Origin of the sequence: Streptomyces sp. NPDC056169, from assembly GCF_042268445.1 — a bacterium.
In the GTDB taxonomy this organism is placed as follows: domain Bacteria; phylum Actinomycetota; class Actinomycetes; order Streptomycetales; family Streptomycetaceae; genus Streptomyces.
This window is the reverse complement of sequence record NZ_JBHJUO010000008.1, coordinates 167415-281676: the sequence shown is the minus strand read 5'-3', so window position 1 is coordinate 281676 and position 114262 is coordinate 167415. Positions and strand designations below refer to the sequence as shown.

General features: G+C 71.7%; 100 protein-coding genes, 1 tRNA gene and 1 pseudogene (2 of these 102 only partly in view). 62 read left to right on the top strand and 40 right to left on the bottom strand.

Translation table 11 applies throughout. The features are described 5' to 3' along the window. On the top strand, positions 1–376 hold the 3' end of the coding sequence (locus ACFC0G_RS15555) for a PQQ-binding-like beta-propeller repeat protein (protein ID WP_376403062.1). It extends 2075 nt beyond the left edge of the window; only the last 376 of its 2451 coding nucleotides appear in the window; its start codon lies beyond the left edge, outside the window; its stop codon occupies positions 374–376. A gap of 57 nt (positions 377–433) precedes the next feature. Here the strand turns inward: ACFC0G_RS15555 and ACFC0G_RS15550 are convergent, their stop codons facing one another. Then, positions 434–1045, bottom strand: coding sequence for a hypothetical protein (locus tag ACFC0G_RS15550; protein WP_376403060.1), 612 nt, complete (start codon positions 1043–1045; stop codon positions 434–436). 122 nt (positions 1046–1167) lie between these two features. Between ACFC0G_RS15550 and ACFC0G_RS15545 the strand changes: the two genes are divergently transcribed. Further along, the gene (locus ACFC0G_RS15545) at positions 1168–1773 is read left to right on the top strand and encodes a hypothetical protein (protein ID WP_376403057.1); all 606 of its coding nucleotides are present in this window, start codon (positions 1168–1170) and stop codon (positions 1771–1773) included. On the opposite strand, the gene ACFC0G_RS15540 is transcribed toward ACFC0G_RS15545, so the two are convergent. The 3 genes from ACFC0G_RS15540 to ACFC0G_RS15530 are packed head-to-tail and all read right to left on the bottom strand — an operon-like array spanning position 1760 to position 4134. Beyond that, positions 1760–2542, bottom strand: coding sequence for an enoyl-CoA hydratase/isomerase family protein (locus ACFC0G_RS15540; RefSeq protein ID WP_376403054.1), 783 nt, complete (start codon positions 2540–2542; stop codon positions 1760–1762). The genes ACFC0G_RS15545 and ACFC0G_RS15540 overlap by 14 nt on opposite strands. Beyond that, positions 2539–2970: a Zn-ribbon domain-containing OB-fold protein gene (locus tag ACFC0G_RS15535; protein ID WP_376403333.1), complete on the bottom strand. Its 432-nt coding sequence runs from the start codon at positions 2968–2970 to the stop codon at positions 2539–2541. The genes ACFC0G_RS15540 and ACFC0G_RS15535 overlap by 4 nt, the downstream gene beginning before the upstream one ends. A 21-nt stretch (positions 2971–2991) precedes the next feature. Beyond that, positions 2992–4134: a lipid-transfer protein gene (locus tag ACFC0G_RS15530; RefSeq protein ID WP_376403051.1), complete on the bottom strand. Its 1143-nt coding sequence runs from the start codon at positions 4132–4134 to the stop codon at positions 2992–2994. 154 nt (positions 4135–4288) lie between these two features. Here ACFC0G_RS15530 and ACFC0G_RS15525 point away from each other — a divergent pair, with 154 nt between their 5' ends. Next, positions 4289–5851 (top strand): FadD3 family acyl-CoA ligase, encoded by a 1563-nt coding sequence (locus ACFC0G_RS15525; RefSeq protein WP_376403331.1) that lies wholly within the window; start codon positions 4289–4291, stop codon positions 5849–5851. A gap of 161 nt (positions 5852–6012) precedes the next feature. Further along, positions 6013–6672 (top strand): hypothetical protein, encoded by a 660-nt coding sequence (locus ACFC0G_RS15520; RefSeq protein WP_376403048.1) that lies wholly within the window; start codon positions 6013–6015, stop codon positions 6670–6672. Between the two features lie 296 nt (positions 6673–6968). Here the strand turns inward: ACFC0G_RS15520 and ACFC0G_RS15515 are convergent, their stop codons facing one another. Together ACFC0G_RS15515 and ACFC0G_RS15510 are read right to left on the bottom strand one after the other, a co-directional pair. Continuing rightward, entirely contained in the window at positions 6969–7172 is a 204-nt protein-coding gene (locus ACFC0G_RS15515; RefSeq protein WP_056648850.1) for a hypothetical protein, read from the bottom strand. 225 nt (positions 7173–7397) lie between these two features. After that, the gene (locus tag ACFC0G_RS15510; RefSeq protein ID WP_376403044.1) at positions 7398–10496 is read right to left on the bottom strand and encodes a BTAD domain-containing putative transcriptional regulator; all 3099 of its coding nucleotides are present in this window, start codon (positions 10494–10496) and stop codon (positions 7398–7400) included. Between the two features lie 179 nt (positions 10497–10675). Between ACFC0G_RS15510 and ACFC0G_RS15505 the strand changes: the two genes are divergently transcribed. Next, entirely contained in the window at positions 10676–11926 is a 1251-nt protein-coding gene (locus tag ACFC0G_RS15505) for an amidohydrolase family protein (RefSeq protein ID WP_376403041.1), read from the top strand. Between the two features lie 60 nt (positions 11927–11986). Here the strand turns inward: ACFC0G_RS15505 and ACFC0G_RS15500 are convergent, their stop codons facing one another. Beyond that, positions 11987–12517: an RICIN domain-containing protein gene (locus ACFC0G_RS15500; protein ID WP_376403038.1), complete on the bottom strand. Its 531-nt coding sequence runs from the start codon at positions 12515–12517 to the stop codon at positions 11987–11989. Between the two features lie 300 nt (positions 12518–12817). Between ACFC0G_RS15500 and ACFC0G_RS15495 the strand changes: the two genes are divergently transcribed. The 6 genes from ACFC0G_RS15495 (at position 12818) to ACFC0G_RS15470 (ending at position 21005) form a co-directional block, all read left to right on the top strand. Beyond that, on the top strand, positions 12818–13738 hold the full coding sequence (locus tag ACFC0G_RS15495; protein WP_376403035.1) for an LLM class F420-dependent oxidoreductase: 921 nt from the start codon (positions 12818–12820) through the stop codon (positions 13736–13738). 14 nt (positions 13739–13752) lie between these two features. Next, entirely contained in the window at positions 13753–14514 is a 762-nt protein-coding gene (locus ACFC0G_RS15490) for an SDR family NAD(P)-dependent oxidoreductase (RefSeq protein WP_376403032.1), read from the top strand. A gap of 164 nt (positions 14515–14678) precedes the next feature. Further along, on the top strand, positions 14679–15803 hold the full coding sequence (locus tag ACFC0G_RS15485) for an LLM class flavin-dependent oxidoreductase (RefSeq protein WP_376403328.1): 1125 nt from the start codon (positions 14679–14681) through the stop codon (positions 15801–15803). A gap of 144 nt (positions 15804–15947) precedes the next feature. Next, positions 15948–17687 carry an amidohydrolase family protein gene (locus tag ACFC0G_RS15480; RefSeq protein ID WP_376403029.1) on the top strand — a complete coding sequence of 580 codons (1740 nt, stop codon included), beginning with the start codon at positions 15948–15950 and terminating at the stop codon, positions 17685–17687. Continuing rightward, positions 17684–19156: an aldehyde dehydrogenase family protein gene (locus tag ACFC0G_RS15475; RefSeq protein ID WP_376403026.1), complete on the top strand. Its 1473-nt coding sequence runs from the start codon at positions 17684–17686 to the stop codon at positions 19154–19156. The genes ACFC0G_RS15480 and ACFC0G_RS15475 overlap by 4 nt, the downstream gene beginning before the upstream one ends. Positions 19157–19439: 283 nt before the next feature. Continuing rightward, positions 19440–21005 (top strand): APC family permease, encoded by a 1566-nt coding sequence (locus tag ACFC0G_RS15470; RefSeq protein WP_376403023.1) that lies wholly within the window; start codon positions 19440–19442, stop codon positions 21003–21005. A 126-nt stretch (positions 21006–21131) separates the two neighbouring features. Here ACFC0G_RS15470 and ACFC0G_RS15465 read toward each other — a convergent pair whose 3' ends face one another. Both ACFC0G_RS15465 and ACFC0G_RS15460 read right to left on the bottom strand, forming a co-directional pair. Beyond that, a complete protein-coding gene (locus ACFC0G_RS15465; protein WP_376403020.1) occupies positions 21132–21347 on the bottom strand; it encodes a hypothetical protein in 216 nt (71 codons plus the stop codon). Positions 21348–21439: 92 nt separating this feature from the next. Then, positions 21440–21886: a carboxymuconolactone decarboxylase family protein gene (locus ACFC0G_RS15460; protein WP_376403325.1), complete on the bottom strand. Its 447-nt coding sequence runs from the start codon at positions 21884–21886 to the stop codon at positions 21440–21442. 38 nt (positions 21887–21924) lie between these two features. On the opposite strand from ACFC0G_RS15460, the gene ACFC0G_RS15455 reads away from it, so the two are divergent. Beyond that, positions 21925–22449: a GNAT family N-acetyltransferase gene (locus ACFC0G_RS15455; RefSeq protein ID WP_376403018.1), complete on the top strand. Its 525-nt coding sequence runs from the start codon at positions 21925–21927 to the stop codon at positions 22447–22449. On the opposite strand, the gene ACFC0G_RS15450 is transcribed toward ACFC0G_RS15455, so the two are convergent. Both ACFC0G_RS15450 and ACFC0G_RS15445 read right to left on the bottom strand, forming a co-directional pair. Beyond that, positions 22415–22885, bottom strand: coding sequence for a carboxymuconolactone decarboxylase family protein (locus tag ACFC0G_RS15450; RefSeq protein WP_376403015.1), 471 nt, complete (start codon positions 22883–22885; stop codon positions 22415–22417). The two genes, ACFC0G_RS15455 and ACFC0G_RS15450, sit on opposite strands and share 35 nt — an antisense overlap. A 140-nt stretch (positions 22886–23025) precedes the next feature. After that, a complete protein-coding gene (locus ACFC0G_RS15445; protein ID WP_376403012.1) occupies positions 23026–23766 on the bottom strand; it encodes a GNAT family N-acetyltransferase in 741 nt (246 codons plus the stop codon). A gap of 126 nt (positions 23767–23892) precedes the next feature. Between ACFC0G_RS15445 and ACFC0G_RS15440 the strand changes: the two genes are divergently transcribed. The 4 genes from ACFC0G_RS15440 to ACFC0G_RS15425 all read left to right on the top strand — a co-directional run bounded on the left by ACFC0G_RS15440 (position 23893) and on the right by ACFC0G_RS15425 (position 29584). Continuing rightward, positions 23893–24534, top strand: a complete 642-nt coding sequence (locus ACFC0G_RS15440) for a hypothetical protein (protein ID WP_376403009.1) — start codon at positions 23893–23895, stop codon at positions 24532–24534. 160 nt (positions 24535–24694) lie between these two features. Then, entirely contained in the window at positions 24695–25528 is an 834-nt protein-coding gene (locus ACFC0G_RS15435) for an LLM class F420-dependent oxidoreductase (RefSeq protein ID WP_376403006.1), read from the top strand. Between the two features lie 99 nt (positions 25529–25627). Further along, a complete protein-coding gene (locus tag ACFC0G_RS15430; RefSeq protein WP_376403003.1) occupies positions 25628–28210 on the top strand; it encodes a bifunctional FO biosynthesis protein CofGH in 2583 nt (860 codons plus the stop codon). Positions 28211–28225: 15 nt separating this feature from the next. After that, positions 28226–29584: a TerD family protein gene (locus ACFC0G_RS15425; protein WP_376403000.1), complete on the top strand. Its 1359-nt coding sequence runs from the start codon at positions 28226–28228 to the stop codon at positions 29582–29584. Between the two features lie 13 nt (positions 29585–29597). On the opposite strand, the gene ACFC0G_RS15420 is transcribed toward ACFC0G_RS15425, so the two are convergent. Next, positions 29598–30668, bottom strand: a complete 1071-nt coding sequence (locus tag ACFC0G_RS15420; RefSeq protein ID WP_376402997.1) for a tyrosine-protein phosphatase — start codon at positions 30666–30668, stop codon at positions 29598–29600. Positions 30669–30833: 165 nt separating this feature from the next. On the opposite strand from ACFC0G_RS15420, the gene ACFC0G_RS15415 reads away from it, so the two are divergent. Beyond that, a complete protein-coding gene (locus tag ACFC0G_RS15415; protein WP_376402994.1) occupies positions 30834–31952 on the top strand; it encodes an ADP-ribosylglycohydrolase family protein in 1119 nt (372 codons plus the stop codon). On the opposite strand, the gene ACFC0G_RS15410 is transcribed toward ACFC0G_RS15415, so the two are convergent. Continuing rightward, entirely contained in the window at positions 31937–33502 is a 1566-nt protein-coding gene (locus ACFC0G_RS15410) for a sodium:solute symporter family protein (protein WP_376402991.1), read from the bottom strand. The two genes, ACFC0G_RS15415 and ACFC0G_RS15410, sit on opposite strands and share 16 nt — an antisense overlap. A gap of 175 nt (positions 33503–33677) precedes the next feature. Further along, complete coding sequence (locus ACFC0G_RS15405; RefSeq protein ID WP_376402988.1) at positions 33678–34460, bottom strand: SDR family oxidoreductase; 783 nt, start codon at positions 34458–34460, stop codon at positions 33678–33680. Between the two features lie 211 nt (positions 34461–34671). On the opposite strand from ACFC0G_RS15405, the gene ACFC0G_RS15400 reads away from it, so the two are divergent. Continuing rightward, positions 34672–35472, top strand: a complete 801-nt coding sequence (locus ACFC0G_RS15400) for a hypothetical protein (protein ID WP_376403322.1) — start codon at positions 34672–34674, stop codon at positions 35470–35472. A gap of 181 nt (positions 35473–35653) precedes the next feature. Here the strand turns inward: ACFC0G_RS15400 and ACFC0G_RS15395 are convergent, their stop codons facing one another. The 3 genes from ACFC0G_RS15395 to ACFC0G_RS15385 form a co-directional block, all read right to left on the bottom strand. Next, entirely contained in the window at positions 35654–35854 is a 201-nt protein-coding gene (locus ACFC0G_RS15395; RefSeq protein WP_024756945.1) for a DUF397 domain-containing protein, read from the bottom strand. A 191-nt stretch (positions 35855–36045) separates the two neighbouring features. Next, entirely contained in the window at positions 36046–36906 is an 861-nt protein-coding gene (locus ACFC0G_RS15390; RefSeq protein WP_376402985.1) for a helix-turn-helix domain-containing protein, read from the bottom strand. A gap of 189 nt (positions 36907–37095) precedes the next feature. After that, the gene (locus ACFC0G_RS15385; protein WP_376402982.1) at positions 37096–37797 is read right to left on the bottom strand and encodes a GPP34 family phosphoprotein; all 702 of its coding nucleotides are present in this window, start codon (positions 37795–37797) and stop codon (positions 37096–37098) included. Between the two features lie 183 nt (positions 37798–37980). On the opposite strand from ACFC0G_RS15385, the gene ACFC0G_RS15380 reads away from it, so the two are divergent. Both ACFC0G_RS15380 and ACFC0G_RS15375 read left to right on the top strand, forming a co-directional pair. Continuing rightward, the gene (locus ACFC0G_RS15380; RefSeq protein ID WP_376403319.1) at positions 37981–40344 is read left to right on the top strand and encodes a D-alanyl-D-alanine carboxypeptidase family protein; all 2364 of its coding nucleotides are present in this window, start codon (positions 37981–37983) and stop codon (positions 40342–40344) included. Positions 40345–40840: 496 nt separating this feature from the next. Then, on the top strand, positions 40841–42526 hold the full coding sequence (locus tag ACFC0G_RS15375; RefSeq protein WP_376402979.1) for an MFS transporter: 1686 nt from the start codon (positions 40841–40843) through the stop codon (positions 42524–42526). A gap of 151 nt (positions 42527–42677) precedes the next feature. On the opposite strand, the gene ACFC0G_RS15370 is transcribed toward ACFC0G_RS15375, so the two are convergent. Next, positions 42678–43115 carry a hypothetical protein gene (locus tag ACFC0G_RS15370; RefSeq protein ID WP_376402976.1) on the bottom strand — a complete coding sequence of 146 codons (438 nt, stop codon included), beginning with the start codon at positions 43113–43115 and terminating at the stop codon, positions 42678–42680. Between the two features lie 156 nt (positions 43116–43271). On the opposite strand from ACFC0G_RS15370, the gene ACFC0G_RS15365 reads away from it, so the two are divergent. From ACFC0G_RS15365 to ACFC0G_RS15350, 4 genes are all read left to right on the top strand, one after another. Next, positions 43272–43760 (top strand): DUF1269 domain-containing protein, encoded by a 489-nt coding sequence (locus ACFC0G_RS15365; RefSeq protein WP_376402973.1) that lies wholly within the window; start codon positions 43272–43274, stop codon positions 43758–43760. A gap of 142 nt (positions 43761–43902) precedes the next feature. Beyond that, positions 43903–44997 carry a chemotaxis protein gene (locus tag ACFC0G_RS15360; RefSeq protein WP_376402970.1) on the top strand — a complete coding sequence of 365 codons (1095 nt, stop codon included), beginning with the start codon at positions 43903–43905 and terminating at the stop codon, positions 44995–44997. A 114-nt stretch (positions 44998–45111) separates the two neighbouring features. Then, complete coding sequence (locus tag ACFC0G_RS15355; RefSeq protein ID WP_376402967.1) at positions 45112–45753, top strand: FxLYD domain-containing protein; 642 nt, start codon at positions 45112–45114, stop codon at positions 45751–45753. 26 nt (positions 45754–45779) lie between these two features. Beyond that, complete coding sequence (locus ACFC0G_RS15350) at positions 45780–46292, top strand: DUF1269 domain-containing protein (protein WP_376402964.1); 513 nt, start codon at positions 45780–45782, stop codon at positions 46290–46292. Positions 46293–46423: 131 nt separating this feature from the next. Here ACFC0G_RS15350 and ACFC0G_RS15345 read toward each other — a convergent pair whose 3' ends face one another. From ACFC0G_RS15345 to ACFC0G_RS15335, 3 genes are all read right to left on the bottom strand, one after another. Next, positions 46424–47692, bottom strand: coding sequence for an arginine deiminase (locus ACFC0G_RS15345; protein ID WP_376402961.1), 1269 nt, complete (start codon positions 47690–47692; stop codon positions 46424–46426). 67 nt (positions 47693–47759) lie between these two features. After that, positions 47760–49220, bottom strand: coding sequence for a basic amino acid/polyamine antiporter (locus ACFC0G_RS15340; RefSeq protein WP_376402958.1), 1461 nt, complete (start codon positions 49218–49220; stop codon positions 47760–47762). A gap of 290 nt (positions 49221–49510) precedes the next feature. Beyond that, positions 49511–49583, bottom strand: a tRNA-Arg gene (locus ACFC0G_RS15335). Between the two features lie 205 nt (positions 49584–49788). On the opposite strand from ACFC0G_RS15335, the gene ACFC0G_RS15330 reads away from it, so the two are divergent. Beyond that, on the top strand, positions 49789–50877 hold the full coding sequence (locus ACFC0G_RS15330; RefSeq protein WP_376402955.1) for an ROK family protein: 1089 nt from the start codon (positions 49789–49791) through the stop codon (positions 50875–50877). Positions 50878–50893: 16 nt separating this feature from the next. On the opposite strand, the gene ACFC0G_RS15325 is transcribed toward ACFC0G_RS15330, so the two are convergent. Together ACFC0G_RS15325 and ACFC0G_RS15320 are read right to left on the bottom strand one after the other, a co-directional pair. Then, entirely contained in the window at positions 50894–51706 is an 813-nt protein-coding gene (locus tag ACFC0G_RS15325; protein WP_376402952.1) for an rRNA adenine N(6)-methyltransferase family protein, read from the bottom strand. A gap of 197 nt (positions 51707–51903) precedes the next feature. Continuing rightward, on the bottom strand, positions 51904–52920 hold the full coding sequence (locus tag ACFC0G_RS15320; protein ID WP_376402949.1) for a LuxR C-terminal-related transcriptional regulator: 1017 nt from the start codon (positions 52918–52920) through the stop codon (positions 51904–51906). Positions 52921–53156: 236 nt separating this feature from the next. Here ACFC0G_RS15320 and ACFC0G_RS15315 point away from each other — a divergent pair, with 236 nt between their 5' ends. Continuing rightward, a complete protein-coding gene (locus ACFC0G_RS15315; RefSeq protein ID WP_376402946.1) occupies positions 53157–54284 on the top strand; it encodes a hypothetical protein in 1128 nt (375 codons plus the stop codon). Between the two features lie 59 nt (positions 54285–54343). On the opposite strand, the gene ACFC0G_RS15310 is transcribed toward ACFC0G_RS15315, so the two are convergent. Then, entirely contained in the window at positions 54344–55093 is a 750-nt protein-coding gene (locus tag ACFC0G_RS15310; RefSeq protein ID WP_376402944.1) for a phytanoyl-CoA dioxygenase family protein, read from the bottom strand. A gap of 81 nt (positions 55094–55174) precedes the next feature. Between ACFC0G_RS15310 and ACFC0G_RS15305 the strand changes: the two genes are divergently transcribed. The 20 genes from ACFC0G_RS15305 (at position 55175) to ACFC0G_RS15210 (ending at position 77100) form a co-directional block, all read left to right on the top strand. Next, complete coding sequence (locus tag ACFC0G_RS15305; protein WP_376402942.1) at positions 55175–56206, top strand: helix-turn-helix domain-containing protein; 1032 nt, start codon at positions 55175–55177, stop codon at positions 56204–56206. Between the two features lie 145 nt (positions 56207–56351). After that, entirely contained in the window at positions 56352–56513 is a 162-nt protein-coding gene (locus ACFC0G_RS15300) for a hypothetical protein (RefSeq protein WP_376402939.1), read from the top strand. Between the two features lie 193 nt (positions 56514–56706). Beyond that, on the top strand, positions 56707–57636 hold the full coding sequence (locus tag ACFC0G_RS15295; protein WP_376402936.1) for a polysaccharide deacetylase family protein: 930 nt from the start codon (positions 56707–56709) through the stop codon (positions 57634–57636). Between the two features lie 57 nt (positions 57637–57693). Further along, positions 57694–58953 (top strand): hypothetical protein, encoded by a 1260-nt coding sequence (locus tag ACFC0G_RS15290; protein ID WP_376402933.1) that lies wholly within the window; start codon positions 57694–57696, stop codon positions 58951–58953. Beyond that, positions 58946–59605: a hypothetical protein gene (locus tag ACFC0G_RS15285; protein ID WP_376402930.1), complete on the top strand. Its 660-nt coding sequence runs from the start codon at positions 58946–58948 to the stop codon at positions 59603–59605. Before ACFC0G_RS15290 ends, ACFC0G_RS15285 begins: the two co-directional genes overlap by 8 nt. A gap of 144 nt (positions 59606–59749) precedes the next feature. Next, positions 59750–60412 carry an HAD-IA family hydrolase gene (locus ACFC0G_RS15280; RefSeq protein WP_376402927.1) on the top strand — a complete coding sequence of 221 codons (663 nt, stop codon included), beginning with the start codon at positions 59750–59752 and terminating at the stop codon, positions 60410–60412. 7 nt (positions 60413–60419) lie between these two features. Beyond that, on the top strand, positions 60420–61706 hold the full coding sequence (locus tag ACFC0G_RS15275; protein ID WP_376402924.1) for an MFS transporter: 1287 nt from the start codon (positions 60420–60422) through the stop codon (positions 61704–61706). A gap of 3 nt (positions 61707–61709) precedes the next feature. After that, complete coding sequence (locus tag ACFC0G_RS15270; protein WP_376402922.1) at positions 61710–62600, top strand: phytanoyl-CoA dioxygenase family protein; 891 nt, start codon at positions 61710–61712, stop codon at positions 62598–62600. Positions 62601–62810: 210 nt separating this feature from the next. Then, entirely contained in the window at positions 62811–63512 is a 702-nt protein-coding gene (locus ACFC0G_RS15265; RefSeq protein ID WP_376402919.1) for a hypothetical protein, read from the top strand. 26 nt (positions 63513–63538) lie between these two features. Beyond that, positions 63539–64291 (top strand): hypothetical protein, encoded by a 753-nt coding sequence (locus tag ACFC0G_RS15260; protein ID WP_376402916.1) that lies wholly within the window; start codon positions 63539–63541, stop codon positions 64289–64291. A gap of 57 nt (positions 64292–64348) precedes the next feature. Continuing rightward, entirely contained in the window at positions 64349–65419 is a 1071-nt protein-coding gene (locus tag ACFC0G_RS15255) for a Gfo/Idh/MocA family protein (RefSeq protein WP_376402913.1), read from the top strand. Between the two features lie 71 nt (positions 65420–65490). Next, positions 65491–67716: a B12-binding domain-containing radical SAM protein gene (locus ACFC0G_RS15250; protein ID WP_376402910.1), complete on the top strand. Its 2226-nt coding sequence runs from the start codon at positions 65491–65493 to the stop codon at positions 67714–67716. 17 nt (positions 67717–67733) lie between these two features. Then, complete coding sequence (locus ACFC0G_RS15245) at positions 67734–69044, top strand: aspartate aminotransferase family protein (protein ID WP_376402907.1); 1311 nt, start codon at positions 67734–67736, stop codon at positions 69042–69044. Further along, positions 69034–69978, top strand: a complete 945-nt coding sequence (locus ACFC0G_RS15240) for a PHP domain-containing protein (RefSeq protein ID WP_376402904.1) — start codon at positions 69034–69036, stop codon at positions 69976–69978. Before ACFC0G_RS15245 ends, ACFC0G_RS15240 begins: the two co-directional genes overlap by 11 nt. Before the next feature lie 15 nt (positions 69979–69993). Continuing rightward, positions 69994–70707 (top strand): HAD family hydrolase, encoded by a 714-nt coding sequence (locus ACFC0G_RS15235; RefSeq protein ID WP_376402901.1) that lies wholly within the window; start codon positions 69994–69996, stop codon positions 70705–70707. A 22-nt stretch (positions 70708–70729) separates the two neighbouring features. After that, a complete protein-coding gene (locus tag ACFC0G_RS15230) occupies positions 70730–71659 on the top strand; it encodes a glycosyltransferase family 2 protein (RefSeq protein WP_376402898.1) in 930 nt (309 codons plus the stop codon). Positions 71660–71802: 143 nt separating this feature from the next. Further along, entirely contained in the window at positions 71803–72912 is a 1110-nt protein-coding gene (locus ACFC0G_RS15225; protein ID WP_376402895.1) for a sugar MFS transporter, read from the top strand. Positions 72913–73051: 139 nt separating this feature from the next. After that, positions 73052–74113 carry a hypothetical protein gene (locus ACFC0G_RS15220; RefSeq protein WP_376402892.1) on the top strand — a complete coding sequence of 354 codons (1062 nt, stop codon included), beginning with the start codon at positions 73052–73054 and terminating at the stop codon, positions 74111–74113. After that, positions 74110–75243 carry a hypothetical protein gene (locus ACFC0G_RS15215; protein ID WP_376402889.1) on the top strand — a complete coding sequence of 378 codons (1134 nt, stop codon included), beginning with the start codon at positions 74110–74112 and terminating at the stop codon, positions 75241–75243. Before ACFC0G_RS15220 ends, ACFC0G_RS15215 begins: the two co-directional genes overlap by 4 nt. A gap of 60 nt (positions 75244–75303) precedes the next feature. Then, the gene (locus tag ACFC0G_RS15210; RefSeq protein WP_376403316.1) at positions 75304–77100 is read left to right on the top strand and encodes a class I adenylate-forming enzyme family protein; all 1797 of its coding nucleotides are present in this window, start codon (positions 75304–75306) and stop codon (positions 77098–77100) included. Here ACFC0G_RS15210 and ACFC0G_RS15205 read toward each other — a convergent pair. Further along, positions 77087–78358 carry a M6 family metalloprotease domain-containing protein gene (locus tag ACFC0G_RS15205; protein WP_376402887.1) on the bottom strand — a complete coding sequence of 424 codons (1272 nt, stop codon included), beginning with the start codon at positions 78356–78358 and terminating at the stop codon, positions 77087–77089. The two genes, ACFC0G_RS15210 and ACFC0G_RS15205, sit on opposite strands and share 14 nt — an antisense overlap. A gap of 296 nt (positions 78359–78654) precedes the next feature. Between ACFC0G_RS15205 and ACFC0G_RS15200 the strand changes: the two genes are divergently transcribed. Together ACFC0G_RS15200 and ACFC0G_RS15195 are read left to right on the top strand one after the other, a co-directional pair. Then, positions 78655–79320, top strand: a complete 666-nt coding sequence (locus ACFC0G_RS15200) for a TetR/AcrR family transcriptional regulator (RefSeq protein ID WP_376402884.1) — start codon at positions 78655–78657, stop codon at positions 79318–79320. 74 nt (positions 79321–79394) lie between these two features. Further along, positions 79395–80921 carry an MFS transporter gene (locus tag ACFC0G_RS15195; RefSeq protein ID WP_376402881.1) on the top strand — a complete coding sequence of 509 codons (1527 nt, stop codon included), beginning with the start codon at positions 79395–79397 and terminating at the stop codon, positions 80919–80921. A gap of 92 nt (positions 80922–81013) precedes the next feature. Here the strand turns inward: ACFC0G_RS15195 and ACFC0G_RS15190 are convergent, their stop codons facing one another. Beyond that, positions 81014–81520 (bottom strand): MarR family winged helix-turn-helix transcriptional regulator, encoded by a 507-nt coding sequence (locus tag ACFC0G_RS15190; protein ID WP_376402878.1) that lies wholly within the window; start codon positions 81518–81520, stop codon positions 81014–81016. Positions 81521–81629: 109 nt separating this feature from the next. On the opposite strand from ACFC0G_RS15190, the gene ACFC0G_RS15185 reads away from it, so the two are divergent. Then, the gene (locus ACFC0G_RS15185; RefSeq protein ID WP_376402875.1) at positions 81630–82418 is read left to right on the top strand and encodes a dioxygenase; all 789 of its coding nucleotides are present in this window, start codon (positions 81630–81632) and stop codon (positions 82416–82418) included. Between the two features lie 3 nt (positions 82419–82421). Here ACFC0G_RS15185 and ACFC0G_RS15180 read toward each other — a convergent pair whose 3' ends face one another. Beyond that, a complete protein-coding gene (locus ACFC0G_RS15180; protein WP_376402872.1) occupies positions 82422–83483 on the bottom strand; it encodes a questin oxidase family protein in 1062 nt (353 codons plus the stop codon). 373 nt (positions 83484–83856) lie between these two features. On the opposite strand from ACFC0G_RS15180, the gene ACFC0G_RS15175 reads away from it, so the two are divergent. Then, a complete protein-coding gene (locus ACFC0G_RS15175; RefSeq protein ID WP_024760604.1) occupies positions 83857–84858 on the top strand; it encodes an RNA polymerase sigma factor RpoD/SigA in 1002 nt (333 codons plus the stop codon). Positions 84859–85003: 145 nt separating this feature from the next. Here ACFC0G_RS15175 and ACFC0G_RS15170 read toward each other — a convergent pair whose 3' ends face one another. Further along, a complete protein-coding gene (locus ACFC0G_RS15170; RefSeq protein WP_376402868.1) occupies positions 85004–85963 on the bottom strand; it encodes a helix-turn-helix transcriptional regulator in 960 nt (319 codons plus the stop codon). A 62-nt stretch (positions 85964–86025) separates the two neighbouring features. Here ACFC0G_RS15170 and ACFC0G_RS15165 point away from each other — a divergent pair, with 62 nt between their 5' ends. Then, on the top strand, positions 86026–87561 hold the full coding sequence (locus ACFC0G_RS15165; protein WP_376402865.1) for an MFS transporter: 1536 nt from the start codon (positions 86026–86028) through the stop codon (positions 87559–87561). A gap of 95 nt (positions 87562–87656) precedes the next feature. Here ACFC0G_RS15165 and ACFC0G_RS15160 read toward each other — a convergent pair whose 3' ends face one another. Continuing rightward, a complete protein-coding gene (locus ACFC0G_RS15160) occupies positions 87657–89039 on the bottom strand; it encodes a hypothetical protein (protein ID WP_376402862.1) in 1383 nt (460 codons plus the stop codon). A 280-nt stretch (positions 89040–89319) separates the two neighbouring features. Between ACFC0G_RS15160 and ACFC0G_RS15155 the strand changes: the two genes are divergently transcribed. Beyond that, positions 89320–90450 carry a glycosyltransferase gene (locus ACFC0G_RS15155; protein ID WP_376402859.1) on the top strand — a complete coding sequence of 377 codons (1131 nt, stop codon included), beginning with the start codon at positions 89320–89322 and terminating at the stop codon, positions 90448–90450. A gap of 41 nt (positions 90451–90491) precedes the next feature. On the opposite strand, the gene ACFC0G_RS15150 is transcribed toward ACFC0G_RS15155, so the two are convergent. The 5 genes from ACFC0G_RS15150 to ACFC0G_RS15130 form a co-directional block, all read right to left on the bottom strand. After that, entirely contained in the window at positions 90492–91340 is an 849-nt protein-coding gene (locus ACFC0G_RS15150) for a DUF6227 family protein (protein WP_376403313.1), read from the bottom strand. Positions 91341–91414: 74 nt separating this feature from the next. Further along, positions 91415–92539 carry a P1 family peptidase gene (locus ACFC0G_RS15145; protein WP_376403311.1) on the bottom strand — a complete coding sequence of 375 codons (1125 nt, stop codon included), beginning with the start codon at positions 92537–92539 and terminating at the stop codon, positions 91415–91417. 44 nt (positions 92540–92583) lie between these two features. Continuing rightward, a complete protein-coding gene (locus tag ACFC0G_RS15140) occupies positions 92584–93384 on the bottom strand; it encodes an SDR family oxidoreductase (protein WP_376402856.1) in 801 nt (266 codons plus the stop codon). A 315-nt stretch (positions 93385–93699) separates the two neighbouring features. After that, positions 93700–96276, bottom strand: coding sequence for a BTAD domain-containing putative transcriptional regulator (locus ACFC0G_RS15135; RefSeq protein ID WP_376402853.1), 2577 nt, complete (start codon positions 96274–96276; stop codon positions 93700–93702). 43 nt (positions 96277–96319) lie between these two features. After that, positions 96320–97495, bottom strand: a complete 1176-nt coding sequence (locus ACFC0G_RS15130; RefSeq protein WP_376402850.1) for a low temperature requirement protein A — start codon at positions 97493–97495, stop codon at positions 96320–96322. A 169-nt stretch (positions 97496–97664) separates the two neighbouring features. Between ACFC0G_RS15130 and ACFC0G_RS15125 the strand changes: the two are divergent. The 10 genes and pseudogenes from ACFC0G_RS15125 to ACFC0G_RS15080 form a co-directional block, all read left to right on the top strand. After that, positions 97665–98282 (top strand): annotated as a pseudogene (locus tag ACFC0G_RS15125) (nitrite reductase (NAD(P)H) small subunit); the annotation flags it as partial. A gap of 143 nt (positions 98283–98425) precedes the next feature. Next, positions 98426–99859 carry an MFS transporter gene (locus ACFC0G_RS15120; RefSeq protein WP_376402847.1) on the top strand — a complete coding sequence of 478 codons (1434 nt, stop codon included), beginning with the start codon at positions 98426–98428 and terminating at the stop codon, positions 99857–99859. A gap of 175 nt (positions 99860–100034) precedes the next feature. Beyond that, on the top strand, positions 100035–102305 hold the full coding sequence (gene pflB, locus ACFC0G_RS15115; RefSeq protein WP_376402844.1) for a formate C-acetyltransferase: 2271 nt from the start codon (positions 100035–100037) through the stop codon (positions 102303–102305). Between the two features lie 80 nt (positions 102306–102385). Then, a complete protein-coding gene (pflA, locus tag ACFC0G_RS15110; RefSeq protein WP_376402841.1) occupies positions 102386–103171 on the top strand; it encodes a pyruvate formate-lyase-activating protein in 786 nt (261 codons plus the stop codon). A 67-nt stretch (positions 103172–103238) separates the two neighbouring features. Further along, positions 103239–104399: an MFS transporter gene (locus ACFC0G_RS15105; RefSeq protein ID WP_376402838.1), complete on the top strand. Its 1161-nt coding sequence runs from the start codon at positions 103239–103241 to the stop codon at positions 104397–104399. Next, positions 104396–106720, top strand: a complete 2325-nt coding sequence (locus ACFC0G_RS15100; protein WP_376402835.1) for a molybdopterin oxidoreductase family protein — start codon at positions 104396–104398, stop codon at positions 106718–106720. The genes ACFC0G_RS15105 and ACFC0G_RS15100 overlap by 4 nt, the downstream gene beginning before the upstream one ends. 7 nt (positions 106721–106727) lie before the next feature. Next, the gene (locus ACFC0G_RS15095) at positions 106728–107327 is read left to right on the top strand and encodes a 4Fe-4S dicluster domain-containing protein (RefSeq protein ID WP_055642974.1); all 600 of its coding nucleotides are present in this window, start codon (positions 106728–106730) and stop codon (positions 107325–107327) included. Next, positions 107324–107992: a ubiquinol-cytochrome c reductase iron-sulfur subunit gene (locus ACFC0G_RS15090; protein ID WP_376402828.1), complete on the top strand. Its 669-nt coding sequence runs from the start codon at positions 107324–107326 to the stop codon at positions 107990–107992. The genes ACFC0G_RS15095 and ACFC0G_RS15090 overlap by 4 nt, the downstream gene beginning before the upstream one ends. Next, positions 107989–108405: a hypothetical protein gene (locus ACFC0G_RS15085; RefSeq protein ID WP_376402825.1), complete on the top strand. Its 417-nt coding sequence runs from the start codon at positions 107989–107991 to the stop codon at positions 108403–108405. Before ACFC0G_RS15090 ends, ACFC0G_RS15085 begins: the two co-directional genes overlap by 4 nt. Before the next feature lie 85 nt (positions 108406–108490). After that, a complete protein-coding gene (locus ACFC0G_RS15080; protein WP_376402822.1) occupies positions 108491–108712 on the top strand; it encodes a hypothetical protein in 222 nt (73 codons plus the stop codon). Between the two features lie 19 nt (positions 108713–108731). Here the strand turns inward: ACFC0G_RS15080 and mscL are convergent, their stop codons facing one another. From mscL to ACFC0G_RS15050, 6 genes are all read right to left on the bottom strand, one after another. Further along, the gene (gene mscL, locus ACFC0G_RS15075; protein WP_376402820.1) at positions 108732–109301 is read right to left on the bottom strand and encodes a large conductance mechanosensitive channel protein MscL; all 570 of its coding nucleotides are present in this window, start codon (positions 109299–109301) and stop codon (positions 108732–108734) included. 72 nt (positions 109302–109373) lie between these two features. After that, positions 109374–109904: a hypothetical protein gene (locus ACFC0G_RS15070; RefSeq protein WP_376402817.1), complete on the bottom strand. Its 531-nt coding sequence runs from the start codon at positions 109902–109904 to the stop codon at positions 109374–109376. A 134-nt stretch (positions 109905–110038) separates the two neighbouring features. Further along, a complete protein-coding gene (locus ACFC0G_RS15065) occupies positions 110039–110884 on the bottom strand; it encodes an S-methyl-5'-thioadenosine phosphorylase (protein WP_376402814.1) in 846 nt (281 codons plus the stop codon). Positions 110885–110999: 115 nt separating this feature from the next. After that, complete coding sequence (locus ACFC0G_RS15060) at positions 111000–111344, bottom strand: FmdB family zinc ribbon protein (protein ID WP_376402811.1); 345 nt, start codon at positions 111342–111344, stop codon at positions 111000–111002. 68 nt (positions 111345–111412) lie between these two features. Then, positions 111413–112684: an MFS transporter gene (locus ACFC0G_RS15055; protein WP_376402808.1), complete on the bottom strand. Its 1272-nt coding sequence runs from the start codon at positions 112682–112684 to the stop codon at positions 111413–111415. A 251-nt stretch (positions 112685–112935) separates the two neighbouring features. Continuing rightward, on the bottom strand, positions 112936–114262 hold the 3' portion of the coding sequence (locus ACFC0G_RS15050; protein ID WP_376402806.1) for a potassium/proton antiporter. The gene runs 266 nt beyond the window's last position; the window shows 1327 of its 1593 coding nt (coding positions 267–1593); its start codon lies off the right edge, out of view — the gene reads right to left on this strand; it ends in the stop codon at positions 112936–112938.

Below are 114262 nucleotides of genomic sequence, written 5' to 3'. Positions count from 1 at the left end.
CGCGACCGAGCCGCGCCAGTCGGCCGAGCCGGTGCTCGTCGCCGACGGCAACGTCCACGTCGGCAGCGGCAGCGCGCTCTACACGCTCGACGCGGTCACCGGCACCCCGAGGTGGCGGTTCGCGGCGGGCGGCGAGCTCGTCGGCTCCCCCGTCGTCGCCGACGGACGGGTGCACTTCGGCTCCGCCGACCACGTCCTGTACACCCTGGACGCGACCGGCGGCCAGCTCCGCTGGAAGCTCGCGACGGGCGGCGAGATCACCGGCTCGCCGGTGGCGAAGGGCGGGGTCGTGTACGCGTGCAGCAAGGACCGCTGCGTGTACGCGCTCGACGCGGTCAAGGGCACGGCCACCGGCAGGGGGTCCGCGCCCCGCTGACGCGCCGGCTCCCGCCGACACGCGCCGGCTCCCGCCGACGCCCGCTTCCCGTTCCCGCTAGCGCTGCTGCGGGGGCGGGCCGTCCCGGTCCGGGTCCCAGACCGGGACCTCGAAGGGCTGGGTCGGCGCGGCGTACGGGGGCGAGGCCTGCGGGTGCGGGCGGGGCCCGTCGTCGGGGAGGTCGCCGACGGGCGGGCCGTCCAGCGTGGGGTGGGTGGGCCGCGGCTCGTGGGCCACCGGCTCCACCCGGTGCGCGCGGACCCGGCCCGACATGACGAGCGCGCCGAGCAGCAGCAGGACGCCGCCGCCGAAGGCGTTCGCGACGCCGTCGCCGAGACCCCGGCCGTCGCCGGAGACCACGAGGCTGCCCTCGGCCTGCCCGACCCGCACCATCCAGAAGACCGTGAAGCCGAGGACGACGAGCCCGGCGAGGGCGACGAGCAGCCGCGAGCGCAGGACGACGCCCACCACGGTCACCAGGGCGGCGAACGCGAAGGGCAGCAGGATCGAGCCGATCACCTCGGCCTTGGCGTCCGTGATGCCCGTGAACAGCTCGTCGATGGCGTAATCGCGTCCGTGACGGCCGTCGTACCAGGCACGGAAGGGGCTCCAGACGGCGGCCGTCGCTCCGGTGAGGGCCAGGACCGAGCCGACGACGTTACGGATCATCGATCGGCCTCCTAGACGGTCCGGCTCTCGTTCACGACGCTACGCCGGGTGTGGGGGGCCCGCCATGCGGCCCGGACCATGGCCTAGGGTGTGGCGCGAACACGACAGAACGGGGAGGGCCGATGGTGCGCACGCGCCTGAAGATGGCGGCGACGCTCACGGTGGTGGTGCTCGCGCTGACCGGATTCCACACCGGCCACGGCCACGGCAGCAGCAGCGGCGGCAGCGGGAAGAGCAAGAGCGGCAAGAGCCGCAGCCACTCGGACGACGACGATTCGGGCGGCGGCTGCTCCAGCGACGAGAAGGACAACGACGACTACAGCGGCTCGGGCGGCTCCGGATCGCAGACGACGGCGCCCACCCCCACCGCCTCCCGCGCGGTGGCCGAGGTCGTGGTCGTCGACTGCGTGAAGCCCGCGCAGAAGAAGCGCAAGGGCAAGCCGGCCCGCAAGGCGGACACCACGGCGACCCTGCGGATCACCTCGAAGAGCGCGTACACGGAGACGTTCGAGGTGACCCTGGAGTTCAAGGGCTCGAACGGGTCCGCGGTGGACTCGGCCGACGCCCTCGTCACCGTCGAGGGCGGCGGGACGAAGACCTTCGAGGTCGCGATGAAGACCCCGAAGGCCGTCGGCCAGGTGAAGAACTGCTGGGTGTACGACGTGCGCGAGGACGACAGCGCGACCGACATCCCCTCGGAGACCCCCTCCGCCGCTACCTCGTCCTGAACCCCGGCCCCCGCCCCCGCCCGGTGAACAGCTCCGCCTGACGCTCCGGCGTCAGGTTCCCCAGGGTGACCAGGTGCGGCGCGTGGGCGAGGGCCGGGGCGCGGGACGGCTCGGTGACCGACCAGAGCGCCCGGACCGTGCCCTGGACGGCCTCGGTCGGGTGCGCGGCGATGACGGCCGCGGCCTGCCGGGCGGCCTCCAGGGCCCCGCCGGTCGCGGTCAGCTCGGAGACGAGCCCCGTCTCGTACGCGCGCCGGGCCGAGATCCGCTCCGCGCTGCCCATCAGGGCCATCCGGGCGATCTCCCCGTAGGGCATCCGCTGCGCCATGTGGACGGTCTCGAAGGCGCTGACCATCCCGTAGGTGGTGTGCGGGTCGAAGAAGGTGGCGTCCTCGCCGGCGATCAGGAACTCGGCCTCGCCGAGCAGGTAGAACGCCCCGCCGCAGGCCATGCCCTCGACGGCGGCGATCACCGGTTTCCACAGGTCGTTCGCCTTGGGGCCGATCGTGAGGAGGGGGTCGTCGATCGTGTACGGGGAGGAGGGCTGCGGGATGTTCCCGACGGCGTCCCGGTCGATCCCGGTGCAGAAGGCCCGCCCGCCGGCCCCGGTGACGACGATCGCGCGGACCTCGTCCTCGTACCGGAAGCCCCGCCAGACGGCGGCGAGGTCGCGGGCCATGTCGAGGGTGATCGAGTTGTGCTTCTCCGGCCGGTCGAGGGTGACGACGGCGACCCCGGTCTCCTTGTCGCGCTCGACGCGTACGGTCATCCCCGCTCCAGGAGCCAGCGGGGGACGGTGACGCCGTCGACCTCGGTGAAGGCGACCTTCACCGGGGCGCCGATCCGCAGCCGGCCCGCGTCGACCGAGTTCAGGGGTGCGTCGGGGGCGGCGACGACGTTGCCGACGAGGCGGATGCGGGGTGCCTCGGCCAGTTCGACGAGGACCGCGTTGTACCCGGGCTGGGCGGCGTAGTCGGGCAGGAGCGGCGGGTGGGGCAGGACGTACGACCAGATGCGGCCGCGTCCGGACATGAGCCGCCACTCGCTGTCGAAGGAGCGGCAGTGCGGGCAGCAGGGGCGGGGCGGGAAGCGGAGCTCTCCGCAGTCGGGGGCCGCGCAGGCCTGGACGCGGAGTTCGCCCCGGGCGGCGTACTCCCAGAAGGGAGCGCCGTCCCCGTCGGCGACGGGTGTCAGCATCGGCATCGGTGTCTCGGCTCCTCAGGCTCGAAGGAGGATCGCGGAGGTGGGGACGCCCTCGCCGGCCGTGACCAGGCAGGTGGCGGCGTCGGGTACTTGGGCGGTGGAGGTGCCGCGGAGCTGCTTCACGCCCTCGTTGATGAGGTTGAAGCCGTGGACGTACGCCTCGGAGAGGCCGCCGCCGCCGGTGTTGAGGGGCAGCCGGCCGCCGATCTCCAGGGCGCCGCCCTCGGTGAACGCGGCGCCCTCGCCGCGCCCGCAGAAGCCGTAGCCCTCCAGGGAGAGCGGGACGAGCGGGGTGAAGGCGTCGTAGATCTGGGCGACGTCGACGTCCTGGGGGCCGAAGTCGGCCTGTTTCCAGAGGTGTCGGGCGGCGGTCCAGGCGGGTCCGGAGAGCGGGTCGTCGTTCCAGTAGTTGACCATGCCGTGGTGCTGGGCGGGCAGGCCCTGGGCGGCGGAGTGCACGTACACCGGCTTCCGGCGGCAGTCGCGGGCCCGTTCGGCGGAGACGATGACGCAGGCCAGCGCGCCGTCGGTCTCCAGGCAGTTGTCGAAGAGGCAGAGGGGTTCGCTGATCCAGCGGGAGGTCATGTACATCTCGCGGGTCAGCGGGCGCTCGTACATGATCGCGGCGGGGTTCTGGTTGGCGCGGTTGCGGCAGGCGAGCGCGACGTTGAAGAGGTGGTCGCGGGTGGCGCCGTACTCGTGCATGTAGCGGCGGGCGAGCATGCCGATCTCGTCGGCGGGGCGGAGCAGCCCGAAGGGGCGGGTCCACTGGCCGGGGGTGGCGAGCTGGGCGGCCGTGTTGGTCCAGGGCCGGGGGCCGCTGCCCCGCTTCCGGGAGCGCCAGGCGACGCCGACGCTCGCCTGGCCGGTGGCGACGGCGGCGGCGAGGTGGCCGACGGTTGCGCAGGAGCCGCCGCCGCCGTAGCCGACCTTGGAGAAGAAGGTGACGTCGCCGGCGCCGATGGCCTTGGCGACCTCGACCTCGTCGGTCTCCTCCATCGTGTAGGAGGCGAAGCCGTCGACCTCGGAGGGGTCGATCCCGGCGTCGTCGAGGGCGGCGAGGATCGCCCGGCAGGCGAGGGCCTTCTCGCTCTCGGGGAGCTGTTTGGCGAAGTCGGTCTGTCCGATCCCGACGATGGCCGTGGCGTCCTTGAGCAAGACAACCTCCCGGAGTGGCAACGCTACTGACAGCGCGTCAGGTTACAACTAATCTGACGGATAGTCAGCTCACGGGAGTGGGCGGAGTGGACTGCCGGAGGTGGAGATGCGCGGTGAGATGCGCGGTGAGATGCACGGCGGGATGCCCGGCGGGATGCGTGGCGACCTGGAGTGGGGCACGATCCCCGGGCTCGTACGGGCGGCGGCCGGGCGGTACGGGGAGCGGGAGGCCGTCGTCGACGGCCGCGTCCGCGTCACGTACGCCGAGCTCGGCGAGCGCGTCGAACGGGCCGCCGCGGCCTGTCTCGCCACCGGGATACGGGCGGGGGACCGGGTGGCGGTCTGGGCCCCCAACACCCTCGACTGGATCGTCTCGGCGCTCGGCGCCGTCACCGCGGGCGCCGTCCTCGTCCCCCTGAACACCCGCTTCAAGGGCACCGAGGCGGCCTACGTCCTCCAGAGCTCCCGGGCCCGCCTGCTCTTCGTCACCGGAACCTTCCTCGGCACCTCGTACGTGGCCTCCCTGCGCCGCTCGGGCGTCGAGCTCCCCGACCTGGAGAAGGTCGTCGTCCTCGGCGACACCGCGCCCGACGAGGCGGGCTGGACGACCTGGAAGGCCTTCCTCGCGGAGGGCGACCGGGTCCCGGCCGCGCGAGTCCGCGCGCGGGCCGACGCGATCGACCCCGCCGACCCCTCCGACATCATCTACACCTCGGGCACCACGGGCCGGCCGAAGGGCGCCGTCATCGGCCACGCCCAGACGCTGCGCTGCTACGCGGTCTGGTCCGAGCTCGCCGGCCTCCGGGAGGGCGACCGCTATCTCGTCGTCAACCCGTTCTTCCACACCTTCGGCTACAAGGCCGGCATCCTCGCCTGCCTCATGCGCGGCGCGGTGATCGTCCCGCAGCCCGTCTTCACCGTGGACACCGTCCTCGCCAACATCGCCGCCGAACGCGTCACGGTCCTGCCCGGTCCGCCCACCCTCCACCAGTCCCTCCTGGACCACCCCGCCCGCCCGGCGCACGACCTCTCCTCGCTCCGGCTCGTCGTGACGGGCGCGGCGGTGGTCCCGCTCCGGCTCGTCGAGCGGCTCCGCACGGAGCTGGGCGTCGGCACGGTCCTCACGGCGTACGGACTCTCCGAGGCGAGCGGCATCGTCACGATGTGCCGCCGCGACGACCCGGACGAGACCGTCGCCACCACCTCGGGCCGCCCGATCCCGGACACGGAGGTCCGCCTCTCGCCCACCGGCGAGGTCCTCGTCCGGGGCCACCACGTGATGCGCGGCTACTTCGAGGACGAGGGGGCGACGGCGGCGGCGGTCGACGAGGACGGCTGGCTCCACACCGGGGACATCGGCGTCCTCGACGAGGCCGGCAACCTCCGCATCACGGATCGCCTGAAGGACATGTTCATCGTCGGCGGCTTCAACGCCTACCCGGCCGAGATCGAGCAACTCCTCGGCCTCCACCCCGACATCGCGGACGTCGCCGTCGTCGGCATCCCCGACCCGAGGCTCGGCGAGGTCGGCAAGGCCTTCGCGGTGCGGAGGCCGGGGGCGCGGGTGACGGCGGACGACCTGATCGCCTGGTCGCGGCGGGAGATGGCGAACTACAAGGTGCCGCGCGAGGTCGAGTTCGTGACGGAGCTGCCGAGGAATGCGAGCGGGAAGGTGGTGAAGGGGGAGCTGAGGGAGAGGGCGGCGACGGGGAGCTGACGGCGTGGGCTGACCGACGGGGGCTGACCGAAGGGGGCCCGCGTGGGGCTGACCCACGCGGGGCCGGCACGCGTGGGGAGTGCAACCAACTCCCCACATGCACACGTCATACGGGCAGTCTTACGCCTCCTTTACCCCGCCCCCTCCTCCAGGAGCAGCCGGTGTCGACGCAAGAGATCCGCCTCACCCTCACCCCGCAGCAGGCCGCGACCGGCGTCGTCATCCCGGTCAACCTGCCGACCGGCCCCGCCCAGCTCAGTGTCCCGCCCTGCCGCCACGGCGACCTCGTCCCGGCCCGGCTCGGCAACGACACGGTGTACGTGCGCATCACGGTCGGCGGCGGCCCGCAGCAGGCCAAGAAGTCCGGCGTCCTCGGCTGCCTGGTCCCGCTGATCGTGATCGGCGCGCTCGTCGGCGGCGCGTTCCTCCTGGACGACGACAAGGACTCCGCCGGCTCCCGGGGCCCGGGCCCGATTCCGACCTTCTCGGTCTCGCCCTTCCCGAGCCTCGACCTCGACCCCACCGCGACCGCCGCCCCCACCGAGAAGGAGCCCGACCCGTTCGAGAAGGGCACCTGCCTCAACGGGCAGCTGCCCGACTCCGAGACCGCGCAGAGCGTCGAGGACGTCGAGGAGGTCTCCTGCTCGGCCTCCGACGCCCACTACAAGGTGATCCAGACCTTCCCGTTCACCTCGGACATGAACAAGTGCAACGCCAACCCCAAGACGGAGTACGCCTTCTCGCACCGGTACACGATGAACGGCGCCGTCATGAGCGAGTACGTGTACTGCCTGGTCGGCCTCGGCTCCTACGCCCGCTGACGTACGAGCACGACGACCCCGGCCTCTTCCCGCACGACCCGCCACCCTGGCCCGGCGCGATCAGGATCTGTCAGGTCGGTCCGCCGGCCGTCCGCGCACACCAGAGGGGCCGGGCAGCTGCCCGGCCCCTCTTCGCGGTGGTCCGATCGCGTTGCGCACGGGCCCTGCCCGGACGGATCCCCCCTGGGTCCGTCGGGTGTCCCCCGAGTCCGTGTGCTCCCCCGTCGACCGGACCTCCCTGGGCCCCGGCAGCTCCCCCGAAGTCGCCGCCGCGGCCTTTCCCCGTCGGGAATGGTCTACTTGGCCGGCTCCGACGTCGCGTGCAGGTCGTCGGTGGTGGCGACGGGAGGCTTCTCCCGGGTCAGGACCTTGTCCGCGATCGCGTTCGCGGGCTCGGACGTGGCGTGCAGGTCCTTGGTGACGATCTGCTCGCTGCCCGTGCCCGTGGCGTGCAGGTCCTGCGGCGTGACGATCGGGTCCGTGGCGTCGATGTCGCCCATGGTGGTCCCTTCCTGATGGATGGCTTCGCGTGCTGGTGTGTGGAGCCCGTCCGGCTGTTCCCCCGTGGACGGTCGGACGGGCCCCTTGGGGCCGTTCACCCTAATGCTTCGGGGAGACCGGCTTCACCGGCGACCCGTCTGCCCCCCGACGCGACGGATCGTTGAGGACAACTCTGCCGGGGGGCGATAAACGAATGATGAACGCCCTGCGGGGGAGGCCCGGGATCAGGCGGCCACCCGTGCCGCCAGAAGGGCCCTGACCTCGGACGCTTCCGGGACCGACAACTCCTCGTAGATGTCGAGGGCTTCCTGCCAGCAGACCTGGGCGCGTCCCGACTGTCCGATGCCGTGGAGCGCCCGGCCGAGGACGGTGAGGACGTTGCCGCGCCGCCATTCGCCGCCGATGCCGCGGAGTACGGTCAGGGCCTTCTCCGCGCTCGCCGCGGCCGCCCCGTACCGGTGGGCGGCGATGTCGACCTCGGCGATGCGGAAGAGCGCCATGCCCTCCCACAGCCTCTGCCGGCTGTCCACGAAGACGGCGAGTGCCTCGCGGAGTCGCTGCCCGGCGGCCGGGAGCTGTCCGCTCTCGGTGAGCGCGAGGCCGAGGGCGTAGCGACCGTTCGCACCCCTGAGGGCATGGCCCATCTCGTCGTACATGTCGACGCCTTGCTGAGCCATGCGGACGGCGTCCTCCTGGCGGCCCGTCGCGAGGTGGATGCGGGAGAGGTTGCACAGCGCCGCGGCCTCGCCCGCGCGGTCCCCGGCGGCACGGAACTCGGCGATGGCCAGGGTGAGGTGCCTGTCCCCGTCCTCGTACCGCGTCTGGTAGAGCGCGATGGCGCCCCTGGCGTTCGACGCCCAGCACGTGGGGAGCGGATCCTGGACGGACCGGGCCATGCGGACGACCTGCTCCGCCTCCTGCTCGGCGCGGTCGAAGCGGCCCTGGTGGTGGTGCACGTACGCCAGGGTGAGGGCCGACCGGCCCTCGGTCCGTACGTCGCCCGTGCGCCCCGCCGCCTCCCGGAGGACCGTCGCCACCGCCTCGTACTCCTTCGAGTTCGCGCCCGACTCCGCGAGGTCGAGCGACGCCCACAGCAGGTCCACCGCGCGGCGGAGGGTGCCGGGGGAGGAGGCGGACTGGCGGACCGTCGCGAGGAGGCAGTTGGCTTCCGCGTAGAGCCAGTCCTGGGCCGTGTGGCGGTCGGTGAAGGTGAGGCCCTCGTGGGTCGTGGGTTCCAGGTGGTCGACCAGGCGGTCGCCCGGGCGCTCGATGGCGTACACCCGCGCCGCCGTCGAGAGGTAGAAGTCCAGGAGGCGGGAGAGGGCCGATTCCTTCTCCGACGGCGGTTGTTCGTCGCGGTCCGCGCAGGCACGCGCGTAGAGCCTGACCAGGTCGTGGTAGCGGTAGCGGCCCGGTGCCGCCGATTCCAGGAGGGACGTGTCGACCAGGGCCTCCAGGAGGTCCTCCGTGTCCCAGAGGGGGAGGTCCAGGACGGCCGCCGCCGCCGCGAGCGAGATGTCCGGGCCGTCGGCGAGGCCGAGGAGGCGGAACGCGCGGGCCTGGGCCGGTTCGAGCTGGCCGTAGCCGAGTTCGAAGGTGGCCTTGACCGCGAGGTCGCCCGCCTGGAGTTCGTCGAGGCGCCGGCGCTCGTCGGCGAGCTTCGCCGCCAGGACCGAGACCGTCCAGGTCCGGCGGGCCGCCAGGCGGGACGCCGCGATGCGGATCGCGAGGGGGAGGAAGCCGCAGGCCGCGACGACGTCGAGGGCCGCTTCCCGTTCCGCCTGGACCCGTTCCTCTCCGACGATCCTCGTGAAGAGCTGGAGCGCTTCCTCCGGGGACATCACGTCCAGGTCCACCAGGTGCGCGCCCGCCAGGTCGACCATGCGGATACGGCTCGTGACCAGGGCCGCGCAGCCCGCCGTGCCGGGCAGCAGCGGGCGGATCTGGGCCGCGTCCCGGGCGTTGTCCAGGAGGACCAGGACCCGGCGGCCGTCGAGCGTCGAGCGGTAGAGCGCGGCGCGGTCGTCGAGGGAGTCGGGGATGGCCGAGTCGGGGGTGCCGAGGGCGCGGAGGAAGGAGCCGAGGACGGTTTCCGTGGCGGCGGCGCGGTTGCCGGCGCCCTGGAGGTCCACGTACAGCTGCCCGTCGGGGAAGTGCGGCCGTGCCTCGTGGGCGACGTGCACCGCGAGGGTCGTCTTCCCGACGCCGCCGATTCCCGCCAGCGCGGAGACGGCCATGACGTGGCCCTCGGCGGTGGCGAGCCGGGCGCCGAGTTCCCGTACGAAGGAGGCCCGGCCCGTGAAGTCCGGGACGGTGGCGGGGAGCTGCGCGGGGCGTGCGACGGGCGCGGCCGCCGGGGCCGCCTCCTCGACAGGGCGGGCCAGTTCGGCGTCGCCCTGGAGGATGCGCTGCTGGAGCCGGGAGAGTTCGGGGGTCGGGTCGACGCCGAGTTCGTCGGCGAGGAGCCGGCGCGTGTCCGCGTACACGGCGAGCGCCTCCGCCTGCCGTCCGCTCCGGTAGAGGGCGAGCATGAGCAGCTCGCGGAGCCGCTCGCGCAGCGGGTGCGCGGCGGTCAGCGCGGTCAGTTCGGAGACGGCCTCGGCGTGCGCGCCGACCTCCAGGTCGATGTCCAGGCGGGTTTCGAGGAGCGTCAGCCGCCATTCCTCCAGGCGGGTCCGCTGCGTCTCGGCGTACGGGCCGGGTACGGAGGCCAGCACCTCGCCGTCCCACAGGGCGAGGGCCTCGGCGAGCCGCGCCCTGGCGCCCGCCCGGTCCCCGGAGGACCGCAGCTTCTCGGCCTCGGTGGCCAGTTCCTGCGCGGTGAGGAGGTCCAGGGCCTTGGTGCGCAGCGCGTAGCCGCCGGATTCGCTGACGAGGACCTTCGGGTCGAGGGCCTTGCGGAGCCGTGAGGCGTAGGTCCGTACGGCCGCGAGGGCCTGCGAGGGCGGTTCCTCGCCCCACAGTGCGTCGATCAGTTCGGAGGCGGTGGCGGTGCGTCCGCCGCGCAGGAGCAGGGCGGCGAGCAGGGCGCGCTGTTGGGGCGAACCGGTGGACAGCGCCTCGCCGCCACGCCAGGCCCGCACGGGCCCGAGCACCCCGAAGCGCAGCTCACCGCCGGTCGCGCGCTCGATGCCGGTACTCGTGCCGGTGCTCTTGTCGGTACTCGTGCCGGTACTCGTTTCGGTACCCGTGCCGGTGCTCTTGTCGGTTCTCTTGCCGGTGTTCGTGCGCACCTCGGAATCCGTGCTCGCGCCCGCGTCGGCACCCGCGCTCGCCTTCGGAGCCCGCTGCGCCGGAACTCGCTGCCCGTCTTCACGGTGCATAGCTCCCCCTGCCCGTACCGCTGGTTTCGCCCAGGACAGTCTGCCTTGTCCGGAGGGAGTCCGTCAGCAGCGGGTCGGCCCGGAGGCGGGGCCGGAACGGGGCTGGAACGTGGCCGTTGCGCGACCGTTGTACGCCGCGATAGCTGACGGGCCGTCAGATCGGCGCTACCGTGAAAGCCATGGAGAGCATGGAGAGCATCGAGACAGCCGCCGAGGCCTTCCCGAGGATCATCTCGGTGGACGACCACACCGTGGAGCCCCCGCACGTCTGGCGGGACCGGCTCCCGTCCCGCTTCCACGACACCGGGCCCCGGATCGTCCGCGCCCCCCTCAAGGAGATGACCTTCCTCGGCGGCAAGTTCGCCCCGGTCATGGGCGCCAAGGGCGACGACGGGCCCATCGGCGACTGGTGGGTCTACGAGGACCTGCACCGTCCCCTCACCCGGCTCGACACCGCCGTCGGGTACGACAGGGACGAGATACGCCTCGAAGTCATCACGTACGAGCAGATGCGGCCGGGCTCCCACTCGGTCCCCGACCGCCTCGCCGACATGGACGTCAACCACGTCCAGTCCGCCCTCTGCTTCCCGACCTTCCCGCGCTTCTGCGGCCAGACCTTCACCGAGGCGAGCGACCGCGAGCTCGGGCTGCTCTGCGTCCGCGCCTACAACGACTGGATGGTGGAGGAGTGGTGCGGGCCCGAGGCCCACGGGCGGCTCATCCCGCTCACCCTCATCCCGCTCTGGGATCCCGAGCTCGCCGCCGCCGAGGTGCGCCGCAACGCCGCGCGCGGGGTCCGGGCCGTCGCGTTCTCCGAGATCCCGCCGCACCTCGGGCTCCCCTCGGTCCACACGGACCACTGGGACCCCTTCTTCCGGGCCTGCGACGAGACCGGCACCGTCATCGCCATGCACATCGGCTCGTCCAGCCGGATGCCGTCCACCTCCGCCGACGCCCCGCCGGCGGTCGGCTCCACCATCACCTTCGCGAACTGCTGCTTCTCGATGGTCGACTGGCTGATGAGCGGCAAGTTCGAGCGCTTCCCGAACCTGAAGATCATGTACGCGGAGGGCCAGATCGGCTGGATCCCGTACATCCTGGAGCGAGCCGACGTCGTCTGGGAGGAGAACCGCGGCTGGGGCGGGGTCGCCGAGAAGGTGCTGCGCCCGCCGTCGGAGCTCTTCGCCGGCCATGTCTTCGGCTGCTTCTTCGACGACGCCTTCGGGCTCCGCAACCTCGACGCCATCGGGGCGGGCAACGTCCTGTACGAGACGGACTACCCGCACTCCGACTCGACCTGGCCCAAGTCGAAGGAGGTCGGCGAGGCCCAGATGGGTCACCTCGCGCCGGATGTCGTCGAGCGGATCGTGCGCGGCAACGCGATCGATCTGCTGGGGCTGACGCCGGAGGGGCTCTGGCCCGGGCGGTGAGGCCGGGTGGGGCGGATCAGGGTCCGTTCGGCGCCCTGATCCGCCCGGTACGGGCAGGTCTCAGCGCGCCGCCCACATCTGGTTGGTGCCTCCGGTGCACTCCCACTGCTGGGCCCGGGCGCCGTTGGCCTTGCTCCAGCCGGAGATCTCCAGGCACTTCCCGCTGTTCCTGTTGATCAGGTAGAAGACGTTGTCGTCGATGAAGTGCTCGTCCCACACCTGGTTGGCTCCCCCGTGGCAGTCCCACTGCCGGACGGTCGCGCCGTTGTCCTTGCTCCAGCCGGCGACCTCCAGGCACTTGCCGCTATTGGCGTTCTTCATGGTTCCCCACCAGCGGTTGCCCTCCCAGCCGCCCTCCGCGACCCAACGCTGGTTGGCGCCGTCGTGGTAGTCCCACTGGTTGACGAGGGCGCCGTCGTTCATGGCCCAGCCGCCGACTTCCAGGTACCTCTCGCTGTACAGGTTCTGCCAGTGGTGCCCGCCGAGGTCCTGCGCGGCGGCGGGCGCCGCCTGGGCGCCGGCGACGAGCCCGAGGGCCGCGGCGGCCGTCCCGAGTGCGCGCAGTGCGGTGGCCGTCTTCTGTCCGAGCATGCTTCCCCCGTGGGCTCTCCCTGATCGGGGCCGCTTACCGGTGCGGTCCCGATGTACGGCGCCGAGCGTAGGGTCCCGGATCCGACCCGGGCTCCTGCGGAGGGCGGATCCCCGTCCCGGGATGCCCGTGGGCCGTCCCAGGGACGCCCGGGACGCCTGTAACCCCTCCCCGGGACGTCCGTAACCCACTGCCTGGACTCCCGAACCCGTCCCGCGCGAGCCTTGCCTGATGAACCGTCAGGTACCAGCATGGGGGCTCGCCCGCACACATGACGGTTCGTCAGATCGAGGGGGTTTCCCATGGTGGTCTACGGGATGCAGCTGCCCGTCCAGTCGCAGTCCACCCTCTACGCCGAGGCCTGGGAGGCGGCCGCGGGGCCGGCGGACCTGCTGGCCGTCGCCCGGGCCGCCGAGGCCCACGGTTTCGACTACCTCGCGAGCTGCGACCACGTCGCCATCCCGCGCCGCCTCGCCGGGGCGATGAGCACCGTCTGGTACGACCCGGTCGCCACGCTCTCCTTCCTCGCCGCCGCCACCGAGCGGGTCCGGCTCCTCTCGCACGTCGCCGTCGTCGGGCTGCGCCATCCGCTCGTCACCGCCAAGGCGTACGCGACCCTCGACCACCTCTCCGGTGGCCGGCTGGTCCTCGGCGTCGGCGCCGGGCACGTCCAGGAGGAGTTCGAGGCGCTCGGCGTGGACTTCGCGCGCCGGGGCGCCGTGCTCGACGAGACCGTCGACGCGCTCCGGTCGGCCCTCGGCCCCGAGGAGTACCCCGAGCACCTGGGCGAACTCTTCGCCTTCAAGGACCTCGGGCAGCTGCCCCGGCCCGCCCAGGAGCGGGTCCCGGTCTGGGTGGGCGGCTCTTCGCCGGCCGCCGTGCGCCGCGCCGCGCTCCGGGGCGACGGCTGGCTGCCGCAGGGCGACCCGCGCGACAGGCTCGCCGAGCAGATCCAGCGGCTCCTGCGGCTCCGCGCCGAGGCCGGGATCGCCGAGCCGATCACGGTCGGCGCGATCACCGAGGCGCTGTATGTCGGCGAGCCCGGCTGGGCGGTCGGCCGCCGCACCCTGAGCGGCCCGCCGGAGGAGCTCGCCGCCTCCCTGCGCGCGTACGGGGAGATGGGCGTGCACCAGATCCAGGTCCGGTTCCGCTCCCGGAGCCGTACCGAACTCATCGACCAGATGGCGGCCTTCGGCACGGAGGTCGCCCCCCACCTGAACTGAGGAGCGTGGCAGGCATGGGCAAGCTGGACGGACGGGTCGTCCTCGTCACCGGCGCGGCGCGCGGGCAGGGCGAGCAGGAGGCGCGGCTCTTCGCCGCCGAGGGGGCGCGGGTCGTCCTCGCGGACGTGCTCGACGAGGCCGGCGAGGCGCTCGCCAAGGAGCTGGGGGAGGAGCGGGCCGCGTACGTCCGGCTGGACGTGACCGGCGAGGACGACTGGGCGGCGGCCGTGGCCTTCGCCAAGGAGCGGTTCGGGAAGATCGACGGGCTCGTCAACAACGCCGGGATCCTCCGCTTCAACGAGCTGCTCTCCACTCCCCTGGAGGAGTTCCAGGCGATCGTCTCGGTCAACCAGACGGGCTGCTTCCTGGGCATCCGGACGGTCGCGCCCGAGATCGCCGCGGCCGGCGGCGGGACGATCGTCAACACCGCCTCGTACACGGGGCTCACCGGCATGGCCGGGGTCGGCGCCTACGCGGCGAGCAAGCACGCCGTCCTCGGGCTGACCAAGGTCGCGGCGCTCGAACTGGCCGCGCGGAACATCCGGGTGAACGCGGTCTGCCCCGGGGCGATCGACACCCCGATGAGCAATCCGGAGGGCGTGGACCCGGCCTCCACGGCCGAGCTGTACCGGAAGCTCGTGCCGCTCGGGCGGATCGGGCGGCCGGCGGAGGTGGCGGCGCTCGCGCTCTTCCTGACGGGGGAGGACTCGGCGTACATCACCGGGCAGCCGTTCGTGATCGACGGCGGCTGGCTGGCGGGCGTCAGCCTGTTCTGAGTCCGCTCGGAGCCGCCGCTCGGAGCCGCTCCGAGCCGCTCCGAGTCAGCCAAGAGTTCTGTTCTGACGAGTCGTCAGGTATTGACGCACCCACTCCGTGGTGCGAAAGTCGGGCACATCAGAGATCTGACGGTTCGTCAGAAATAATGAGGACGGTGAACCCCTTGGAATTCGGGATCTTCGTACAGGGATACGTCGGCAAGCGCGCCGAGACCGATCCCGAAGCCGAGCACAAGGCCCTCATGGAGGAGACCGAGTACGTCATCCAGGCCGACAAGTCCGGGTTCAAGTACGCCTGGGCCTCCGAGCACCACTTCCTGGACGAGTACTCGCACATCTCGGCCAACGACGTCTACCTGGGCTACCTCGCCCACGCCACCGAGCGGATCCACCTCGGCTCCGGCATCTTCAACCCCCTCGCCCCCGTCAACCACCCGGTGAAGGTGGCCGAGAAGGTCGCCATGCTCGACCACCTCTCCGGCGGGCGCTTCGAGTTCGGCTCGGGCCGCGGCGCGGGCTCCCACGAGATCCTCGGGTTCATGCCGGGCATCACCGACATGAACCACACCAAGGAGATCTGGGAGGAGACGATCGCCGAGTTCCCCAAGATGTGGCTCCAGGACGAGTACGTCGGCTTCCAGGGCAAGCACTGGTCGCTGCCGCCCCGCAAGATCCTGCCCAAGCCGTACGGGGCGTCCCACCCCGCCATGTGGTACGCGGCCGGGTCCCCCTCCTCGTACGCCATGGCCGCGAAGAAGGGCCTCGGCGTCCTCGGCTTCAGCGTGCAGAAGGTCTCCGACATGGAGTGGGTCGTCGAGTCGTACAAGACGGCGATCAAGGAGGCCAAGGCGGTCGGCGACTTCGTCAACGACAACGTCATGGTGACCTCCACCGCGATCTGCGCGGAGACCCACGAGAAGGCCGTCGAGATCGCCGTCTCCGGCGGCCTCAACTACCTCCAGTCGCTGCTCTTCCGCTACCACGACACCTTCCCCCGGCCCGAGGGCATCCCCGAGTGGCCCGAGCTGCTCCCCGAGTACTCGGCCGAGATCATCGAACTCCTCATCCAGGAGGAGCTGATGATCTGCGGCGACCCCTCGGAGGTCCTCGCCCAGTGCAAGCGCTGGGAGCAGGCCGGGGCCGACCAGCTCTCCTTCGGCATCCCGATCGGGATCTCGTACGAGGACACGATGAACTCGATCAAGCTGATCGGCGAGCACGTGATCCCCAAGATCGACACGGACCCGGTGCACCGCACGACCCGCTTCCGCCAGGCCGCCGGTTCCTGACGGCAGGGCGGGGCGCAGCCCCCTCGTACGAGCGCGGGGCGGTGTCTTCCCGGACCGCCGCCCCGTACCTGCCCCGGCCGGTGGCCGTTCCGCGGCGGCCCCGGTCCGGGGCACACCCGCGTCCACGGACAGAAAGGGACCGTCATGCTCGACCACCTGATCACCGGCGCCACCGTCGTGGACGGCACCGGCGCCCCCGCCTTCACCGCCGACGTCGGGATACGCGACGGACGCATCGCCGTCGTCGCCGAACCCGGGACCGTCAGCGAGGAGGCCCGGACCACCGAGGACGCCACCGGCCTCGTCCTCACCCCCGGCTTCGTCGACCCCCACACCCACTACGACGCCCAGCTCTTCTGGGACCCGTACGCCACCCCCTCCATGAACCACGGCGTCACCACCGTCGCCGGCGGCAACTGCGGCTTCACCCTCGCCCCGCTCCACCCGGACCGGCCCGAGGACGCCGACTACACGCGCCGCATGATGTCCAAGGTCGAGGGCATGGCGCTGGCGGCCCTTGAGGAGGGCGTCGACTGGGGCTGGTCCTCCTTCGCCGAGTACCTCGACGCCCTCGAAGGGCGGATCGCCGTCAACGCCGGCTTCATGGTCGGCCACTGCGCCCTGCGCCGGTACGTGATGGGCGAGGACGCCGTCGGCGGACAGCCCACCCCCGAGCAGCTGGAGCACATGGTCGCCCTCCTCAAGGAGGCCATGGAGGCCGGGGCCTGGGGACTCTCCACCACCCAGTCCTCCACCCACTCCGACGGCGACGGCGCCCCCGTCGCCTCCCGGCACGCCACGCCCGCCGAGCTCATCGCCCTCTCCCGGGCCGTCGGCGAGCACGAGGGCACCCAGCTGGAGGCGATCCTCGCGGGCTGCCTCGACCAGTTCTCCGACGCCGAGATCGACCTGTTCGTCGAGATGACGGCGGCGGCCGGACGCCCGCTCAACTGGAACGTCCTCACCATCGACGCCGCCGTCCCCGAGCGCGTCCCGCGCCAGCTCACCGCCTCCGACCGGGCCCGCAAGTCCGGCGGCCGGATCGTCGCCCTCACCATGCCGATCCTCACCCCCATGAACATGTCGCTCGGCACGTTCTGCGCCCTCAACCTCATCCCCGGCTGGGGCGAGATCCTCGCCCTCCCCGTCCCCGAGCGGATCGCCGAGCTCCGCGACCCCGACGTCCGGGCCGAGATGCTGCAGCGCGCCGACTCCAAGGAGGCCGGGGTCTTCCGGCGGCTGGCCCACTTCGGCCGGTACGTCATCGGCGACACGTACAGCAAGGAGAACGAGGGCCTGAGCGGCCGGGTCGTGAAGGACATCGCCGCCGAGCGCGGCCAGGACCCCTTCCAGTGCCTCGTCGAGATCTGCGCCAACGACGACCTGCGGACCGTCCTGTGGCCGATGCCCAGCGACAACGACCCGGCCTCGTGGGCGCTGCGCCGCGAGACCTGGGACCACGAGGACGTGCTGCTCGGCGGCTCGGACGCCGGCGCGCACCTGGACCGGATGTGCGGGGCGCCGTACACGACCCGGTTCCTCGGCGACTGTCTGCGCGGCCGGAAGCTGGTCCCGCTGGAGCGTGCGGTGCGGATGCTGACCGACGAGCCGGCCCGGCTCTTCGGGCTGCGCGAGCGGGGCCGTATAGAGGAGGGCTTCCACGCCGACCTCGTCCTCTTCGACCCGGAGCGGATCGAGGCGGGCCCGGCGACCCTCGTGCACGACCTGCCGGGGGACAGCCCGCGGCTGGACTCGCGGGCGATCGGGATCGTCTCGGTCCGGGTCAACGGCGTGGAGACCGTACGGGACGACGAGGTGACCGGCGCGATCCCGGGGAGGGTGCTGCGCTCCGGCCGCGACACGAGGACGGTGGCGACACGATGACCGGTACCGCGAAGGTGAGGACCGAGCGGCTCTTCATCGGCGGCGAGTGGGTCGAGCCCGACGGCGGCCACTACGAGGTGATCGACCCGGCCACGGAGGAGGTCGTCGGCCTCGCGCCGGAGGCCTCGCGCGCCCAGGTGTACGAGGCGGCCGCCGCGGCCCGCGCGGCCTTCGACTCCTGGTCGCGGACGAAGCCGGAGGAGCGGGCGGCGATCCTCGACCGGGCCGCGGACCTCATGGCCCGGGACGCCGAGGAGAACGTCCTGCTCGCACGGGCCGAGACCGGCGCCACCACCGGCACCGCCCGCGGCATGCAGGTCGCGGTCGGCTCCTCCCGCTTCCGGCGGTACGCCCGGGGCGCGATGGAGCCGGTCGAGCAGGCGCTGCCGCCGCAGATCAACGAGGCCGGTCCGATGGGCAAGGCCGGGGTGTTCGGCGCGGTGGCGGTGCGGCGCCCGGTCGGCGTCGTCACCTGCATCACCTCGTACAACAACCCCTGGGCCAACCCGGCGGGCAAGATCGCGCCGGCGCTCGCGATGGGCAACACGGTCCTCGTGAAGCCGGCCCCGCAGGACCCGCTGTCGGTGTACGCGATGACCCGGGCCCTGGCGGAGGCCGGCGTCCCCGCGGGCGTCGTGAACGTCGTCACCGGCTCCTCCGTGGAGTCCGGGCAGGCGGCCGTCGACTCCCCGGACGTCGACATGGTCTCCTTCACCGGCTCGACGGCCGTCGGGCAGGCGATCGGCGAGGTCTGCGGGCGCTCGCTCAAGCGGCAGCTGATGGAGCTGGGCGGGAAGGGGGCCGCGCTCGTCTTCGACGACGCGGACCTGGACTCGGCCGTCATGGGCATCGGGACGACCTTCGCCTTCTACAGCGGGCAGATCTGCACGGCCCCGACCCGGGTGCTCGCGCAGCGCGGGATCTACGAGCAGCTCGTCGAGAAGCTGACCGGCTTCATGGCCTTCATGACGGTGGGGGACCCGGCGGAGCGGGGCACGGTGGTCGGCCCGGTGATCTCGGCGGCCCACCGCGACCGGGTGGAGTCGTACGTCGAGCTGGGGCGGAAGGAAGGGGCGCGGGTCGTCGCGGGCGGCGAGCGCCCGGACTTCGCCAAGGGCTTCTACGTGGCCCCGACCCTGCTCGCGGACTGCACCAACGAGATGCGGGTGGTCCGGGAGGAGATCTTCGGTCCGGTGGTCGTGGTCGTCCCCTTCGACGGGGAGGAGGAGGGCATCGCGCTCGCCAACGACAGCGACTACGGGCTCATCGACTACGTGTGGTCCGGCGACGTGGCCCGCGCCTTCCGTGTCGCGGCCCGGCTGCGGGCCGGCGGGGTGGGCGTGAACACGATCGGGCGGAACATGGAGGCGCCGTTCGGCGGATTCAAGAAGAGCGGGGTCGGACGGGACGTCGGCTCGTACGCGCTGCACGCGTACAGCGAGCTCCAGTCGGTCGTCTGGCCGGGCTGAACCCGGGCCCGGCCCGGGCTCTCCCCGGGTCGACGGCATCCCGGGGAACCGCCCGGAAAATTCCTCGGGAAATTTTGAAAACGGACATTTGGGGTACTGCTGCGGTTCCCGCATATCGGACACGGATCGACCGACCTACCAGTTGGTCGGTCCGCCCCGGTCGTCGATCTTTCAATCATTGGTCGGTGTCCGCTTCGACCCGCGCAATGCAAGGCGATGATCGATCAAATGAGCGGAGTTCGATCTTCCGGATATGGAAACCGCAGCATTTAACGTCCTGTTCATGACTCAGGTGGATGTGCGGCCCCAGGCCGGAGACACGGTAAGGCCAGTCGAGGACCCGGGCGGCACCCAGGCCGTCCGCACCAAGGGCCTCGGAGGCAACTCCGTCGGCCTGCTCGGCAGTGCCGTCATCGGCATCTCGACCGTCGCCCCCGTCTACTGCCTGACCTCGACGCTCGGCTCCACCGCCGGCGAGGTCGGCCTGCAGATGCCGGCGATCTTCCTCGCGGGCTTCCTCCCGATGCTCCTCGTCGCCTTCGCGTACCGGGAGCTCAACAAGGTCATGCCCGACTGCGGCACCTCCTTCACGTGGACCGTGAAGGCCTTCGGCCCCAAGATCGGCTGGATGTGCGGCTGGGGCCTCGTCATCGCGACGATCATCGTGCTGTCCAACCTCGCCGGCGTCGCGACCTCCTACTTCTGGCTCCTCGCGGGGGAGATCAGCGGCAGCGACTCCATCGCCGCCCTGGACGACAACAAAGCCGTCCACATCATCACGTGCCTCACGCTCATCGCCGTCGCCACCGCGATCAGCTACCGCGGCATGACCGCCACCAAGGGCCTCCAGTACACCCTCGTCGGCCTCCAGCTCGTCGTCCTCGTCGTCTTCGTGGCGATGGCGCTGTCGAAGGCCGGCGACTTCGAGACCTCGGTCTCCTTCTCCTGGTCCTGGATGAACCCCTTCGCGGTCCAGTCCTTCGCCGCCTTCACCGCCGGCCTCTCGCTCTCGATCTTCATGTACTGGGGCTGGGACGCCTGCATGGCGACCAACGAGGAGACCACCGGCAGCGCGAAGACCCCCGGCCGCGCCGCGCTCATCGCGATGGTCGTGCTCGTCGCCTCGTACCTCGCCACCGGCATCGCCGCGCAGATGGTCGTCGGCTCCGGCGAGGAGGGCCTCGGCCTCGCGAACCCGGAGACCTCCGACAACGTCTTCGCCGCACTCGCCGGTCCCGTCATGGGCCCGACGCTCGGCATCCTGCTCTTCGTCGCGGTCCTCGCCTCGGCGGCCGCGAGCCTCCAGACGACCTTCATCCCGGTCGCCCGCACGGTGCTCGCCATGTCCACGTACGAGGCGCTGCCGAAGTCCTTCACCAAGGTCCACCCGGTGTTCAAGACCCCCGGCAAGGCCACGATCGTGGCCGGCGTCGCCACCGGCGTCTTCTACACCGTCATGACCCTCGTCAGCGAGAACGTCCTGGTCGACACGATCTACGCGCTCGGCCTGATGATCTGCTTCTACTACGCCCTGACGGCCTTCGCCTGCGTCTGGTACTTCCGCGGCGAGCTCTTCCGCTCCGGCCGGAACTTCGCCTACAAGGGCCTCATGCCGCTGCTCGGAGGGCTGATGCTCACGGCCGTCTTCGGCAAGACCCTGTACGACATGTGGGACCCGGCCTACGGCTCCGGCTCCGCCGTCTTCGGCGTCGGCTCGGTCTTCGTGATCGGCGTGGGGCTGCTGCTCCTCGGCGTGGTGATCATGCTGGTCATGCAGCGGAAGAGCCCGGCGTTCTTCCGGGGCGAGATCCTGACGAAGGAGACCCCGTCGCTGGTGGTCGCCGACTGACCGGTCCGGTAGCCGAATCCTGAGTCATCCGAAACGCGAAGGCGGCGGGCCCGTGGGGGGTCCCGTCGCCTTCGTCATTCCGCCGTACGGGGTAGGGGGTACGGGGTCGGGCCGGGGTGCGGGGGGTCAGTGCCCGGGGAGCAGGTGCTCCACGGCCGCGTTGGCCGGCGGCAGGTCGGGGGTGCCGGCCGGCTTCGCCTTGGGGGTCAGGACGCCGCTGAGCGGGACGACGGAGGGCAGGTTCATGCCGCCGGTGTCGGCGGCTGCGGTCCCGGCGGTGGCGCCCGCGGCACCCGCGGCGGCGAAGACGGTCAGGGCGGCTGCGGTGAGGATCCTCTTCATGCCCGCTCCAACGCGGACGGGTCGGATCCGGTTACGACCCCGCCGGGGCGCCGCCCGGGCCGACCGGCCGGGCCACCACCGCCCCCGGCCGACTACCAGGAGGCCCCGGCCGGCTGCCGGGTCGTCGCGTTGAGCCGGTTGAAGAGGTTGGTGACCCCGAGCCACAGCACGAGCTGGGCCAGCTGCGTCTCGTCGTAGTGGCGCGCGGCCTCCTCCCACACCTCGTCCGGCACGGCGTCCGCGCGGTCCGCGAGCCGGGTCGCGTGCTCCGCGAGCGCGAGCGCCGCCCGCTCCGCCTCGGTGAAGTACGGGGTCTCCCGCCAGGCCGCCACCGCGTGCAGCCGCTCGTCGGTCTCGCCCTCCTTCTGCGACTTCAGCGCCCCGCCGACCACGCAGAAGCCGCAGCCGTTGATCTGGCTGGCGCGCAGGTGGACCAGGTCGAGGGTGGTGGCGGGTATGTCGCCGCCGGCCTGGACGGCCTTGACCAGGCGGAGGATCGCGGGCAGGGCGTCGGGGAGGACGGTGGCGGGGTTGGACATGCGGGCGGCGGCCACGGCGGGCTCCTTAGGATGCGTGCGTGGATTACGTGTATGGGGAATTGAACTGGTCGCTGCGCCCGGGCACGGCGGAGGACGTCGAACCGGTCGCCGAGCTGAGGGCGGTCGTCATGCGCGACGACCTCGTGCGGCTCGGGCGCTACGACGAGCACCGGGTACGGCAGCGGCTGCGGGACGGGTTCTCGCCCGCGTACACCTCGGTGATCGAGGTCGGCGGCGCCTTCGCGGGGTGCGTGACGCTCCGCCCGTACGGGGAGGGCGACGGGACGGGGGCCGAGTCCGGGGTCTACCTGGAGCACTTCTACCTCGCCCCGGAGGTGCAGGGGCGGGGCCTCGGGACGGCGGTGCTGCGCGGCCTCCTCGACCGGACCGACGCGGAGGGGATAGCCGTCCGGCTGGTGGTCCTGAAGGGGAGCGCGGCCCGCCGTCTCTACGAGCGCGAGGGATTCACGGTCGAGTCCGAGGAGGACCCGGTCGACGACCTGATGGTGCGGGAGGCGGCCCGTACCGTCAGAAGCCCGCGCCGGCCGGCTGCCGGACGGTGACGTTGAGCCGGTTGAAGAGGTTGGTGATCCCGACCATCAGCACGATCGACGCGAGCTGCTTCTCGTCGAAGTGATCGGCGGCGGCGTCCCAGACCGCGTCCGGCACGGCGTCCGAGACGTCGGCGAGCCGGGTCGCGGCCTCGGCGAGCGCGAGGGCCGCACGCTCCTCGTCGGAGAAGTACGGCGCCTCGCGCCAGGCGGCGACGGCGAACAGCTTCTCGTCGCTCACCCCGGCCTTCCTGGCGTTCTTCGCGCCGATGTCGACGCAGAAGCCGCAGCTGTTGATCTGGCTGGCCCGCAGGTGCACGAGCTCCAGGGTCGACTCGGGGACACCGCCCTGCCGGGCGGCCTTCACCAGGTTCATGATCGCCGGGCCGGCGTCGGGCAGGACGTAGGCGGGGTTGGTCATGCGGGCCTTGGGCTCGTGCGTCGCCATGATGATCGCTCCTCAGCGTCTCTCGTCAGCGTCTCTCGTCCGTCGCTTTCACTGCATTGACGGAGCGCGCGCCGAGGATGTGACACGACGGGAGAACTTTCTTCGAGGAACTTTTCGCGGACGCTCCTACGCCTCCGCGATTACGCCTCCGCGATGAGGGCGGTCGCGATCGTGCGGAAGCCGAGGCGCCCGTAGAGCCGGGCCACGTCCGCGTCCGACGCCGTCAGGAACACCAGCTCGGCGCCCCGGGCGCGGGCGTCCGCGACGAGCGCGGCCGTCACCGCGAGCCCGAGGCCGCGGCGGCGGGCCGCCGGGACGGTGCCGACGCCGACGACCTCGGACACCGGTCCGACGGGCTGGTGCTGCCCGGCCGCGAGGGCGGTGCCCGCGCCGTCGAGGGCCGCCGCGAGCCGGGTCAGACCGGCGGTGATCCGCTCGGCGACCAGCGCGGCGGTGCCGGGCGCCGGGTCCATGCCGAAGGCCGCGTACGGGGCGGCGACGGCGGTCTCCAGCGCGGCGTCGTCCGGGTCGACGAGCCGGACGGTGACTCCCTCGGGGTCGGGTACGGCGAGCCCGTCGCCCTCCAGGACCATCAGCGGGTGCTCGTGCACGGTGAGGCCGCTCGCCTCCACGGCCGCCCGCAGCCCCGGCGTCGTCTCGGCGACCCACTCGAAGGCCTCGGGCACCCCCAGCTCGCGCTGCCGGGCCCGCACCTCCTCCACGGCGTCGGCCGGCACGTCGCCGGTGTGGCCGAGGGCGGGGCGGGCGTAGTAGGGCCAGCCCTCGCCCTCCCGCACGAACAGGGTCAGGGGCCCGTGCGCCTCGGCGCGGGCGGAGGAACGGGGGACGGCGTCGTAGAACGCTTCGATTCGCTGGAGCACCGGGCCACGGTAGGCGGCGGCGGGGAACGGCGCAGGTGGTTATCGGGCGGGCCGGAAAGGAACCGTCGACGGCATGATCCCGTCACCCAGTTCAGGACGTGACGGGGGAACAGTCGAGGGGGAGCCATGAGCAGGACGCACGCCTGTCCGGGATGCGGCCAGGACGACCGGGTGCAGGCCGTCCCGGCCGTCTACCTCGCCGGCCGGGACGCGGTCACCAGCCGCGAGCGGAACCGCGACGGCGACATGCGGACCGTGACGCGGACGGTGACCACCGGGCTCTCCGACGCGCTCGCGCCGGTGCCCGAGTCGTCCGCCCACCCCGTCACCTGTCTCGGCATCCTCGCCGGGTTCGTCTGCGTCGGCTCGTTCATGGGCTGGGTCTTCGTCGGCGGCGCCCTGGAGGACGAGACGGCTTCCGAGGAGGACTTCGGGATGTTCGGGACGCCGCCCGAGCTCGGCCCGGACCTGGGGTTCCTGGGCTGGGTCTCGGCCGTCGCCCTGGGCGTCACCGTCCTGGTCCTCCTTGAGCTCCACCGGCGCCGGACCGCCTTCGCCCGCCTCACACGCGGCCGCCACCGCGCCGAGGAGCTGTGGTCGCGGGGCTGGTACTGCCACCGCTGCGGCACGGTCCACTTCGAGGACGCCCCCGGCGAGGACCGCGCGCCGCTCACCCTCCAGCGCTTCCGCGAGCGGGTGTGGGAGGAAGGCGGCTACGGCGACCTGGCGGCGGAGCAGCGGGCGACGGACCCGGTACGGCGCCGCTGACCGGCAGGGCGCGCCTCCGCGTCGGGCAGGCGCGCGCGCCCGTGTCGTATCGGGCAGGCGCGCCCGCCCGCGTGTCGTAGTCGTACCCGACCGGAAGGCGCGCGCCCGCGCCGTGTCGTACCCCTCGGAAATCCACCCCCCACCCCCTACCGTGCCGCCTATGCGGATCTCGACCACGATTTTCCTGACCGACGAGACCATCACCCCCGTGCGGCTCGCGCGCGAGCTGGAGGAGCGCGGCTTCGCCGGGCTGTACCTCCCCGAACACACCCACATCCCCGTCGAGCGGACCACGCCCTACCCGCAGGGCGGCGAACTGCCCCGGGAGTACAGCCGCATCCTCGACCCCTTCGTCGCGCTCGGCCAGGCCGCCGCCGTCACCGAGCGGCTCGGGCTCGGCACCGGCGTCACGCTGATCGCCGAGCACGACGCCATCGCCCTCGCCAAGCAGATCGCGACCCTCGACCACCTCTCCGGGGGCCGCTTCACCCTCGGCGTCGGCTACGGCTGGAACCGGGAGGAGGCCGCCGACCACGGCGTCGACTGGTCCACCCGCCGGGCCCTCACCCACGACCGGCTGGCCCTGATGCGGGCCCTGTGGGCACCGGAACCCACGGCGTACGAGGGAGCGTTCGGCCGCTCCGTCCGCGCCTCGGAGGCCTGGCCCAAGCCACCGCGCGGCAACGCGCCCCGCATCCTGCTGGGCGGCGCGGCGGGCCCGAAGCTCTTCGCGCGGATCGCCGCGGAGGCGGACGGCTGGATGCCGATCGGCGGCCGGGGCCTGACGGAGTCGCTCCCGGTCCTGCGCGAGGCCTGGGAGTCCGCCGGCCGCGACCCGAAGACCCTCCGGCTCGTCCCGTACGCGGTCCTCCCGAACCCCGGCAAACTCGCGCACTACGCGGACCTGGGCTGCGACGAGGTCGTCCTCCAGCTGCCCCCGGGCGACGAGACGGAGGTCCTGGGGGTCCTCGACGCGTACGCGGCGTACCTCTGAGCGTGTATGCCGCGCCCCGGCATCCCGAGGACACCGACTGACCGTCCTTCCTACGGGGACCCGAACCCGCCCCGTGGCGCCCGCTCGTATGCTCGGTTCATGACGGATCACCAGGCAGCACGTCCCACCGAGAACGCCATGCGTCGCGCACTCAAGCGGGCCAGGGACGGGGTCGCGCTCGATGTCGCCGAGGCCGCCGTCCTGTTGCAGGCGCGCGGGGAGGATCTGGCGGACCTCGTCGCGTCCGCCGGGCGGGTGCGGGACGCCGGACTCGAGGCCGCCGGGCGGCCCGGGGTCATCACGTACTCGAAGAGCGTGTTCATACCGCTCACCCGACTCTGCCGTGACAAGTGCCACTACTGCACCTTCGTCACCGTGCCCGGCAAGCTGCGCCGCGACGGGCACGGGATGTTCATGTCGCCGGACGAGGTCCTCGACATCGCCCGCCGCGGGGCCGAGCTGGGCTGCAAGGAGGCCCTGATCACCCTCGGCGACAAGCCCGAGGACCGCTGGCCCGAGGCCCGCGAGTGGCTCGACGCGCACGGCTACGACGACACCCTCGCGTACGTACGGGCCATGGCGATCCGGATCCTGGAGGAGACGGGTCTCCTTCCGCACCTCAACCCCGGCGTGCTGTCCTGGACCGACTTCCAGCGCCTCAAGCCCGTCGCGCCGTCCATGGGCATGATGCTGGAGACCACCGCGACCCGGCTGTGGAGCGAGCCCGGCGGCCCGCACTACGGCTCCCCCGACAAGGACCCCGCCGTGCGGCTGCGGGTCCTGGAGGACGCCGGCCGCTCCTCCGTGCCGTTCACGAGCGGGCTGCTGCTCGGCATCGGCGAGACCGTCGAGGAGCGCGCCGAGTCGCTGTTCGCGCTGCGCCGCGTGGCCCGCGCGTACCACTCCGTCCAGGAACTGATCATCCAGAACTTCCGCGCGAAGCCGGACACGGCCATGCGCGGCATGCCCGACGCCGAGCTGGACGACCTCGTCGCCACCGTCGCCGTCGCCCGGCTCATCATGGGCCCCTCCGCCTGCCTCCAGGCCCCGCCCAACCTGGTCGACTCCGAGTACGAGCGGCTCATCGCCGCCGGCATCGACGACTGGGGCGGCGTCTCCCCGATCACCATCGACCACGTCAACCCCGAGCGTCCCTGGCCCCGGATCGAGGAGCTCGCCGAGCGGTCCGCCGCCGCCGGCTTCGAGCTGCGCGAACGCCTCTGCGTCTACCCGGAGTTCATCCAGCGCGGCGAGCCCTGGCTCGACCCCCGCCTCCTCCCGCACGTCCGCGCCCTCGCCGACCCCGAGACCGGCCTCGCCAACCCCGACGCGCCCGTGCGCGGCCTGCCCTGGCAGGAGCCCGACGAGGCCTTCACCGCCACCGGCCGCACCGACCTGCACCGCACCATCGACACCACGGGCCGCACGCACGACCGGCGCGACGACTTCGACGAGGTGTACGGGGACTGGGAGGCGCTCCGCGAGGCCGCCGCCCCCGGCATGATCCCCGAGCGCATCGACACCGACGTCCGCGAGGCCCTCGCCGTCGCCGCCGACGATCCGACGAAGCTCACCGACGCCCAGGCCCTCGCCCTGCTGCACGCCGACGGGCCCGCGCTCGACGCCCTCACCCGGATCGCGGACGACGTCCGCCGCGCGGCCGTCGGCGACGACGTCACGTACATCGTCACGCGGAACATCAACTTCACCAACGTCTGCTACACCGGCTGCCGTTTCTGCGCCTTCGCCCAGCGCCGCACCGACGCCGACGCGTACACCCTCTCCCTCGACCAGGTCGCGGACCGCGCCCAGCAGGCCTGGGAGGTCGGCGCCGTCGAGGTCTGCATGCAGGGCGGCATCCACCCCGACCTGCCCGGCACCGCCTACTTCGACATCGCGCGCGCGGTGAAGGAGCGCGTCCCCGGCATGCACGTGCACGCCTTCTCGCCGATGGAGGTCGTCAACGGCGCGACCCGGACCGGCCTGTCGATCCGGGAGTGGCTGACGGCCGCGAAGGAGGCCGGGCTCGACTCGATCCCCGGCACCGCCGCCGAGATCCTCGACGACGAGGTCCGCTGGGTCCTCACCAAGGGCAAGCTGCCGACCGCCACCTGGATCGAGGTCGTCACCACCGCCCACGAGCTGGGCATCCGGTCGAGCTCGACGATGATGTACGGGCACGTGGACCAGCCCCGCCACTGGCTCGGCCACTTCCGCACGCTCTCCCGCATCCAGCAGGAGACCGGTGGCTTCACCGAGTTCGTGACGCTCCCCTTCATCCACACCAACGCGCCCGTCTACCTCGCGGGCATCGCCCGCCCCGGCCCGACCGCCCGCGACAACCGCGCGGTCATCGCCATGGCCCGGCTCCTCCTCCACCCGCACATCCCCAACATCCAGACCAGCTGGGTGAAGCTGGGCACCGAGGGCGCCGCCGAGATGCTCCGCTCGGGCGCCAACGACCTGGGCGGCACCCTGATGGAGGAGACCATCTCCCGTATGGCCGGGTCGAGTTACGGCTCGTACCGCTCGATCCGCGACCTGGTCGCCATCGCCGACGCGGCCGGCCGCCCCGCGAAGCCCCGGACGACGCTCTACGGGGAGGTCCCGGAGGAGCGGCAGCGGACGGCGACCGCCTCCGACGGCCACCTCCCGGAACTGCTCCCGGTCCTGGAGAGCTGAGTGCATGATGCGTCCATGACGCAGATCATCAAGGGGGGAAACCTTCCGCTGAGCGGCGAGCCCATGCGGGTCGCCGTCGTCCGCCGGTCCGGCGGTCCGGGAGAGCCGCAGGTCGACGCGGCGGCGCTGCTCGTCGCCGCGGACGGCACGGTCAGGAGCAGGGACGACCTCGTCTTCTACAACCAGCCGGAGCACGCGGGCGGCGGGGTCCGGCTGCTGGGCCCCGCCCACGGTGAGGACGGGGTCCTCGCGGACTGGCTGGAGATCGACCCCGGCCGCGTGGAGCCGTCCGTGGAGCGGATCGTGGTCGCGGCGTCCTGCGACGACGCGACGTTCGGTGAGGTCGAGGACCTGTACCTGCGGGCGGTGAGCGCGACCACCGGGGAGCAGCTGGCGCTGTACGCGGTCGAGGACGCGACGACGGAGACGGCGATCGCGCTGGGCGAGTTCTACCGCAGGGCCGGCGGGTGGAAGTTCCGCGCGGTGGGGCAGGGGTACGACTCCGGACTGCCGGGCCTGGCCGAGGACTTCGGGTTCTCGGTGCCGGAGGTGACGGTGCCGGAGGTGACGGTGGAGGCGGAGCGGGAGCCGGAGGATGCGGTGGTGCCGGCTCAAGCCCTCGCGCCCGCACCGGCCCCCGTAGAGGCACCTGCCTTCGTGCAGGCACCGGCTCCCGTCCCCCTCGCCGTCGGGGCCGTCGGCAAGATCCACGAGCACGTCCCCCTCTCCGTGCCGTCCTTCGGCGTGCCCCTGGCGCGGTGCAACGACCTGCCGGGGGAGATGGGTCCGGAGTTCCCGGCCGTCGAGTTCTCGGGGCGCGGGAAGGAGGACGTCGAGCCCGGTCTCGCCCTCCCCAAGGGCTTCGTCGTCGTCGACGTGCTGAGGAAGGGCGACGGGTACATCGAGGTCGTCACGCTGACCGTGCGCGGGCGCCGATGGCGGGAGGTCCTGGGCAGCGGCCTCCCGGACCTGAGCGGGGTGGGCGTCTTCCACCACGACGGCCGGACGCCGCTGCGGCTGCGGGTCGACGCGCCGGGCATGGCCGCGTGGACGATCAGGCTCCGGCCGGTGTCGACCCTGCGTACCTTCGACGGTCCCGTGGAGGGGTACGGGCCGGACGTCCTGGCCCACACCGGCGACGAGACCGACGTCAGGTTCCGGTTCCGGGGCGACGAGGACAAGGAGGGGTACTTCGGCGTCCACGTCCACCGGCGCGGCGGACACGCGCAGCACACGTACAGCAGGCGGAACCGGGGGCGCGGCAGCGGTTCGATTCCCCGAGGCCCTCGCCTGCTGGTGATCGAGGCCGACGGCGACTGGTCCATGGAGCCCGGCGCGTCGAGGATCACGAGCTTCTGGACCCGCCGCCGCTAGGGGGTGTCGTGAGCTACCCGACCAGCAGGTCCTCCTTCAGCTCCTTGAGCTCCTGCCGGTCGAGGCCGAGGCCCTTCCGCAGGTACGCGCGGAAGGAGCCGTACTCCTCCTCGACCTCCGCGAAGCTTGCGTTGAGGTAGGCGGGGCGGACGTCGAGGAGCGGCTTGTAGACGGCGGCCTGCGGGGCCGGGAGGTGGGAGAGGATCGCCTCGTTGGCGGCGGCCCGGTAGGTGTTGCTGGCCAGGTAGTCCGCCATGACCGTCTCCTCGGGGACGCCGAGGGCGGTGAGCAGGGCCGCGTTCGACCAGCCCGTGCGGTCCTTGCCCGCGGTGCAGTGGAAGAGGACGCCCCGGCGGTCGTCGTCGGCGATGCCGTCGAGGACGGCCGTGTAGGCGGTGCGGGCGGTGTCGCCGCTCACCATGAAGCGGTTGCCCTCGACCATCATCGCCTCGGCCTCGGCGGGGCTCTTCGGCATCGAGGTGAAGGTGCCGCTGCCCGCGAGGACGTCGGCGACGACGTGGGTCGCGCCGGCCGGGACCCGGTCGGGGGCGGTGCTCCGCTCGGACTCCATGCGCAGGTCGAAGACGGTGCGGACGCCGAGGCGCTTCAGCTTGGCGAGGTCGGCGTCGGTGAGCTTGTCCAGGGAGTCGGAGCGGTAGACCTCGCCCATCTTCACCCAGTGGCCGTCGCGGGTCCGGTAGCCGCCCGCGTCACGGAAGTTGACCGTGCCCTGGAGGCGTATCAGCCGGTCGGCGAGGTGCAGCGGCGTGCCCCGGTCGGGGACGAGGTCGAACCAGCGGCGGTCGGCGGCGGCCAGGCCGGAGACGGTGACGGAGCCGGTGGCGCCGCCGCGGGCGACGGTCCGGCCGCCGGTGCGGACCGTGACGCCGTGGGTGCCGGGGGCGGACCACGTGACGGTGTAGGTGCCGCCGGTGTTCTCGGTGACGGTCGCGGAGGCGAAGGGGATCCGCCGGTCCGACGGGGAGTGCGGGTGCGCGGAGGCGGCGGGCGCGGTGATGCCGAGGAGCAGCGCGGCGGCGAGGGCCGCGGTCGAGAGGGTCTTGACTCGTGTCACGGGGTTCATGCCGCGGATGGTTCAAGTCGCAACCGAACCTCGGGTGAACTGCGGTCAAAAGTGGACTGAAGGGCGTCGGATCACATAACGTTCCGGCCCCTGAACACGCCTACCCGGTCGATTACAGTGCGGCAAGGAACCGTCAGCGAACCGCCGACCGGGGGAGGGCACGTCGTGGCCACGACAGCCGCAGCCGTGTGGGGCCGTGCCGAACAGCAGGACTTCCGGGCCCGCGTACGGGGCTGTCTCCTCGGTGGAGCCGTCGGCGACGCGCTGGGCGCCGGGGCCGACGGACTGACCCTCGCCCAGGTGCGGGAGGCCCACGGACCTGACGGACTGACGGAGCCCGTGCCCGCGTACGGCCGGCGGGGCGCCGTCACCGCCGCCACCCAGATGAGCCTGTTCACCGTCGACGGCCTCGTCCGCGCCCAGGTCCGCCGCGACACCGGCGCCTGGCACCCGCCGACCGACGTCCACCGGGCCCATCTCCGCTGGGCCGCGACGCAGCGCGACTGGGGCCCCGACGAGCGCCGCAAGGACAACGGCTGGCTCGCCCGCGAGGAGTGGCTCTACGCCCGCCGCAACCCGCCCCGCGCCTGCCTCACCGGCCTCGGCGACGAGCTGCTCGGCACCCTCGACAAGCCCAAGAACCCGCAGGCGGCCGACTCCGGCGCGCTCGTCCGCTCGGCCCCCTTCGGGCTCCTCGTCGGCTGGGAGCCGCAGCTGGTCTGCCAGCTCGCGGTGGAGTGCGCGGCGCAGACGCACGGCGCCCCGGAGGCCACCCTCGCGGCGGGCGCCTTCGCCGTCACGGTCCACGGGCTCGCGCGCGGCGGCTCCGTCGAGGCGGCGGTGGCCCGGGCGGTGGAGCAGCTCGCGGAGCGCCCCGGCCACGAGCCGGTCACCGAGGCCCTCACCGGGGCCCTCGGAGCCGTACGGGAAGGGGAGCCGGACGCGGAGCGGGTGACCGGTCTCGGGGCGGACGAGGACCGGGCCGAGGGGCAGTTGGCGGCGGCCGTCTACTGCGCGCTGGTCGGCGAGGACGTCCGGCACGGGCTGCGGCTCGCCGTGAACCACGACGGGCCCTCGTCGGTCACGGGGGCGCTCACCGGCGCGCTGCTCGGCGCCCTGCACGGCGAGACGGCCCTCCCGCCGGCCTGGCTGGCCGAACTGGAGGGCCGTGCGACGGTCCTCGAACTGGCCGACGACTTCTCGATGGAGATGACCCAGGGTGCCGCTCTGCACTCCGCGACCGAGGCCTCCCCGGGCTGGCTGGCGCGTTACCCGCGGGGTTGATCGGCGGTCCGCCCGGGCCCGCCCTGCGCGGGTACGGAGGCGGCCCCGGCGCTCCCGTCCTCGTCCCCGTCCGGGTCCGTGCCGATCCGGTCCAGGAGGGCGTCCCGCTCCGGGGTGTCCTCCGGGCGGAGGAAGCCGATGAGGACGTACAGGACGAGGGAGGTGGCGAGCGGCGAGACGATCTGGATCTGGAGCTCGATGCCGTCGAGGCCGTAGTTGGTGAGCCAGAAGACGAAGAGCCCGGCCGCCCAGGAGACGAGGGCCGCCGTCGGGCCCGACTTCCGGAAGGCCTTCAGGAGACCCAGCATGAAGGGGATGGCGATCGGGCCCATCAGGCCGGCCACCCACTTGATGACGACGGTGATGATGTCCTTGAAGGTGGGGGAGTTGACCTGGGTGGCGACCGCCATCGACAGGGCGAGGAAGGCGATCGTCGACCAGCGCGCGGCGATCAGCCCGGCCCGCTGCGTCCAGCTCCGCGCGGCCTTGCTGAGGACGGGGGCGATGTCCCGGGTGAAGACGGCGGCGATGGCGTTGGCGTCGGAGGAGCACATGGCCATCGTGTGCGAGAAGAAGCCGACGACGACCAGGCCGAGCAGTCCGTGCGGCAACAGCTGCTCGGTCATCAGGGCGTAACTGTCCGAGGCGTCGGGCTTCTTCGGGTCGACGAGCAGCGGCGCGACCCACATGGGGAAGAAGAGGACGAGCGGCCAGACGAACCACAGGACGGCGGAGAGCCGGCCGGAGCGGGTGGCCTCGCGGGCGTTGGGGGTGGCCATGTAGCGCTGGGCCTGGTTCCACATGCCGCCGCTGTACTCGAAGGTCTTGATGAAGAGGTACGCGAGGAGGAAGGTCAGGGTGTACGGGCCGGCGGTGGGCGCGGTGTGCCCCTGGAGCTCGGGCCGGTCCCAGACGTCCCACAGCGCGCTGAACCCGCCGAGCTTGGCGAGGACGGCGACGAGCATGGCGATCCCGGCGAAGAACTGGATGACGAACTGGCCGAGTTCGGTGAGCGCGTCGGCCCACAGGCCGCCGACCGTGCAGTAGATGCCGGTGATGACGCCGGTGATGAGGATGCCCTGGTTGAGGGAGATCCCGGTGAAGACGGAGAGCAGGGTGGCGATGGCGGCCCACTTGGCGCCGACGTCGACGATCTTCAGGAGGAGGCCCGACCAGGCGAGGGCCTGCTGGGTGGGGAGGTTGTACCGGTTCCTCAGGTACTCCAGCGGGGAGGCGACGTGGAGCCGCGAGCGGAGCCGGTTGAGGCGGGGCGCGAAGAGGTGGGCGCCGATCGCGATGCCGATGGCGATGGGGAAGGACCAGGTGACGTACGAGGTGACGCCGTAGGTGTACGCGATGCCGGCGTACCCGGTGAACATCACGGCGCTGTAGCCGGACATGTGGTGCGAGATGCCGGAGAGCCACCAGGGCATCTTGCCGCCGGCGGTGAAGAAGTCGGAGACGTTGTCCACGCGCTTGTGGGACCAGACGCCGATCGCGACCATCACGCCGAAGTAGCCGATGAGCACGGCCCAGTCGAGACTGTTCATTGAGCCCCCTCCAAGGGGTCCGGTCCGCCTTGTGAACGCCGTTCATGGTGTGGCGAGTTACAAGGCAGGGACAAGGCAATGGAGGGTCAAGGGACAGTAAAACCGTTCTGTTTACTGACCCTTGTTCACATCTATGAATTTTTGGAGGGGGCTCCGGAGCAGGCTCCGGCCGGTGTCAGCGCATCAGCTCCCCGGCGTTGACCAGCAGCGACTGCCCCGTGATGGCCCGCGCCCGGTCCGAGGCGAGGAAGGCCGCGGCCTCCGCCACGTCCCCGTCCGTCGCCAGCTCCGGAAGCGCCATCCGCTCGGTGAGCCGGGCGAGGACCTCCGCCTCCGGCACGCCCTCGGAGTCCGCGGCGAACCGCACGTACGCCTGGACCGGCGGCCCCCACATCCAGCCCGGCAGCACGGTGTTGACCCGGATCCGGTGCGGCCCCAGCTCGTGCGCGAGGGAGTACATCGCCGAGGTCAGCGCCCCCTTCGAGGCCGCGTACGCCGCCTGCCGCACCTGCGTGGGGGCGGCGATCGCCGACTGTGTACCGATCAGGACCACCGAACCGCCGCGCTCCTTGAGGGCGGGGAGGCAGGCCCGGGTCATCCGCAGCGTGCCGAGGAGGTTGACGTCCAGGACCGCCTGCCAGGTCGCGAAGTCGGCGTCCTCCAGGCCCCCGAAGTAGGAGTCCCAGGCGGCGACGTGGACGACCGCGTCGACCCCGCCGAAGCGCTCGACCGCGATTCCGGCGAGCGCCGCGCACTGCTCCTCGTCGGTGATGTCCGTGACCCGGTAGGCGGTACGACGCCCCTCCGGGTCGATCTCGGCGGCGGACTTGGCGAGGTTCGCCTCGGTGCGGGCGCCGAGGACCGCGTTGCCGCCGTCCCGCACCACCGTCTCGGCGATCCGGTGCCCGAGCCCGGCCCCGACACCCGACACGACGACCGTCTTCCCCTGGAGCAGCATCCGGACCCTCCTCGACCCTGGCGAAGCATCTGACGGTCCGTCAGAGTAGGTCTCCGTCACCGACTTGGGAAGGGATGCGCGAGTGAGCGACACGAACGATGCGAGCGGGACGAGCAGTACGAGCGATACGAGCAGCACGGGCAGCACGGGCAGCGCGGGCAGCGCGGGCAGCGCGGGCAGCGCGGGCAGCGCGAGCGACACGTATGCGGAGCTGGCCGCCGTCGGCCCGTACGGCGTGCGCCCCGGCCACGCCCTGATCACCATGGTCGAACCGCACCCGGGCCACGAGTACGCGTACAACCGCTGGTACGAGGACGACCACTACTACGCGGGCGCCATGGCCATGCCCTGGATGTACGCGGGCCGCCGCTGGGTCGCCACCCGCGAGCTCCAGGAGCTGCGGCGCCCGGAGAAGTCCGCCGTCGCCCGGCCCGTCACCGCGGGCTGCTACCTCTCCACGTACTGGATCACCGACGGCCGCTACGACGAACACATGAAGTGGACCGTCGCCATCAACAAGCGCCTCAACCGCGACGCCCGCGTCCACCAGGACCGCACGCACGTCTTCACGGCCTTCCAGGACCACGAGGCGACCGTGTATCGCGACGGGGCGGGCGGCCCGCGCGACTTCCACGCCCTCGACCACCCCTACGCCGGCCTGATCCTCCAGGTGGTCGACACCGAGGGACCCGAGGCGCGGGCGGAACTCCTCGACGGGCTGCGCTCACGCGAGCTGCCCCGGCGGCTCGCGGGCTCACCGGCGGCGATGGTGACGGTCTTCCGTCCGACCCCGCTGCCCGGCGACCGCATGACGTACGTGAAGCAGGTCGAGGGCGTCGACACCCGGCTGACCCTGCTCTGGTTCCTGGAACGGGACCCGAGGGAGTGCTGGGCGGACCACTTCGCGGACCTGGAGACCCTCGGGGCGACCGCCGGCGGCCGGGTGGAGCTGGTGGCCCCGTTCATCCCCACGATCCCGGGCACGGACCGGTACGTGGACGAACTGCGCTGACAGGGAAGGGGAAAGGGAAGGGGAAGGGAAGAGAAAAGGGCTGAGCCCCCTCGGCCAGGACGGCGGACCGGTCGAGAGGGCTCTTCGGGTACTGCGGGTCGTGCGGGTACTGCGGGTACTGCGGGTACTGCGGGTACTTCGCGTCCTGCGGTGCTTCGGATGAAGACGGGCGCATCGGGGCTCAGAGGGCCCCGTTGCTCACCTCGCCGACGAACGCGTTCCACGAACCCGGTCCGAAAGAGAGGGACGGGCCTTCGGGAGCCTTGGAGTCACGCACCGCGATGGCGGCCACGACGGGGGACTTCACCTCGACGCAGGCGCCGTTCCCGCCGGAGTACGAAGACTTCGTCCACACGTCCGTTGCACCCTGAAAAATCGCCATTATGCTCAACTCCCGGTCAGCCAGTGGGGGTGTCTTGCCGACGTTCTTGCCGACGTGATCGACGTTACTTGCCGACTCCGCCCGGCGGGACCGGCGTTCACCCGACCGGGTGGCATATTCCAACTGCGCTTCCATGGGAGCGATCACGCGGTGTACGGTGCCTGACCCGCCCGCCCGTGACCCGTCCGGGCTCAGCCCTGGGCGTGCTTCTTGGCCATCTTCGCGATGAACTCACGGGTCTGGTCGACGTTCAGCGCCTGCGCCCTGAGGTGCTCGTACATGACGCTGTACTTGCCGACGTCCTGGGCCTTCTCCAGGTACAGGTCGCTCGTCACGCCCTCGATGTAGACGACGCTGGAGTCGGACGTGTCCGGGAACTCCAGGATCGAGTACTGGCCGCTGATCCCGGGATGCGCGCCCATCTCGAAGGGGATCACCTGCACGGTGACGTGCGGCAGGTGCGACTGCTCGATGAGGTGCTCCAGCTGCTGCACCATCAACTGCCTGCTGCCGACGATCCGGTGCAGGGCGCCCTCGTCGATTACCGCCCACAGGCGCAGCGGACGCTCCTCGTCCCGGATCCGCTCCTGACGGCGGGTGCGGACCGTGACGCGCTTGTCGATGTCCGCCGGCGTCGACTCCGGCATCGCGCCGGAGATCACGGCCTCCGCGTACGCGGGGGTCTGCAGCAGCCCGGGGATGATCTGCGACTCGTACATCCGCAGGCTCTCGGCGTCCGTCTCCAGACCGATGTAGACGCTGTACGGGATGTCGCCGAAGGCGTGCCACCAGCCCTGCTGGCGCGAGTCCTTCGCCATCTGCATCAGCGAGTCGACCATGCGCTCGTCCTCGACCTCGTACACCCCGCAGAGGTCGCGCACGTCGCGCTGGCTGATGGAGCGACGGCCGTTCTCCAGGCGGCTGATCTTGGACTGGGAGACGAGAAGGCGCTCGGCGACCTGCTCGGCCGTCATGTTCTTCGCTTCTCGGAGCTTGCGCAGCTCCTGGCCCAATCGGCGTCGCCTGACGGTGGGGTTGACGTTGGACGCCACGGAAACTGCACCTCCGGCTGCTGTCTGCCTGCGTAGCTGTGAGTATCTACTGCTTGGCAGACTGCCACCAAAGGTCCGGTGTGCGCTGGGAAACCGGCACAACGTACGTGTGCGGGGCGGTCGTCACGACCGCCCCGCACACCTGTGCGGCTCCCGGAAGGGTTCCTTTGTGGTTCCTTGCGCGTCGGCTCAGTGAGCCGCCGCGCGGGCCATGCTGCCGCGGGGCTGCGCCGGTACGCCCGCGGCGGGCGCACGGCGCGGCTGTGCCGCCGCACCGTTCTGGACGTCCATGACGGCGTGCGCCACGAGACCGCCCATCGGGTCGTGCCGGATCAGATCGCGCAGCCGGGACCGCGACGAACGTCCTTCATTGCCGGGGTACAGGTGCTTCCCGAGACCGACCGCGTGGGCCAGTGCGGCAAGCGCCGCGGTCCGCGGGTCCGGCGGTACGCCGGTGCGGATCGCATTGTCCAGCCGGGAACGGATCTCCCTGCTGATCGCCGTCTCCGTCGCCTGGTAGCGAGTCGTCGGCAACACCCCGCACATCTGGGTCTCCACGGCATGCACCATGCCGCATCGCTCCAGATGCGAGAGATACGTCTGACGGAGCCCCAGTCGGGGTCCGCCGATCCAGTGGACGGCCCGAACCGGGCTGCCGCGCCTGCGCAGCAGCTCCAGTGCGGAGTCCAGTGTCGGATCTCCGGTCGGCCGTGGCATCACCACGGCGATACGATCCCCGTCAGGGGCTATCCGGCCTGCCAGCGCCAGCTCTACTAGCTGTGCTCCGGCCAGACCGAGGTCGAGCGACTGCGGCTGCGCTGTGGTACCCGTGGTCGGGTCCAGAGCGAGCAGTAGAAGCTCTTCCGGAATGGTTCTGCGGCTCCTGCCCATCCATGCCTCCCCGCGTGGATGAATGACAGGGTGACCCCTCTCACATTCATCTGTCGAGAGTGCCTGGGTGGTTCATCCGGGAACCAGTAGGTATGTCGTTCTCGTCTAGCACGGGAGCCAAGGGGTTCACACAGGACACTGGTAGACGGTTCGGACGTACGCATGACGCATGGAGGAGGCACGGTGGCGGGCGAGTCCCCCGACAAGTCGGAGCAGCAGGGGTCGTCGGAGGAGACGGCGGCCTCGGGCGGCGGCGGCCGGGATCCTCGGCTTTCCGCCCTCCGGGAGTCAGATTCCGCGTCGTCTTCGTCGCAGTCGTCGTCGCTTTCGTCGTCTTCATCGTCTTCGTCGTCTTCGTCGGTTCAGGTCGATCAGCCGACGGCCGTGTTCAAGACGCTGGCTCCCCGGACGCCGGAGGACGACGCGCCGAAGCCGGCCGCGTCCGCGTCCGCGGACGAGCCCGAGAGCGAGCGGCTGAAGGCGGCTGTGGCGGCGTGGGTCGCGTCGGCGGACGACGAGGACTCCGAGCGCGCTTCCGAGCCGGAGAGCGCCGCCGAGGCCGAGGACGCCGCCGAGAGCGAGGCGGAGCCGGAGCCGGAGTCGGAGGACGGGGCCGAGGTCGAGGCTGAGGTCGAGGCTGAGGCCGAGGAGTCCGACGTGCCGGACGCGGAGGCCGCGGCGGACGAGGCTCCCGCCGACGAGCCCGCCGACGAGCCCGTCGAGGACAAGGCGCCCGCCGCGTCCTGGTTCGCGGCGCGGAAGCCCGGCGAGGCCGAGAAGGCCGAGAAGGCCGCGGAGAAGCCCGCCGCCGAGTCCGCGCCCGCCGCCGAGTCCGAGCCCGAGCCCGAGGGTGAAGGCGAGCCCGCGGCCGATGAGCCCGCCGACGAGCCCGTCGATCAGCCGACCGCCATGTTCAAGATCGTCCGGCCGCCCGTGGCGCCCGCCGTCGATCAGCCGACGACGGCGCTGAAGCTCCCGCCCACCCTGCGCGCGGAGTCCGCGTCCGGGTCCGCGGCCGATTTCGACAGCGAGCGGACGAGCACCTTCCTGCCGCTGCGTGCGGACATCCCCGCCGAGCGGAAGGCCGAGGAGGCCCAGGAGGCCCGGAAGGCTCCGAAGGCCCCGGAGACCCCCAAGGCGCCCGCGCCCGCCCCCAAGGCCGCGACAGGGGCCCCCAAGGCCTTCGCGCCCGCCGCCGACGCCCCCGTACCGCCGGCGTCCCTCGTCGAGGCCGAGCGGACCCGGCAGCAGCCGCTTCCGCCGCTGCCTCCGCTGGACCTGCTCGCGGAGCTCACGAACACTCCGCCGCCGAAGCCGAACGCCCTGCGGACGACCGTGCGCCGGGTGCGGATCTGGACCCCGCTGGTCGTGCTCGTGCTGATCGTCTTTGCGATCGTGCAGATGGTCCGGCCGCTGCCCGCGCCCGCTCTGACCCTCTCCGCCGCGCCGACGTTCACCTTCGAGGGCGGCGAGCTGAAGATGCCGTGGCCCACCGAGGGCCAGGGCGCCGTCGAGGTCGAGGGCGTCGGTTCCATGGGCACGTACGGGGCGCAGAAGCCGGCCCCGATCGCGAGCGTCACGAAGACGATGACGGCGTACGTGATCCTCCGCGACCACCCGCTCAAGGGGAGCCAGAAGGGCCCCGAGATCGAGATCGACCAGAAGGCCGCCGATCAGGGCAAGGCGGCGCACGAGTCGACGGCGGCGGTCCAGAAGGGCCAGACGTACACGGAGAAGGAGCTCCTGGAGCTCCTCATGATCCCGTCCGCGAACAACGTGGCCCGGCTGCTCGCGCGCTGGGACGCCGGTTCGGAGGCCGCGTTCGTCGAGAAGATGAACGCCGCCGCGAAGGACCTGGGCATGACCCAGTCCACGTACACCGACCCGTCCGGTCTGCTCGACAGCACCGTGTCGACCCCGCAGGACCAGCTGAAGCTGGCGAAGGCGGTCATGCAGTACGACGTGTTCCGCGAGATCGTGAACATGCCGAACGTGACGGTGGACGGCATCCCCGGCCGGATCGAGAACAACAACAACATCCTGCTCCAGCCGGGGGTGAGCGGCATCAAGACCGGCTCCTCCACCCCGGCCGGCGGCAACCTGCTGTGGTCGGCGAACACCGTCGTGGACGGCGAGACCCGCCGCGTCCTGGGCATCGTGATGGGTGCGAAGGACGCGGACCAGCTCGGCGAGAAGCTCCAGCTCGCCATCGACAACAGCCTGAAGCTGATCCAGCAGGCCCAGAAGGACGTCACCTCCGCCGCCGTGGTCCGCAAGGGCCAGGTGATGGGGTACATCGACGACGGGCTCGGCGGCCGGACGCCGGTCGTGGCCACCAAGGAGCTCAAGGCCATCGGCTGGCCGGGCCTCCAGGTGAAGCTGACGCTCACGGACGGCGGCAAGGCCGTCCCGCACGCCGGCAAGGCGGGCGACATCGTCGGCCAGGTGTCCATCGGTACGGGTGTGGGCAAGGTCAGCTCGCCGGTCGCCCTCCAGGCGGACCTGGTCGAGCCGGGCTTCGACAAGAAGCTGACGCGCGTCGGCTGAGCCGGCGCCGGCCCGGCCGCTGCTGCCGCCGCGGCGGCAGCCACCGGCTGGGCGGCCACCCGCCCGGGCCACCCGCCCCGCCACCCGCTCGGCCGGGTGCCCCGGACCTCCGGGGCACCCGGCTGTTAGCGTTTCCGGGGGACGAGAAGCGAGACGGTACGGGCAAGCACGGGAAAGGGCAGCAGTGACCACCGCTGAGCCGACACGCGCGGACCGCGCCGACCACGCCGACGGCGAGGACCACACGGATGAAGCCGACCGAGCAGCAGACCGCACCGATTCCCTTCCCGAATCGGCGGCCTCTTCCCTTTCGCGAATAGTGCTTCCGTCCCAGCGGCCCGCCCCGGAGCCCCCGGCGTCTCCGGCCCGCCCCCAGCCCGCCGCACACCAGACGCCGACCCCGTCGACCGCTCCGACTCCGTCGACCGCTCCGACCCCGCCGACTCCGCCGACCCGGTCGACCCCGTTCTGGCGGCGGAAGCGCCGCTACACGGTCATGGCGGCCACCGGTGTCGCGGCCGTCACCCACATCCTCTGGTTCTTCTTCTTCGCGAACAGCGGCGGCGACCTGGCCGCGCAGGACGCGTGGGCCGAGTTCGTCGGACGGCACCCGGACTCCGCGTACAACCTCGCCTGGTACGGCGGGATGCACCCGGTCTCGTACAGCGTCGTCTCGCCGTACCTGATGTCGCTGCTCGGCGTCCGCAGCACGATGATGGTCGCCGGGACGCTGTCGGCCGCGCTGACCGCGCTGATCCTGGTGCGGGTGCCCGCCGTCCGTAACCCCATGGCCTGCTCGCTCGCGGGTGTCTTCGCCTTCCTCTGCAACGCCATGTCGGGGCGGGTCACCTTCGGCCTCGGCATGATGTTCGCGCTCGGCGCGGTCGCCGCCGTCTTCTGCTGGCCGCACCGCTGGCGCCGCAAACGCTGGGCCAAGGCGGCGGTCGCCGCCCCCCTCGCCGGTCTCGCGACCGCGTGCAGCCCGGTCGCCGGGCTGTTCCTGGGGGTCGCGGCGGCGGCGCTCTTCCTCAACAAGCGGCGCCCCGGCGCGTACGCCCTCGGCCTCGCGCCGGTCGCGGTGGTCGCGCTCTCCTCCTGGCTCTTCCCCTTCTCCGGTACGCAGCCGATGGCCTTCGGCTCGACGGCGCTGCCCCTCCTCTTCGGGGTCCTGGTCTTCGTCCTGGTCCCGGGGGACTGGCGGACGGTCCGCACCGCCGCGGCCGTCTACACGGTCGGCACGCTCCTGACCTGGCTGATCGACTCCCAGATCGGCTCGAACATCTCGCGGCTCCCGATGCTCTTCGCGGGCGTCGTGCTGCTCGCGGCCCTGCCGTACACGGCGCCGCGCTCGCGCCGCTGGTACGCGCTCGTGCTCGCCTTCGCCGGGCTCAACTTCTGGATCGGCTTCAAGGGCGTCGACGACGTCATCCGCACCGCGCCGGACGCGTCCTGGGCGCGCGAGCTCGCCCCGCTGGTCAACCAGCTCCAGGTGCGGGACGCGGGCAAGGCGCGGGTCGAGGTCGTGCCGGCCTCCAGCCACCGCGAGTCCTCCGCGCTCAGCCCGTACATCAACCTGGCGAGGGGCTGGAACCGCCAGGCCGACATGGAGCGCAACCCGCTCTTCTACGACGACACGCTCAACGCCGTGAACTACCAGGACTGGCTCGACCGCTGGGCCGTCCACTACGTGGTCCTGCCCACCGGCGCCCCCGACTCGGGCGCGGAGCAGGAGGCGGAACTGGTCGGCGAGGGCCTGTCGTACCTGAAGCAGGTCTGGTCGGACGAGAACTGGCGGCTGTACGAGGTCGAGAACCCGACGCCGCTCGCGGACGCTCCCGCGCAGGTGATCAGCGCGGAGGAGAACGAGGTCGTGATCCGGGTGGGCAGCCCCGGCCGGGTCCAGATCCGCGTCCCGTACTCGCCGTGGCTCGCGCTCATGGACGAGAACGGCGGCAAGATCGAGGCGCCGCAGGAGACCGAGGCCTCGAAGGCGGCCCGCGAGGAGTCGGAGACGGAGCTCCCGAAGGCCTTCGCCAACGAGGAGGGCTGCCTGTTCAAGGCGGAGGCCGACGCGGAGGGCGACGAGTGGACCGAACTGGTCGCCCCGAAGGCGGGCGTCTACCGCCTGGGAGCCCCGTACAAGCTCTCCCGGGGCACGCCCTGCCCGGAGGAACTCCGCTGAGGCGCCCAGGGCCTTTCCGGCGGTTCATGGCCGGGGTCGGCCCGGATGGCCGGGGCCGGCCCGAATCCGCGGGTCAGGCCCTGGCGGGACAGGCGCTGGTGGGACAAGCCCTGGTGGGACAGGCCCTGGTGGGACAGGCCCTGGCGGGCCGTCACGGGCGCCGGTAGCCGGCGAGCAGCCGTCGCATGCCGAAGGCGTGCCCGCCGCTGCCGATGACGAGGAGCCGGTAGACCCGCCCTGCCGGCCCGGGGAACACGGCCCGCGTCTCGGCCGTCAGCCGCGACCGCCCTTCCCCGAGCTCCTGGAGCCGAAAGACCAGGCTGTACGTGGAGAACCGGTGACGGCCCTCAAGGGCCAGCTCCCGCCCCGGTACGACCCTGACGGCGCGGAACCCGGGGTACCGCGAGCCCTCGGCGAGCGGCCGCGGCCCGGCCGGCTCGCGGGGGTCGGCGCGGACGAGCCGGGCGTACCGGGCTCCGGCCTCCCGCGACAGTGACCTCTCCAGGCCGGCGAGGAGCCTGCGCCACAGTTCCTCGACCCCGGCGTCCACGTCCACGGCGTGCTCGTCGACGTACGGAAGCGTGCTCATGCCGTCACCCTATGGGCCGCCCTCGGGGCGGAGGCGGGGTCGCCCGCTCGGTCCCGCTGCGGGATCTGCCGGACCCACCAGGTCGCGAACCATCCTATTTCGGGCAAAGATGTCGAATCGTGGACCGGCTGTCGTCGAACCTTCTGGAGGGCAGGGATGTCCGAGCTCATCGTCATCGGATACGACGATCCCGACGTGGCCGAGAAGGCGTTCGGCACCGTGCAGGAGCTGCAACGCGACTACGTCGTGCACCTGAACGGGCTCGCGATCGTCTCCGTCGACGCCGACGGCAGGACCCACGTCGACACGACGAGCCGCATCGTCGGCGTCTCCGCCGCCTCGGGCGCCCTGTGGGGAGCGATCTTCGGGATCCTGTTCCTGCTGCCCGGCGTCGGGCTCCTGACCGGTGCGGCACTCGGCGGCCTGGTCGGCAAGCTCAGCAAGTCCGGTGTGGACGAACGGTTCCGCGAGCAGGTGCGGGATCTGCTGAAGCCGGGCTCGGCGGCGGTCGTGATCATGGCTTCGAAGATCACGGACGACAAGTTCACCGCGGCGATGCAGCCGCACGGCGGCACGGTCCTGAAGACGTCGCTCAGCGACGAGGACGAGAAGGAACTGGCCGAGCAGCTCGCCGGCCCCCAGTAGCGACCGCGTAGCCCCCCGCCCGTACCCCCTCGTAGCCCGCCCCTCGTCGCACCCGCCCATAGCCCCCTCGTCGCACCGAACCCCTCGCCGTACCCCGCGTCACGGCCCCGGGATCCCGGGGATTCCCACGAAAGGTTCCTTCATGCACCCCGCGCTCGACTCCGACGCCCTGGCCGAGCTGCGCCGGCCCCGCCCCTACCCGGCCGTGTCGGTCGTGATGCCGACCCACCGCCGTGAGCCGGACAACGCCCAGGACCCCGTACGGCTGCGGAACCTCCTGGCCAAGGCGGCGAAGGCCGTCCAGGACGACCCGGGCGTGACGCGGGAGCGGCGCGCGGACGTGCTGGAGCAACTGGAGCGGGCCGCCGCCGAGATCGACCTCGTCCACGCCGAGGACGGCCTGGTGATCTACGCGGCCCCCGGAGAGCACCAGGTGTGGTCGGTCGCCCGAACGGTCCCCGAGCGGGTGGTCGTCGCCGACACCTTCCTCACCCGCAACCTCGTCGCGGCCCAGGCCGCCGAACGGCCGTACTGGGCACTGACCCTGGCGGCGGACCGGGTGTCGCTGTGGAGCGGCGGGCCGGAACGGGCCGTCGAGCACACAGCGGACGGCTTCCCGCTGACGCGGAGCCTGGAGGACCCGGACGCGGAACGCAAGGAACAGGTCGGCGACCTCCCGAGCACCTTCCGCGACGAGGACGCGCGCACCTTCTACCGCGACGCGCACGAGGCCCTGCGCACCGTCCTCGCCGCCGAGCCCCGCCCGCTGTACGTGCTCGGGGAGCCGCCCGCGGTCTCCCTCCTGGAGGAGACCGGATCCCTGCCGCTGGGCACGACGTCCCTCCACCAGGGCGGCCTGGGGCGCGGGCCCGAGGCGGCCGTGCGCAAGGCCGTGGCCCCCCTGCTCGCCGCCCACGAGGCGGCCCTGACGGCCACCGTCGTGGCCGAGCTGGACGCGGCACAGGGCCGACGGGAGTACGCCGGCGGTCTCGACGAGGTGTGGAAGGCCGTGAAGGAGGGCCGGATCCGTCTGCTGGCCGTCGAGGAGCACTACCGCACCGCCGTCCGCGACGCCGGCGACCACCTCGAACCCGCGGACGCCTCCGACCCCGGCTCCCGGGACGACATCGTGGACGAGATCGTCGAACAGGCCCTGGAGACCGGCGCCGAGGTGAGGTTCGTACGCGACGACACCCTGGCCGGCAACGGCCGCGTCGCAGCCGTACTGCGCTACTGACCGCGACGGGACCACCAGGCCTCACCCAACCCAACGCAACCCAACCCACCCCAACGCAACGCAACGCAACGCGATCAGGACCCGACCCCACCCATCACGCCGGAGGAACCCACCGTGAACCCGTCATCGTCCCGCGGGAGGCGACCGCTCCGCGTCCGGGCCGCCGGCGCCGCCGTGGCCGTCGTCGTCACCGCCCTCGGCGCGGCCGCCCTCGTGTCCTGCGACTCGGGCGGTGACGACACCGGCGGCCCGACGTTCAGCGAACGCCCCACGGCGCCCGACACGGCCTCCTTCTCCGGTGAGCATCCCTCCTCCGTCGCCTCGGCGGCGAAGTCGGCGGTCGCGTCCGTGCAGGCGTCGGCGTCGTCCGCCGCGGCCTCGGCCTCCGCGCGGGAGGCCGAGCGCAAGGCGTCGATCGGAGCCGAGGTCGAACGCTCCCGGCAGGCGGCCCAGGACGCGCTCAAGGGCGTCGAGGGCAGCGGGAACGCCCTGAGCGAGGTCGGGATGACCGGCAAGCCCCGGGCCGACACGGGCGGCCTGCTCACCGTCGTCGTCACCATCACCAACAACACGGACGCGACGGCGTCCTACGCGGCCCAGGTCGACTTCCTCGACCCCTCGGGCAAGGTCGTCGAGACGCAGTTCGTCGGAGCCGAGGACCTTCCGCCGGGCGAGCGGAAACAGCCCCTGGCCATCAGTCGGCAGCCGGCCGACACACCGCTGACGCCGAGGCTCACCAAGGCGCAGCGGTACTGAACGCAGAGACCCAGGAGGAGAACCGCATGTCCGAACTCATCGTCATCGGCTACGACGACCACGCGGTCGCGGCCAAGGCCTTCAAGGCGGTCCAGAAGCTGCGTGACGACCACGCCGTCGAACTCAAGGGCCTCGCCGTCGTCAGGGTGGACGCGGACGGCGAGACCCATGTGGACACCCCCAAGAAGTCCGAGGAGGTCGCGCTCTCGGCCACCGCCGGCGCCCTGTGGGGGCTGGTCCTCGGCATGGTCATCCTCACCCCGGGGATCGGTGTGGTGGGTGCCGCGGTCGGGGGCCTCATCGGCAAGCTGAGCCAGATGGGCGTCGACAACGGCTTCCGCAACAAGGTGAAGGAGCTGCTGGAGCCCGGCTCGGCGGCGGTCGTGATCATGGCCTCCCGGATCACCGAGGACCGGTTCGCCGAGGCCATGGAGCCCTTCGGCGGCACCGTCCTCAAGACCACGCTCCCGGAGGACCGCGAGCGGGAGCTCGCCGAACAGCTCACCGGCTCCGGCTCCGACGCCGAGACGGCGGGGTGACCCGGAGCCGTACGGCCGTACGTACCACCGCTCGGCTCGGAACGGACGCCCGCAACCCGCGGGCGTCCGTTCCGGCGTCTTCCGGCGTCTTCCGGCGTCCGTTCGGCGTCCGTTCCGGCGTCCGATCCGGATCAGAAGTCGACCGCGTCGCGGACCAGCGGGCAGGTCATGCAGTGGCCGCCGCCCCGCCCGCGGCCGAGTTCGGCGCCGACGATGGTGATGACCTCCACGCCCGCCTTGCGCAGCAGGGTGTTGGTCTGGGTGTTGCGGTCGTAGGTGAAGACGACGCCGGGTTCGAGGGCGACGGCGTTGTTGCCGCTGTCCCACTGCTGGCGTTCGGAGGCGTACACGTCGCCACCGGTCTCGATCACCCGGAGCCCGGGCAGCCCGAGGCCCTTGGCGACGACGTCGACGAAGGGGGTGGTGCCCTCGTCGATGATCTCCACGCCCGGCGCCTTGTCGCTCGGGCGCAGGGAGAACGTGCGAACGGCGTCCATGATCGTCGGGTAGAGCGTGACGATGTCGCGGTCGGCGAAGGTGAAGACGGTGTCGAGGTGCATGGCCGAGCGCAGCTTCGGCATGCCGGCGACGATCACGTGCTGGGCCGCCCCGTTCGCGAACAGGGAGGCGGCGACCTGGGTGATGGCCTGGCGTGAGGTGCGTTCGCTCATGCCCATGAGGACGACTCCGTTGCCGACGGGCATGATGTCGCCGCCTTCGAAGGTGGCCTGGCCCCAGTCCTGTTCGGGGTCCCCCCACCAGACGGTCGAGCCCTTGAAGTCGGGGTGGAAGGCGTAGACGGCCTTCATGAGGAGGGTCTCGCCGTGCCGGGCGGGCCAGTACAGCGGGTTCAGGGTGACGCCGCCGTAGAGCCAGCAGGTGGTGTCGCGGGTGTAGAGCGTGTTCGGCAGCGGCGGCATGAGGTACTCGCGGGCCCCCACGCCCTCCCGGGCCAGCGACACGTACCCGGAGCGGAACTCGTCGGGCAGGTCGGCGGTGGACAGTCCGCCGATGAGGAACTCGGCCAGCTCGCGTGGGGGGAGGGAGTCGAGGAAGGCCCGGGTGTCGTCGACCAGACCGAGGCCGACCTCGTTGGGGACGATCTTCCGGTCGAGGAGCCACGCCCTGGCCTCGGGGAGGGCCATGGTCTCGGCGAGCAGCTGGTGCAGCTCGACGACGTCGACACCGCGCTGGGTGAGCTTGTTGACGAAGTCGGCGTGGTCGCGCTGGGCGTTCTCCACCCACATGACGTCGTCGAAGAGCAGGTCGTCGGAGTTGGTCGGGGTCAGCCGCCGGTGCGCGAGGCCGGGGGAGCAGACCAGGACCTTGCGGAGCCGCCCCACCTCGGAGTGGACGCCGAGCGCGGACGGGGCGGTGCGGGAATCGGTGGGGGTGGTCATGGTCAGCCTTTCCGATGGAGCGTCGGACGTGTCTTCTCGGAGGGGGCCGGAGGTTCCCGGCGGGGGGTCAGAGCTCGATCCAGCCGACGGCGAGGGCGACGACGCCGATCACCGCCCCGATGACGGAGACGGCGCAGATGACGGCCTCGCCGGGGGAGAACAGGCGCCGGTTCTGCTCGCGCCTGGCCTTGATGAACAGGAAGGTGGCCGGGGCGTAGAGGATGAACGAGACGAGGACGAACTTGAGGCCGGCCGCGTACAGGAGGAAGGCGGTGTAGAGGGTGGCGAGGGCGCCGACGACCAGTTCGCGCCGGGTGCTTCGCCCCGCGACGTTCTCCGCCCCGGGCCTCCGCGCGATCTTCACGGCGAACGCGGCGGCCAGGAGGAACGGGATCAGGCTCAGGGCGCTCGTCAGGTCCAGCGCGAAGTTGAAGGCGTCGTCGGAGAAGGCCGTGACGATCAGTACGACCTGGCTGAGTGCCGTCGTCATCAGCAGCGCCGGGACCGGGACGTCGTCGCCGCTGGAGCGGCCCAGGAAACGGGGCATGTCCTCGTCCTTGGCGGCGACGAACAGTACCTCGGCGGCCATCAGCGTCCAGGCGAGATAGGCGCCGAGGACGGAGATGATGAGGCCGACGCTGACGAAGACCTTGCCCCAGGTGCCGACCGCCGCCTCCAGGACGCCCGCCATGGACGGCTGGCGGAGCTCGGCGATCTCGCTCATCGGCAGGATGCCGTACGACACGATCGTCACCGAGGCGAAGACCGCGAACACGCTGACGAAGCCCAGGAGGGTGGCCCGCCCGACGTCCTCGCGGCGCTTGGCGTGCCGTGAGTACACGCTCGCGCCCTCGACGCCGAGGAAGACGAAGACGGTGGCGAGCATCGTGCCCCGGACCTGGTTGAACAGCGAGCCCGCGTAGTCGGCGCCCGCGAAGTTGTCGGCGAAGACGGACGGATCCAGGTAGACGAGCGCCAGGACGATGAAGACGAGGATGGGGACGACCTTGGCGACGGTCACGATCCTGTTGATCGCGGCCGCCTCCTTCACCCCGCGGCGGATGAGGAGGAAGAACCCCCACAGCCCCGCGGAGGACAGGACGATGGCGAGGGCGGTGTCGCCGTCGCCGAGCGCCGGGGCGATCGCCCCGATCGTCGACATGATCAGGACCCAGTAGGTCACGTTGCCGACGCAGGCGCTGGCCCAGTAGCCGAAGGCCGAGAAGAAGCCGAGGTACTCGCCGAAACCCGCCTTCGCGTACGCGTAGACGCCGGCGTCGAGGTCCGGCCGCCGCACCGCGAGGGTCTGGAAGACGAAGGCGAGCATCAGCATGCCGAGGCCGGCGACCGTCCAGGCGATCAGCGCGCCGGCGACGCCCGTCTCCTGGGCGAACCGCCGGGGCAGCGAGAAGACACCGGCCCCGACCATGGAGCCGACCACCATGGCGGTGAGCGTCAGCAGGGTGAGCTTGGCCGTCGGCGGTGTTCCACCGGAGGCGGTCTCGGTATCGGTGTCCGCACGGGTCATGGGGTGTCCTCGTAGACGGGGCCGGTGCCGTTGCGACAGCGGCTGGGACCTGGGCGGCACATGCCCAGCAGCCAGGACCGGCCGACGCCTCAAGGAAGCGGCCGACCGGACGCCTCGACCGCCCATTGCCACGAAAATCTAATCCGAATGCCCCGCTTTGTCCTGATAAACACGAGCCCGTACGCCACCAGGACCTCTCGACTGGCACCCCCGCCCGCCCACCCGGCTGCTGCGCCCACCCCGAACGCCAAAGGGCACCCCTCGACATCGAGAGGTGCCCTGTGCGCTTGTGCCCCCGGCAGGATTCGAACCTGCGACACCCGCTTTAGGAGAGCGGTGCTCTATCCCCTGAGCTACGAAGGCGTGGCGTGCTTGCCGCCGCCAGTGTAGCGGGTGGTGTGCTTGGCGCACGGTGGAGACCTTCATGGCAGGTAGTGGACTTGCACGTTGGTGCGCCGGGATGCGCTGGACCCGGTCGGCGGGGCTGGTCGAGCATGGAATGTGTGGTGGGGCGGGGCGCGTGTCAGGTGTTCGTGTGCCGGGAGCTGGGGACTAGGGCGGTGGGTCCATGGGGCGTCATGACGTGTCGACGGCCGGTGGGACGGCGGCGGTCGGGGTTCGGCAGATCCGGGAGATGAACGACGAGGCGGCGCTGTCGGCGCTGCTTCGGCGAGGGCGGGCCACCGCGGGGGAGCTGAGTTCCGAGCTCGGGCTGTCCCGGCCCACGTCCTACGCGCTGCTGTCCCGGCTCGAAGCCGCGGGGCTGGTCGTCGAGACCGGGCGTCGCGGGGGGAGGACCGGGCCCCGCGCGAAGGTGTACGAGGTCGCCCCGGGGCTGAACCAGATCGTGGGGATCGAGCTCTCCTCGACGCGGATCACCGTGGCTGTTGCGGATCTCGTCGATCTTGTGGAATGTGCGGGCCGGCCTCTGGCCACTGCTTCCTGGCCGCTCCTTGAGCGTGAGCCCGAGGCCGTGGCGCGGTTGGCCGGAGCTCTTGTGCGGCGGTTGAGCGGGTCCCTTCCCGCCGGGGGGCGCGCGGTGCGGCACGCCGTCGTCGGGCTTGAGGCCGTTCTGGATCCGGAGACGAACGCCGTGACCTCGGCGGTGGTGCCCGAGTGGGAGAAGCCCCGCTTCCGGGAGCTGCTCGCCAGGGAGCTGCGTTCCGAGGTGACGTTCGCCCGGGGCACGGAGCTGGCCGCGATCGCGGAGAACACCGAGGGCGTCGCGCGGGGCGCCGGCTCCTGTGTGCTGTTCACGGCGGGGGAGCGGGTCGGTGTGGCCGTGTCCGTGGACGGGGTCGTGCGCCGGGGGGCCCGGGGGCGTGCCGGGGATGTGGGGCGCGTTCCGCTCTTCTCGGCCGGTGAGCTGTCGCGGCGGTACGGGGCCGGGGTCGCGGCCGTCCTCGCGCCCGTGGTGGTGGTCCTCGATCCCGAGATCGTGGTGCTGGCAGGGCCGCTCTGCGCGGCCGGCGGCGAGGTCCTGCGCGGCGAGGTCGAGCGGGACCTCCGGGGCCTCCTGCCCTCCGTGCCGCGCGTGCTGCTGTCCCGGCTCGGTGATCAGGCCGTGCTCCGTGGCGCCCTCCACGTGGGACGGCGCCATGCCCGGGAGTCCGTCTACGAGACCGCTCGCGTGTACGCGCTGTCGTCGGGACGATGACCGGCGCGGCACTCCCTCAGCGGCGCTTTCGGCCGCCCCGGCCTCGGGCGCCCTGCGTGCGGCCGCCGTGGGTTCTGGCGCCGGGCGGGGGGTTGCGGGCCATGTAGAGCTCCACCCAGTCCTGCGGATCGAGTTGCTTGACGAGCGCGCCGGCCGGGACCTGGGCGCGGCGCAGCCAGTGGCTCGTCGAGCCGCGGGCCGCCTTGCGGAGCGCCGTGCCGATGTCGGCGTGGCCCGTGTCGTACACCGCCGCGACGAAGTCCTGGTAGGTGCGCCGCTCCCGCCAGTCGATCTCCCATTCCTCCCGGGGGATCACGAACAGCGTGGACGTGTCCGCCCGGGGGACCGGCTGGAAGGCCTGGCGGGGGAAGGCCCGGCCCTCGTGGAAGGTGTACCAGGGCCACCACTGGGCGTTGAAGGAGTTGCCCCCGTACCGGCCGACGCGCTTCGAGACGTACTCCTGCTGCATGAGGAAGACGGCTTCGAGGAGGGAGTACGGGCTGAACTCGAGGCATCGGCGCAGGATGTCGGTGCCGGTGCCGAAGGGGAGGTTGCCGATGGCCACGAAGGGGTCCTCGTGGGGTTCCCATTCGAGGAAGTCCCCGCACTGCACGTCGACGTTGGGGAGGCCTAACGCCGTGACCTTCTCGTGCCAGTGCTCGTCGATCTCGACGGCGACCACGGGATGGCCCAGGCGGGACAGGGAGGTCGTGATGCGGCCGGAGCCGGGGCCGATCTCGACGACGCACCGGGCGTCCTCGGGGTACGTCAGCTGCTCGGCGAAGGCGCCGGCGTCGGAGGGGCTGCGGAAGAAGTTCTGGCTGAACACCCTTCGCCGTGTCCCGGGATCGGGGTCCGGCGCGATCCCCTCGGGCTGCGGGCGCGAACTCCCCCGCTGTGGATGGAGAGTTCCGGAGACGTTCGGCCGGTCGGCCTTTCGCGTCGACTTGTTGGGCATCCCTGAGTTCCAGCCTTATGTCCGTGCTGATGTCCGTGCTGAGGTGTGTGCTTGGCGCGCGGCGTTCGTTATTTCTGGGCGTCCGGCTGGCGGGCCGCGGGGTCCAACGCGCCCGTGCTGGCGGCCAGATATCCGCCTTGGAACCTGCTGTTCGCCCCCATGCCCTGGAGGAGTTCGGCTATGTGGCGGCGGCAGGTGCGTACGGAGACGCCGATGCGGCGCGCGATCAACTCGTCCTTGTTGCCCTCGATGAGCATCTGGAGGATCGTCCGCTTGGTGTCGTCGAGGTCGTCGGCGAGCGGTTCGGTGAAGGGGTCGGCGCCGTGCCATAACTGGTCGAAGACACTGCAGAGGAACTCGACGATCGACGGTTCCCTGGTGAGCACCGCACCGTCCTTGCCGGTGTGCGCCGGAATGAAGGCTGCTTCGCGATCGAAAATGATCATGCGTCCGAAGAGTTCGCCCACGGTCCTGACCTCGCCGCCGATTTCCTCGATGGTGGAGACGTACTGCTGGGTGGGAAAGCTGAATCGCGCGGTGTGCTGATAAAGGACGCGCATGCGGACGCCCCGTGCCAGCATGGCGCGGTCGCGCTCCACGGCTTCCTTGAGGATGTGGGAAGGCCGGCCACCTCCCGGCTGGATGGTCATGACCTCCTTCTTGCACTGCGCGGCCATCCGGGAGAGCACGGAGACGACGGTCGGAGCGTCGTCGAGAATGTCCACGGCCTCGCGGGGGCGGCGCAGTTGCCGCCTTTCGAAATAGAGCGGTAAGAGGGAGGAGAGGTCCGAACGGATCTGCTCGGCCGCTTCCTTGTAGCTGCGGATCTCGGCTTCCAGCGGGGTGATCAGCTGGGCGACGGCCGCCTCCGGACTCACGGGGACCAGTCGGCTGTCCACGCTGCCGATGGGGCGGAGAAGATGGAGGGAGAGGAGTTTCCGCAGCGTCTGTTCGACCTGCGCGCGAGGCAGTCCGGTCATCTCCGGGACGGCTTCGGGGTCGAGGTAGCCGTGATCCAGGGCGAGCTGGTAAACCACGGTGCAGAATTTGTCGAGCTGTGGAACGGGACGTTCGCGGTCGGACATCCATCCCCCCTGATTTCGAGTCTTCGCCAGATTGGGAACCGGTTTCAGGTGGGTGCGTCGGACGCGCTGGAAGCTCCGATCCCGGCCGAGCCTCGGTAGCCCCAATCCCCGGTAAACGAAAGGGACTTGATCCTTCGCAATCGTAGTGGATCAGCCTAGCAGCTCGCCCGGACGGGTCAAGATGATTAAGGCGGGCGTGAGCAATAGCGCCTCATGTGCGCATTTGTCATCGGAATATGGAATCTTTCCGTCAATATCTTGCCGTGTCGGAGAGGAATCGAACCTGCATTTGGGGGAGAGGGGTGGCGGGTGGCCGGCGGGTCGGAGCGCTTCACCAAGCTGCACGACCTCTAGCTGTCACATGTCCCGATGGCCTGGCCTCCGGTGCGGCGGCGCCCTACCGTAAATCCACTATGAAGAAATTGGATTCCCGATCCGTCGTCGTGCTCGCAAGAGACCGGGACGACTTCGACCTGAAGGTCCTCTCCTCGATGCTGGGAAGTCGTGGGATCGAGTTGCAGATCGCGGACCCGTTGGATCTCGCCATCCAGTGCGAAGGCCCCGAGATCAGAATGTGGAACAACGACTCGCCGGTCCGTCCGGGCCTCGTCATCGGCTGGCGGAGCGGGGGTGCGGCCCTGCATGCGATAAAGCAGTTGGACGCGATCGAGCAGGCGGGCATCGACGTGCTCAACTCGGCCGTCGTTCTGCTGCGCGGGCTCAGTCCGTTCCTGAAGAGCGTCACGTTGCAGACGAATTCTGTGCCGCACTATCCCATCATCTCGGGAAAGGCTCCCTCGGGGGTGATGAGCATGGCGGACAGGGTCGGATATCCGATGGTCGCCCGGCCGCTGATGACCCGGGATCTGGACGCGAACGCGGCGGTGCGCGGTCAGGACATCGTCTTCGAGGACGCGTCCACGCTCAAGGAGTTCGTGACCGGGAAGGCGGCCAGCGGGCATTTCTACATGCAACTTCGGCCGCCCAGGACCGGGCAGCGGCTGAGGGTGTTCTGTGTGAACCATCACCCGGTGGCCTGTCTGCCCGACGTGCCGGACGAGCGGCAGTCCGATCCGCTGGCGATCCTCTCGGAGCCGGCTGCGCACGTGGCCGGCCTCGCCTCCCGGGCGATCGGCGGCCACCCGTCCATGGTCGAGATCTCGGAGGACCGGCCGGGCAGCCGCAACTGGCGGGTCGAGGACGTCACGGTGTGTCCCGGACCGGACCCCGATCTGTCGAGATCAGGCCTCCACGAGACCGTCATGCGGGCGCAGGCCCGGTTCCTGGCCGCCCGGCTGGAGGAGGGCCCGGCGGCGCGGGGCGGCCGGCGGTCGTGGTCCGCGGCGCACGATTCGTGGGCGTAGGTGTGTGGGCGTAGGTAGGTGGGTGGGTGTGTGGGCGTGGGTGTAGGGGGTGGGGGTGCTCAGGTTTGTGCGAGTCCGTGGTCCATGCCCTCTCGGCGTTCCAGGGCGACCATCGCCGCCGGGCGGAAGTTGAGGAAGTAGGCCCGCCGTTGGCGGTCCGGTGTGGTGTTCCCGCGCGAGTAGTGGAGAGTACGTCCGCCGTGGGCGGCGGCGAAGCCCGGCTCCAGCTCCACCCAGGTGGCGCCGGGATCGGTCTCCGACCCGTCGCACTCCAGCGCGTAACCGGTGCCCGCCTGCCGGTGGGGGCGTACGGGGCCGAGGTGCGAGCCCTTGATGTACCACATGCAGCCGTTGTCGAGGACGGCCTCGTCCAGGGCGACCCAGATCGAGGCCTCGCGCTGGTCGGGAAGGTCGATCTCGTAGGAGATGTCCTGGTGCCAGGGCGTGACGGTGTCCGTGCCCGGGGCCTTGTTGATGAGCATGTCGAAGTCGAACTCGGCGTCCGGGCCGATGAGTTCGCGGGCGAGCGCCAGAGCCCGTCCGTGCAGGGGGAGATCGAGCAGCTCGGGCGCCAGGACCGACGGCCACATGATCTGGGTGATGCGCTCCGGGGCGCCGTCGGGGCGGTCCTCGCCCGCGAGGTCGCAGCGCTTGGTCCCGCAGTGGATCTCTCCGTTGAGGAACCGGTCGTAGATCTTCAGGTAGGCCCGGACCTCGCCGGGTTCCAGTAGCCGGCCGAGCTCGGCATAGCCGTCTCGCCGAAAGGCGGCCCGGACGTCGGGGGCGGTGAGCGCGGTGATCGTGTTCATGGTCGCGACGGTAGGCCGGTGGACGAGAGGTGGCGTTCCTCCCTCTCCTGCGGAATCTCGTGGACACGAAGGAGGGCGCGCGTGCTGCCGACCGGTCGTACCACCGCGGCTCCGGCCGAGGGGCTGGGCGTCGTGACCCTCTCCGGACGGGGGCTCGACCCGCTGCTGACGTTCCGTCACCATCGGTACCCGGACGGCTGGTCGGCACGTTCCGTGCGACGTGACAGTAGCCGCATTCTGCTGGTCCTCCCGTCGCGCGGCGGCATCGGGTGCGAGGTCGACGGCCAGTCGTACAGCCTGCGGCCGGGGCAGTCGCTGCGGATCCCGCCCGGTGTCGCGTACCGGACCCGGCACGCCCGGCCCCACGACGCCTGCTGGACGCTCGCGATGGGCGCGCCGCGGGGCGCGCCCGCGGTCACCGCGCTGGAGCGGGCCGCGGTCCTGCTCGCCTCCGCCCCCGGGCCGCTGCTGCGCCGGACCTCGCGGGAGGCCGACGCGGCCCTGGCCCGGCTGCGGGTCCCCCGGCAGCCCGTCCACTGGCTGGCCGAAGGGCTGTGGGAGCACACCCTCGCCACGCTCGTGCTGCTGCTCGCCCGTGAGCACGCGACGGCCGTCCCCGCTCCTCTCCGGGAGCTCCACCCGGCCGTCGCGCGCGTGATCGGCTGGATCGAGGACCACGTGGAGGAGGCCGTCGACGTCGCCAGGCTGACGCGGATCTCGGCGCTGTCGACGAGCAGGTTCTACGACCTGTTCACCTCGCAGGTGGGCACGAGCCCCAAGGACTACGTGCTGCGGCGCAAGACGGAGGTGGCGCGGGACTGGCTCCTGGCGGACCCCTCGGTGACGGTGACCCAGGTGGCTCACGCGCTGTCCTTCTCGACCTCGCAGCACTTTGCCACGGTCTTCCGGCGCTACCAGGGCACGTCGCCCTCGGGCGTGCGCCGGCCGGCTGCGGCGACCCCAAGTGGAACATACGTACGACTTCGGGAGGTGCAGCTCGGCGGGCCGGCCGGTGGGGAAACGGAACAGTGCGAAACGCCCGTACGCCGCTCCATTCGGCCGGCCGGAACTCCGTCACGCACCGGCTTCTCCGCCCGCCCGTCCGGTTGTTGACATGCATCTTGTTGAGGCCGGGGCGTGTAGACGGAGGTCGGAGCGATGGTCAATAGTCGATTGGGCCAGAGGCGAACGGGAGTTCCGGACAGCGGGACCCGGTGATCTGGTTCCATTCCTCGACAACGCAAACGGGAGATTCGACGTGCACTCTGAAAGGCTCGCCGGTGTCATCTGCGCAGTCATCGCCTGTGTCGCCCTCGCGTACTCCGGAGGACACACCGACGAATCCGACGCCGGCAGCACCACCCACACGGCGTCCGCGATCAACGGCCAGGACATCGGGGACGACACCGGCTGGGGATGAGAAGCGAATACACCCGGCGCGCCTAGGGTGGGAAAGCGGTATGCGAAGCGGTACGGAGAGTGGTCCAGCAGGCTTTGAGGGGGGAGCTGAGATGTGGTCGGCCGGAATCTCGTGGGACGTCCTGGGATACGAAGTCTCCTGTGTGCACGACGACGGCAGAGTGCTCCGCCCCGCACGTTTCGCGTCGAATGAGGTGCCCCTTCTCGCCGCCTATCTGAACGGGATGTGCGGCGACCGGGTGATCGCTGTCGTCGACAGCACCAACGGCCTTCTCGACGGCCCTCTGCGCCATGCGGGAATCCGTGTCTTCCGGGCCGATCCGTGGGATCTTCCGCAGCGTCCGGTCGCCGGATCCGTCTCCGCGCACGCCCTCGCCCTCCGGGGGAGGGAACGTGCCGGCGGACTCGTCGAGACCGACACCGAGAACGGCACGCTGAAGGGCCGCTTCGACGAGCTGGACCGGGGCGTCGAGAGCAGCGCACCGCGGGAGGCCGAGCTCACCCGGCGGGGCTACTGCCTCACCCGCGGCGCCACGACCGCCCCCAGAGTGGCGCTGACCTTCGACGACGGACCCAGCGAGCCCTACACGGGCCAGGTCCTGGACGTCCTGCGCGACTACGGCGTGGCCGGCACGTTCTTCTGCGTGGGACTGCACGCGAGTACGGCCCCGGGGACGCTCTCCCGGATCCGGGAGGAGGGCCACGCCATCGGCAACCACACCTGGTCGCACCCGTTCCTTCCGGACCTCACGCACGACGAGATGCTGTTCCAGCTGGACGCCACCAACAAGTCCATCGCCGACGTGACGGGTGAGGCTCCCACGCTCATTCGTCCCCCTTACGGCTCCCGCACTCCCGAGACATTGCGCTGGACCGCGGACCACGACATGACCACGGTGCTGTGGGACAGGGATTCGTGGGACTGGGCAAAGCCCGGCCCGGAAACCATCGTGGAAAACGCGCTGGACGGAATCTCCAACGGCTCGATCGTGCTCATGCACGACGGCGGAGGCGACCGTTCACAGACGATCGCGGCGCTTCCCGTGGTCATCGAGTCGCTCCTGACCGACGGATTCCGGCTGGTGACCGTCGACCAGTTGCGCGGCAGCCTGCTGCAGAGCTGAAGAAAAGGACTGCGAAAGATGCCTGCCCCACCCGAAATACGTCTCAGTACCGTCGTCATGCATCACCCCTCGCGCGCCGCCGAATTACCGGAGCTGCTCTCCCGGCTCGCCGCTCTCCGGCCGCGCGTCGTGTGCGATCCCGACCCTTCCGGCCCCCCGAGCCCGCTGCGTACCGCGAAACTCGCCTGGGCCGCCATCGAGCCCGGAGCCACCCATCACGTCGTATTCCAGGACGACATCCACCCGGTCGCGGAAATAGCCCAGGACCTGCTCGCAGCGGTGGCGGCCCGGCCGGACCACGGAATATCGCTCTACGTCAACTGGAACAGCCCCCAGAATTCCTACCTGGTCCGCAGAAGCGCCGCTCTGGGCTCTCCCTGGGCCCCCCTCTCGCCCAGGGAGTACACCCCGACCCTCGGCCTGGTGCTGCCCGCCGGCGCCGCCGCCGACCTCGCCGCGTACCTGAGCACCCTGCCCGACCACCTGCGCGACGACGACGAGATGGTCACCCTGTTCTGCCGCGGGGCCGGCATCCCGGTCGTCGCCGCCGTGCCCCACCTCCTGGACCACGGCGGCGACCGGAGCCTCGCGGGCAACGACAACCACGGCTCCCGCCACGCCACGGTCTTCCGGCCGGAGCGGCGCACCGGCAGGGGTCACTGGACGCCGGAGCCGACGGTCGCGGAGCTCCCCGCCCGGCAGCCGGGCTCCGGACCCGCCCCGCGCTACGCCGTGGAGCTGACGGACTCGACCTGCCGCATCCGCTTCGTGCTCGCCGGCGTCGACGAGCCGATCGAGCACCCGCTCGGCTGGTACTGGTACGACTGGTGCGCGCTGCTCGGCATCGACCGGGACCGTGTCGTCGACTCCTGGCGCGCGGTGGTCTCCCCGCCGACGTCGCTTCCCGGTGCCGGCCCGTTCGCCACGACCGGCGACCACGCCGCACTGGGCCTGGAACTGTGGGCCGCCTGCTACCTGTTGGGCGCCGACGCGGCCGGGCTCGCCGAGGGCCGCGACGTGACGGGCACAGCCATCGCCGCACACGCCACCGCCACGCACGCCGCCACCGCCGCTCACGCCACCCCCACGCACGCCGCCACCGCCGCTCGCGCCACCGCCGACCTGGCGCGGAAGGCGGTCGGGTCCTGGGTCGCCTCGGGGCTCGGCGTCCGTGACCACGAGCTCCTCGGCGCAGAGGAGCGACGCGGCCTCGTCGAGCTCGGCATGGCGGCGCTGGACCGGGGATGGCGCGACCGCGCGGCCGGCCCCGGACACCGGCCCGGCACACGGTCCGGACTGGAGCAGGTCCATGCGTGAACCGGCGCTCGCGCTCCCGCAGCGCGCGGCGATCGAGCGGATGGCGCGGCGGGAGGCGGCCGCCCAGCTGCTTCCCGCCCTCGACGCCGCGGTCGTCACGGTCGACGTGCTGGAGTGCCCCACCTGCGGCGGCGGCGAAGAGGCGTCACGCGCCTCCCCGTTGGCGGTGCGGCCGGGCCTCACCGTCTTCGGGGACGTACCGGACCCGACCGCCGTGGTGGGGCCCGCCGTCACCGTCCTGGGGTGCGAGATCCTCACCCCCCGTGCCCTGCTGCCCGCCCTCGTCCTCCGCCACCACGACGGATCCCCCGCCGTGTGGCGGACCCGGGCGGTCGCCTGGGCGCAGTCGGCCGGTCCGGGGGTCGACCGGCGCGGTGACGTGGAGCAGCTCATCGTCGAACTCGCCGAGGAGGAAGCCGAGTCGGACGTGGCCCTCGCTCCGGTGGGCGGCCACCGTCTGCCGCCCCGCACCTCGCCGCGGGCGCTGGTCCTCCCCGCGTCGACCCGGCTGAACCCGGCCGCCGTGGGGCTGCGGGAGAGCGCCCCACCGGCCGCCCGCTTCCTCTCCCCGCACCTGGACGGGCCCCAGGCACAGCTTTACGAGAAGGCCTACCGCGGCTCTCTCTTGCGCGTGGTCGCCGCCCACCTGTGATCGCCGGCCACCTCTGATCGCCTCCCACCCGTGATCGCCGCCCACCTGTGAGTACCTCCCACCTGCGATCGCCGCCCACCTGTGGCGGCCGCCCATCTGTGACCGCCGTCGGCGATCAGGCACATCCCCTACCGAGGAGCTTCGATGTCCCCGTCTACCTGGACCGGCAGCGCCATCCTCTTCGACCTGGACGGAACGCTGGTCGAATCCATGAGCACCATCGAGCGGCACACCCGGCTCTGGGCGCTGCGCCACGGCCTGGACCCCGACCACACCCTGGAGGTCTGGCACGGGCGCCGTGACAGCGACGTCATCGCCGACTTCGTACCCCCCGACCAGGTCGAGGCCGAGCTCCAGTGGATGCGGGACCTGTCGTGCCGCGACGTCACGGGCATAGCCGCCGCACCGGGCAGCCGGGAGCTCGTCGCCGCGCTGCCCGAGGACGCCTGGGGCATCGTGACCTCCGGCGAGCGCGAGGTGGCCCGGTGCCGGCTGGCCGCCGCGGGCATCCCGGAGCCCCGGGTCCTGGTGTCGGCGGACGACGTCGTGAACGGGAAGCCGCACCCCGAGGGCTTCCTCAAGGCCGCGGCCGCGCTGGGCGTCGATCCCACCGGCTGCCTGGTCTTCGAGGACGCGATGGCGGGCGTGGAGGGCGCGCGGGCGGCCGGCATGGAGGCGATCATGCTGGGCGACGCGGCGACGTCCGGTGCCGGTGTCCGCTACCTGTCCGGCTTCAAGAAGGTGCGCGCGGCCGTGGCCCCGGAGCCCGGGACGCCGAGCCGCCTGCTCCTGCGCTTCACGGCCTGAGCCGGCCGTGACCATCACCCCCACCGCCCCGGTCGACCCGCGGTCACGGCTCGGCGGCGCGTACCGGGCCACGGCCGTGACCTTCTTCCTCAACGGACTGCTGCTGTCGACCTGGTTGATCCGGATCCCCTCCATCAAGGAGGCGACCGGGCTCGGCACCGGCGCGTTCGGCACCGTGCTGATCACCCCGGTGATCGTCTCCCTGCTGTCCATGCAGTTCGCGGGCCGCCTGCTGGCCCGCACGAGCAGCCGGACCTTCGTCCGGGTCAGCGTGGTGGCGACGGCCGTCGCCCTCGTGGCGACCTCCCTGGCCCACACAGGGCTCCAACTCGCCCTGGCGCTCGCGCTCTTCGGGATCTTCGACGGTCTGCTGTTCGTCGCGTCGAACGTGCAGGGCGTGGCGGTGGAGCGGCTCACGGGCAGGCCCTGCCTGAACTCGTTCCACGCCGCGTGGAGCATCGGCAACCTGTCCGGGGCGCTCGTCGGCAGCGCGTTCGCCTGGTTCGGAGCCGGTACGACGACCCAGTTCGTCCTCGTGGCCCTGCTGGCCACGTGGGCGTCCGGCGCGCTCCTCCGCCCGCTGCTCCCGCCGGCCGAGGCCCCGGCGCCCGGTGCGGAACCGGGGTCCGGTTCGCAAGCGGGGTCCGGTCCGCAACCGGCATCCGGGCCCGGGTCCGGCGGGTGGCGTGCGGGCTGGAACGGCCGGGTGCTCCAGCTCGGACTCCTCGGGCTGTGCTGCCTGGTCGCCCAGGGGGCCCTGGAGGACTGGGGAGCCGTCTACCTCCGGGAGGAGCGCGGCGCCTCGACCTTCCTGGCCATGGCCGGCCTCGTGGCCTTCAGCGGCACGCTCGTCGCCGGCCGTCTGATCGGCGACCGGCTGCGCGAGAAGTACGACGACGGCACGCTGCTCCGCGCGTTCGCGCTGCTTGCGGCGGCCGGCCTCGGACTCTCGCTGGCGACCTCGTCGTACGGGGTGTCCCTCGCCGGATACGCCCTGTTCGGCGCCGGGCTCTCCGTACTCGATCCGATCGTGTCGAGCGCGGCGGGACACGCGGCGGCCGACGACCGCGAGGAGACCATCGCCTCGGCCGTCGCGCACGTGGCGACGCTCAGCCACACCGGGCTCCTGCTGGGGCCGCCGGCGATCGGCTGGCTCGCGCACGGGGTGGGCCTGACCCGGGCCCTGGTCCTCCCGGCGCTGCTCGTGCTGGTCGTGGCGGCGGCGGCGCCCGCCGTCTTCCGGGCCCTGAGGAACAGCGCACCCACACAAGGACACATCTCAGCCGAAAGGTAACCGGTGACCAGTCTGCCTACCAGCCTGCGGAACACCCCCCTCACCTCCGACGAGATCGCCCGGTTCCACAAGGACGGGTACCTCCACCCCAACCCCGTCCTGACGCAGGACCAGATCGACACCGTCCTCCAGGCCGTCGACGAGCACCGCGCGGGCCTCTTCGACTCGAAGACGTTCGAGCTGACCGACCCCGTCGCGATCCGCCGCAGCCAGGGCGAGGAGGGGCAGGACGTCTTCGAGTACGAGAGCAACGAGGGGACGGTGGGGCACACCTTCTCGTTCCTGTTCAACATGCGCCTGCGCGACGAGCGCATCCGCGACCTCGCCGCCGACCCGGTGATCGCCGGCATGGCACGGCAGCTCCTGGACGCCGACGAGGTCGTGATCATGGAGGACAACGTCGTCGTCAAGGAACCGGGCTCGAAGCTGCTGCCCTTCCACCAGGACTACTCGTACTGGCCGCTGGCGACGCCCGACGCGGTGACGGTCTTCATCGCCCTGGACCGGATCACCGTCGACAACGGGGCCATGATGGTGGTCCCCGGTTCGCAGAACGCCGGCGAGCGCCTGCCCGTGTCGTTCGGCGAGGTCGAGTCGTACATGAAGGACGAGCGGCCGGGCGTGCCCGAGGTGCCGGCCGACCCGGCGGCCGAGGGGCATCCGGTCTCGTACATCGAGCTCCAGCCGGGCGAGTGCTCCATCCACAGCTCGATGGTGTGGCACGGGTCGACGCCGAACACGACGCCGAACCGGCGGCAGGCGCTGATCCTGCGCTACGTGAAGGCCGGGACGATCTGGCTCGGCAACGAGCGCTTCCCGTACGACGAGGTGCAGTGCGCCGTCGGCGACCCCATCGGCGGACCGGTCTTCCCGGTCGTGCCGACGGCCTTCTAGGGCCGCCCGTCCGTCGACCGGCTCGCCCGTCCGCCCGTCGATCCACCGGGGCCCGCCCGTCCGTCGATCGACCGGCCCGTCCGCCCGCCCGTCCGCCCGTCGATCCACCGGCTCGTCCGCCCGTGCGGCGCCCGGTCCCGTTCCCGTGGGCCGGCGCCGCACCGGGGCGGCGCACCCTTCCCCGATCCGTACCAACCGAACGGAGGCGTGATGGAATCTCCGCGCATTCCCCAGCCGAAGATCATCCTTGAGGGAACGCATCTGACGCGCAAGACCGACATCGCCTTCGCGCTGGCGGAGCACCCCCGGATCATCGGCGAGCGCAAGCACCGGTGGCACATCCCGCTGGTCTCCTCGGAGTGGGACACCTTCTCGGACGAGCAGCCGACGAAGGCGAACCCCGGGCGCAGCATGATCGAGTACGAGCCGTACCAGGAGGCCCGGGCGCTGGAGGCGTTCCACACCTACACCCGGCTCTTCGAACTCCAGCGGGACTACTACTGGATCGTCGACCGCTTCCACATCTCCACGCTGTCCTACCAGTCGACGGAGCGGGGCCGGGAGGTCGACTTCGACTGGCTGGAGGAGCGGCTGCTCGCCCTCGACTTCCACCTGGTGCTGTGCAGCCGGCGCCCGGAGACCTTCGAGCGGGCCAGGGCCGAGCGCCTCGTCTACTCGGAGAACCCGCGGCGCTACGACGACCTCCAGGTCTTCGTCGACGAACAGGACACGATGCGCCGGTTCTTCGAGAAGTCACGCCTTCCGAAACTGGAGATCGACGTCTCGGACCACGACGAGCACCGGGCGGCCGACAGCATTCTCGACTGGGTCGAATCGACCGGCGGATTCTGGCGCAAGGAAATCGACGAAGAAGCAATCGGAAACAACGACACGACTGGGGGAGCGCGTTGAGCAACTCGGCAGGAATTCAGGTCGGAATGCCGGACGTCGTCGCCGCCTCCTCCTTTCCGCAGTACGCGTACGGGACCCTGCTCGCCGCCTTCCTGGCCCGCCGGCTGGGGCTCGGCGAGGTCTCCGTCGCGGAGCTGGGGGTGGCCGGCGGCAACGGTCTGGTGGAGCTCGAACGGGTCGCCGCCGAGATCGGCGCGGCGCAGGGGGTGAAGGTCGGCACGTACGGCTTCGACCTCGGCAGCGGCATGCCCACCCCCGTCGACCACCGCGACAACCCGTCCATGTGGCAGCACGGCTTCTTCAGGATGGACGAGGACCTGATCAGGTCCCATCTGACCTCGGCCGAACTCGTGCTCGGCGACATCGCCGACACCGGCCCCCGCTTCATGCGGTCGGGGGCGCCGCCCATCGGGTTCCTCTCCTTCGACCTCGACTACTACTCCTCGACCGTGGTCGCCATGAAGGCCCTGCTGGACGAGTCGCCCGAGCAGTACCTCCCGCGCATCGTCTGCTACTTCGACGACACCGTGGGACCGCACGAGGAACTGCACTCCGAATTCACCGGCGAACTGCTGGCCATCAAGGAGTTCAACGCGGCGCACGAGCACCGGAAGATCGGCCGGATCAACGGCCTCCGGTACAAGCTGCTGCCTATGACGGAATCCAACGACGAATTCTCGTGGATCGAGGGAATGTATGTCCTTCACCTTTTTGATCACCCGCTCTACAACCAGTACGTCTACCCGGAGGCCGACCGGCAGTTCCCCCTCGGCGGCTGAGGGCGCGGCGGCTCACGGCCAGGAGACTCGCGACGAATCGGAGAGGCAGGGAGAGCGGTGGGATTCCGGCAGCTGGTGGAAGAACCCGGGCCTGTGGGGGCGCGGCAGGGGAAGCCTGGGCTCCGGGGCGCTCTGATCGGCTACGGCACGATCGCCGAGGGCCATCTCACCGGGATCTCGCGGACGGACGGCCTGGAGATCACCGCGGTGGTCGACGTGTCCCCCGCGCGCCGGGCGGCCGCGCGCCGCGAACTGCCCGGCGTCCGGGTCTTCGCGGAGCTCGACGAACTCCCCGTGGAGGAGCTCGACTTCATCGACGTGTGCACGCCGCCCCACGCGCACCTCGACGGCATCCGCTTCGGACTGCGCCACGACCTGGCGGTCCTCTGCGAGAAGCCGCTGCTCCTCGACCGGCAGGAGCTGGAGGCGCTGGAGCCGGCGGAGAAGGCCAGTCGCGGATTCCTCTTCCCCTGCCACAACTACCGGTTCGCCCCCTCCGTGATCGCCATGAAGGCGGCGCTGGACGGCTGCGGGGCCCCGGACGGCGACTTCCGCGGACACTTCCGCACGCTGCGCACCTCGCACGCCCGGGGGACGGCCGACTGGCGGCCCGACTGGCGGCGCGAGCGGTCCGTCGGCGGCGGCGGGATCCTGCGGGACCACGGCCCGCACAGTGTGTACCTCGCCGCGCACCTCGTCGGCTCGCGGCCCGACCGGGTCCGCTGCGACCTGCGCCGCCCCGAGGGCGGCCCGTACGCCGACACGGAGGAGTACGCCTTCCTCTCGCTCTCCTTCGCCTCGGGCGCCGTCGTCGACTTCGAGCTGGACTGGACGGCCGCCGGCCGGCAGACCAGCTACCTGGTCTCCGGCTCCTGGGGTCATGTGCGGCTCATCGACGACGAGTTGGAGCAGTGCGTCGACGGGGCGGCGCTGCGGAGCCGGCTGCCGTCGGACTTCAACGACCCGCGGCACGGCAACTGGTTCAAGGGCGTGTTCGAGGAGTTCCTCGCGGAGGTCTCCGAGGGCGGCCGGAGCGCCCGGCTGCGGGAGGACGCCGCCGTCACGATCCGCGTCATCGAGGCGGCCTACCGGTCCGCGGCGCTCGGCGGCCCCTGGATCGACGTGTAGCCCGGCGACGCGTCACCCGCCGTTCGAGTGACCCGCCGTTCGAGACCGACAGCGAGAAGGGGATGGCACGGATGCAGAGCGAGACCACGCGGGGCGAGACCACGCGGAGCAAGGCAGCCATGCGGAGCGAGGCCACGCGGGGCGAGACCACGCGGAGCGAGGCCACGCGGGCAGCCGAGACCACGCGGGGCGAGACAGCCATGCGGAGCAGGACCATTCTGATCAGTGAGCCGCAGGGCGCGACCGGCGAGCTGCAGTTCGACAACGCGAAGCCGTACTTCCCGTACATGTGGGCGATCCTCAAGTCGTACTGGGAACGGAACGGCGACGCCTCGGCGGGCTACGAGTGGCTGGAGCCGATCTGGCGCAACGACGCGCCGAGCGTGCTCCTCGACCCGTACCGCGACACGGAGATCGGCGTCCTCGGGCTGAGCTGCTACACCTGGAACTGGGAGATCCAGTGCGAGCTCGCCCGCGAGGTGAAGGAGCTCAACCCGGACTGCCTGGTCGTGGCCGGCGGACCCGAACCCGACTACAAGGACCCGGAGTTCTTCGCCAAGCACCCGTACATCGACGCGGTGGCGATCAAGGACGGCGAGATCACGTTCCGCGAGATCCTGGTGAAGGCGGCGCGCGGCGACCGCGACTTCTCCGACATCGGCGGGCTCTACCTGCCGGGCGGGGAGGGCGGGACGATGGTCTTCACGGGCCCGCCCGAGGTGCCGACCGAGTTCGAGCACAGCCCGTACCTGGACCAGGCCGCGTACTACGACCGGCTCGTCGCGGAGCACGGCTCCGACGCCTTCGAAGTGATCATGGAGACCAACCGGGGCTGCCCCTACGGCTGCAGCTTCTGCGACTGGGGATCCAACACCAACTCGAAGGTCCGGCGCTTCGGCATGGAGCGCGTCGCCGCGGAGATCGACTGGCTTGGCCACCTCAGGATCGAGAGCGTCATGCTCGCCGACGCCAACTTCGGGATCCTCCCGCGCGACCTGGAGATAGCCGACAAGTTCAACGAGGCCCGCGACGACCACGAGGGCTACCCGAAGTACATCTTCTACAGCGCGGCGAAGAACAACCCCGACCGGGCCATCGCCATCGCCATGAAGTTCGCCAAGAGCGGCATCTGCACGGTGCACTCCCTCTCCGTCCAGCACACGAACAAGGAGGTCCTCGCGGCCACGGCCCGCAAGAACATCTCCGCCGACAAGCAGGTCCAGGTCGTCAAGCACATGATGGACGCCCACGTCCCCGTCGAGGTCCAGCTCATCCAGGGCATACCCGGCGACACGTACGACATGTGGAAGGGCTGCCTCGCCGACCTCATGGAGTGGGGCATCCACGAGGACTACCTGATCCAGGCCTACCGCCTCCTGCCCAACGCGCCCGCCGGCGAGCGCGCCTTCCTGGAGGAGTGGCAGGTCGAGACGATCGACCGGATCACGTACGACCTCACCACCCGGGAGATCGACGAGACCCGCCGGGACGTCTTCCGCAAGCCGGAGCGGATCCTCGCCTCCACCAAGTCGTACACCCGCGAGGACTGGGTCCGTACGTCCGCCTACTCGGCCTTCATCAAGGCCCTGCACAACTCCAGCGCCACCCAGCGCGTGGCGACGTACCTGAGGCTCACCCACGGCGTCCCGTACCGGGACTTCTACGAGAGCCTCCTGGAGGACCCCGCGGTCCGCACCCCGCTGCTGCGGGAGTGGCAGCTCAAGGTCCTGGACCACTACCAGTACTTCCTGACGCACGACGACGCCAGCGACCACATCCGCGTCGACGAACTGCCGAGCCTGGCCTACACCCTGCACCCGTCGCGCTGGCTCTACATCCAGGTGTGCCTGCACCTCGAACGGTTCTACGACGAGCTGAAGGAGTCGCTCCTGAAGCGCTACCCGGAGGTGGCCAACCTCGCCAGTGTCATCGACTACCAGCGCGACATCGTGATCATGCCCGACTACGACCGCGAGGCCGGAAAGCTCATCGAGTCGGACTTCGACTGGCCGGCGTACTTCGAGCAGGCCCGGGTCAGGGACGGCTCCCAGCCGCTGCTCGACGAACCGGCGCCGCTGGACGGAGCGGTGCTCCAGGCGGTCGACCGCGTCTCCGGCGAGCGCCCCACGATGCGCGACGGCGTCCGGATCGGCGGCTTCTACGGCGAGCCCCTGGAGTGGGGGACCGGCGACCTCGGCGAGCGCTGGGCGACCTGGGTCCAGCGCGTGGCCATCGGCCGCAGCTCCGCCGGCATGCACAACCACAAGGAGTTCAAGGTCCTGGGGCAGCGGCCTTGACCAGGAGGGAGGAAGACATGGACGCGGACGTGAAGGAGCCGGACGCGGACGGGAAAGGCGTGGACGCGGACGGGAAAGGCATGGACGCGGACCTGACCGGCCGCCGGTTCGCGAAGTCCGAGGAATGGGCCCGGCGGGGGGAGCGCAGCGACGCCTGGGCCGCCACCCGGGGCGACATCCTCGCCGACGACCGGTTCACCCGCGGCTATCCGCGGTACGTGAGCCGGGCCCAGGGCGCCTACCTCTGGGACGTCGACGGGAACCGGTACGTCGACTACATCCTCGGCTACGGTCCCGCGATCCTGGGCCACGCGCACCCCGAGGTGACGGCGGCGGTCACGCGCGAGCTCGCGCTCGGCAGCTGCATGTCCCCGCTGTGGAGCCCCCGGCAGGTCGAGCTGACCGAGCTCCTCACGTCGGTGATCCCCGGCGCGGAGATGGCCTATCTGATGAAGACGGGCTCCGACGCCACCAGCGCGGCGGTACGTCTCGCACGCATCCACACCGGCCGGTCGAAGGTGGTGCGCTGGGGGTACAACGGCTGGCACGACTGGACGGCGCCGCGCCCGGCCGGGGTGCCGGAGTCGGTCCTGGCCGACACCCTGAAGTTCCGCTACAACGACCTCGACTCGCTGCGGGCGGTGTTCGCGGAGCACCCCGAGTCCGTCGCCTGCGTGATCATGATGCCCTTCGAGGTCGAGCCGCCCGAGCCCGGCTTCCTGGCCGCGGTGCGGGACCTCGCGCACGCCCACGGCGCGCTGTTCGTCCTCGACGAGATGCGGTCGGGCTTCCGGATGGCGCTGGGCGGGGCCCAGGAGTTCTTCGGGGTCCGGCCCGACCTCTCGACCTTCAGCAAGGCGATGGCGAACGGCTTCCCCATCTCGGCCGTGGTGGGCCGTGAGGACGTCCTGCGCGGCCTGAGCGAGACCCACATGTCGTCCACGTTCTACGGCAACCCCGCCGAGATGGCCGCCGCGCTCACGACCGTCCCGATCCTGCGGGACACCGACGCCCTCGCCACGGTCTGGCGCCTCGGCGAGGCCCTGCGGACGGGGCTCGCCAAGCTGGTGGCGGAGTCCGGTCTGCCGGCCGAGGTCGTCGGCTACGCGCCGGCCCCGTTCCTCCGCTTCGACGACGGTCACGAGGCGCTGAAGCTCTCCTTCTACGAGGAGACGACGCGCCGGGGGGTCCTCCTGCACCCCAACCACCAGTGGTTCCTCTCCGCCGCGCACACGGACGAGGACGTCGAGTTCACCCTGGACGCGATCCGGGAGGGCCTCGGATCGGCACAGGTCGCCCGGAAGCTGGAGACGCTCGATGCCGGCTGACGCGCCGGAGGCGGGCCTCGCTGAGGAGCGGGGCCCCGCCCCGGAGGTCGACCTCCACATCCACACCCACTTCAGCAGCGACGCGGACCATTCCCCGGCCGAGGTCCTGGGGATGGCCGCGGCCCGGGGGCTCAGGGCCGTCGCGATCGCGGACCACGACGTCGTCGCCGGCTCGGCGGAGGCGCTGGGCCTCGCGTCCGCGTACGGCGTGGAGGTCGTCCCGTGCGTCGAGCTCACGACCTTCCTCGGCGGCCGGGAGTTCCACGTCCTCGGGTACTTCGTCGACCCGGCGGCCCAGGGCTTCACGGACAGGCTGGCCGAGGTGCAGCGCCGGGACGAGGCGCGCGCCCGCGCCCTGGTGGACGCCCTGGTGCGGCTGGGCGTGGACTGCACCTACGAGGAGGCCCGGGCGCTGACCCCGCGGGCCGTGCCCAAGTGCTCCGTGGTGGTGCGGGCCGCGATGACGAACGGCCGCAACGACGACCTGGCGCTGTTCGACGACTACCGGGAGGGCGGGCCCCGTGCGGGCCAGCCGTACCACAACTTCTTCCTCGACCACATGCGTCCCGGCGGCACCGCCTATGTGGAGTCGGACAGTTCGTTCTCCACGGTGGCCGCCGTCGCGCTGGTGCGGGAGTACGGCGGCGTGTCCGTCCTGGCCCACCCGGGCGGAAGTCTGCCCCGAGGCGAGGGCACCGCCCTGCTCGACGAGCTGCGCGCGGCGGGCCTGGACGGCATGGAGGTCTTCTCGCCGTACCACTCGGAGCAGGACGTGGCCGGGCTGTCCGCGTACTGCGAGGAGGCCGGTCTCGTACGGACGGCGGGCTCCGACTTCCACGGCGAGACCGTGAAGCCGGGGCTGCGGATCGGTGGTCCGGCCCGGAGCCCGTACAGCGTGGTGGAACAGCTCAGGGAACGGGCCGCGTATGTATGAGAGGGAGTGGCGTTCGTGAGTCTTCTCGCCCGGCGGCTCGCGGCCACCGAGGCCGTCGTCTTCGACTTCTACGGGACGCTCGTCGAGCACGACACGGAGTTTCCCGCCATGTGGGAGTTCCTCGACGGCCTCGGCTACCGCAGCCACCCGGAGCTGGAATCGGCCTTCGAGCCGAACGCCTTCGACGGGTGCCTGACGCCGGCCGTCACGGACGATCCGGACCACCAGAGCTGGCTGGAGGGGAACTGGCGCGGCTTCCTCCGCCTGAGCGGGGTGCCGGAGGCCGACGTCGACCAGGTCCTGAAGCGGCTCCAGGAGTTCCAGGCCACCTATCGTCCACGGGCCGTCGCGTGCGCGAACGCCCTCATCGGAGTCGTACGGGAACGGGGGCTGAAGGTCGGGCTCTGCTCCAACTGGGAGACGCCGATCCAGCCTTGCCTGGACGAGGCCGGACTGGCGCCGTTCGACGCGGTGACCGTGTCGGCGGAGGAGGGCGCGCGCAAGCCGCACGGTCTGCTCTTCGCCCGCGTCGCCGCCGAACTCGGCGTCGCCGCCGACCGGATCGCCTTCGTCGGCGACACCTGGTCGGCGGATGTCGTCGGCGCGCTGCGCGCCGGCATGTCGCCGGTGTGGATCCGGGGAGGCAGGCCGTCCCGTGGACTCCCCGACCTCGTCGCCGAGTTCGACACCCTGGGCGATTTCCACCGATATATACGCGATTCCCTGTGACGAGAGCGAGGATGGGAAAGCCATGGAGAAGATCACCGTCATCACGCTCACCCGAGGACGCCCGGACATGCTCCGGCGGTCGATCGAGTCGGTCCGACGGCAGGACTACCCCGGCCCGGTCGAGCACCTGGTCGTGATCGACGACTGCGAGCGGACCGCGCGCGAGATCGCCGACGAGGTGAGCACGGACCACCGGAGGCTGACCACCCACCTCGTACGGCGCCCGGGCTACGAAGGTGACGGGGGTGACGGAGGCGACGGAGGCGACGGAGGCGACGGGGGCGACGGGGGCGCCGGAGGCGACGTGGGCGACGGGAGAAGCGCGGGGGGTGCCGGCGACACGGACTCCCGGGCGTGGATCTACCCGCGGATCTCCCGCCTCCTGAACAAGGGCGCCGCCCTGGCCGATTCGACCTGGATCTCGTTCCTGGACGACGACAACGAGTACCGGCCGGACCACCTGCGCGGACTCATGGCGCTCGTCGAGAAGACCGGCTACCCCGCCGTGCACTCGGCGCGCAGCATCCACTGGGCGGACGGAACCCCCTACCTGGAGCCCCGCTTCCCGTGGGCCCATGTCCCGGGGACCGCCGAGGAGATCTACGAGCTCATGTGCGCGCGCGGCATCTGGGTGCGGGGCACGAACGTCCTCCGGGACAGGGCCGTCCCGATCGACGTCTCCGTCTTCCGCAACAGCACGATCATGACGTCACGGGACGCGCCGTTCCTCGTCGACCAGAACATCTGGCTGATGCGCCGCGACCTGATGCTCGCGCACCCGATCCCGGACGCCTTCTCCGCGCGCGACCTGCACGAGAACATGGGGCCGGACGACATGCAGCTGAAGGTGCTGCTCTCCCAGGGGATCCCCATCGCCTCCACGGGCGAGCCCACCGTCCGGTACTACCTCGGCGGCGTCTCCAACAACCTGAGGCCGGTGCCTCGCGGGTGACTCACGCGCTTCATCCCGGATCCGGATCCGGATCAGAGTCAGGATCCGCGTCCGCGTCCGCGTCCGCCTCCACCAGACGGCGCCAGTTCTGGGCCGCGTCCTCGCTGTTCGCCGTCATGGGCTTCCACACGGGCGTGTGGACGGTGCTGCTCGTCGACCTGTCCCACTGGTTCGGTCTCGACCTGCAGACGCTCGGTACGTTCATGACGCTGGCGTGCGTCGCGTCCGTACCGGTCCAGCTCGCCGGCGGATGGCTCTCGGACCACTTCGGACGGCGTCCGCTCCTGTTCGTGGGGCTGGTCTGCATGGGCCTCACGCTCACGCTGCTCACCGTGGCCCGCAGCGACGTCCTGGCGTTCTCCGTCTTCGCCCTCATGGGGCTCTTCGGAGGAATCCTCGACCTCGGCGTGAACAGCATAGGGAGCGACTACGAGAGCCAGTACGACGTTCCCGTCATGACCCAACTCCACGCCGGATTCAGCGGTGGAGCCATAGGCGGGGCGCTTTTCGTGGCCCTGGCAATGGGGGGCCTCGGCTGGGATTTCCGGGTCGTCTACGGAATCGACGCGGTGCTCCTGGTGGCGTTCGGCGTACTGGCGCTGCTGCTCCCGCTCTCGGGGCGCGTATCCAAGCCCGACGGAAAACTCCGCGGCGGCTTTGCGGAACTGCGCAAGCTCGCCGTGGTCCTGCCCGCTTCCCTGCTGTTGGCGCTCTATTTCTTCAGCGACAGCGCGATCGAGAACTTCTCCTCCCTCTATCTCCGCGATCTCCTCAAGGGCGGGGTGGTGGTCAGCGCCGTCGGCGTCGCCGGTTTCTATTTCGCCTCCTTCGTCGGCCGGCTGTGCGGCAGCGCGATCATCGGACGGCACGGCGAGGCGCTCCTCGTGAGAGCCGCGGGACTCGGCATGTTCGCCGGCATCATCCTCATCGTGACCGGCGGATCCCCTGTGGTCGCGGCGGCCGGGCTGCTGCTCTTCGGCCTCTCCGAAGCGCCCGTCGCACCGGTGGGATTCTCGCTGGCGGGGCGGGCCACGTCCGACCGGGCGGGCCTGGCGATGGCCGTGGTGAGCTCGATCAGCTTCGGCGCGTACAGCCTCAGCCCGCTCGTATTCGGGGTCATCGCGAGTACGTCGTCCTATCAGGTGGCTTTCTCCACTCTCGCCGGAACGGCACTTCTCATCTTCTTCTTCGGGTTTTCGCGAAAGGCCGGACTCTCGGGCGCCGCGCCGGTGTTCACCTCGCGACGTCAGTGAACCTCCTGTTAAAGTTCGTGACCGGCTGTTGAGTCAAGCCCGCGGAAGAAGTGTGGTCATGCTGAGCGGTGCGATTGTTTCAGGGCGCGAGAAGACGGAAAGCGCGACCCTGGCGCAGACCCTCCTGGGGGGAATTCCCGTGATCGGGAGAGGTGATCGCAGCCGGCTGGAAACCTTCTCGACCGCCTGGTCCACGCGTGACGGGAAGGCGACGCACCATGTCGTTCTCGGCGAGGGCGCCGAGCCCGGCCGGGGTGCCCTGGAGAGTCTCCGGCTGGCGGCCGAGACCTTTCCGGAGGCCGCTGTCTCCCTCTACGCGGGATGGGACGAGCCGAACGGCTCGGCGGTCCGCCTGGCGGCGCTCTCCTCCTGCTCCTGGGTGGAGGGAATCCAGCTGCATTCCTTCCCCGCGACGGCCGTCATGCTCCCGATGGGGCAGGCGGAGGAGTTCTCCCGGTTCCTGGAGCGGTTCAAGGAGCTCGAACCGAGCTGCGACGCGGCGCTCTTCGACTTCCTCCAGCTCGCCGGCATCGACGTGTACACGATCCTTCCCTCGCCGGTGGAAGCCGAGGGGAAGGCGGCCTGGTTCGCCCCCGAAGCGGGCCGTCCTTTCGCGGGCGGGGGCGCGGGAGGCGCACGGGGCGCGGGAGGCGCGCGGGGCGTGCTGCGCGGCTACCGCGTCGTCCCGCACTTCCAGCGAGGCGTTCCGTACTGCCTGATCCGGTACGGCGGCGGGGGCGCGGGCGCAGACGACCACACCTGGCGCCACTTCCACTGGACGCGCCAGGCGCCCGAGTTCGGTCTCGACCCGGCGCAGCTGCGGCACGACTTCGACACGACGATCGCGAAGTCGGCGTGGGTCGAGGAACGGCCGGTGGCGGAGCGGGAGTTCCTCTTCGGCTTCTGGATCACCGCGCTGCTCCTCGCGGTCGTCGCCCGCCGCACGACCGCGGAACCCGCGTCGCAATCCGGGTCGCAATCCGCGTCGCAATCCGGGTCGGAACCCAGGTCGCAATCCGGGCCGCAATCCGGGTCGGAACCCGCGGCGGCGATCCCCGACCGGCTGGTGGAGACCCTCGCCCTCGGCGGTCTCGTCGGGTCGGCCCTGCCCGCGGGCACGTTCACGGGCCTGGAGCCCGAGCTGAAGTCCATCGCCCTGGACGGGTACGCGGCCGGAACGGCGCAGGGGGTGGGCGTGTGACCGCCGCATCGCCGCGCCTCTCGCCCGACGGCCTCGTCTCGCTCGACGGTGTCGTGATGACCCATCCGCGCCGGAGCCACGCGGCGCGGGCGCTGTCGGCCGAGCTGGGGGACCTGCGGATCGTCATGGACCCGCACCCCGGCGGGTCGAACGCCCTCATCACCTCCATCGAGGCGTGGGGGGCCTACGCGGCCGACGCGACCCACCACCTCGTGCTCCAGGACGACGTGATCGTGCGCCCCGACCTGCTCCGGCAGGTCCGGCGCGCCGCGGAGCTCTTCCCGGACGCCGCCCTCTCGTTCTACGCGAACTGGGACAGCCTCAACGGCGCCGCCGCGCGGCTCGCCCTGATGGCCGGCTGCGGGTGGGTCGAGGCGGTGCGGTGGGAGTTCTTCCCGACGCTGGCCACGGTGCTGCCCGTGCGGCTCCTCGACGAGTACGGACGGTTCGCGGAGGCCGCGGCGCAGGTCCACTTCGAGGACGACGAGGTCCTGTTCGACTTCCTCCAGGTGAAGGGCGTGCCCGGATACGTGTCCGTGCCCGCGCTCGTGGAACACGGCGACCTGGCCAGTCTCGTCGGCAACCCGAAGCGGAGAGCGGCCTGTTACGGAGGCGGCGAGCCGCTGCGGGGGCCGGGGCAGGACCGGCTCGCCCACTCGCTCACCCTCTGCCCGTTCTTCTACCGGGGCATGGCCTTCCTCCTGGTCAGGGTCGGGGAGCCGGACGATCACGCGTGGCGGTACGTCCACTGGAGCCGCGTCGCCCCGCGGCTCGGCCTCGCCCCCGAGGCGCTGCGCCGGCGCTTCGACCGCGAGTTCGCGGCGTCCGTCGCCCCGTGGGCCTCCCCGGGGCAGAGCGAGTTCCTGTTCTCGCTGTGGATCGTCGCGCTGCTCCTCGGCCTGATTCCGCGCACCGGGCACCTGAAGATCTCCGGCCCGCCGGATTCCGGCGCGGCGGGGGAGGCCGACGAGGCACAGCACCAGGCGCTGATCGCCGAGGCGCTCGGCACCCTGGCCCCGGGGGCGCTCATGGACTCGGCGCTCCCCGACGACGCCTTCGCGGGCCGGAGCGAGTGGCTGCTGAGGATCGCGCATGATGGTTACGAGGCGGGCCGCGCGGGGTTGACCTGACACGGGGAGGCGCATAGCGTCGCGGCGCTGGGGTGAGCAAGCGCTTAGGAGGTCCTCGTGGTGGTGTCCGGTGGGCAGACGGGCGAGGCGGGCCGGACGGGCGGCCAGGCAGGCCGGACGGGCCGGACCGGGGAAGCGCGGCTCAGCGAGCCCGGGGCGCCCTTCGCCGTCGAGGACGGGGTGTACGCCGTCGGGCCGCGGACCCTGCGGGAGTTCGTGGAGGCCGTCTGGGCCTACGGGGACCGGGTGTTCCTGGTGTCCGAGACCGGGTCGACGACCTATCGGGAGTTCTTCGACGCCGCCTGCGGGCTCGCCCGGCAGCTCGTCGGGGAGTACGGGCTGCGGCCCGGTGACCGGGCCGTCGTCGCCATGCGGAACCTTCCCGAGTGGCAGGTCGCCTTCTGGGCCACCCAGCTCGCCGGCCTCGTCGCCGTACCGCTCAACGCCTGGTGGACCGAGGACGAGTTCACGTACGCCCTCGACGACTGCGCACCCGGCGTGCTGCTCGTCGACGGGGAGCGCGTCGGGCGCGTGCGGGCCTGGGCGCGGCGGCACGGCGTGCCCGGGGTCGTCTTCCAGGGCGAGGCGGAGGAGGGGTTCGCGGCGTACGTCCCCGATCGTGATCCCTTCCTCGGGCCGCCGCCGGTCGACGTCCTGCCCGAGCACGACGCCACGATCATCTACACCTCCGGCACCACCGGCCGGCCCAAGGGCGCCGTCGCCACCCACCTCGCGCAGGCCGGGGCCGCCATGCACCCCCGCTTCTTCGCCGCCGCCGCGGCCCTCGCGCGCGGGGAGGTGCCCGGGACGGGACCCGCGCCCGTGTCGCTGACCACGTTCCCCTTCTTCCACGTCGCCGCGTTCACGTCCTTCTACGCCGTCATGGCGGCCGGCGGGACCCTGGTGATGATGCGGAAGTGGGATGCCGGGACCGCCCTCGGGCTGATCCGGAAGCACGGCGTCACGCATTACGCCGGGGTGCCGACCACCGCGCTCCAGCTGATCGAGGCCGCGCACGACGCCGGCGACGAGCTGAAGAGCCTCGTCCTCCTCAGCACGGGAGGCGCCGCCGCCCCGCCCGGGATCGTCGCCGGGATCACCGCCGCGTACGGCGAGCGCGTCGAGCCCCGCAACGGCTACGGGCTGACCGAGACCTGCGGCGGCGTCCTGTCGAACGTCGGCGCCGAGTACCGCGCCCACCCCGGGAGCGTCGGCCGCCCCTCGCCCGCCACCGAGGTGCGGATCGACCGGCCCGACGCGGAGGGTGTGGGGGAGCTGTGGCTGCGGGGGCAGTCGTTGATCCGGGGGTACTGGGGGAACGAGGACGCGACCCGCGCCGCCTTCACCGACGACGGGTGGTTCCGGACCGGGGACCTCGCCCGCGTCGACGCCGACGGGCGGGTCAGCGTCGTCGACCGGCTCACGGACATGGTGATCCGCGGCGGCGAGAACGTGTACTGCGTCGAGGTCGAGGCCGTGCTCCACGAGCATCCGGACGTCCTCGACGCCGCCGTCCTCGGCGTCCCGCATCCCGTGCTCGGCGAGGAGGTCGTGGCCGTCGTGCGGCTGCGCGCGGGGGCCGCCGGCACCGACGGGGAGGCGCTGCGGGCGCACGTCGGCGCGCGCCTCGCCGCCTTCAAGGTGCCCGCCCGTGTCCTCGTACGGGAGGAGGAGCTGCCCCGGAACCCGACAGGGAAGATCCTCAAGCGCCGGCTCAGGGACGACTTCAGCGGGTTCGACGGGGCCAACGGAGCCAACGGGGCCGACGGGGCCGACGGAGCCGACGGAGCCGACGGGGCCGACGGGGCCGACGGAGCCGACGGAGCCGACGGAGCCGACGAGTTCAGGACCGCGTGACGCGGATGCGGTACGCGCCCGTCGGCTCCTCGGCGAGGACGCTGATCCGGATGCCGTTGGCCCGGTCCGTGAAGATCTCGCCCGGACGGTACGGGGCGTCCGACAGCTCCGCGTGGACGTTCGGGCGCCGCGTGCAGCCGCCGCTCGTGTGGTCGCTGTCGGACACGGTCACCGGCCCGTGGCCGGTGTCCACGTCGGACTCGACCCGGTAGACGAGGACGCCCTGCTCGCAGACCGCCTCGTCGTTGCCCTCCTTGCTGCGGACCTCGACCGCGTACCCCGAGGTGCCGGAGAGCGGGACGAAGGTGAGCTTGGGGCCGCCGGGGACGGCCAGCGGGGTGAGGGTGTAGTCGGTGCTGCCGGGGCTCGACGCGCAGTTGATCTGGTCGTTGTCGAGCCAGCCCAGCTTCCACTTGTGCCAGCCGAGCAGGTCGTTGTTGGCCCCCCAGTCCTCCGACATGATGTCCCAGTGCCCGACGGTGCCGCCGCCGTCCGAGGTGTAGAGGTCGGGCAGGCCGAAGACGTGGCCGTTCTCGTGGGGCAGCACCCGGTAGCCGGTCTCGTCGAAGTTGCCGGAGCCGTCGTCCTGGCGGCTGTAGACGAAGGACGTGTTGGCGAGCGGCACGCCGTCGGCGTAGGGGGCGTCGTCGTTGCCGGAGAAGGTCACGGACAGGACGGTGTCGAGGGCGGACGGCCCGGCGTTCGGCGTCACGAGGACGTTGACCAGGTCGTACGCGCTGAAGTCCACCTTCGCGTCGGCGGCCTTCACGATGTCCTCGACGAGGGAGCGGTAGCCCGGCTCGTACGGTGAGCCGCGCTCGATCCCGTACGCGGAGAACGGCCGGGGCATCCGCAGCCAGTCGGTCATCGGGACCTCGGCCTGGTACTTCAGGCGCCCGTACGAGCTGGTGCGGAACCAGTCGGCGGTCTGCGGGAAGAACTCGCGGAAACGGTCCACCGCGGGGCCCTCCCCGACGGCGTCCGGGAAGTCGACCATCAGGGTGAGGGCCCTGACGCGGCCCGTGGAGCGCACGTATCCGGGGGCGGTGGGCAGCCCCTCCGACATCTGCACACCCATCGTGGTGGCGATCCGGCACGGCCCGAGCTGCGCGTTGCGCGGCGCGGCGGCCACGGGGCCCGCCGACGCCGGTGCGGGGTCGGGGAGCGTCGTGCTCGCGGAGGCGAGCAGCGCGAGGGAGAGGGCCGTGGTCGCCGCCAGGGCGACGGGTCTGCGTATCCGTCGGCGGGGGTGCTGCATACGGGCGCCTCTCCGGTGGGGGCAGGTCTGCGGCACGGATCTCCTGCGCGGGGAGGCATCTCCTCGGGGGAGACGGAGATCCGTGCCGTGCGATCAGCCTGTGGTGATCGGCTCGGAGGCGCGCGCCGGGTGGACCGATCGTGTGGGTATCCCGCGCGGCGTGTCGCATGTGATCCAGGTCACATAATGAAGGGAAATAAGCGGGGAGCCCGTCCCCGTTTAACCCTGTGTTCCACGAAGTGGGGAGTCCGTCCCCGGATCCGTCCCCGGATACGAGTCGTAGAGGAGGCTGTGGCGTGATCAGCACCCCGGACACCGCGCCCGCCCGCCGCGTACCCCGCCCGCGCGCCGACGCCCTGCGCAACCGCGAGCGGATCGTGACGGCGGCCCGCGAGATGTTCGTCGAGTTCGGCCCCCAGGTGCCGTACGACGAGGTCGCGCGCCGCGCCGGCGTCGGGAACGCCACGCTCTACCGAAACTTCCCCGAGCGCGCCGACCTCGTCCGCGAGGTCGTCCTCTCCCTCATGGCCCGCGTCACCGAACTCGCCGAGCGGGCCACCGAGGAGGAGACCGACACCTTCGCCGCCCTCCGCCGCTTCACCCACGCCGCCGCCGACGAACGCATCGGCGCCCTGTGCCCGATGCTCGACGGGGCCTTCGACAAGGACCACCCCGACCTGACCGTCGAGCGCGACCGCCTGGAGGAGGCCGTCCAGGGCCTCGTCGAGCGGGCGCAGCGCGCCGGCCGGCTCCGCGCCGACGTCGGCGTCGGGGACCTGATGGTGGCGGTCTCACAGCTGACCCGCCCGCTGCCGGGCACCGCCTGCGTGAACTTCGACCAATTCGTCCACCGTCACCTGCAGCTGTTCCTCGACGGCCTGGAGGCGCCCGCGCGCTCCGAGCTGCCGGGGACGGCCGCGACGCTGGAGGACCTGAGACGCGACTCCTGCCGGCGGTCGTGACGCACTTCTAGCACTTTCGCCTGACGCCTTTACGTCCTTTTTTCACCTGTACGCGCCAAGAGGTGGCTACCCCCATGTCCAAAATCCCCGAGAGCCCCGCGATCCAGGGAGCCGACCCCGGCCGCTGGAAAGCGCTCGTCTTCATCGCCCTCGCCCAGCTGATGGTCGTGCTCGACGCGACGATCGTGAACATCGCGCTGCCCTCCGCCCAGCAGGACCTCGGGATCTCGGACGGCAACCGGCAGTGGGTCATCACGGCCTACGCCCTCGCCTTCGGCGGTCTCCTCCTCTTCGGCGGCCGCATCGCCGACCTGTGGGGCCGCAAGCGGACCTTCGTCGTCGGACTGATCGGCTTCGCCGCCGCCTCCGCCCTCGGCGGGGCCGCGAACGGCGAGGCGATGATGCTCGGTGCCCGCGCGCTCCAGGGCGCCTTCGGCGCGCTCCTCGCGCCCGCCGCGCTCTCCCTGCTCGCCGTGACCTTCACCGACGCCAAGGAGCGCGCGAAGGCCTTCGGCATCTACGGCGCGATCGCCGGTGGCGGCGGCGCCGTGGGCCTCATCCTCGGCGGCTTCCTCACCGAGTACCTGAACTGGCGCTGGACGTTCTTCGTCAACATCCCGTTCGCGATCGTCGCCGCCGTCGGCGCGTACTTCGTGATCCGCGAGCCCGCGGGCGGCCGCAACCGCTCCACGCTCGACATCCCCGGCGTGATCCTCTCCACCCTGGGTCTGGTCGCGCTCGTCTACGGCTTCACCCGCGCCGAGTCCGAGGGCTGGAGCGACGCCGGCACGATCGGCCTGTTCGTCGGCTCCGCCGTGCTGCTCCTCGCCTTCGTGTTCACCGAGGCGAGGGTGAAGTCCCCGCTCCTGCCGCTGCGCGTCCTGACCGACCGCAACCGCGGCGGCGTCTACCTGTCGCTGGGTCTCGCCGTCATCGCGATGTTCGGCCTGTTCCTCTTCCTGACGTACTACCTCCAGGTCGTGAAGGGGTACTCGCCGGTCAAGACGGGCTTCGCGTTCCTGCCCATGATCGTGGGCATGATCGTCGGCTCGACCCAGATCGGTACGCGGCTGATGACCCGGGTCCCGCCGCGGCTGCTCATGGCCCCCGGCTTCCTGACCGCCGGCGTCGGCATGCTGCTCCTGACCCAGCTGGAGATCGGCACCTCGTACGCCGGTCTGATCCTGCCCGCGCAGCTGCTGCTCGGTCTGGGCATGGGTACGGCGTTCATGCCGGCCATGTCGCTGGCGACGCTCGGCGTGGACCCGCGGGACGCCGGTGTGGCCTCCGCGATGGTCAACACCTCGCAGCAGGTCGGCGGCGCCATCGGTACGGCCCTGCTGAACACGATCGCCGCCTCGGCGACCACCGCCTACCTGGTCGACCACGCGGCCGGCGCGACCACCCCGGCCGCGCAGAAGCTGGTCCAGCTCCAGGGCATGGTCGAGGGTTACGCCGCGGCCATCTGGTGGGCCGTCGGCATCCTGGTCCTCTCGGCCACGATCGCCTTCGTGCTGATCAACACCGGGAAGCCGGAGATGGGCGTCGTCGCCGGGTCCGGTGCGGACGACGAGGTGAAGGTCCCCGTCATCGCCCACTGATTCCCGACGCCCCGCAGTCCCTGCCCCGGCCCCTGCCCTGGCCCCGCGTATTCAGCGGGGCCGGGGCAGGTCCGCGTCCTGGCCCCGCGTACTCAGCGGAGCCAGGGCAGGTCCGCGTCCGGGTCCGACGGTTCGAGGCCCTCGGCCATCACGCGCATGATCGCCCCGAGCTGCTCGACCTGCTCCTGCGAGAGCCGGTCGAACAGGGCCTGGCGGACGGCCGTCACGTGGCCGGGCGCGGTGCGGCGCAGGACGTCCATCCCGTCCTCCGTGAGCCGTGCGAACTGGCCCCGCTTGTCGGAGGGGCAGTTCTCGCGCGCCACCCAGCCGTTCGCCTCCAGCCGGGCGACCGCGTGGGAGAGGCGCGAGCGGGTGATCTTGGCGCTCTTGGCGAGCTCGGTCATCCGCAGCCGCCGGCGCGGCGCCTGGGAGAGCTGGACGAGCAGCCCGTAGTAGATGTGCGGCATCCCGGCGTCCCGCTGCAACTGGCGGTCGAGGTGATCCTCCAGGAGCGTGGTGGCGTGCAGGTAGGCGCGCCAGGTGCGCTGTTCCTCGTCGTCGAGCCAGCGCGGTTCGGTCATGTCTCCCATGGGTCCCATCGTACGACTCGTTCTTGAAAGTTGAACTACATAGGTTTACTCTGCAGATATCGAGCTTGAAGTTTCAAGTACTCGCCCGCACGTCACGAGGATGCCGGAGGCCGTCGCCATGGACGCCACGCTGGAACGGATGCCCGCCCTCTACCTGTCCCACGGCGCCCCGCCGCTCGCCGACGACCCCGTCTGGCCCGGCGAGCTCGCCGCCTGGTCCGCGGACCTCCCGCGCCCCAAGGCGATCCTCATGGTCTCCGCCCACTGGGAGGAGGCCCCGCTCGCGCTCGGCGCCACCGAGACCGTGCCCCTCGTCTACGACTTCTGGGGCTTCCCCGAGCACTACTACCAGGTCCGGTACGGGGCTCCCGGCGCCCCGCGGCTCGCCGACGCCGTCCGCAAGCTGATCCGCGGGCCCGGCACGCCCGTGCAGGACATCCCCGACCGGGGGCTCGACCACGGCGCCTACGTGCCGCTCGTCGAGATGTTCCCGGACGCCGACATCCCCGTACTCCAGATCTCCCTGCCCACCCTCGACCCGCGCCGCCTCATGGACATCGGGCGCAAGCTCGCCCCGCTGCGCGACGAGGGCGTCCTGATCGTCGGCAGCGGCTTCTTCACCCACAACCTCGCCGCCCTCCGGCACACCGGCGGCGGGGTGCCGGGCTGGTCCGCCGAGTTCGACGACTGGGGACACCGCGCCCTGGAGGCCGGTGACGTCGACGCGCTCCTCGACTTCGCGCACAAGTCCCCGGCCGGACGCCTCGCCCACCCGCGCACGGAACACTTCGCGCCCCTCTTCGTCACCCTCGGCGCGGCGGACGCGGCCGGCGACCTCGACTCCGAGCGGTCCGTGATCGACGGCTTCTGGATGGGGCTCGCCAAGCGTTCCGTCCAGTTCGGCTGAGGGCTAGAAGATCGAGGGGTTCAGCTCGATCGAGCGGACGGCGGCGGCCAGCGCGAGCGGGTCGCCGACGTCGAGCGCCGCGTCGGTGAACTTGATCGTGTGGTCGTCGCCGTGCGCCGCCGCCCGCTCGAAGACCTCCTCGGAGGTCAGATCGGTCTTCTTGTACGGGAGCGGGTCCCTCGGGGTGTAGGCCGCCGTCACCGCGGCCGCGGCCGCCCAGGCCGCGCCCAGGCTCGGTACCCACAGCTCGCGGGGGAGCGCGGGCAGCGTGCGGAGCACCGCGTTCGGTGCCGTCGCCGCGTGCACGAGCATGATCGGCTCGCCGTGGCCGTGCGTCGCGTACCGGTGCGTCGCCGCCGTCACCAGCTCGGTGAGCTGCTCTTCGGCCGTGTCGGGATCCGGAGCCGCGCCCCACTGCGGGAACGCCGTCAGCTGGTCGAGCCGGGCCGGCATCCCGCCGTCCTGCTGCGCGACGGGCGGTACGGCCTCCAGGGCGGCCGCCGCGCTCGGCGCCACGGCCAGCGGGGCGAGCGGCGGCAGCGGCTGGTGGCGGGCCGCCCAGTAGCCGAGGGCGTGCGCCAGCTCGGCGCGGCGCGGGGCGGTCGCTTCCCCGTCACCGCCGCTCAGGAGCGTGCGTACGGCGTGACCGGTACGGATCACCGGATGCGTCGACCCGCCCGCGATCCCCGGGAGCAGCCGCGGCCACCACTCGGCGAGGACCTCGCGCCAGGGGCGGGCGTCGGGACCGTCGAGCCGCCGCGCGAAGAAGCGCGTCCAGTCGGTGATCCGGGACGGGTCGCCGAGCGCCTCGCGCCAGTCGTCCGCCGTGACGGGGCGGTTCGCGGGCGGCAGCTCCTCCAGCTTGTGCGCGTAGTGGTCGAGCCAGCGGTGCACGGCCGGGGCCTGGCCGTGCCGGACGAGCGCCTCGACGGCCATCGGTGCGTGATTGGTGAGCCGGCCGTTGCGCTCGGGGCCGGTGGTGTGGAGGCGTTCGAGGGCCTCGTCGAGGGTGCCGGACGTGTCGTTGCTGCCGCTCTTGCCGTTCTTGCCGCTCGTGTCGCTCATGGGGACGACGCTAGGGCGGGGCGCGCGGCGGCGTAACGGGCTGCGGACCTAGGCCTGGGGGCCGAGGACCGCCACGGGCAACCCGATCGCCGGCGATGACGTCTGAACAGATGGCGCCGCGTGTGATCGCGGTCTCACCGACAGTGTGGTCGGAGCCCCCGCGGGCGGCGCCGCAACACCCTCCGTGCCCGGTCTGACCTGCACCTCCGTGGGTTTCCCCGGCATGCCCGAAGGGGCGACGGGCGCGCAGGATACTGCATGATCGCGAAAATCCATGTGCCGGGTGGGAATTCTGTCCTGATTCCAGTCGTTGTTTCCGTCGGATGCAGGGCACCCGAAAAGGTGTCGCGACCTACTCAGCAAGGGAGCACGCATGGCAACCCGTGCCGTCGCCCGTCGTCAGACCTCCGCCAAGAGCGGGGCGAGCCGGGCCAGCAGCGTTCGCGCCGTGGGCGGGGACATCGCCGACCGCGACCTGGTCGGCATGTACCTCGACGAGATCGCGCGTACACCCCTGCTCGACGCCGCCAAGGAGGTCGAGCTCTCCCAGACGATCGAGGCGGGCGTCTACGCCCAGCAGATCCTCGACGGAGACGTAGAGAGCGAGGGAGGCGGAGCGGCCCGTGAGGAGCTCGAAGCGCTGGTCGCCGAGGGCGAGCGTGCCAAGGACCTCTTCATCAAGTCCAACCTGCGGCTCGTGGTCGCCGTCGCCCGGCGCTATCCCCGCAGCGGTCTGCCGCTGCTCGACCTGATCCAGGAGGGGAACGCGGGCCTGGTGCGCGCGGTCGAGAAGTTCGACTACGCGAAGGGCTTCAAGTTCTCCACGTACGCGACGTGGTGGATCCGGCAGGCCATCACCCGCTCGATCGCCGACCAGTCCCGCACGATCCGGCTCCCCGTCCACCTCGTGGAGGAGCTGGGCCGCATCCGGCGCGTGCAGCGCGAGTTCAACCGGGAGCACGGGCGCGAGCCGGAGCCGGCCGAGATCGCGGCCGAGCTGGACACGAAGCCCGAGCGCGTCGTGGACGTCCTGGACTGGGCGCGCGACCCGGTCTCGCTGAACATGTCGGTGGACGACGAGGGCGAGACCCAGTTCGGCGACCTCCTGGAGGACACCTCGGCGATCTCGCCCGAGCAGTCGGTGCTCACGCTGCTGCGCAGCGAGGAGCTCGACGACCTCATCGCCAAGCTCGACCACCGCACGGCCTCGATCATCCGCATGCGGTACGGCATCGAGGACGGGCGCGAGCGGACACTGACGGAGGTCGGCAAGCAGCACGGCCTGACGCGCGAGCGGATCCGCCAGATCGAGAAGCACGCCCTGCTGGAGCTGAAGAAGATGGCCCACGACACCGGCTTCGACGCGGTGGCCTAGAGCGGCCGGCGCGTCGAGTGTCACTCCGCGGAGGGGTCTTCCGGGGCCCTCCGGGGTTCCGCGCGCGGCGTGCTCGCGCCCGCGGCGAAGGGGCCCGGGGACTTCGGTCCCCGGGCCCCTTCGCGTACGGCCGCTCCGGCCTCCCCTACCCCCGCGTCGACGCCGCCAGGCGGGTCGACAGCTCCTCGACGTAGCCGTGGAGGGCCGGCGGGCCGTGGATCGTGAAGGGGGCGTCCACCAGGGCCAGGCGGAGCGCCAGCCACTCCACGGAGTCGGCGGAGCGGGTACGGAGACGGCAGGCCGTCGGGCCCGTCGCCGTCGGGACCAGATGGGACGGGAGCCGGGCCGTCACGAAGTCGGCCGGGGCGTCGAAGCTGACGTCGAGCTCCAGCTCGGGCTGCGCCCGGGACATGGAGCGGACGAGGAGCTGGGCCGCGTCCCCGGCGGGGAGCTCGCGCGGGGTGAAGCGGGCGCCCGTCGCGAGCGGGTCGCTCACCCGGTCCACCCGGAAGGTCCGCCAGTCCTCGCGCGCCAGGTCGTACGCGACGAGGTACCAGCGGCGCCCGGTCGAGACCAGCCGGTACGGCTCGACCAGCCGCTTCGACTCGGCGCCGTCGCCCGCCCGGTAGCCGAAGCGCAGCTTCTCCCGCCCCGTGACCGTGCCGGCGAGCGTCGTCAGGGTGGCGGGCGCGACCGTGGCGCCGTCGCCCCTGGTCAGCGGGAGCGTCGCGTTCTGGAGGGTGGAGACCCGGTGGCGGAGCCGCGCGGGCAGGACCTGCTCCAGCTTCGCCAGGGCCCGTACGGACGCCTCCTCGATGCCCTCGATGGCGTGGCCGGCGCCGGCGCGCAGGCCGACGGCGATGGCGACGGCCTCCTCGTCGTCGAGGAGGAGCGGCGGCATGGCCGTACCGGCGACGAGACGGTAGCCGCCGACCGCGCCGAGGGTCGCCTCGACCGGATAGCCGAGGTCGCGGAGGCGGTCGATGTCCCTGCGGATGGTGCGCGCGGAGACCGAGAGCCGTTCGGCGAGCTCGCTGCCGGGCCACTCGCGCGGGGTCTGGAGGAGCGACAGCAGATTCAGGAGTCGAACCGGGGTATCTGTCATGTCTCCCAGAATGCGGCCCATCTAGGTCATCATTTGACCTAGATGACTTCTATCTTCTTCGTATGAGTTCACACGAAGCCGTCACGGATGCGGCCCCCACGGACACGAGCGACAAGAGGCGGTGGATCGCCCTCGCCATCGTGATGACGGCCGCCTTCATGGATCTGGTCGACGCCACGATCGTCAACATCGCGATCCCCAGCATCGAGCGGGACCTCGGCGCCTCCTTCGGGGCCATCCAGTGGATCACCGCCGGTTACGCGCTCGCCTTCGCGGCGGGGCTGATCACCGGCGGCCGGCTCGGTGACATCTACGGCCGCAAGCGGCTCTTCCTCCTCGGCACCGCCGGCTTCACGCTCGCCTCGGCGCTCTGCGGCTTCGCGGCCAACCCCGAGATGCTGGTCGCCTCCCGCCTCCTCCAGGGCGCGGCGGCGGCGATGATGGTGCCGCAGGTCCTCTCGATCATCCACGTCACCTTCCCGGCGCACGAGCGCGGCAAGGTCTTCGGGATGTTCGGCGCGATCATCGGTCTCGGCGCCGTGTCCGGTCCGCTGCTCGGCGCGCTGCTCACGCAGTGGAACATCGCCGGTCTCGAGTGGCGCCCGATCTTCCTGATCAACCTGCCGGTCGGCATCGCGGGCCTGATCCTGGGCCGGAAGTTCATCTCCGAGTCGAAGGCGCCGAAGGCGCTCCGGCTCGACATCGTCGGCATGCTCCTGGTGACGGCGGCGCTGCTGATGCTGATCTACCCGCTGACGCGCGGCCGTGAGCTGGACTGGCCGCTGTGGGGCCACCTGATGATGGTCGGCAGCCTCCTCGTTTTCGCGGCTTTCGTCTTCTACGAGAAGTACAAGACGGCGAAGGACGGTTCGCCGCTCGTCGAGCTGTCGCTGTTCAAGGTGAAGAGCTTCGCGGCCGGTATCGCCGTGCAGCTGACCTTCGGTGTCGTGCTCGGCATCTTCTTCCTGGTCTGGACGCTGTACATGCAGATCGGGCTCGGCTGGACCCCGCTGAAGGCGGGCGTCACCGGAGTGCCGTTCTCGATCGCGGTCTCCGTGGCCGCCGGTCTCTCGGTGCAGAAGCTGGTGCCGCGCTTCGGCCGCAAGGTGCTTCAGGCGGGCGCGCTCACGATGATCGCGGGCGTCCTCCTCTACCTCTTCGAGGCGGGCCGGTACGGGACCGCGATCGAGTCCTGGCAGATGATCCCGCCGCTGGTGATCATGGGTCTGGGCATGGGCCTGATCGTGGCGCCGCTGACGGACGCGGTCCTCTCGGAGGTGCCGAGGGAGCACGCGGGTTCGGCCTCGGGCCTCATCAACACGACGGGCCAGATGGGCAACGCGCTCGGGCTCGGCCTGGTGTCGGTGGTCTTCTTCGGCGTGATCGACGACCGGAACCTCGCGCAGGCTCCGGCCGAGGTGGGCGCGGCCTTCACGGACGCCTTCCAGAACTCGCTGGGCTGGGCGGCGGGCGTGCTCGCCGCGATCTTCCTGGTGATGTTCGCCCTGCCGGCGAAGCCGAAGCAGCACCTGGAGGGCGGCGGCGATGACGACGACGCCCCGGAGACCGTGGCGAAGGAGCCGGTGCTGACGCACTGAGTTCCGACGCCGGACGTCAAGCGAAGGGCCCTGATCCCGGGAGTCGTCCCGGGACCAGGGCCCTTCGTGCTTGTGCTGCGGTCCTTGCCGTGCGGTTAGCTGCGGTTGACCACGCCGCCGGTCTTCAGGTCACCCTTGAAGGGGATGGCGCGCAGGGCTCCGGGTGTCGGGGTCGTCTGCTGGACCCAGGGCTGGTTCCAGATGAAGACGCCGCCCATGACGTTGCCTTGGGTCTGGAAGACCTTGCCGTCGACGGTGACCACCTTGACGAACGCGTCGTTGCCCTGGGCCTCGATGGCGATGCCACAGGCGTTGGACGGGTAGTTGACCGGGACGTTCTCGTTGGGGGGCAGGAGCGCGTCGGTGAGGTCGTGCCAGACGATCGTCCCGCCCGGAACGCTCGCCTTGCCGGCGTAGGCGACACCGTTCGTGAGGACGGCCTGGAAGTCCTCGGTGTTGGACGGGCTGTAGGTGTCGATGTCGGAGCAGGGCCCGGTGGGCCCGGTGTCGCCGGTGGCGCCGGTCGCACCGGTCTCGCCCGTGGCTCCGGTGGCTCCGGTCTCGCCGGTGGCTCCGGTGGCTCCGGTGGCTCCGGTCTCGCCGGTGGCGCCCGTGGCTCCGGTGGCTCCGGTTTCGCCGGTCGCACCCGTGGCTCCGGTCGCTCCGGTCTCGCCCGTGGCTCCGGTGGCTCCGGTCTCGCCGGTGTCGCCGGTGGCGCCGGTCGCTCCGGTCTCGCCGGTGGCTCCCGTCGCGCCGGTCGCTCCGGTGGCCCCGGTCTCGCCCGTGGCTCCGGTCTCGCCGGTGGCTCCCGTGGCTCCGGTCTCGCCGGTGGCTCCGGTGGCTCCGGTCTCACCCGTGGCGCCCGTGTCGCCCGTGGCGCCCGTCGCTCCGGTCTCGCCCGTGGCGCCCGTCGTACCGGTCGCTCCGGTGGCCCCGGTCTCACCCGTGGCTCCGGTAGCGCCGGTCGCCCCCGTCGCCCCCGTGGCGCCCGTGTCGCCCTTCGGGCCGGGCGGTCCGGTGGGGCCGGTCGGGCCTGTGGGGCCGACCTTGCAGTCGTCGTCGCCGCCGGCCGGGACCGTGCGCAGGGCACGGATGTCCTGGCCCTCGACCAGGGGCTGGATCGCGTCGTCCAGGAACGCCTGGAGGCCGTCGACCTCCGGCGAACCGCTCTGGTCGGCGCTGCGGGGGCCGCCCTCGTGCTCCCAGGGCGGCGGGCCGTCCTCGTGGTGCGGGGGAGGACCGTCCTCGTGGTGCGGGGGCGGGCCGTCCGGGTGGTGCGGGGGGCGTTCCTCGCAGTGGCCGCCCGACGGCGGGCCCGCCGCCGTCCTCTCCGGGGAGCCCCAGGCGGCGGCGGTAGCCGCCGGTGAGGCGAAGCCCGTGAGGACGAGTGCGACGGAGGCGATGGCCCCGCCGACGACCCAGGGGCGTCGTCGGGGCAGGGGACCCAGCGGGGACCTGGTCCTGGCATCAGGACGCATGCATGCTCCTTCCTCCACCGGCCGCGCCGCGGCCGGTCCGAATGATGTCCGGGAAGCCCGTTCGAGCTTCCTGGTCGGATCATCGGATCGCGCTTGCGAAGGCTTGACGGTCTGGCGGCACTCCCAACGCCATGGCCTATCGCCCCTAGCCGAACGGATGCGTACACGAAGGCGAATTTCGAACCGCTCATCGGCGTGCCGACACCGCTCCTTCCGTAGGCGCCCGTAGGGTCGCCCACCCCCCGAGCGCTCTCCCGTCCCCACCGGAAGTGGTGTTGCCATGCAGCCGTCCATCTGCCTGTGCATGATCGTCAAGAACGAGTCCAAAGTCATCGAGCGATGCCTCGCCTCCGTCCGCGGTCTCGTGGACACCTGGGTCATCACCGACACCGGTTCCACCGACGGGACCCAGGACCTGATCCGCAGCGCCCTCGCCGGCATCCCGGGCGAGCTGCGGGAGGAGCCGTGGGTGAACTTCGGCCACAACCGCAGCCTGAACATCGCGCGGGCCCGCGGCCGGGCCGACTACCTCCTGCTCCTCGACGCCGACCACGTCCTGCGGCAGGACGGCCCGCTGCCGGAGCTCACCGCGGACGCGTACATGATCCGCCACGAGGGATCCCTGGAGTACCGCATCAAACGCCTGGTCAGGGGCGATCTGCCCTGGCGGTACGAGGGAGTCACCCACGAGTACCTGACGGCCGACCGGGACCATGCGCAGCGGAACCTGGACGTCCTGGCCATCGAGGACCACGCCGACGGCGGGTCACGCCACGACAAGTTCGAGCGGGACGCCCGCCTCCTGGGCGCCGAGCTCGACCGGGACCCGACCAATCCCCGTACGGTCTTCTACCTCGCCCAGACGCTGCGGGACATGGGCCGCCACGACGAGGCCGTCACCCTCTACGAGCGGCGCGCGGCCATGGGCGGCTGGGGCGAGGAGGTCTACTACTCCCTCTTCCAGTCCGGTGTCCTCCAGGCCGCCGATTCCGGCGCGTGGCCGTCCGCGATGGACGCCCTCTCGCGGGCCTGGGAGTCGCGGCCGGAGCGGCTCGAAGCCTGTTACGAGCTGGTCGCGCGGCTGCGGAAGATGCGCCGGTACCGGGCCGCCCACGCCATCGTGTCCGCCGTCCTGGACGGGAAGCAGCCGGACGACCTGCTGTTCATGCAGCCGTGGGTGTACCGGTACGGGCTGCTCTTCGAGTACTCGATCACCGCGTACTGGACGGGCGACCACGCCGCCTCGCTCGCCGCCTGCGACCGGCTGCTCGCGCTGCCGGAGCTGCCCGCGGCGTACCGCGAACAGACCCGTGCCAACCGTGCGTTCGCCGTGGGGAAGCTGGCGGAGGCCGGCGTCCACGTGCCCGACACCGTCACCCCGGACCCCGCGCCCGACCCCGCGCTCGTCTGACGGTCAGAAGAGGTACGGGGGCAGGGGCAGGGACGTGGGCGTCAGCGGACCCGTGCGCGGGTCTCCATCGCCGCGCGGGCCGAGCGCTCGTCCTCGTACACCTCGCACATGTGGCGGCCGTCCGGGGTCGCCGTGTGCTCGATCTCCCAGAGGCTGACCTCGCTGCCGTCGAGCAGCAGGAACTGGTGCTCGTAGAGGGTGAAACCGGCGTCCCGGCCTCCCTCCACCGTGCACTGGCGCCCGAAGGCCTGCGTGATGTGGTGGGCGAAGGCCAGGCGGAGCCGCCGGGCCGTGCGCTCGCCCGGTCGGTCCACGTTCTCCGCGCGCCGCAGGACGCGGCGGGCGTGGTCGGCGGAGTTGTCCGGCACGTACATCCGGGGCTGGGCCGGTATCGGGCGGGCGAGCAGGGCGCTCAGGAGCGCCATGTCATCGTCGTCGTCACTGTCGAGGGCGGTGCCGTCGGCGCGCTCCGCGGTCCAGCCCGGCAGGGGCCCTGCCGGCAGGCGGGAGGCCGCGAGCCGGGCCTCCGACTCCTCGGCGTACAGCTCGTGCTGATCGGTGCCGTCCCGGCCGGTGTTGTGCGTGAGCTCCCACAGGCTGAGCGCACTGCCGTCGGCGAGCAGATACGTGTGGCGGTAGGTGGTGCGGTGCAGCGACGCGCTGTGGTGCGAGGAGTGCAGCGCGCTGGAGTGGGCGAGCGCCGTGCCGAGGCGCTCGACGGTGGAGTCGGGCAGGTCGAAGGAGTTGAGCGCCCTGCCGAGGAGCCGCTCAAGGTGCGTCTCGGTCGTCTCGTACGGATCGTGAGGATCCCGCGGATCGTTCAAGAGGGTCTCCAGGCCGTCGCCGCATGTCACTTGGTGCTTGCTAAACGTAGTCCCTGGGTCTGACATCTTGTCCTGGGTTCCGGAAAACGAAGGGCGCGCACCGGAAGTTCCCTCCGGGTTCTTCGTCAACTCCCTTGTGGTTACCTGGAGTACGGGGGTGGGTCGGCGGGTCGGTCCGTCTCCCCGGCGTACAGCTCGCCGTACGAGGGGAAGTCGCCGCCCGGGCCGCGCAGCCCGCCGGGGGCCGCGAGCAGCGCCCGGACGATCGCCCGCGTCACCAGGTCCGCGCCGGCCGCCAGGATCTCGTTCAGGGCGAGCGGACCGGGCTCCTCCGGCAGCTCCCGCCGCCCGGTGGCGAGCGCGAAGACCGTGTCCCCGTCGTTCATCAGGTGCACCGGACGCACGGCGCGCGCGATGCCGTCGTGCGCCGTGCCCGCGACCTTCTGCGCCTGCGCGCGGGTGAGCACCGCGTCCGTGGCGACGACGGCGAGCGTCGTGTTCAGCGGGGGAGGGGCGCTCGCCGCCCGGGCCTCCGCGAGCCGCCGCAGCGCCGCCTCGTGCACCGCCTCCGCCGGGAAGGCGGGCCTGCCGCCGCCGAACCAACTCCCGTACGGGACGCCCGTCGCCGGGTCGACGGCCGAACCGACCGCGTTCACGACGACCAGGGCGCCGACCGTGATCCCCGAGGCCAGGACCGTGCTCGCCGTCCCCACCCCGCCCCGCAGCCCGCCGACGACGGCCCCGGTGCCCGCGCCGACCGCGCCCGTCTCCACGCGCGCGTGGTCCCCGCTCGCGTCGGCCGCCTCCGCCGCCGCCCGTCCCGTCGCCGCGTCCGGCCTGGCGGAGAAGTCGCCGCCGCGCCCCAGGTCGAAGACGCACGCGGCGGGCACGACCGGCACCACATGGGACGGGTCGGGACCCACCCGCACGCCCCGGTGCCGCTCCTCCAGCCAGGCCATGACGCCGGAGGCCGCGTCCAGGCCGTACGCGCTGCCGCCGGTCAGGACGACCGCGTCGATCCGCTGGACCACGTTCCGGGGGTCGAGGGCGTCCGTCTCCCGCGTGCCGGGACCGCCGCCCCGTACGTCCACGGCGGCGACGGCCCCGCCCTCCGGGGCCAGGACGACCGTGGTCCCGCTCAGCGCCCCGGCCCCGGCCACGCGCGCGTGCCCCACGCGCACCCCGCTCACGTCGGTGATCGAGTCCAAGCCGCCGTCCAGGCCGCCGTCCGCGCCGCCGTCCAGGCCGCCGTCCTCGCCGTCCATCTGCTCGGGCTGTGTCATGTCCCCTGCCTACCACGCGGCTTGGCTCAGCGCTTGGGGCCGAGGTAGGTGCCGCCCGAGGCGTCGATCACGGTCCCGGTGATCCAGCGGCCGTCCTCGGAGGCGAGGAAGGCGACCGGATCGGCGATGTCCTCCGGCTGCCCGACCCACGGCAGCGCCTGGCCGCCGATCAGCATTCCCTCCAGCGCGGGCATCGCCGCCATGGCGGCGGTGAGCGCGTCGGTCTGCGTCGGTCCCGGCGTGACCGTGTTGACGGTGATCCGACGCTCCCCGACGACGTTGGCGAGGGTGCGGGTGAAGGTCTCCATCGCGCCCTTCGACATCGCGTACGCCAGCTCGTCGGAGAGCGCGATCCGCGTGACGGCCGACCCGATGTTGACGATCCGGCCGCCGTCCCGGAGCACCGGCAGGAGCCCCTGCACGAGGAAGTACGGCGCCCGGACGTTGACCGCGAAGAGCCGGTCGAACAGCTCCGGGGTCTCGTCCCAGAGGTGCCCGCCCGAGGAGGTCGTGGCGGCGTTGTTGACGAGGACGTCGAGCGCGGCCTCCCCGGTGTGGGCGGCGAGCCCGGCCCGCACGCCCTCGACGAGCGCGAGCACCCCGTCGTGCGTGGCCAGGTCGGCGCCCACGGAGAAGGCCCGGCCGCCGTTCCGCACGATCAGGTCCACGGTCTCCTGCGCGGCGGCGGCGTCCTGCCCGTAGTGGACGGCGACGACCATCCCGTCGGCGGCGAGCCGCCGGGCGACGGCCCGCCCGATACCGCGCGACGAACCGGTGACGAGGGCGGTACGGGTGGTGGCGGTCCGGTCGTGGGTCTGCTGCTGCATGACGTTCTCCTCGGGCGAGCTTCCGGTGCGCCCCGGGGCGTTTCCCCGAGGCACGGAAGAAGACTCGCGCCGACCGCTGACGAGCCACTGACCGACCACTGACAGCCCCTGACGGCACCTGACAGGGCAGCCCCTGACGGTCTCTGACGGCCCTAGAGGAGCGCGCCGACCTCCTCGCCGAGGGAGTCGTACAGCGACTCCAGGATCACGTCCTTGTCGACGACGGGGAGGCCCAGCCGCGGGGCGCGAGGGCGCGGGTCAGGGTGCGGTTGCCGCCGGCCGGGAGGCCGGCGACGACCACGAAGGCGCGACGGGTCATCGCGGCACCAGCCCGGCCCGGCGGGCCGTGTCCGCCGCGCGGGCGCGGTCGGCGGCCGCGGCGGTCGGGTCGCCGGCCGCCTCGTGGACGGCGGCGCGGCGGTGGAGCAGGTCCACGACGTCCTCGGCGACGCCCAGGGAGGCGAAGAGCGCCAGGGCCTCCGCGAGCAGGGGCAGCGGATCGGGGGAGAGGGCCGCCAGGCCCTCCAGGGCCGTCGCCGTGCCCCACCGGTCGCCGAGCGCCCGGAATCCGGCCAGGGCCTCCGTCAGGAGCGCCTCGGCGGTGGGCCGTACGTCCTCCCCGTGGCCGGTCGCGGTCATCAGGACGGCTCGGCCCACGAGGGCCAGCGACCGGGACCAGGGGTCGTCGCCCAGGCGCAGGCCCTCGACCGGGCCCACGGTCGTCGACCACAGGAACGCCGTGTACGGCTGCCGGAGCGGAGCCGTACGCGAGCCGAGGAACTCCCGGGCGCGCTCGACGGGTCCGCCCTCGCGCAGCCCCGCCGCGAGCACGCACAGCGCGTACTCCTCGCCGAGCTCCGCCGTCGGCTCCACCCGGTCCAGGAGCTCCGCGACCGGCGCGGCGACCCGGCCCCGGAGCCCGCGCAGCCACCAGTACGGGGTGAGCGCGGCCACCAGCCGCAGCCCGTCCTCCGGCGCGCCCCGGCGCAGCGCCGCCCGCAGGTTGGCGTCCTCGGCGTCCAGCCGGGCCAGCCACTCCAGCTGCGCGGAGCCCCGCAGTTCGGGGTCGGCGGCCTCCGCGAGCTCGCGGTAGTACACGTGGTGGGCGGCGGTCGCCGGGTCCTCGTCCGGCAACTGTCCGGCGGCGTAGGCGCGGATCGTCTCCAGCATCCGGTAGCGGCCGTCCCGCGCCTCCAGCAGCGACTTCTCCACGAGGGAGGCCAGCGGGCCGGCCCCCGCGCCGCACACCCGGGCCACGGCCTCCGCCGTCGCGCCGCCCCGGAACGCCGAGAAGCGCGCGGCGAGTTCCCGTTCGCCGGGTGCGAGGAGCGACCAGCTCCACTCCACCACCGCGCGCAGGGTGCGGTGCCGCTCCGGCGCCGTACGGTCCCCGCGCGACAGCAGCTCGAACCGTTCGAGCCGCTCGCCGAGCCCGTCGGCGAGCTCGTCGACGGAGAGGGTCCGCAGCCGGGCCGCCGCGAGCTCGACGGCGAGCGGCAGCCCGTCGAGCGCGGCGCAGAGCTCCGGCACGCGCGCGTGGCCCGTGAATCCGGGCCGTACGGCCGCGGCCCGCCGCACGAACAGCTCCTCGGCCGCCTCGGGCGTCAGCGCCCCGAGCGGCAGCAGCGACTCCCCGGTGATCCCGAGCGCCTCCCGGCTCGTCGTCAGGACCCGCAGGTCCGGACAGACGGCGAGCAGACGGCGTACGAGGACGGCCGTCTCGTCGACGACGTGCTCGCAGTTGTCGACGATCAGCAGCACCGGCCGCCCGGCCAGTGCCGTCTCCAGCCGCGGCGCGCCCCCGCCCCGCACACCGACGGCCACCGCGAAGGCCTCGGCGACCTCGCCGGAACCGGGCCGCCCCGCCACCGCCCCGAGGTCCACGAAGCGCACCTCGCCCGGCAGGCCCGCGCCCACCTCCAGGGCCAGCCGGGTCTTGCCCGCGCCGCCCGGTCCCACCAGGGTCACCAGACGGGCGGCCGTCACCAGCGAGGCCAGGCGGTCCCGCTCCCGCTCCCGTCCCACGAAGTCCGTCAGCGGCGCGGGAAGGGAGGCGGGAAGCGTCCCCGTCGTCCCCGTCAGCGGCCCCGTCGACGGACCCGCCGGCGCCACCGCCCCGCCGCCCCGCAACAGCTCCAGGTGGACGGCGGACAGTTCCGGTGACGGGTCGGCCCCCAGCTCCTCGGCGAGCGCGGCCCGCACCTCCTCGTACACGGCGAGCGCCTCGGCCTGCCGTCCCGCCGCGCGCAGCGCCCGCATGTGCAGGCCGCGCAGCCGCTCCCGCAGCGGGTGTTCCCGGGACGACGACTCCAACTCCCGTATCAGCGGGGACGGGAGGTCTCCGCCCGCGGCCAGTTCCGCCGCCGCCCACTCCTCCACCGCGTCGAGCCGCAGCCCTTCGAGCCGGGCCGCCTGACCCGCCGCGAAGGGCGCGTCCCGTACGTCGGAGAGCGCCGGCCCGCGCCACAGGCCGAGCGCCTCCCGCAGCAGGCCCGCCGCGCGTACGGGGTCGCCCGCCGCCCTGGCCCGGGCGCCCTCCCCGGCGAGCGCCTCGAACCGCAGCACGTCCACGTCCGCCGCCGGGTCCGCGACCGCCAGCCGGTACCCGGCGGGCGAGAACTCCAACGCCACCCCCGGCGGCAGGACCCTGCGCAGCCGGGAGACCTGCGCCTGGAGCGCGCCCTGCGCGCCGGCCGGCGGCTCGTCCCCGTACAGCCCGTCGACGAGCCGCTCGACGGGGACGGTCCGGCCCGCGTCGAGGAGGAGCCGGGCCAGCAGGGCGCGGACCTTGGGGCCGCCGACGGCCGCCGTCGGGGCGCTGGTGTTGTCGGTGGCTCCGGTGGCTCCGGTGGCGTCGGACAGCGCGAGCGGTCCGAGAAGGCGGAAGATCATGGGCGGGATTGTCGCGCAGGGACGGCCTGCGCCTCCAGGGCCCTCAGGCGGTCGTGGACCGGGTCGCCGGGTTCCGGGAGGTCAGCGTCACCCCGGTCGCGACCGTGGCCGCCGCGACGAGGCCCGCGGCGAGGACCGCCCACCGGCCCGCGAACGTACACATCAGGATCGCGAACGAAGCCACCGGCAGCACCAGTTGCTGCGCGATCCCGACCTTGAAGTAGCGCGCGTGCAGCAGCCAGACGGAGAGCAGGAACACGGCCGAGGGGATCGTCACGGCGGCGGACGCGGCGAGCGTCGAGAGGTGGGCCTCGCCCACGGCCTGCTCGACGGCGATCTCCAGGCCCGCGCCGACGGCGGCGGCCGAGGCGAAGATGACGTAGTGGCCGTAGCCCCACAGGAAGCCCTGGCGGCTGGAGGTCAGCCGGTCGTGGGCGGGCACGACGAAGTAGATCCACCAGGCGGAGAAGACGAGGAGCAGGCCGCCGACGGCGATCGGCAGGAGCTCGCCGAGGGCGTCGTTCTCGACGACGCCGGACTTCACGGCGACCGTCGCGGCGGCGACGGTCTCGCCGAGCACGATGATGGTGAACAGGCCGTACCGCTCGGCGATGTGGTGCGGGTGCCAGGTGCTGGGGGCGTCCTTCTCCGCGTACACGGGCACGGCCATCTCGGCCAGCGCCATGACGAGGAAGACCCAGCCGCGCGCGGGCTCGGGCGCGAGGACGAGTGCGAGCCAGCCGATCTGGACGGCGACGACCCCGCCCGCGTACCGCCGGCACATCGTCCGCTCGGCCGGGTCGGTGGCGTGGTGGGCGGCGCGCAGCCACTGGGAGGCGAGCGCGAGCCGCATGACGACGTAGCCGATGAAGACGACGAGGAAGTCGTGGTCCTGGAAGGCGCGCGAGACGCCGGCGGCGAGGACGAGGACGCCGGCGATCTGGACGAGCGTGACGACGCGGTAGAGGACGTCGTCGTTGTCGTAGGCCGAGGCGAACCAGGTGAAGTTCATCCAGGCCCACCAGATGGCGAAGAAGACCATCGCGTAGTTGAGGATCCCCTCGCCGGTGTGGTGCTCGGCGACCGCGTGCACGAGCTCGGCACCGGCCTGCGCGACGGCGACGACGAAGCACAGGTCGAAGAAGAGTTCCAGGGGCGTGGCGGCCCGGTGCGACTCCTCGCGGGAGCGGGCGGTGAGGGGGAGGAACGGTTGTGTCATGCGTCCCAGGACAGCAGAGCGGTCGGCGCGACGCGCCGTATGCCACGCGGTACGCACCCGGGGACGGCTCCCTCCGCTGCCCGCGCGTACCGCGCCACCACGAGCCCGGCCAGGCGCGGATGGCCGGCGAGCGGCTCCCCGACCGCCCAGGTGTCCGGGACGGACGCGAGGGTGGAACCTCTACGTCTGCGGCAACGGCGGCACCAGCCCCCGCCACGCCGACCTGCTCGCCTCCGACCTGTCGGCCGCCGAGCTGTTCGCGCTGATCGACCGCTTCCTCATGTACTACGTACGGACCGGGGAGCGCCTGGAACGCACCTCGGCGTGGCTGGAGCGGCTCGGTGGGACCGATCACCTCAAGGAGGTCCTCATCGAGGACTCCCTCGGGATCGGCGCGGAGCTCGAAGCGCAGATGGAGCGGCACGTCGCCGCGTACCGCGACGAGTGGCAGGCCGTCCTCGACGACCCCGCGGCCCTGGCCCGCTTCGCGCCGCACGTCGCCGGGGTGGAGTTCCTGGAGCCGGGGCGCGGGCGCGCCGCCGTCCTCGCGGACGGCACGGAGGCTGCGCTCTTCCGGGACGGGGACGGAGCGGTGTACGCGGTGGGGAACCGGGACCCGTTCTCGGGTGCCGACGTCATCGCGGACGGGATCATGGGCAGCCGTGGCGGGGTGCCGGTGGTGGCCTCCCCGATGCACAAGCAGGAGTTCGACCTGCGGACCGGGGCGTGCCTGGACGACCCGGAGGTGTCCCTGCCGGTGTTGCCGGTCCCTCCGGCCTCCCGCTGACGGGACCTACGCCCGCCCGTCCGGCGACCATCGGCTCTCACTTCCCCTTCAGGCCGGGGCGCAGCCTGGAAGAGCAAGGAAAGTCCGCGAAGGGCCGACAGGCGAAAGCAGACAGCCGAAAGCCGAAAAGGCAGGGAAGCGCCATGAGTTCCGTAGTCCAGTCCCAGGACCAGGGCAGCAGAAGGACGGGCGGGCCCGCTCCGTCGTACGACACGGAGCAGTACCGCCCCGGGAAGCCGATCACCGACTGGGAGCCCGAGAACGAGCTCTTCTGGAAGTCCATCGGCAAGAAGGTCGCCACCCGCAACCTCTGGATCGCGGTCCCCGCCCTGCTCGTGGCCTTCGTCGTCTGGCAGGTCTGGTCGGTCACCGCGACCAACCTGAAGGACGTCGGCTTCGGCTTCTCCACCTCCCAGCTGTTCTGGCTGACGGCGATCCCCGGTCTGACCGGCGGCACGGCCCGGATCTTCTACACCTTCCTCGGCCCGATGGTCGGCCAGCGCCGTTTCACCGCGCTGTCGACGGTCGTCCTGATCGTGCCGCTGATCTGGCTCGGCATCGCCATCCAGGACCCGACGACCCCGTACGGCGTGATGGTCGCCATCGCCGCGCTCTGCGGCATCGGCGGCGCGAACTTCGCCTCCTCCCTCGCCAACATCGGCTTCTTCTTCCCCAAGGCGAAGAAGGGCAGCGCGACCGGCATCAACGGCGGTCTCGGCAACCTCGGCGTCTCCGTCGTCCAGCTCCTCACCCCGATCGTCATCACCTGGTCGACCATCGCGATCGGCTCCGCCCAGCACAAGGCCGACGGCACCCCCGTCTACCTGCAGAACGCCGCGTTCCTCTGGGTCCCGATCCTGCTGATCCTCGCCGCCGTCGCCTGGTTCGGGCAGAACGACCTCAAGGTGGCCTCCACCCCCTTCAGCCAGCAGAAGATCATCTTCAAGCGCAAGCACAACTGGCTGATGACCTGGCTGTACGTCGGCACCTTCGGCTCCTTCATCGGCTTCGCCGCCGCCCTGCCGATGCTGATCAAGACCACGTTCCCGGACTACTCCGTCGCCACCTACGCCTGGATGGGCCCGGCCGTCGGCGCGCTCGCCCGCTGGGGCGGCGGCTGGATCGCCGACAAGTGGGGCGGCGCGCGGGTCACGATCCTGTCGTTCGTGGGCATGGCCGTCTCCCTCGTCGGCGTGATCAACTTCCTGCCCTCGGGCAGTGACGGCGGCTCCTTCTACGGCTTCTTCTTCTGCTTCCTCGCCGCGTTCTTCTTCTCCGGCATAGGCAACGGCTCCACCTTCCGCCAGATCCCGGTCATCTTCCGCGGCACCCACCTCAAGGGCCTTGAGGAAGGAACTCCGGAATACGCAAGGGCGCTGAAGCAGGCGGAAATGGAGTCCGGCGCCGTCACCGGTTTCACCTCGGCCATCGCCGCCTACGGATTCTTCTTCATCCCGGCCCTCTTCGGCTCGGTGGCCGTGACCAGCGCGATGTGGGGATTCGTCGCCTTCTACCTCAGCTGCATGGTCGTGACCTGGTGGTTCTACGCCCGCAAGAGCGCGGAGGCGCCCAGCTGAGTGTGTGTTTCCCTCCAGGAGAAGGCCCCGCCACGGCGGGGCCTTCCGGCGTACCCGGAACAGGACCAAAGCCCGTCGACCGGTGACCAATGCCGACCGGAATGATCGATCAAAAGGAGTGAAATGGAGGTAAGCAACGACGCGATCGAATGAATCGAAGAAGGCGGTGCGGGCAGTGACTGCAACTCCTGCTGAGGCAACGACGACCGAGCGGGCCTGGAAGGGCTTCAAGGGCGGACTGTGGCGCGACGCCGTCGACGTCCGCGACTTCATCCAGCAGAACTACACCCCGTACGAGGGCGACGACTCCTTCCTGGCCGGCCCCACCGAGCGGACCACCGCCGTGTGGAAGGCCATCACGGACAAGTTCCCGGAGGAGCGCGCCAAGGGCGTCCACGACGTCTCGTACGACATCCCCTCCACCATCACCGCCCACGCGCCCGGTTACATCGACCGCGACAAGGACCTGATCGTCGGCCTCCAGACCGACGCCCCGCTGAAGCGCGCGATCATGCCGTACGGCGGCTGGCGCATGGTCGCCGGCGCCCTGGAGACCTACGGCTACCCGGTCTCCTCGGACCTCGAGAAGGTCTTCACCGAGTACCGCAAGACCCACAACGCCGGTGTCTTCGACGCGTACACCCCCGAGATCCGCGCCGCCCGCAAGGCCGGCATCGTCACCGGTCTCCCCGACGCCTACGGCCGCGGCCGCATCATCGGCGACTACCGCCGCGTCGCGCTCTACGGCGTCGACCGGCTGATCGCGGTGAAGAAGGAGGAGAAGGAGGAGCTCAACGCCCTTCCCGCCGGGAACCGCTCCCTTGAGGAGACGATCCGCCTCCGCGAGGAGCTCTCCGAGCAGATCCGCGCCCTCGGCGAACTCAAGGCGATGGCCGCCTCCTACGGCCACGACGTCTCCGCCCCCGCCACCACGGGCCGCGAGGCGATCCAGTGGCTGTACTTCGCCTACCTCGCCGCCGTGAAGGAGCAGAACGGCGCCGCGATGTCCCTCGGCCGGACGTCCACCTTCCTCGACGTCTACCTCCAGCGCGACATCGAGGCCGGTCTCCTCACCGAGGAGCAGGCCCAGGAGCTCGTCGACGACTTCATCATCAAGCTCCGCATCGTCCGCTTCCTGCGCACCCCCGAGTACGACGAGCTGTTCTCCGGCGACCCCACCTGGGTCACCGAGTCCATCGCCGGCATGGGCGAGGACGGCCGCCCGCTGGTCACCAGGACCTCCTTCCGCTACCTCCAGACGCTCTACAACCTCGGCCCGGCCCCCGAGCCGAACATGACCGTCTTCTGGTCGCCGCGGCTCCCGCAGGGCTTCAAGGAGTTCTGCGCGCGGGTCTCCATCGACACCTCCTCCGTGCAGTACGAGTCGGACGAGCTGATGCGCCCGCGCTTCGGCGACGACACGGCCATCGCCTGCTGCGTCTCCGCGATGCCCGTCGGCAAGCAGATGCAGTTCTTCGGCGCCCGCGTGAACCTCGCGAAGACCCTCCTCTACGCGATCAACGGCGGCCGCGACGAGAAGTCCGGCGCCCAGGTCGGCCCGGAGAGCAGCCCCATCACCTCCGAAGTCCTCGACTACGACGAGGTCATGGCCAAGTTCGACGAGCAGATGGAGTGGCTCGCGAGCGTCTACGTCCACGCCCTGAACGTCATCCACTACATGCACGACCGGTACGCCTACGAGCGCATCGAGATGGCGCTCCACGACCGCGACGTGCGCCGCACCATGGCCTGCGGCATCGCCGGCCTCTCCGTCGCCGCCGACTCCCTCGCCGCCGTCAAGTACGCCAAGGTCACCCCGGTCCGGGACGAGACCGGCCTCGCGACCGACTACGTGATCGACGGCGAGTACCCGGCGTACGGCAACAACGACGAGCGCGTCGACGAGATCGCGGTCCGGCTGGTCGAGGAGTTCATGCGGAAGGTGCGCAAGCACCCGACGTACCGCGACGCCGAGCACACCCAGTCCGTCCTGACCATCACCTCCAACGTCGTCTACGGCAAGAAGACCGGCAACACCCCCGACGGGCGCCGCGCCGGCGAACCCTTCTCGCCGGGCGCCAACCCGATGAACGGCCGCGACACCCACGGCTACGTCGCCTCGGCCCTCTCGGTCGCCAAGCTCCCGTACGAGGACGCCGAGGACGGCATCTCGCTCACCAACACCGTCACCCCCGACGGCCTGGGCCGCACCCCCGAGGAGCGGATCAAGAACCTCGCGGGCGTCCTCGACGGCTACATGGCGAGCGACGGCTTCCACATGAACGTCAACGTCCTCAACCGCGACGTCCTCATGGACGCCATGGAGCACCCGGAGAACTACCCGCAGCTGACCATCCGGGTCTCCGGATACGCGGTCAACTTCGTCCGGCTCACCCGCGAACAGCAGCTCGACGTCCTGAACCGCACCTTCCACGGCTCCCTGTAGCCCCCTCGACGCACCCGGGGCCGGCGGCCCTCACCCCCGGCCCCGGGTCGCGCCCGACACCCTCCTGAGGAGGCCCTGCCATGACCAGCCTCACCGTCGGACCCGCCACCCCGGCCGCCGCGGCGACCCACCGGCCCTCCGAGGGCTCGGTCCACTCCTGGGACCTGTCCACCGGGGTCGACGGACCCGGCACCCGCTTCGTCACCTTCCTCTCCGGCTGCCCCCTCACCTGTCTCTACTGCCACAACCCCGACACCTGGAGGATGCGCAACGGCAAGCGCACCTCCGCCGACGACGTCATCGCCGAGGCGGGCAAGTACGTCCGCTTCATCGCCGCCTCCGGCGGCGGGGCCACCCTCTCCGGCGGGGAGCCCCTCCTCCAGCCCGTCTTCACCGGCGAGCTCCTGCACCGGATGAAGCACGAGCTCGGCCTCCACACGGCCCTCGACACCTCGGGCTTCCTCGGCGTCCGCGCCACCGACGCCCTGCTGCGCGACACCGACCTGGTCCTTCTCGACATCAAGTCCTGGGACCCGGACACGTACAAGAAGGTCACCGGGCGGCCGCTGCGGCCGACCCTGGACTTCGCCCGGCGCCTCGCCGACCTCGGCCAGGAGGTCCACGTCCGCTTCGTGCTCGTCCCGGGGCTCACCGACGACCCCGCCAACGTCGAGGGAGTCGCCGCCTTCGCCGCCGGCCTCGGCAACGTCTCCCGCGTGGACGTCCTCCCCTTCCACAAGCTCGGCGAAGCGAAGTGGCAAGCACTCGCCAAGCCGTTCACCCTGCACGACACCCCGTCCCCGACGCCCGAGCAGGTCGCCGAGGCCCGCGAGATCTTCCGCTCCCACGGCCTGCACGCCGTCTGAGCGACGCACTCACCCCGCCACCTCGCAAAACAGGACGAAACGGTACGCACGCCCTTACCGTGGCCGCGTGACCGAGCCACCCCAGACAGCCGATCCGAGCCCAGCCCCCGGCGACCCGGCAGCAGGAGCCCCCGCCCCCGGCGCCCTCACGTCCGGAGACCCCGCGGCCGGCGGACGCGCGCCGCAGACCCCCGCCGACGTGCGCCGCCGCGCCGCCGTCGCGGGCACCCTCGTCTCCGTGCTCCTGATCCTCGCGATCGTCTTCGGCAGCCGACTGCTCCGCGACTTCGACTCGGCCCTCCTGCCGTACGCCGTCGCCACCGTCTTCCTCGCCTTCGGCGTCGCCTACCGGTACACCGTCTGGGTCTCCGCCCCCGGCGCCCGACGCCTCTTCCGGAAGGGCTGGGGCTCCTTCTTCTCCGCCGCGAACTTCCGCAAGGCCCCCACCGCCCTGCCCCGGATGATCGCCACCTACCTCGGCTTCCAGAAGTTCCTCGGCGCCCGCTCCCACGCCCGCTGGGCCGCCCACCAGCTCGTCTTCTGGGGCTGTCTGCTGGCCGCCGCGATCACCTTCCCCCTCACCTGGGGCTGGTTCACCTTCACCTCGTCCACCGGCTCCGGCCCCGGCTACGAGATGCGGATCTGGGGCTTCAAGGTCATCGGCTTCGACGCCCTCAGCGTCCTCGGCTGGCTCATGTTCCACGGCCTCGACATCGCCGCCGTCCTCGTCATCGCCGGCGCCTCCTACTTCCTCCGGCGCCGCATGAAGGACCGCGCGGCCATCACCGGCCAGCGGTTCGCCTACGACCTGGTGCCGCTCCTCGCCCTCATCGTCATCTCCGTGACGGGGCTCCTGCTCACCTTCTCGTCGATCTTCCTGCACGGCGGCGGCTACGAGTTCCTCGCCATCCTCCACATGGTGTCCGTGGTCTTCACCCTCATCTACATCCCCTTCGGGAAGTTCTTCCACATCGTCCAGCGGCCCGCGGCCGTCGGCATGCAGCTCTTCAAGTACACCTCCCGCGACAAGGGCGGAGCCGCCGACACCGTCCTCGCCTGCCGCCGCTGCCAGGAGCCCATCGACACCGCCCCCTACGTCGAGAACCTCCAGGGCACCATGCGCGACCTCGACCTCGGCTTCGACGAGTGGACCGAGTACTGCCCCCGCTGCAAGCGCGTCCTCCGCGGCACCGCCTACCTCGACCACGTCAAGAAGGGCTTCAAGTGACCGCGACCGACCCCGCGACCACCTCCGGGCAGGCGCTGCCGCTCGACCCCTCCCTCGCCCCGCCCGGCACCCGCGCCTTTCGTGACGCCGGGGGCATCCCCGCCGACCGCTGGCGCGCCGACCAGAACGGCGAGACGCTCGTCCCCACCCACTGCTGCTTCTGCGGCGTCCAGTGCGGCATGTACCTCCGCGTCGACCGCGGCGGCAAGGTCTTCGGCGTCGAGCCCCGCAACCACGACATCAACCGCATGCGGCTCTGCCCCAAGGGCATCAACGCCTACCAGCAGGTCAACCACCCCGACCGGCTCACCGCACCCCTCATGCGGAGCAACCGCGACGAGGAGTTCCGGGAGGTCAGCTGGGAAGAGGCCCTCGACCACACCGTCGCCGAGATCCGCCGCATCCAGGGCGAGTACGGCAACGACGCCTTCGGGCTCCTCGGCGGCGCCAGCCTCTTCTCCGAGAAGACCTACCTCGTCGGCAAGTTCGCCCGCGTCGCCCTCAAGTCCCGGCACGTCGACTACAACGGCCGCCTCTGCATGGTCTCCGCCGCCGGGGCCAACAAACTCGCCTTCGGCATCGACCGCGCCGGCAACCCCTTCTCCGACATCCTCCTCACCGACTGCCTCCTCATCGCCGGCTCCAACGTCGGCGAGTGCTTCCCCGTCATGACCCAGTACCTGTGGGGAGCCCGCGACCGGGGCGCCAGCCTCATCGTCGTCGACCCCCGCGAGACCGCGATCGCCCGCACCGCCGACGTCCACGTCGCCCTCAAGCCCGGCACGGACTCCGCCTTCTTCAACGCCGTGCTCCACGTCGTCGTCGCCGAAGGTCTCACCGACGAGGCCTACCTCGCCGCCCACACCACCGGCTGGGAAGAGGTCAGGAGGACCGTCGCCGACTATCCGCCCTCCCGCTCCGCCACGATCTGCGGCGTACCCGAGGAGCAGATCGTCCAGGTCGCCCGCATGTTCGCCGGCGCGGGCAAGGGCATGGCCTGGCACGCCCGCGGCGTCGAGCACCACTCCCAGGGCGTCGAGAACTGCCTGTCGATCATCAACCTCTGCGTCGCCACCGGGAACATCGGCAAGCCCGGCGCCGGCTACGGCACCATCACCGGACAGGGCAACGGTCAGGGCGGCCGCGAACACGGCCAGAAGTCCGACCTCCTGCCCGGCGGCCGCTCCATCACCAACCCCGAGCACCGCCGGCAGATCTGCGAGATCTGGGGCGTCGACGAGACCGAACTCCCGCTCGCCGGCACCTCCATGATGGAGATGGTCTGGCAGATGCAGCGCCGGGAGATCCGCGGACTCGTCGGCATCTGCAACAACCCATTCGTCTCCCTCCCGAACTACGCCACCGTCAAGGACGGCTACGACACCCTCGAATTCCACGCCCAGTTCGACTTCTTCCTCTCCGAGACCGCAGCCAACGCCCACGTCGTCTTCCCCGTCACCGTCTGGGCCGAGGACGAAGGCGTCATGGCCAACGCCGAGGCCAGGGTCGTCAAGCACAACAAGGCCCAGGAACCCCCCGCCGGCGTCCGCACCGACACCTGGGTCATGTGCGAACTGGCCAAACGGCTCGGCGCGGGCGACAAGTTCGACTTCCCCGACTCCCGCTCCGTCTTCGAGGAGCTCCGCATCGCCTCCGCCGGCACGGTCAACGACTACTACGGCATCACCTACGAGCGCCTGGAGGAGACCGGCGGCATCGCCTGGCCCTGCCCGACCACCGAGCACCCCGGCACCCCGCGGCTCTTCGAGGACGGCACCACCTACCACCCCGACGGCAGGATCCACCTTCAGGTCGTCGAGTGGCACCCGCCCATGGACCCGTACAGCGAGGAGTACCCCCTCTCGCTGACCACCGGCCGGACCGTCGCCCACTTCCTCTCCGGCAACCAGACCCGCCGGCTCGGCGCCCTCGTCGAACAGACCCCCCGCCCCTGGGTCGAGGTCCACCCCTCCCACGGCTTCCGCAACGGCGACCCCGTCCGCGTCGTCACCCGCCGCGGCAGCGAGGTCTTCCCCGCCCTGGTCACCGAGGCCATCCGCCCCGACACCGTCTTCATCCCCTACCACTGGCCCGTCCCCACCTCGGCCAACGCCCTCACCATCGACGCCCTCGACCCGCGCTCCAAGATCCCGGAGTACAAGGTCTGCGCCGCCCGCATCGAGGCCGCCGAACGCGTCGACGAGGTCCCCGCACCGCCCACCGCCCCCGGACAGCAGGCCTACCCGGAGACCCAGGTCTCCCGCACCGACCCGCTGCCCCCGACCTCCCCCCAGGGCCGCGGTACCGCGGAGAGGAGCTGACCCGCACATGATGGGCCGCACGATCTTCATCGACCCGGGCCGCTGCATCGGCTGCCAGGCCTGCGTCTCCGCCTGCCGCGAATGCGACTCCCACCGCGGCAAGTCGATGATCCACCTCGACTACCCCGACGAAGGCCACTCCGTCGCCTCCCTCCCCACCGTCTGCATGCACTGCGAGGACCCCGTCGCCCCGTGCGCCGAGGTCTGCCCCGCCGACGCGATCCTCGTGACCGCCGACGGCGTCGTGCAGCAGGCCGACACCACCCGCTGCATCGGCTGCGCCAACTGCGTCAACGCCTGCCCCTTCGGCGTCCCCAAGATCGACCTCCAGGCGAAGCTCCAGATGAAGTGCAACCTCTGCTACGACCGCACCGCCTACGGCCTCGCCCCCATGTGCGCCACCGTCTGCCCCACCGGCGCCCTCTTCTACGGAACCCTCGAAGAGCTCCAGGCCGAACGCCCCGGCGTCCAGGTCGCCGACTCCTTCACCTTCGGCACGACCACCGTCACCACCGGCGTCGCGATGGTCGTCCCCGCCGACAAGGTCCAGTGGCCGGTCCCCGGGGGGCTCCCCGTCGTCGAGATCAACGGAAGAGATGTCCGATGAGCGTCACCGACCCCCAGCCGCCGGCGCCGGACCCCCGCGCCGACGCGGCCCAGGAGGCGCTGCGCGACCGGATCGCCGCCGACTCCCTCACCACCCGCCGCGACTACCTGCGGATCGTCGCCACCGTCTCCGGCGGCCTGGCCGTCGGCGGCGTCGCCGTCGCCTCCGGCATCCTGCACCGCCACGGCGACAGCGAAGGGGCGCCCGAGGCCAAGAAGGTCGCCGACCGGATCGAGCCGGGGGAGTCGCTCGCCTTCCGCTACCCCGGCGACGAGGACAGGGCCATCGCCGTCCGGATGGACGACGGCACCCTCGCCGGATACTCCGCCGTCTGCACCCACCTCGCCTGCGCCGTGCTGTGGCGCAAGGAACGGGGCAGCGAGGGCGAGCTGTACTGCCCCTGCCACGAAGGCATCTTCGACGCCCGTACGGGCGAGGTCACCGCCGGCCCGCCGCCGAGGGGCCTGCCGAAGGTGATTCTGGTCGAGCAGGTCGACGGCAGCGTCTGGGCCGTCGGCACCGCCCGCTCGGGCGAGAGCGCCGTCGAGGGCTTCTGCCGCCAGAACGGCGACGACCGTCCCGGCTGCCCCGGCTTCGGCGCCGGCGGCCCGGCCGTCCCGGGCGTCCCCGGCCGGAAGCCGGCCGAGAGGAGTGAGCGGACATGAGCGAGACCCCGTTCCCGAGAGACCCGGGAGCACCGGAAGCCGCCCCGGCGGCGCCGGAGCCTCCGCGCCCGCCCGCCTACACCCCCGGCAGCGCCCAGCCGCGCCTGAACCGGCCGGTGCACGAGCGGTATCCGCAGATCCGGCCCACCAGCGGCTACGGCGACCCGCGGATCCGGCACACCGGTCCGGGCCCGGGAGCCGGCACGGAGCAGGAGCCGGAGCGCTCCTCGAAGCTGTCCGCCCGTCTCGCGCTGGCGCTCACGGTCGTCATCGGCCAGCTCTGGGGGCTGACGATCGTGGTGGACGAGTGGATGACGGGCGACACCGGCACCGCGTGGTGGGGTGCGGGTTTCCTCGTCCTGTCGTTCCTGGTCGTGCTCGGCATCTGGCTCATCGACCCGAAGGACCGCTGAGCCGAAGGACCGCTGAGCCGAAGCCCGCTGATCAGAGGCGTACGAGGCGGGGTACGGGGCGGGGGGAGCGGCGTACCCTGAACGTATGAGTACCGCCCCCGCCCACGGACCGCGAGACGCGAAGCAGCCCGGCTCCCGACTCACCCCCGAGAACACACCGAAGCCGGTACTCGTCTTCGACGATCCGCTGGACCAGCAGTCCGCGGACGACACGGACCGCGGGTGGGGCGAGCGGCCTCCGGCCGGCAGCGACAGCGCCGCCGACCTCGCGCGCTTCCTCGACGAGAAGCCGCCGCACCACCTCTGATCCCGGCGTGCTCCGCCGGTCAGGAGGTGGGGTGCGTCCCCGTGCCGCCGCCGGAGCCCGAACCGGAGCCCGTGCCCGTTCCCGTCCCCGTGGACGGACCGCGCTGGGCGACGAGGTGGTCGCGGATCTCCTTGAGCACCTCCAGCTCGCTGATCTCCATGGTCTCCGCGACGCCTTCCTTCGCCTTGTCGTGCGCCGCACGCTTGGCGAGGATCTTGGCCATCGGCAGGACCATCAGGAAGTAGACGACGCCCGCGGTGATGATGAAGCTCAGGACCGCGCTGAGGACCAGGCCCCACTGGAGCTGGACGCCCTGCACCTCGCCGTTGACCACCACGCAGCTGCCCTTGATGCAGGACGAGTAGCTCTCCAGGTCCTTCGTGCCGAAGGCACCGACGACCGGGTTGATGAGGCCCTTGACGACCGAGTTCACGATGTTGGTGAACGCGGCGCCGATCACGACCGCGACCGCCAGGTCGATCACGTTGCCACGCATCAAGAAGGCCTTGAAGCCTCCGAGCAAGCTTTCCTTCTTCTCGGCCACCGAAGTGCCTTTCGTTCTCGTCAGGTGTGCTGTGTGCGGAGCCATTACGCCGTGAACGGCGCAGAGGCGTCCAATCCGTACACACGGACCGGTGACTTGACAGTGAGTCAGTGCGAATCAGCACAGTGTCACCGCCAGTGGGGACGTGACACCGGCACCTGCCAGCGCCGCCGCGGTCGACCGTGGCACGGACAGGACGACGAGTGCCCCTCCGTCCGAACGATCCTCGCCCGAGCGCGGAACTTCGGCCACTCGGGCGCCCGTCGCCACCACGCGGGCCTCACCGGCGCCGCCCATCGGGGAGTTGGGCGCGGCGATCACGTCGACCCGGTCGCCGGCGCGCAGCAGCCGTACGGTCTCGGCGTCGGCGATCCGCACCGGCGCGGACACCAGCCGTACGGCGAGGCCGGCGGCGGGCGGCCGCGCCCGAGGCGCCACGGCGGCCCCCGGCGGCGAAGCACCCGAGTGGGAGGCCGTCGCCGCCGCCAGCGCGGCGACCGTCAACGCGAGCAGCACGACCGGCGCGCGCCGCCCCCGGCGCAGGGCCCTGAGCGGTCCGCGCCGCCCGCGCCGGCTCCGTACGGGCTCGAAGGCCGGCACGACGCACTGCGCCGGAACGGGGGAGAGGAAAGCGATGGTGGTCGTCATCGTGGGTACCGCCTGTCCTGGTCGGGAGAAGGGCCACGCCCCACTCTCCCGGCCTCGCCGGATCCCCGCTCCGGCCTGGGGATCACCCGCCGCCTGTGGACAACTCCCTCACCCCTGCGGGTGGTTCGACCGCGCTACGGCAGGTCGATCCCCAGGTCCCAGCCGTCGTGCACCCGGGTGCACGGACAGTCCCGGTCGATCGTCGCCGGGAGCGCGCCCACCGCGTCGAACAGCACCTCCCGCAGCCGCTCCACGTTCTCGCCGAACACCCGCAGCACCTCGGTGTGCGAGACGCCCTCGCCGGTCTCGGCGCCCGCGTCCAGGTCCGTGACCAGCGCGAGCGAGGCGTAGCAGAGGCCCAGTTCGCGGGCGAGGACCGCCTCGGGGTGCCCGGTCATGCCGACGACCGACCAGCCGGCGGCGGCGTGCCACCGCGACTCGGCCCGGGTGGAGAAGCGGGGCCCCTCGACCACGACCATCGTGCCGCCGTCCACCGGCTCCCAGTCCCGCCCCCGGGCGGCCTTGACCGCGACCCGCCGCGCGTCGGGGCAGTACGGGTCGGCGAAGGTCACGTGGACGACGTTCGGTACGGCCCCGTCGGCCCGCCGCTCCCCGTCGAAGTACGTCTGCGCCCGGGTCTTCGTCCGGTCGACGAGCTGGTCCGGTACGACGAGGGTGCCCGGCCCGTACTCCTCGCGGAGCCCGCCGACGGCGCAGGGCCCGAGGACCTGCCGGACGCCCACGGAGCGCAGCGCCCACAGGTTGGCGCGGTAGTTGATCCGGTGCGGCGGGACGGTGTGGCCCCGGCCGTGCCGGGGGAGGAACGCGACCTGCCGGCCGGCGATCGAGCCGAGGAAGAGGGAGTCGCTGGGGCTGCCGTACGGGGTGTCCACGGACACCTCCGTGACGTCCTCCAGGAAGGAGTAGAAGCCCGAGCCGCCGATCACGCCGATGTCCGCGTACGCACCATGGGTCGTCATGGCGGTCACCCTATGCGCGGCGCCGGGAAACACCGGGGCCGGGAAACACCGAGGGCGGGAAACACCGAGGGCCCCGTCGCGTACACGCGACAGGGCCCTCGGTGAAGAGAACGGATCAGGCGGCCGAGGACGAGCTTCCGGCGCTCGACGACGAAGAAGACGACGACGCGGCAGAGGTCGAGGACGACGACGCGGCCGGCTTTGAATCCGACGTCGAGGACGTCGAGGACGAAGACGACGGGGTCGAGGACTTCGACGCGGCCGGCGAGCTGCTGGACGACGAGCCGCGGCTGTCGTTCCGGTAGAAGCCGGATCCCTTGAAGACGATGCCGACGGCCGAGAACACCTTCTTCAGGCGTCCCTGGCAGCTGGGGCACTCGGTCAGCGCGTCATCGGTGAACTTCTGGACCGCCTCAAGGCCCTCGCCACACTCGGTGCACTGGTACTGGTAGGTCGGCACGTGACTTCCTCCTGGCACTCACACTCATCGAGTGCTAACGACGATCCATCTTGACGTATTCCGTGGGTTCAGTCCACCGCCACCGGCACGCGGTGACCGATACCACGTGCCGCGACCCGGCTGGTCTCGCGCGGCTTCAGCCGCGACCGGAGGGCGAGGAGCGTGGTCAGGGCGAGCACGGTGCCCGCCATCGGCACCAGGAACCCGGCGCTCGATCCCTGGGAGTCGGCGAGGCGGCCGGCGATCGTGACGGCCGCGGCCTGGCCGAGCGCGACGGCGCCGGTGAGCCAGGTGAAGGCCTCGGTACGGGCCGACGCCGGGATCAGCGTCTCGACGATCGTGTAGCCGGTGATCAGGGCGGGGGCGATGCACAGACCCACGACCAGGCCCAGGGCGCCGAGGAGGAGCACCGAGTGCGCGGTCCAGAGCAGGGAGGCCGCGACCGTGAGGCCGGCGTAGCCGAGGATCAGGCGGCGGCGGGGGCCGGTCTTCCAGGCGACGGCGCCCATCGCGATGCCCGCGAGCATGTTGCCGGCGGCGAAGACCCCGTACAGGAGGCCGTTGGCGCCGGGGTTGCCGATCTCCTCGGTGAAGGCGGTCAGGGAGACCTGCATGCCGCCGAAGACGGTGCCGATGCCGAGGAAGGCGACGATCAGGACGCGGACGCCGGGGATGGAGAGGGCCGAGCGGTGCGGGCCGGCGGCGGTGGCCGCGGAGATCCCGAACGGCGGCTCGGTGGCGCGCTGCGCGGCGAAGAACAGGCCGCCGACGAGGGTGAGGGCGGCCTCGGCGATCAGGCCCGCGGCCGGGTGGATCCCGGTGCACAGGGCGGTCGCGAGGACGGGGCCGACGACGAAGGTGAACTCGTCGGTCACGGACTCGAAGGCCGCGGCCGTCGGCATCAGCGGCTTGCCGTCGAGCTTCGCCGCCCACCGGGCCCGGACCATCGGTCCGACCTGGGGCACGGAGGCACCGGCGGGCACGGCGGCCAGGAACAGCGCCCAGAGCGGGGCGCCGGACAGGGCGAGGACCACGAGCAGCGAGACCGAGGCGGTGTGCACGAGGACGCCGGGGATCAGGACGGCGCGCTGGCCGTACCGGTCGGCGAGCTTGCCGCTCTGCGGGGCGAACAGCGCCATGGAGACGCCGGTGACGGCGGCCACGGCGCCCGCGCTGCCGAAGGAGCCGGTGGTGTGCTGGACGAGCAGCACGATGCCGATGGTCAGCATCGCGAAGGGCTGCCGGGCGGCGAACCCGGGAAGCAGGAAGGACAGCGCACCGGGTGTGCGCAGGAGCTGCCCGTAGCCGGGCCGCTTGTCCGAGATGACCGTGGACGCCACGGTCCTGGCCTTTCTGCCGCCTGGTAGCGCGCCCCGGCACGGTGGTGCGGGTGTCGCCGAGAGCTGTCCTCATGCGCGTTACTGCGGTAGATACCGGGCCGGCCCCACGGTGGAGGGGCGCCTCGGCCGCCATACGGTCGCGCCAGCTCTGCGTCAGGCAGAGTTGGTTCGATCAGGTGTGCCTTCATGGTACAGGGAGGAGCGTCTTCCCGCCTGGGAAAACGCTCCCGCACCTGAATTAATGCCTGCGATTAACCGGATGTTTTCTTCTCGGGCCCACGAGTGGAGTGCTCGGGACCGTTCCCGCGCCCGCTTCCGTGGCCACTTCCCTGTCCGGTCGCGTGTCCGCCCGGCAGGTGGAAGCGCGTCGCCGTACCCGCGTGCGTCCTGACCTGCGCGGCACCGCCCGTGCCGAGCCAGCCGGCGAGCTTGCCGCCCTGGCCGACCGCCCGCAGGCGCCGCTCCGTGGCGTCCCGCACCGGGTCGGTCGCGACGACGAGGAGCTCGTCGCCGCGCCGCAGGACGGTCGCGGGCCCCGGTACAAAGCTCGTCTCCTCGCGGACGACGAGGGTGACCGCCGCTCCGGCCGGCAGCCGCAGCTCCGCGACCTCGACGCCGTGCATCCGCGATCCCTCGGGGATGGCGACGGAGAGCAGGTGCCCGCGCAGCCGTTCCAGGGGAGCCGACTCGACGCCGAGGTCGGCGGCCTCGGCCGAGTCGCCCAGCTTCAGCGCCTTCGCCAGCCAGGGCAGGGTCGGGCCCTGGACCAGGGTGTAGACGACGACGAGGACGAAGACGATGTTGAAGATCCGCTCGCTGCCCTCGATCTGCGACACCATCGGGATGGTGGCGAGGATGATGGGGACGGCTCCGCGCAGGCCGGCCCAGGACATCAGGGCCTGCTCCTGCCAGGGGATCCGGAAGGGCGCCAGGCTGACCAGGACCTCCATGGGCCGCGCGACCATCGTCAGGACGAGGCCGATGACGACGGCCGGCCAGAAGTCGTGGACGAGCTCGTGCGGGGTGACGAGCAGGCCGAGCAGGACGAACATGCCGATCTGCGCGATCCAGCCGAGCCCCTCGGCGAAGCCGCGGTTGGCGGGGGCGTGCGGCAGCTTGGCGTTGCCGAGGACCATCGCGGCCAGGTAGACGGCGAGGAAGCCGGAGCCGTGGGCCAGGGCGCCGGCCGCGTACGCCACCACCGCGATGGCCATGACGGCGATCGGGTAGAGGCCGGAGGCCGGCAGGGCCACGTGCCGGAGGCCGTACGCGCCGAGGAACCCGACGGTCAGGCCGACGGCGACGCCGATGGCGAGCTCCAGGGCGATCGTGCCGACGAGGACGTACCAGGCGTCGACGGGTCCCGCGGTGGAGAAGGCGACGACGAGGATGACGACGGGGGCGTCGTTGAAGCCGGACTCGGCCTCCAGGACACCGGTGACCCGGGACGGCAGCGGCACCTTCCGCAGGACGGAGAAGACCGCCGCGGCGTCGGTGGAGGAGACGACGGCGCCGATGATCAGCGCCTGCTGCCATTCCAGACCGACGAGGTAGTGGGCGGCCGTGGCCGTGATGCCG

Bases quoted from the DNA above. Each gene is read 5' to 3' on its own strand.
- ACFC0G_RS15550 (WP_376403060.1), bottom strand. From the start codon at position 1,045: ATGATCCGTAACGTCGTCGGCTCGGTCCTGGCCCTCACCGGAGCGACG.
- ACFC0G_RS15545 (WP_376403057.1), top strand. From the start codon at position 1,168: ATGGTGCGCACGCGCCTGAAGATGGCGGCGACGCTCACGGTGGTGGTG.
- ACFC0G_RS15540 (WP_376403054.1), bottom strand. From the start codon at position 2,542: ATGACCGTACGCGTCGAGCGCGACAAGGAGACCGGGGTCGCCGTCGTC.
- ACFC0G_RS15535 (WP_376403333.1), bottom strand. From the start codon at position 2,970: ATGCTGACACCCGTCGCCGACGGGGACGGCGCTCCCTTCTGGGAGTAC.
- ACFC0G_RS15525 (WP_376403331.1), top strand. From the start codon at position 4,289: ATGCGTGGCGACCTGGAGTGGGGCACGATCCCCGGGCTCGTACGGGCG.
- ACFC0G_RS15515 (WP_056648850.1), bottom strand. From the start codon at position 7,172: ATGGGCGACATCGACGCCACGGACCCGATCGTCACGCCGCAGGACCTG.
- ACFC0G_RS15510 (WP_376403044.1), bottom strand. From the start codon at position 10,496: ATGCACCGTGAAGACGGGCAGCGAGTTCCGGCGCAGCGGGCTCCGAAG.
- ACFC0G_RS15505 (WP_376403041.1), top strand. From the start codon at position 10,676: ATGGAGAGCATGGAGAGCATCGAGACAGCCGCCGAGGCCTTCCCGAGG.
- ACFC0G_RS15500 (WP_376403038.1), bottom strand. From the start codon at position 12,517: ATGCTCGGACAGAAGACGGCCACCGCACTGCGCGCACTCGGGACGGCC.
- ACFC0G_RS15495 (WP_376403035.1), top strand. From the start codon at position 12,818: ATGGTGGTCTACGGGATGCAGCTGCCCGTCCAGTCGCAGTCCACCCTC.
- ACFC0G_RS15490 (WP_376403032.1), top strand. From the start codon at position 13,753: ATGGGCAAGCTGGACGGACGGGTCGTCCTCGTCACCGGCGCGGCGCGC.
- ACFC0G_RS15480 (WP_376403029.1), top strand. From the start codon at position 15,948: ATGCTCGACCACCTGATCACCGGCGCCACCGTCGTGGACGGCACCGGC.
- ACFC0G_RS15475 (WP_376403026.1), top strand. From the start codon at position 17,684: ATGACCGGTACCGCGAAGGTGAGGACCGAGCGGCTCTTCATCGGCGGC.
- ACFC0G_RS15470 (WP_376403023.1), top strand. From the start codon at position 19,440: ATGACTCAGGTGGATGTGCGGCCCCAGGCCGGAGACACGGTAAGGCCA.
- ACFC0G_RS15465 (WP_376403020.1), bottom strand. From the start codon at position 21,347: ATGAAGAGGATCCTCACCGCAGCCGCCCTGACCGTCTTCGCCGCCGCG.
- ACFC0G_RS15460 (WP_376403325.1), bottom strand. From the start codon at position 21,886: ATGTCCAACCCCGCCACCGTCCTCCCCGACGCCCTGCCCGCGATCCTC.
- ACFC0G_RS15450 (WP_376403015.1), bottom strand. From the start codon at position 22,885: ATGGCGACGCACGAGCCCAAGGCCCGCATGACCAACCCCGCCTACGTC.
- ACFC0G_RS15440 (WP_376403009.1), top strand. From the start codon at position 23,893: ATGAGCAGGACGCACGCCTGTCCGGGATGCGGCCAGGACGACCGGGTG.
- ACFC0G_RS15435 (WP_376403006.1), top strand. From the start codon at position 24,695: ATGCGGATCTCGACCACGATTTTCCTGACCGACGAGACCATCACCCCC.
- ACFC0G_RS15430 (WP_376403003.1), top strand. From the start codon at position 25,628: ATGACGGATCACCAGGCAGCACGTCCCACCGAGAACGCCATGCGTCGC.
- ACFC0G_RS15425 (WP_376403000.1), top strand. From the start codon at position 28,226: ATGACGCAGATCATCAAGGGGGGAAACCTTCCGCTGAGCGGCGAGCCC.
- ACFC0G_RS15420 (WP_376402997.1), bottom strand. From the start codon at position 30,668: ATGAACCCCGTGACACGAGTCAAGACCCTCTCGACCGCGGCCCTCGCC.
- ACFC0G_RS15410 (WP_376402991.1), bottom strand. From the start codon at position 33,502: ATGAACAGTCTCGACTGGGCCGTGCTCATCGGCTACTTCGGCGTGATG.
- ACFC0G_RS15405 (WP_376402988.1), bottom strand. From the start codon at position 34,460: ATGCTGCTCCAGGGGAAGACGGTCGTCGTGTCGGGTGTCGGGGCCGGG.
- ACFC0G_RS15395 (WP_024756945.1), bottom strand. From the start codon at position 35,854: ATGGCGATTTTTCAGGGTGCAACGGACGTGTGGACGAAGTCTTCGTAC.
- ACFC0G_RS15385 (WP_376402982.1), bottom strand. From the start codon at position 37,797: ATGGGCAGGAGCCGCAGAACCATTCCGGAAGAGCTTCTACTGCTCGCT.
- ACFC0G_RS15375 (WP_376402979.1), top strand. From the start codon at position 40,841: ATGGCGGCCACCGGTGTCGCGGCCGTCACCCACATCCTCTGGTTCTTC.
- ACFC0G_RS15370 (WP_376402976.1), bottom strand. From the start codon at position 43,115: ATGAGCACGCTTCCGTACGTCGACGAGCACGCCGTGGACGTGGACGCC.
- ACFC0G_RS15365 (WP_376402973.1), top strand. From the start codon at position 43,272: ATGTCCGAGCTCATCGTCATCGGATACGACGATCCCGACGTGGCCGAG.
- ACFC0G_RS15360 (WP_376402970.1), top strand. From the start codon at position 43,903: ATGCACCCCGCGCTCGACTCCGACGCCCTGGCCGAGCTGCGCCGGCCC.
- ACFC0G_RS15350 (WP_376402964.1), top strand. From the start codon at position 45,780: ATGTCCGAACTCATCGTCATCGGCTACGACGACCACGCGGTCGCGGCC.
- ACFC0G_RS15345 (WP_376402961.1), bottom strand. From the start codon at position 47,692: ATGACCACCCCCACCGATTCCCGCACCGCCCCGTCCGCGCTCGGCGTC.
- ACFC0G_RS15340 (WP_376402958.1), bottom strand. From the start codon at position 49,220: ATGACCCGTGCGGACACCGATACCGAGACCGCCTCCGGTGGAACACCG.
- ACFC0G_RS15330 (WP_376402955.1), top strand. From the start codon at position 49,789: ATGGGGCGTCATGACGTGTCGACGGCCGGTGGGACGGCGGCGGTCGGG.
- ACFC0G_RS15320 (WP_376402949.1), bottom strand. From the start codon at position 52,920: ATGTCCGACCGCGAACGTCCCGTTCCACAGCTCGACAAATTCTGCACC.
- ACFC0G_RS15315 (WP_376402946.1), top strand. From the start codon at position 53,157: ATGGAATCTTTCCGTCAATATCTTGCCGTGTCGGAGAGGAATCGAACC.
- ACFC0G_RS15310 (WP_376402944.1), bottom strand. From the start codon at position 55,093: ATGAACACGATCACCGCGCTCACCGCCCCCGACGTCCGGGCCGCCTTT.
- ACFC0G_RS15290 (WP_376402933.1), top strand. From the start codon at position 57,694: ATGCATCACCCCTCGCGCGCCGCCGAATTACCGGAGCTGCTCTCCCGG.
- ACFC0G_RS15285 (WP_376402930.1), top strand. From the start codon at position 58,946: ATGCGTGAACCGGCGCTCGCGCTCCCGCAGCGCGCGGCGATCGAGCGG.
- ACFC0G_RS15280 (WP_376402927.1), top strand. From the start codon at position 59,750: ATGTCCCCGTCTACCTGGACCGGCAGCGCCATCCTCTTCGACCTGGAC.
- ACFC0G_RS15265 (WP_376402919.1), top strand. From the start codon at position 62,811: ATGGAATCTCCGCGCATTCCCCAGCCGAAGATCATCCTTGAGGGAACG.
- ACFC0G_RS15260 (WP_376402916.1), top strand. From the start codon at position 63,539: ATGCCGGACGTCGTCGCCGCCTCCTCCTTTCCGCAGTACGCGTACGGG.
- ACFC0G_RS15250 (WP_376402910.1), top strand. From the start codon at position 65,491: ATGCAGAGCGAGACCACGCGGGGCGAGACCACGCGGAGCAAGGCAGCC.
- ACFC0G_RS15245 (WP_376402907.1), top strand. From the start codon at position 67,734: ATGGACGCGGACGTGAAGGAGCCGGACGCGGACGGGAAAGGCGTGGAC.
- ACFC0G_RS15240 (WP_376402904.1), top strand. From the start codon at position 69,034: ATGCCGGCTGACGCGCCGGAGGCGGGCCTCGCTGAGGAGCGGGGCCCC.
- ACFC0G_RS15230 (WP_376402898.1), top strand. From the start codon at position 70,730: ATGGAGAAGATCACCGTCATCACGCTCACCCGAGGACGCCCGGACATG.
- ACFC0G_RS15205 (WP_376402887.1), bottom strand. From the start codon at position 78,358: ATGCAGCACCCCCGCCGACGGATACGCAGACCCGTCGCCCTGGCGGCG.
- ACFC0G_RS15195 (WP_376402881.1), top strand. From the start codon at position 79,395: ATGTCCAAAATCCCCGAGAGCCCCGCGATCCAGGGAGCCGACCCCGGC.
- ACFC0G_RS15190 (WP_376402878.1), bottom strand. From the start codon at position 81,520: ATGGGACCCATGGGAGACATGACCGAACCGCGCTGGCTCGACGACGAG.
- ACFC0G_RS15185 (WP_376402875.1), top strand. From the start codon at position 81,630: ATGGACGCCACGCTGGAACGGATGCCCGCCCTCTACCTGTCCCACGGC.
- ACFC0G_RS15180 (WP_376402872.1), bottom strand. From the start codon at position 83,483: ATGAGCGACACGAGCGGCAAGAACGGCAAGAGCGGCAGCAACGACACG.
- ACFC0G_RS15175 (WP_024760604.1), top strand. From the start codon at position 83,857: ATGGCAACCCGTGCCGTCGCCCGTCGTCAGACCTCCGCCAAGAGCGGG.
- ACFC0G_RS15170 (WP_376402868.1), bottom strand. From the start codon at position 85,963: ATGACAGATACCCCGGTTCGACTCCTGAATCTGCTGTCGCTCCTCCAG.
- ACFC0G_RS15165 (WP_376402865.1), top strand. From the start codon at position 86,026: ATGAGTTCACACGAAGCCGTCACGGATGCGGCCCCCACGGACACGAGC.
- ACFC0G_RS15160 (WP_376402862.1), bottom strand. From the start codon at position 89,039: ATGCGTCCTGATGCCAGGACCAGGTCCCCGCTGGGTCCCCTGCCCCGA.
- ACFC0G_RS15155 (WP_376402859.1), top strand. From the start codon at position 89,320: ATGCAGCCGTCCATCTGCCTGTGCATGATCGTCAAGAACGAGTCCAAA.
- ACFC0G_RS15150 (WP_376403313.1), bottom strand. From the start codon at position 91,340: ATGTCAGACCCAGGGACTACGTTTAGCAAGCACCAAGTGACATGCGGC.
- ACFC0G_RS15145 (WP_376403311.1), bottom strand. From the start codon at position 92,539: ATGGACGGCGAGGACGGCGGCCTGGACGGCGGCGCGGACGGCGGCCTG.
- ACFC0G_RS15140 (WP_376402856.1), bottom strand. From the start codon at position 93,384: ATGCAGCAGCAGACCCACGACCGGACCGCCACCACCCGTACCGCCCTC.
- ACFC0G_RS15135 (WP_376402853.1), bottom strand. From the start codon at position 96,276: ATGATCTTCCGCCTTCTCGGACCGCTCGCGCTGTCCGACGCCACCGGA.
- ACFC0G_RS15130 (WP_376402850.1), bottom strand. From the start codon at position 97,495: ATGACACAACCGTTCCTCCCCCTCACCGCCCGCTCCCGCGAGGAGTCG.
- ACFC0G_RS15120 (WP_376402847.1), top strand. From the start codon at position 98,426: ATGAGTTCCGTAGTCCAGTCCCAGGACCAGGGCAGCAGAAGGACGGGC.
- pflA (WP_376402841.1), top strand. From the start codon at position 102,386: ATGACCAGCCTCACCGTCGGACCCGCCACCCCGGCCGCCGCGGCGACC.
- ACFC0G_RS15095 (WP_055642974.1), top strand. From the start codon at position 106,728: ATGATGGGCCGCACGATCTTCATCGACCCGGGCCGCTGCATCGGCTGC.
- ACFC0G_RS15090 (WP_376402828.1), top strand. From the start codon at position 107,324: ATGAGCGTCACCGACCCCCAGCCGCCGGCGCCGGACCCCCGCGCCGAC.
- ACFC0G_RS15085 (WP_376402825.1), top strand. From the start codon at position 107,989: ATGAGCGAGACCCCGTTCCCGAGAGACCCGGGAGCACCGGAAGCCGCC.
- ACFC0G_RS15080 (WP_376402822.1), top strand. From the start codon at position 108,491: ATGAGTACCGCCCCCGCCCACGGACCGCGAGACGCGAAGCAGCCCGGC.
- mscL (WP_376402820.1), bottom strand. From the start codon at position 109,301: ATGGCTCCGCACACAGCACACCTGACGAGAACGAAAGGCACTTCGGTG.
- ACFC0G_RS15070 (WP_376402817.1), bottom strand. From the start codon at position 109,904: ATGACGACCACCATCGCTTTCCTCTCCCCCGTTCCGGCGCAGTGCGTC.
- ACFC0G_RS15065 (WP_376402814.1), bottom strand. From the start codon at position 110,884: ATGACGACCCATGGTGCGTACGCGGACATCGGCGTGATCGGCGGCTCG.